Below are 110,373 nucleotides of genomic sequence, written 5' to 3' on the forward strand. Positions count from 1 at the left end.
ACCCGCCCACCCCTCCTCCCCGCCCTCTCCCCCGTGACCCCGATCGCCGAGATCACGACGATCTTGCGCGAACTGTTGCCCTTTTGTGCGATATAGGCGTGTCGTACCCGCAGTTCACGCAAGATCGTCGCCGCGCAGGGAGAGGTCCGTTTTCCGCTAGCGGGGCGGGGGTGGGGCGGGCAGGGTGGGAGGGGTGGAGAGTTATTACCGGGCGGTGAGCAGTCGGGATTCGCGGTTTGACGGGAGCTTCTGGTTCGGGGTCACGTCGACGGGGATCTATTGCCGGCCGTCTTGTCCGGCGCGGACGCCCAAGTCGGAGAACGTGAAGTACTTCCCGAGTGCGGCGGCTGCGGCGCGAAACGGGTTCCGGGCCTGCCGGCGGTGTGCGCCGGACGCGGTGCCGGGGTCGCCGCAGTGGGACAGCCGGGCCGACGTGACGGCGCGGGCGGTGCGGCTCATCGGCGACGGGGTGGTGGATCGGGGCGGGGTGCCGGAGCTCGCCTCGCGGCTCGGGTACACGGAGCGGCATCTGAACCGGCTGCTCAGCGAGGAGCTGGGGGCGGGGCCGCTGGCGCTGGCCCGGACCCAGCGGGCGCAGACCGCCAAGACGCTGATCACGAAGACGGGGCTGGGGCTGTCGGAGATCGCGTTCGCGGCCGGGTTCGGCAGCATCCGGCAGTTCAACGACACGTTCCGTGAGGTGTACGGCTGCGCGCCCTCGACGCTGCGGCGCGCGGACACCCCGGTCGACGGGGTGGTGCCGCTGCGGCTGAGCTATCGCGCGCCGCTGCACGCGGAGGCGCTGTTCGGCTTCCTCGGCGCGCGCACGATCACCGGCGTCGACGCCTACGACAACGGCCGCTACACCCGTTCGATGAGCCTGCCGCACGGCATGGCGACGGTCACCCTGTGGCCCGCGAGCCCCGGCGCGGCAGTCCTGCCGCACGGCGGCGAACCAGGCATCGGCTCCGGTTTCATCGAGGCCGAGTTGCGCTTGTCGGACATGCGGGACCTGACGCCCGCGGTGGCGCGGTGCCGCCGCCTGCTGGACCTCGACGCCGACCCGGCCGCCGTGGACGCGGCGCTGGCCGCCGATCCCGCGCTGGCCGCGGTGGTCGCCGCCGAGCCGGGGGTGCGGCTGCCGCGCAGCGTGGACGGGTTCGAGATGGCGGTGCGGGCCGTGGTCGGGCAGCAGATCAGTGTGGCGGGCGCGCGTACCGTGCTCGCCCGGCTATGCCCGCCCGCCGACGGCGCGGTGGACCGGCCAGGCCTGCCCACCAGGCTTTTCCCCACCCCTGAGCAGCTGCTGGCGCTGCCCGACGAGGCGTTCTCGATGCCCGCGTCACGGCGGCGCACCCTGCGCGCGGTCGCCGAGGCGGTGCGCGACGGGCTGCGCCTGGACGCGGGCAGCGACCGGGCCGCGACGCGGGAGGCGCTGCTGGCACTGCCCGGCGTGGGCCCGTGGACCGCCGACTACATCGCCCTGCGCGCGCTGGGCGACCCTGACGTCCTTCTCACCACCGACCTGGGCACCCGCCGCGGCGCGAAGGCGCTCGGCCTGCCCGACGACCCCGCGGACCTGGCCCGGCATGCCGAACGCTGGCGGCCGTGGCGCTCGTACGCGCAGATCCGACTCTGGAGAGCAGCATGATCACCATTGACACCCCGGCCGGCCCGTTCACGATGACCGGCGACGGCGCCTCGGTCACCGCGGCCGCCTTCGACAGCAGCCTCCCGCCCGAGTGGGCCGCGCCCGGCGAGGTGCCCGCGGCGGCGGTCGCCGCGGTGCGCGCCTACTTCGACGGCGACCTGGCCGCCCTGGACGCCATCGCGGTGCACCAGCACGGCACGGCCTACCTGGCGCAGTGCTGGGACGTGCTGCGCACGCTGGACGGGCCGGTCTCGTACGCCCGCCTGGCCGAGCTGACCGGCCGCCCGGCGGCGGTGCGCGCGGCGGCGCAGGGCTGCGCCCGCAACCAGATCGCGCTGATCGTGCCGTGCCACCGGGTGCTGCGCACCGACGGCAGCCTGGGCGGCTACCGCTGGGGCGTCGAGGTCAAGCGGTGGCTGCTCGCCCACGAGGCCGCGCACCGCTGAGACCGGGCTCACGCGGGTTCACGTATTTCCTACTAGCCCGATAGGAGTTGAGGAGTTAGGCTGTCCAGGTAATTGCTGAGTCGCTCGTGGAGGGTCCCGTGCCGCGAACGTTCCGATGTCGCCGGGCATTCGTGCACCTGCCCACCCGACCCGCAACGACCAGGAGTTCCGACATGACAGTCTTGCTCACCGAGCCCGCGTACACCGACGTGCCGCTCCCGATCGTCCGACGCTCGGCCGCCACCCCGGCCGGCGGCGACGAACCGCTCACGGTCACGCTGACCCTCAAGCTGACCGGCCCCGACGCGGCCGGCGCGGCCACCCGCCTGGTGCACGCGCTGGCCGACGCGGAACCGCTGCTCGACACGATCTGGGACGGCGAGATCGCGCCGCCCGAGCTGCCGGCGCCGCAGCCGCAGCCGGACGACCCCGTGCTGATCGACACCACGAGCCGCACCGTCACCGTCGACGGCGCACCGGTCCGGTTCACCCGCCGCGAATTCGAGCTGCTGTTCTTCCTGGTCCGCCACACCGGCGCGGCGTTCACCCGGCTGCAGCTGATGCGGGCGGTCTGGGGGCACGAGTTCAGCGGCGAGCGCACCGTCGACGTGCACGTCCGGCGGCTGCGGGCCAAGCTCGGCGCGCACGGCGCCGGCCTGGCCACGGTGCACGGCTTCGGTTACCGGCTGGAACTCGGCGGCGGGATCGGGCTGCGGCGGGCCTCCTGACACCGCTGCGGCCGCAGTAGGGTCTGTCGCCATGGCAGACGAGCAGAAGAACAACGGCGCACCCACGCCGGCCGCCGAGCCCGCCGACGATCTCAGCGTCACCCATCACGAGGTCGCCGGGCTCCGCTACACCGCCACCGCGGGCCGGATCGTGGTGCGCGCCGAGTCGCACACCGACGACGCGTTCGACGGACACCAGGCCAAGGCCGAGATGTTCGTGGTCGCGTACACGCTGGACGGCGCCGACCCGGCCACCCGGCCGGTGGTGTTCGCCTTCAACGGCGGCCCCGGGTCGTCCAGCGTGTGGCTGCACCTGGGCGTGCTCGGGCCGCGCCGGGTGGTGATGGGCGACGCCGGCGCGCTGACGCCCCCGCCGTACGGGCTGGCCGACAACGCCGAGACCCTGCTGCGCCACGCCGACCTCGTCTTCATCGACCCCGTGTCGACCGGCTACTCGCGGGCGGTCAAGGGCGGCAAGAGCAAGGAGCACCACGGCTTCACCGGCGACGTGGAGAGCGTCGGCGAGCTGATCCGGCTGTGGACGTCCCGGCACGGGCGGTGGACCTCCCCGAAGTACCTGTGCGGCGAGTCCTACGGCACGCTGCGCGCCGCCGCGCTCGCCCACCACCTGCAGGAGCGGCACGGCATGTGGCTCAACGGCCTGATGCTGATCTCCAGCGTGCTCAACATCGGCACCCTGGAGTTCCACCCGCACCTCGACGTGGCGTACCCGCTGTTCCTGCCGACGTACGCGGCGATCGCGCACTACCACGGGCTGCACGGCGACCGGCCGCTGCGCGAGGTGCTGGCCGAGGCGGAGGAGTTCGCCGACCGGACCTACCCGTGGGCGCTGGCCCGCGGCGCGCGCCTGTCCGAGGCCGAGCGCACCGCGGCGGTCGGCGCGCTCGCCCGGCTGACCGGCCTGGACCCCGACTACCTGGACCGGGTCGACCTGCGGCCCGAACACGTGCGCTTCTTCACCGAGCTGCTGCGCTCGCGCCGCCGCACGGTGGGCCGCCTCGACGGGCGTTTCCTCGGCTGGGACGCCGACTACGGGCGCGAGCACTGGTCCAGCGACCCGTCCCTGGACGCGATCATGGGGCCGTACACCGCGGCGATCAACCAGTACCTGCGGACCGACCTGGGTTACCGCAACGACCTGCCGTACAAGACCCTCACCGGCGACGTGATGCCGTGGTCGTTCAAGGAGTTCGAGGGGCAGCACGTCAACGTGGCCGACAAGCTCGCCGCCGCGATGCGCGCCAATCCGCACCTGCGGGTGCAGGTCGCCTGCGGCTACCACGACGGCGCGACGCCCTACTACGCCGCCGAGCACACGTTCGCGCACCTGGAGATCCCCGCCGAGCTGCGCGGCAACATCGAGTTCAAGTACTACGAGGCCGGCCACATGATGTACGTGCACGAGCCGAGCCGCCTGGCCCAGTCCCGGCACCTGGCGGAGTTCGTCAACCCTTGACCGCACGCGTCGCGGCGCGGGTGACGGCTCGGTCCCGTGCCGCGGCGCGTCCTGGTCACCGCCCGCCGGCTCAGCGAGCTGGGGGTGACCGCCGACGAGATCCCCGAGCAGAAGCCGATCGAGCTGGCGCCGCGCCGGCCCCAGGCCGCCGAGTTGCTGGCCGAGGAGCAAATCACCACATCGGATTCTCCACATCCGGCCGCTCGCATCTAGGCTCGGTGCGCCGTGCCTATTGAGGAGCCGTCCGTGACGTCGTCCGACTACCGGGAATTCCAGCAGATCTGGCAGCCCCGGATCGCCGCCGAGATCTACGCGTACACCGGTGACCGGGACGCCGCGGCCGAGATCGCGCAAGAGGTGTTCGGGCTGGCGGGCAGCCGCTGGACCAGGCTGGAGCAGCAGGACGACCCGATCCGCTGGGCCCGGCAGGAGGCCTGGCAGCGCGTCGACGAGCGGTGGCTCGGCACGGCACGCCCCGGTGGCGACCAGTACGGTCCCGCGATGGTGACCGCGCTCGCCGCGCTCGACCCGGCCACCCGCCGGACGGTGGTGCTGCTGCTGGCCGACGTGCCCTCGCACGAGTACGCCGCGCTCGGCGCGACCGACATCCCCGCCGCCCAGTGGGACGACGCGCTGGAATACCTGGCCGCCTCGCTGCCGGGGCAGGACCCCGCGACGCTGTTCGCGCAGCTGTGCACCGGCTGGGAGATCACGGTGCCGCGGTCGCGCGCGAATGCCGACAAGCCGCGGGCCCGTTCGCACTCCCTCGCGCCGACGCGCCGACCACGGCGCACCCGGTCCCTGGTCGTCGTCCTCGCGGCGGTGTCCCTGCTGGTGGCGGGCGTCGTGGTGACGACGAAGTGGGCCGCGGATCCCGCCGGCGGCACCGCCGCACCTGAGGTGTCCGCGAGTGCCACGGCCGACCTCCCGTGGCCCGATCCGTCCGCCACGGAGGACCCCGCGCCGACCCCGAGCGGCACCTCCGCGACCCCGAGCCCCGGCCCCAGCGCCTCCCGCGCGCGGCCGACCCCGACCCCGTCCCGGTCCGCGGCGACACCGCGTCCGGGCAGCCCGACCGGCTCGCCGGCCGTCCCTCCGCCGCCCTCACCGTCGCCCGCGTGCCAGGTGAAGGTCAGCGTCAACGCCACGGGCCCCGGCGCCGGCGGCGCGCTCTCGTTCACCGCCGACCCGGTCGACGGGCAGGTGGAGTTCTGCGGCACCCGGCGGCGCGTGTGGTGGGCGAGCTACACCCTGGAAGCCGACGGGCTGTTGCACCTGGCCCACTCGGGCACCCAGGACCTGCAGGCGGGCACGCTGTCCTGGTCCACCGCGATCGACGTGGACACCACCGCCGAGGGCTGTGCCGGAGCCTGGTACTACGGCCGCGACGACGTCACCTTCCCGGCCACGATCGCGGACGCCGAGCGTGGCAGCGCCTTCGGGTCCGACAGGCTCGGCACCAACGGCAACGCCACCGCCTGCTTCTGAACCCGGCCGACGTTAAGAAGGGCACCTTCCACAACGCATGGCGATGTGAAGGTGCCCTTCCTTGTACGGGTCAGGAGGCGGCGGCGGCTTTCATGTCGCGCTTGAGCTCCTGGGGCAGGGAGAAGGTCAGGCGCTCCTGGACCGTGACGACCTCCTCGACGTCGGCGAAGCCCAGCTCGGCGAGCCGGGCCAGCACCTCGGTGACCAGCTCCTCGGGCACGCTCGCGCCGGAGGACAGGCCGACGGTGGTCGCGTCGGCGAGCCAGGCGGGGTCGATCTCGTGGGCGAAGTCGATCAGGTGGCCCTGGCGGGCGCCGGCGTTCACGGCGACCTCGACCATGCGGACCGAGTTCGACGAGTTGCGCGAGCCGACCACCAGGATCACGTCGCAGTCGGGCGCGATCTGCTTCATCACCTGCTGGCGGTTCTGCGTGGCGTAGCAGATGTCGTCGCTGGGCGGCGACTGCAGCAGCGGCAGCTTCTCCTTGAGCTTGGCCACCGTCTCCATGGTCTCGTCGACGCTGAGCGTGGTCTGCGACAGCCAGACCACCTTGCTCGGGTCGCGCACGGTGACCGCGTCCACGCCCTCGGGGCCGTCGACCAGCTGGATGTGCTCGGGAGCCTCACCGGAGGTGCCGATGACCTCCTCGTGGCCCTCGTGCCCGATGAGCAGGATGTCGTAGTCCTCGGCCGCGAACCGCTTCGCCTCGTGGTGGACCTTGGTCACCAGCGGGCAGGTGGCGTCGATGGCCTTGAGGTTGCGCTCGCGCGCCTGGTCGTGGACCACCGGCGCGACGCCGTGGGCCGAGAAGATCACGGTGGAGCCCTCGGGGACCTCCTCGTTCTCCTCGACGAAGATGGCGCCCTTCGCCTGCAGGGTGGTGACCACGTGCTTGTTGTGCACGATCTCCTTGCGCACGTAGATGGGGGCGCCGTAGAGCTTCAGCGCCTCCTCCACGGTCTGCACGGCGCGGTCCACGCCGGCACAGTAACCACGGGGCTTGGCCAGCAGGACACGCTTGCGAGGAGTCTCGATCACCCGACCATCGTACCGTCGGCCTATGGTGAGCCCTGTGACGGAGCAGAGCTCGGCGGAGCAGCCGTGGCCCGTAAGAGTGGTCAGCCAGAAGATCAGTGCCTGGATCGGGCGACTGGGCTGGATCTGGGTGGACGGGCAGGTGGCGCAGCTCTCCCGGCGGCCCGGCTCCGCCACGGTGTTCCTCACCCTGCGCGACCCGTCCGCTGACCTGAGCCTGACCGTCACCGCGAGCCGTGACGTGCTCGACAGCGGCGCGCCGCAGCTCGACGAGGGCGCGCGAGTGGTCGTGCACGCCAAGCCGGAGTGGTTCGCCCAGCGCGGCACCCTGAGCCTGCGCGCCGACGAGATCCGCCAGGTAGGCGTGGGCGAGCTGCTGGCCCGCCTGGAGCAGCTGAAGAAGCTGCTGCACGCCGAGGGGCTGTTCGACCCGCGGCGCAAGCGGCGGCTGCCGTTCCTGCCGCGCCGGATCGGCCTCATCACGGCACGGGCCAGCGCCGCCGAGCGGGACGTGCTCACCAACGCGCGCCGCCGCTGGCCGGCGGTGGACTTCCGGGTGGTGAACGTCACCGTGCAGGGGCCGACCGCGGTCCCGTCGATCATCGGGGCGCTGCAGTCGCTGGACAACGACGAGAGCGTGGACGTGATCATCATGGCCCGCGGCGGCGGCGCGGTGGAGGACCTGCTGCCGTTCAGCGACGAGGCGCTGTGCCGGGCGGTGTTCGCCTGCCGTACGCCGGTGATCTCCGCGATCGGTCACGAACCGGACACTCCGCTCGTCGACTGGGTGGCCGACGTGCGCGCGTCGACGCCGACGGACGCCGCCAAGCGGGTGGTCCCCGATCTGGGTGACGAGATTCGCCTGATCGAGCAGGCGCGGGGGCGGGTCAACCGGGCGATGCGGCACCGCGTCGAGCGCGAGCAGCAGCGCCTCGACAGCCTGCGCAGCAGGCCGGCGCTGGCGAAGCCGTACCAGATGATCGAGACCAGGGCGACCGACGTCGCGGCGCTGCGCGACCGCGCGGCGCGGGCGCTGACGCACCGGGTGCACCGGGCCGAGGGCGACCTCACGCACACCCTGGCCCGGCTGCGGGCGCTGTCCCCCGCCGCGACCCTGACCCGGGGGTATGCCATCGTCCAGCGCGCCGACGGCCACGTGGTCCGCGCGGCGACCGAGGTCGCGGCCGGCGACACCCTGCGCGTCCGGCTGGCCGAGGGCGAGCTGGCTGCCACCGTCACCACGACCAGCGAGGACCCGACGTGAACGAGCAGGTGGCGAGCGAACCCCCGACAGCGCGCCGGGACGGGCGTCACCAGCCCGCGACCAGGCAGATCACAGGTGGCCGCCGGACGGCCGACGAGCGCAGCGAGGAGCAGGCATGAGCAAGCGCAACGAGGCCGCGGCACCCGCGTCCGAGGAACTGTCCTACGAGCAGGCCCGCGGCGAGCTGGCCGAGGTGGTGCAGAAGCTGGAGTCCGGCGGCGGCACCCTGGAGGAGTCCCTCGCCCTCTGGGAGCGCGGCGAGCACCTCGCCGCCGTCTGCCAGCGCTGGCTGGACGGCGCCAAGGCCAAACTCGACGCCGCCTCCTCCTGATCCTCCGGGCGCGGCCCTCGATCATCCGACTTGCCTGGCACCTGTGCGTATCTTGACCGCGCTTTCGCCCGGTTGCCTGGCAAGTCGAGTGACCTTGGTGCGTGACCGCACCGGCACGCCGAAAGGCGGGGCGTGGACGGCCGCCGCTCCGGCGGGGCAGGGGTCCCGGGCTAGCCGCGGGCGGCGATGCGGACGGCGACGAGGGTGAGGGCGGCGCCGGTCAGGGTGAGCAGGTCGGGGCGGCCGGCGGGGCCGGGCAGGACGGTGTCGATGGCGAGCGCGCCGAGGACCTGGCCGGCGATCATGCCGAGGCCGAGCAGCAGCACGCCGATGCGGTGCACCACGGCCGCCGAGATCGCGATGAAGACGATGCCGAGCGGGCCGCCGACGTAGAGCCAGGGTTCGGCCGGGAACGCGCCGGGCGGGCCGCCACCGCGGATCGCCGTGGCGATGCCGAGCGCGACCAGCAGCGCGAGCGTGCCCACCGCGAAGTTCAGCAGGGTCGCCGGCCACGGTGAGGTCGCGGCCAGCGCCACCCGCCCGTTGACGCCCTGCTGCCAGGCCACGCCGATGCCGGCCAGCAGCGGCAGCGCGGCGAGGCCGAGCGAGCGCGGGTCGCCGAAGCTGTCACCGACCGCGATGACGACGGCCACGATGCACAGCAGCGCGCCGACCGCCCGGTTGGGGGTGATCAGGCGCGGGGCGCCGGGTCCGACGCCGAGCCGGTCCATGGCCAGGCTGGACACGGACTGCCCGGCGACCAGGGCCACGATGAAGATCGAGACGCCGAGCCAGGGCACGGTCAGGCCCTGGGTGGTGACCAGGAACGCGCCGCAGGCCCCGCCGACGCACTGCCACCAGCGCAGCTGCCCGGAGCGCAGCGCGTGCAGGATGCGGCGGGTGTTGCGGTGCATCCAGGGCAGCGCCAGCAGCATCACGACCAGGCCGACGCCGAACGAGACGGTGGCGGCGGCGATCCCGTCGCCGAGCTGGTGGCCGAGTTCGCCGTTGATGCGCGACTGCAGGGCCAGGCAGCTGCCGCCGAGCACGGCCAGCGCCACACCGGCGGCCCGGCCGGAGTCGACGCTCACGGCCGGGCCTGGGCGGTACGGATCACGCGAAGTCGACCAGCGAGTACCCGGCGAGCTTCTCCAGGCGGTGGTACGAGTCGATGACGCGGATGGTGCCCGACTTCGACCGCATGACGATCGACTGGGTGTACGCGCCGTTGTCGCGGTAGCGCACGCCGCGCAGCAGGTCGCCGGAGGTGACACCGGTGGCCACGAAGAACACGTTCTCGCCGGTGACCAGGTCGTCGGTGGTGAGCACCCGGTCCAGGTCGTGCCCGGCGGCGACGGCCCGCTCGCGCTCGGCCGCGTCCTGCGGCCACAGCCGGGCCTGCATCGCGCCGCCCAGGCACTTGAGCGCGCACGCGGCGGTGATGCCCTCGGGCGTGCCGCCGATGCCCATCAGCACGTCGACGTCGGACTGGTCGCGGGCGGCGTAGATGGCGCCGGCGATGTCGCCGTCGGAGATGAAGTTGATCCGGGCGCCCGCGTCGCGGACCTCGCGGATCAGGTCGGCGTGGCGGGGCCGGTCCAGGATGCAGACGGTCAGGTCGGACACGCGCACCCGCTTGGCCTTGGCGATGCGGCGCAGGTTCTCGGTCCAGCCGGCGGTGATGTCGATCACATCGGCCGCCTCGGGGCCGACGACCAGCTTCTCCATGTAGAAGACCGCGCTCGGGTCGAACATCGCGCCGCGCTCGGCGACGGCCAGCACGGCCAGCGCGTTCGGCATGCCCTTGCTCATCAGCGTGGTGCCGTCGATCGGGTCCACCGCGACGTCGACCTCGGGGCCGGTGCCGTCGCCGACCCGCTCGCCGTTGAACAGCATCGGGGCGTTGTCCTTCTCGCCCTCGCCGATGACCACGGTGCCGGTCATGGGCAGCGAGTTGATCAGCTTGCGCATGGCGTCGACGGCCGCGCCGTCGCCGCCCTCCTTGTCGCCCCGGCCGACCCAGCGGCCCGCGGCCATGGCCGCCGCCTCGGTCACCCGGACGAGATCGAGCGCCAGGTTCCGGTCGAGATCCTGCGGAGTACGGGTCGCCATGCTGCTCCTCCTACGATCGGCTGAGGTGATCCTGTCATGCCTGCTGCTGAACGTACGTTCGGGTTGTTGCATCCGGTGACCTCGTGACGGTGTGACCTGTGACATCGGTCAAGATGGTGGGGTGAGCACCGTGGAGACCGCGCAGACCGAGCCGACGTCCGTGCCGGCGACGGGTGGCCGCACCCCGAAGGACATGGCCCTGTCCCTCGGCGTGCTGCTGATCCCGGTGCTGCTCCTGGTGCTGGGCTACCGCCTGTTCTACGGCTGGGACGCCGCCGTGACGGTGGACCCCGCCAACGCGATCGCCAGCGCCGGGCGGGCGTCGTTCGCCCCGCTGCCGGCGGCCGCCCCCGCCGACTGGCAGACCGTCACCGCGAAGTGGGAGCCGGGCGTGCTGCGCATCGGCTACCTCGACCCCGACAACAACGGGGCGCGGCTGGTGCAGTCCCGCACCGCGCTGGACGCCCTGGTCAAGGACGAGCTGGACGGCAAGGCCCAGGCCGACGGCGAGACCGTGGTGGGCACGGTCACCTGGCAGCGCTTCCGCGCCCCGGACGGGCAGACCGTGCTGGCCCGGACCGCCGGCAACACCACCACGCTGCTCATCGGCCAGGGCGCCGACCTGACCGGGCTGGCTGCGGCGGTCGCCCGCTGACGGCGCTCTGTCCGCGCCCGCCGGTGCGGCCGCACCGGACCCGCTGATCAGGCGTCGCGGTAGCTCGCCGCGGTGGCGGCGAGGGTCTCGTCCAGCGGCGTCGGCTCGAGGCCGAAGACCTGCTCGGTGTGCGAGCTGTCCAGCACGAACGGCGCGGCGAACTGGTAGTGCGTGGTCCGCATCTCCCTCAGCATCGTCGAGAAGAGACCCGCCGCCCACAGCACCGGGTACGGCACCCGGCTGACCTTGGCCGGAGGCAGGCCTACCAGCTCGTTCGCCCGCCGGGCCGCCTGGCGGATGGAGACCGCCGGCGGGGTGGGCACCAGCCAGGCCTGGCCCCAGGCCCGCTCGTCGGTGGCGAGCGCGACCAGGGTGCGGGCCACGTCGGCGATCGCGGTCCAGCTGTGTGGGGCGTCCGGGTCGCCCATGACGTACGCGATGCCGCCCTTCGCGGTGCGCGACAGCGCCGTCTCGTTCAGCACCCCGTAGGAGCCGGGCCCGGCGAAGTCGCCGGCCCTGGCCTCGGTGGCGCGCACCCGGCCGGCCCGGTGCGCGGCCAGCGCGTCCTCCCACATCCGCACCCGCATCGCCAGCTTCGGGTGCGTCGCGGCGAGCGGGGTGTGGTGGGTGATCGGGCCGGTGACGGGGCCGTAGCCGTACAGATTGCCCATCGTCACCAGCACCGCGCCCGACGACTCCGCGGCGTGCAGCAGTGCCGCGGCCAGCGGCGGCCAGTCGGTCAGCCAGCGGTGGTAGGCCGGGTTCGCGCAGTTGTAGAGGGCCGTCGCGCCCTCGGCCAGCTCGGCGAGCCGGGTCGCGTCGGAGGCGTCCGCGGCGACCAGTTCGATGCCGGGCGCCTGCGGGCCGGTGCCCCGGCGGGTGACGATCCGGACCTGCTCGCCGCGCTCGGCCAGCAGCAGTGCGGTGGCGGAGCCGACGGGTCCCGCGCCGACGATCACGTGCATCTCAGTCTCCAGATCTCTGCTTCGCTTCGAGAGCACCGCTCTCTGATGACAACAGTGAACACGGCGCCCGGCACGACTGTCAAGAGCAGTGCTCTCGTTTTATTGTTATGCTCTCCGACATGACCGCCAAGAACATCCGGGCCCGCGTACGCGACGAGCTGACCAGCGAGATCAAGGCCATCGCGCGGCGGCAGCTCGCCACCGAGGGGGCCAACCTGTCGCTGCGGGCCGTGGCCCGGGAGCTGGGCATGGTCTCGTCGGCGGTCTACCGCTACTTCCCCAGCCGCGACGACCTGCTCACCGCGCTGATCATCGACTGCTACGACGAGCTGGGCGCGGCGGCCGAGTCCGCCGAGGCGGCGGTGGACCGCGCCGACCTGCTCGGCCGGTGGCTCGCGGCAGGGCACGGCATCCGGGACTGGGCCCTGGCCAACCCGGCGGAGTACGCCCTGATCTACGGCTCACCGGTGCCCGGCTACAGGGCCCCGGAGACCACCGTCGGCCCGGCCGCCCGCACCACGAACGTGATCCTCGCGCTGGTCGCCGACGGGGTCGCCGCCGGCACGCTGCCCGCGCCCTCGGCAGGTTCCCGGCCGGGTGCCGCCGGCTGCGCCGGTACGGCGGGCGCGGTCTCGTCGATGCCCGCCGACCTGGCCGCCGAGCTGGACCGGATCGCCGCGCTGGTCGCCCCCACCGTGCCGCGGGAGCTGCTGGCGCGCGGCATCACCGCCTGGATCCAGCTGTTCGGCGTGGTCACCTTCGAGCTGTTCGGCCGGTTCCAGAACCTGATCGAGGACAGCCGCCGGTCGTTCTTCGACCACCAGCTGCGGGTGATGGCGGGGTACATCGGTCTGCGATGACGGGTGCGGCATTGCCCGGCCGTCGCGCGACCGCCAGACTGTCCGGGTGATCGTGGTAGCCGGAGAGCAAGTTGTCGACCTCGTCCCCGCCGGGGCGGGCCTGCTGCGCGCCGCGCTCGGCGGCGGCCCCGCCAACACCGCCATCGCGGCGGCGCGGCTCGGCGCCCCCGTGGCGATGGCGGCCCGGGTCGGCCGCGACTCGTTCGGCACCGCGTTCCGCGGGCGGCTCACCTCGTCCGGCGTGGACACGCAGTACGTGGTCGCCACGTCCCAGCCGTCCGCGCTGGCGCTGGCCACGGTCGGTGACGACGGCGAGGCGCTGTACGACTTCTGGCTGGCCGGGGCCGCCGACTTCGGCTGGCGCGAGCGCGAGCTGCCCGAGCTGCCCGACGGCAGCACCATCCACATCGGCTCGCTGGCCGCGTTCCTGCCACCGGGGGCGGACACCCTGGAGCGCTGGGCGCTGCGTCACCGCGACCGGTGCACCATCACCTTCGACCCGAACGTGCGCGGCGTCGCGCTGGCCCGCCCCGACTCCCTGGTCCGGCTGGAGCGCCTGGTCGAGCTCGCCCATCTGGTGCGCGCCAGCGAAGGCGACCTGACCCACGCGTACCCGCACGTGCCGCCGATGGAAACGGCACGCCGCTGGCTGGCCGCCGGCCCGCGGCTGCTGGTGCTGACCCACGGCGACGCGGGCGCGGTGGCACTGACCGCGACCGAGGAGGTGACCGTCGCCGCGCCCGCCATCACGATGATCGACTCCATCGGGGCGGGCGACACCGCGATGGGCGCGCTGCTGGCCTGGCTGCACACCGCCGGACGGCTGGATGACCAGCTCGCCCGCGAACTGGCGCCGGAGACGCTGCGGCTGATGCTGCGGCACATGTGCGACGCCGCCGCGCTCACCTGCACGCGCCCCGGCGCCGACCCGCCCACTCTCGACGAGCTGCGCGCCTTCCAGCTGGTCTAGACGACGTCCTCGGAGGAGTGGCCGGGGAACAGGTGCGCCGACGGGTCGATCACGATCGCCGCGTTGTTGACGGCCGTGGCGGCCTCGCCGAAGCCGGTCGCGATGAGGCGCACCTTGCCCGGATACTCCACGATGTCGCCCGCGGCGAAGATGCGCGGCAGGTTGGTGGCCATCGTCGAGTCGACGGTGATGTGCCGCTTGTCCAGGGCCAGGCCCCACATCGCCAGCGGACCGAGGTCGGCGGTGAAGCCGAGCGCGGCGACCACGACGTCGGCGGGGATCTCCTCGGTGCCGTTCAGTTCGACCGACTCCACCCGCTCGCTGCCCAGGATCTTGGTGACCTGGCTGTTGACCTCGATGCGCACCGGCAGCGCCTTGACCCGCGCCACGGTCGCCGCGTGGGCCCGGAACTTGTCGCGCCGGTGCACCAGGGTGACGCTCGCGGCGACGCCGGCCAGCGCCAGCGCCCAGTCGAACGCCGAGTCGCCGCCGCCCACGATCACCACGTGCTTGCCGGCCAGCATCGTCGGGTCCGGCACGAAGAAGATGATGCCGGTGCCGGTGAAACCGGCCGCGGCGGGCAGCGGGCGCGGGGTGAACGAGCCCAGGCCGCCGGTGATCAGCACCGCGCCGCAGCGCACCTCGGTGCCGTCGCCGAGCCCGAGGATCGGCACACCGTCCGCATAGGCCAGTGCGGCGGCCTGCACGCCCAGCCGGTACGTCGGGGAGAACGCGCCCGCCTGCGCCACCAGGTTCGCGATGAGCTCCCGCCCGCGCACCGCCGGAAAGCCGGCCACGTCGAAAATCATCTTCTCCGGGTACATGGCGGTGACCTGCCCGCCGGCCTCCGGCAGCGCGTCGACGACCAGCGTGCTCAGCCCCCGGAACCCGGCGTAGTACGCCGCGAACAGACCGGTCGGCCCCGCCCCGATGATCGCGACATCGACCTCGCCACGCTCGCTCACGCCTTCTCCTCGCTGACCGGATCGAGCCATCTGACTCGTTCGCTCATAGGGTGAACCTAACCGCGCGCGGCGTTCTCCTCAATGGCCGCCTTGATATCCGCGGCGAAGTGCGACACCTGCGTATAGACACCGGGGTATGCCGCTCGGCCGCACCCGACTCCCCAGCTGACGATGCCGACCTGCACCCAGCGCGCGCCGTCGCGGCGCAGCAGCGGGCCGCCCGAGTCGCCCTGGCAGCTGTCCTTGCCGCCGCGGTTGAGGTCGCCGGCGCAGATCATGTCCGCATCGGTGAAGCCGTACCCGTGCGAGCGGTAGATCTTGCCGCAGGTGCCGTCGGCGACGTACGGCACCTGGACCTTGCGCAGGTAGCGCTGCTGAGCGCGGGAGCCCTCCCGGGTGGCGCCCCAGCCGACCGCGGTGAGCGTGCCGTTGTCCAGGCCGCCGCCGGCGGGCAGGGCGACCACCGGCCCGTCGACGGGGCGGGCCAGCCGGATCACCGCCCAGTCGTCGCCCCGGGTCACGTCGGAGAAGCCGCGGGCCCGCCACACCTGGCTGCTGCGCACCTGGAATGTCTTGCCCGAGCCGAGATCAGCGGCGCCCGCGGTCACCGTGATCGACGTGTTGGCGCCGGTGCGCCCCACGCAGTGCGCGGCGGTCAGCACGTACTGGGTGCGCACCAGGGTGCCGGCGCAGCCGTTGTCCAGGCGCACCATCCAGGGGAACTCCCCCGCGCCCGCGCGGGCCCCGCCGATCACCTCGACCTGCGGCGGGTCCGCCGGTTTCGCCGCGGCGGGCGCCGCCGCGGCCACGGCCATCGCCGTCACGCACATGAACAGCGCGATCGCCCGCATCAGCATCCTCCGAGGTCGACGGTGATGCCGATATTAGCGTGTTTGGGCGATTAATCCTTTATGTTGCTGAAGCTCCCCGGCGGGCGGCAGCCGTATCGCCCTTGCGCGCCACGGGCACGTGCTCGCCGGCGCGGGCCAGCCCGAACGGCGGCATGTTGCCGTAGAGCACCTCGTAGCGGCCCGCGCTGACCAGGTAGGTCTCATGCCAGATGCCGACGTCTCCATTGCCGCCGACGACCTTGTTGAAGGCGCGCCAGGCCGGGTGGTGCGGCAGCGCGGCGTTCCTAGCGAACGCCTCCAGCTGCTCCACGCTGCGCCAGTACTGGATGGTCAGCGGGCCGCGCGGGGTGATCGCATACTCCACCGAGAGCAGGCCGAGCTCGGGGCGCTGGGCGAGCACGCGCAGCATGCGCGGCATCGCGGTGAACGCGCCCCACCATTTGTGGATCTTCCAGGGCTTGTTGAACCGCATGCCGATCAGGAACACCACGAAGTCGCCCTCGATGTCGGCCGACATCCGGCCCGGAACCACGGTTGCCATGACTCCTCCTATCCAGTAGATAGCATCACTATCCACTATCCGACTGGGTATCGTCAACCGCGATGAAGATTTCCGAGTTGAGCCGCGGCAGCGGGGTCTCGCTGCCCACGGTCAAGTACTACCTGCGCGAGGGGCTGCTCCCGCCCGGCCGGGCGATGGGCCGCAACCAGGCCGAATACGGCGACGCGCACCTGCGCCGGCTGCGCCTGATCCGGGCCCTGATCGACGTCGGCAACCTGAGCGTGGCCGCGGTGCGCCAGGTGCTGCGGGCCGTCGACGACGCCGAGCTGCCGGGCCACGACCTGCTCGGCACCGCGCACGAGGCGATCGCGGGCACGCCGCGCGCCGATCGCGGCACCGCGGGCTGGCAGGCGGCGCGTGCCGAAGCCGCCCGGATCGTGACGGAGCGGGGCTGGCGGGTGCACGCGCACGCCCCCGCGCTGGACCAGCTCGCCGACGCCATCGCGGCGCTGCGCGAACTCGGCCAGGAGGACATGCTGGCGATGGTCGACGGCTACGCCGAGGCGACCGAGCGGCTGGCCGCCCAGGAGGTCGGCCTCGTGCTGGCGCGCGCGGACCGGGCCGCCATGGTCGAGGGCGTGGTCACCGGCACCGTGCTCGGCGAGGCGGTGCTCACCGCGCTGCGCCGGCTGGCCCAGGAGCACACCAGCGCCGGCCTGACCGAAGCCTCCTGACAGGTCAGTACCAGCCCTCTTCCTCGGACTGCTGCCACGCGCCGCAAGGGGTGCCGTAGCGGTTCTTGATGTATTCCAGGCCCCACTTGATCTGCGTGGCCGGGTTGGTCTCCCAGTCGGCGCCGAACTTGCCCATCTTGCTGCCGGGCACCGCCTGCGGGATGCCGTGCGCCCCGGAGCTCTTGTTGTGGGCCAAGGGGTTCCAGCCGGACTCGCGGGTCCACAGCTTGTTCAGGCAGGCCATCTGCGTCAGGTCCATGCCTGCGGCGAGCACCAGGGCGCACCCGATCGCGCGGTTGCCGCTGAACTCCTGGCAGCTGCTGGGGATGGGCCCGAAGTCGACGGGAGTGGTGGTCCGTGCCGCCCCGCGGCGGCTGACCTCCTTCTCCACTGCGGCGGCCCGGGCCGCGGCCGCTTTGGCCTCGGCCGCGGCGCGGTCCTTGGCCTCGACGAGGAGCTGGTGCTGCTGCAGGGTGAGGGCGGCCGACCCGGCCTGCGCGGCGATCTGCGCCTGGCCCGAGTTGAGGGTGTCGGCCTGCCACTGCTCGGTCTTGTCGAGGCGCGTCGCGGCGGCCACCCCGCCGAGCAGGGTCACCACGGCGAGCGTGCGCACGATCAGGCGGCCGGTCGCGGGGTGCGCCCGGTGAGGGGCGCGGCGTTGCCGGGACACGAGGGATCCTCTCGGCGGCGGGGGCCCCGGTCCGTCCCGTATGGAGGGATGGACGGTCCCAGGGGAGCGCCATGCCGGGCAGCCGGAACCAGTCGCGCGGCGGCCGGGGGACGGCACGCCGGACACGCCGGATGCAAGGGCGCTCGATGCCACCCTTACGCAGAGGACCGGGGCCTGTCGTCGCCCGGCTGGGCGACTGTGGCCCCGGTCACACTCCATAGAGTGTCAAATCAGGACGGAATCACTCCTCCAGGAGATCGGTCACCACTTCGGCGATCGCGGAACGCTCCGACCGGGTCAGGGTCACGTGGGCGAACAGCGGATGCCCCTTGAGGGTCTCGATGACCGCGGTGACGCCGTCGTGCCGGCCGACCCGCAGGTTGTCCCGCTGCGCCACGTCGTGGGTGAGCACCACCCGCGAACCGGCGCCGATGCGCGACAGCACGGTGAGCAGCACACCCCGTTCCAGCGACTGCGCCTCGTCGACGATGACGAACGCGTCGTGCAGGCTGCGCCCGCGGATGTGGGTCAGCGGCAGCACCTCGAGCATGCCCCGGTGCAGCACCTCGTCGCGCACGTTGTCGTGCACCAGCGCACCGAGGGTGTCGAACACCGCCTGCGCCCACGGCGACATCTTCTCCGCCTCGGTGCCGGGCAGGTAGCCCAGCTCCTGGCCGCCGACGGCGTACAGCGGGCGGAACACGATGACCTTCTTGTGCTTGCCCCGCTCCATCACCTGCTCGAGGCCGGCACACAGGGCCAGCGCCGACTTGCCGGTGCCGGCCCGGCCGCCGAGCGAGACGATGCCGATGCTGTCGTCGAGCAGCAGGTCCAGTGCGATGCGCTGCTCCGCCGAACGCCCGCGCAGGCCGAACGCCTCACGATCGCCGCGGACCAGCCGCACCGTCTTGTCCGTGTGCACGCGGCCCAGGGCCGAACCGCGCCCCGCGTGCAGGATGAGTCCCGTATGGACGGGCAGCCCCGCCGCTTCGTCATGGTCGATGCCGTCCCCGGCGTAGAGCGCGGCCATGTCGGCGTCCGACAGATCCACCTCCGCGAGGCCGGACCAGGTCGGATCCACCGCCTGGTCATGCCGGTACTCGTCGGCCGCCAGGCCCACCGCGGCGGCCTTGACCCGCAGCGGCATGTCCTTGCTGACCAGGGTCACCTGCTGCCCGTCCGCCGCGAGACCGAGCGCCACCGACAGGATGCGGGCGTCGTTCGTGTCATTACGGAAGCCGTTGGGCAGCAGCTGCGGGTCCGTGTGGTTGAGCTCCACCCGCAGCGTTCCGCCGGCGTCGTTCACCGGCAGCGGCACGTCCAACCTGCCGTGCTTGACCCGCAGGTCGTCGAGCAGCCGCAGCGACTGCCTGGCGAACCAGCCGAGCTCCGGGTGGTGCCGCTTGCCCTCCAGCTCGGAGATGACCACGAGCGGCAGCACGACGTTGTGCTCGGAGAAGCGGCGGATCGCAGCCGGATCAGCCAGCAGCACGGAGGTGTCGAGTACGTACGTTCGTATCGGGACATCGACCATGACTCACGCTAACCGCAAGAAACCCGTTTGGCCAGCATGTCTTCACGATCTGTCCGACGATCCGCCGATCCTGGCATCATCCGGTCGGGGGATGCCGAAGGAGATCGCCACTCGCTTTACGAAGTCACAGCGTCACTGCGAGTCGTGAAACGAGTGGCGATTCTGCCACCTAGTACCAGCTGACGTCCTGGAAATGCGACCACGCGCCGGCGGGTGTCTTGTACCGGTTCTTGATGTAGTCCAGACCCCACTTGATCTGCGTGGCGGGGTTGGTCTTCCAGTCGTCGCCGAACTTCGCCATCTTGCTGCCCGGCAGCGCCTGCGGGATGCCGTACGCCCCGGAGCCGGAGTTCTCGGCCTTGTGGTTCCAGCCGCTCTCGTGCTGCCACAGCTTCACCAGCGGGCTCATCTGGCTGTACGCGAACCCGAAACTGGGCAGCAGCTTGCACGCGGTCAGCTGGTTGCCGCTGAAGCCCTTGCAGGACGACGGTGTGGGCGTGGTCGCGGTGCGGGTGGCCGACGGCTTCGGCTTGGCCGTGGCCGGCGGCTGCGCCCGCGGCGTCGTGGCGGGGGACGCGCTCAGGCTCGGCGACGGCGTGGCGCTCGCGCTGGGCGTCGGCGTGGCGTCGAGGCGGCTGTAGTCGCGGCTGGCTGCCTCGGACTCGGCGGCGCGTGCCGCGGCCAGGTCGGTGGCCACCGACGTCGGGTCGGCGTTTCCGGCGAGGCCGTAACCGACCGCGCCGAGGACGGCGGCGCAGAGCACGCCGATCGCGATCTTTCGGGAGTGGACGGCCAGCAGCCCGGCCGGGCCGGTGCGCTGACGGAGTTCACGGTGGCGGCCCGGCTGGGGGTCACGGGGTGTCGACACGAGTCGGTCCCTTCGTAGGGGGTTGCCGCGCCTCAGGGGGGAGGAAGGCGCTGGTCAGGGACCCTGCCGGGTTTTCCGGCGATGTGCCAAACCCGTCACGTGGATCGTGAAACAGGTCACATTCTCAACGGGAGCGCAGGTGGGAGAGGGGAAGAAATCGGACTCGGGCTATGGGTGAAAACCCTGAGCCTCACGCGCCGAAGCGACGCTGGCGGCCCGCGTAGTCCCGCAGCGCGCGCAGGAAGTCCACACGCCGGAAGTCCGGCCAGTTCAGCTCGCAGAAGTAGAACTCCGAGTGCGCCGACTGCCACAGCAGGAAGCCGGACAGCCGCTGCTCCCCGCTGGTCCTGATGATCAGATCCGGGTCGGGCTGGCCGCGGGTGTAGAGGTGCTCGGCGATGTGCTCGACGTCGAGCTTCTCCGCCACCTCCTCCAGCGTCGCGCCGGCCTTCGCGTGCTCCTGCAGCAGCGAGCGCACCGCGTCGGCGATCTCCCGGCGGCCGGTGTAGCCGACCGCGATGTTGACGTGCGCGCCGCCGCGGCGGCCCGCGGTGCGCTCCTGGGCGGCCTTCAGCGCGGCGGCGGTGTCTGCGGGCAGCAGGTCGAGCGCGCCGACCATGCGCAGCTGCCAGGGGTTGCCGTCCTCGGCCAGCTCGGTGCTCAGGTCCTCGATGATCTGCAGCAGCGGGTCCAGCTCGGCGGCCGGGCGGCGCAGGTTGTCGGTGGCCAGCAGGTACAGCGTGACGTGCGCGATGCCGGCCTCGTCGCACCAGCGCAGCAGTTCCTTGATCCGCGCCGCGCCGACCCGGTGGCCGTCGTTGGGGTCCACGTAGCCCATGTCGCGCGCCCAGCGCCGGTTGCCGTCGCACATGACGCCCACGTGCCGGGGGCGCGGCTTGCCCGCCAGCAGCTGGGTGAGGCGGCGTTCATATACGGAGTAGACGAGGTCGCGGAGTTTCATCCTGCGCAGCCTAACGCTGGTGGCGCAGATCAGCGCGGCTGCCAGGCGTCCGGGACCGTGGTGAGGTCTCGGACCGCCTCCGGCAGCTGCCCCGTGACCGCCTGGGCGAGGGTCACCTCGTCGACGACGCCGCGCACCGCGGAGCGCACGGCGACCCATACCAGGGGCAGGTGGGTGGAGGTGCCGGTGTAGCTGGTCTGCTCGGGCCGGTGCCCGCGCACGCCCGCCAGCGGCCCGTCCACGGCCCGCAGCACCATGCCGATGGTCACCTCGGCCGGCGGCGAGCTGAGGCTGTAGCCGCCGTCGGCGCCCCGGACGGCGTGGATCACCCCGCTGCGCCGCAGGTCGGCGAGCACGGCCTCGAGAAACTTCCGGGGCAGGCCCTGGGCGTCCGCGAGAGCCTGCGCCGAGATGGTGGCCGGGTACGCGTTGGCCAGCTCCAGAGCGGCCCGGACCGCATAGTCGCCTCTAGCCGAGATCTGCACACCCCCATGATGCCCGCAGGCCCCCCGACTCCGCCGGGGGGCCTGCGCGACTTGTGCGAAGATCGTTATTCGGTGACGTTCAGGCGGGCCTTCAGGGCGTCGAGCTCGGACCAGAGGACGGCGGGGAGCTTGTCGCCGAACTTGTCGAACCACTCGGTGATCTGCGGGATCTCGGCGGACCACTCGTCGGTGCGGACCTCCAGCGCCAGCTCGACGTCGGCGGCCGGCTGGTCGAGCCCGACGAGGTCCAGGTCCTCCACGCGGGGCACGAAGCCGACGGGGGTCTCGACCGCGCCGGCCTCGCCCTCCAGGCGCTCCACGACCCACTTGAGGACGCGGGAGTTCTCGCCGAATCCGGGCCACAGGAACCGGCCGTCGTCACCGCGGCGGAACCAGTTCACGTAGAAGATCGAGGGCAGCTTGTCGGCGTTGCCGTCGACACCCTTGCCCATGGCGATCCAGTGACGGAAGTAGTCGCCCGCGTGGTAGCCGATGAAGGGCAGCATCGCCATCGGGTCGCGGCGGACCACGCCGACCTGGCCGACGGCGGCGGCGGTGGTCTCCGACGACAGGGTCGCGCCCTGGAAGACGCCGTGCACCCAGTCGCGGGCCTGGCTGACCAGCGGGATGGTGGTCTTGCGGCGGCCGCCGAAGAGGATCGCCGAGATCGGCACGCCCTTCGGGTCGTCGTACTCCGGGGCCAGGATCGGGCACTGCGTGATCGGGGTGCAGAAGCGCGAGTTCGGGTGGCTGGAGACCTGGTCCGCGTCCGGGGTCCAGTCGTTGCCGTGCCAGTCGGTGAGGTGGGCCGGGGGCTCGCCCATGCCCTCCCACCAGATGTCGTTGTCGTCGGTGCGCGCCACGTTGGTGAACAGCGAGTTGCCCGCGGCGAGCGTGCGCATCGCGTTCGGGTTCGTCTTCCAGTCGGTGCCGGGCGCGACGCCGAACAGGCCGTACTCGGGGTTCACCGCGTACAGGCGGCCGTCCTCGCCGAACCGCATCCAGGCGATGTCGTCGCCCAGGGTCTCGACCTTCCAGCCGGGGATGGTCGGCTCCAGCATGGCGAGGTTGGTCTTGCCGCACGCCGACGGGAACGCCGCGGCGATGTAGTGCACCTTGCCGGCCGGGTTGGTCAGCTTGAGGATCAGCATGTGCTCGGCGAGCCAGCCCTCGTCGCGGCCCATCACGCTGGCGATGCGCAGCGAGTAGCACTTCTTGCCCAGCAGCGAGTTGCCGCCGTAGCCGGAGCCGAACGACCAGATCTCGCGGCTCTCCGGGAAGTGGGAGATGTACTTGGTGGTCGAGCACGGCCACGGCACGTCGGCCTGGCCCGGCTCCAGCGGCGCGCCGACCGAGTGCAGCGCCGGCACGAAGTCCGCGGTCTCGCCCATCGCCTCGAGCACGTGCGTGCCCATCCGGGTCATGATGCGCATGCTGGCCACGACGTACGGCGAGTCGGTGATCTCGACACCGAACATGGGGTTCTCGGCGTCGAGCGGGCCCATGCAGAACGGGATGACGTACATGGTGCGGCCGCGCATGCAGCCCCGGTACAGCTCGGTCATGAGCTGCTTCATCTCGGCCGGAGCCATCCAGTTGTTGGTCGGGCCGGCGTCGGCCTCGTCCACGGAGCAGATGAACGTGCGCTCCTCGACCCGGGCCACGTCGGAGGGGTCGGTGCGAGCCCAGAAGGAGTTCGGCCGCTTGACCGGGTCCAGGCGGACCAGGCTGCCCGCGGTGACGAGCTCCTCGGTGAGGCGCGTCCACTCGTCCTCGGAGCCGTCGCACCACACGATGCTGTCCGGTGTGGTGAGCTCTGCGATCTGGCGCACCCAGGCGATCAGCTTGGGGTGCGAGGTCGGGTGCTGGTCAAGCCCTGCGATGACTGCCGGCGCGGTCATGGAGTTCTCCTCGTGGTCGTCTTTGACCGACGGATACGACTGACCACGGCCAGGTGGCCGCGAGTCGTCCGGGATGTGGCCTCAGCGTAAGCCCGGTTTGTTGCCTGAGGCCCTTCCCGCCTTGTGAATAAGTGCACAAGCGTCGGTCCAGGTGCTTCAACGCGCACGATTCTTCGGCCGAACGCGCACGTTTCCGCAAAACCCGTTTTTGATCAAGCAGCGCCCGCGTCGCGCGACGGCCCTGACGCGTGCGAGCCCGGTCACCTGCCTTTCCCATACCCGTTCCGGGCTCGGGCGAACGCGGCTATCGCGACTTCATCATGAGCTCCGCATATTCCGCAAATCGGGTGATTGGTCTAACGTCCCTAGCAGCCGGCGAAACCGTGACATTCCCCCCGGAGGCGGCCGTGACCAGTGCGTTTTACCCTGCCCAGGATCAGTCCACCGACCCGCAGAGCGATCCACAACTCATCTCCCTCGTCCGCGGCGGCGACACCGACGCGTTCGGGTCGCTCTACGAGCGCCATCTCGAATCGGCGCGGCGGCTGGCGCGGGTGCTCAGCACCGACCACGCCGACGCCGACGACCTGATCGCCGAGACCTTCGCCAAGGTGCTGGCGGTGCTGCGCAGCGGCGGCGGGCCGGACACCGCCTTCCGGGCGTACCTGCTCACCACCATGCGGCACACCCGCTACGACCGGGCCCGGCGGGAACGCCGCGTCGAGCTCACCGACGACCTCACCCGCTACGAGACCGCGGAACCCGTGGACGACCCGACCATCTCCCGGCTGGAGACGTCGTACGCCGCCCGCGCCTTCGCCCGGCTGCCCGAGCGCTGGCGGGCCGTGCTCTGGCACACCGAGGTGGAGGGCGAGAGCCCGTCGCAGGTCGCCCCGCTGCTGGGGCTCACCCCGAACGGCGTCGCGGCGCTGGCGTACCGGGCCCGGGAGCGGCTGCGGCAGATGTACCTGCAGGAGCACATCGCGCTCACCGGCAACCCGCGCTGCCACTGGACCGGTTCGCACCTGGCCGGATACGTACGTGCCGCGCTGGCCAAACGCGACCGCGGCAAGGTCGACGAGCACCTGTCCGGCTGCGCCGAGTGCCGCCGCCTGCACCGCGAGCTGACCGAGGAGAACGCCGGCCTGCGCAGCGTCATCGCCCCCCTGTTACTGGGGGCCGCCGCGCCCGCCTACCTGGCCGGCGCGGGCAAGCTCGCGCTCGGTGGCTGGCTGGCCACCGCCTGGGGAGCCATCGTGCTGTGGTGGCCGCAGGCCTGGGAGCACCTGGGCGGGTGGCTGGCCGCGCTCGCCGGGCTGGCGATCGCCGGTGGGCGGTGGCTGCTGGCCGCGCCCGGCCGCCTGATCGGCCGGTACGGCGGCGCCAGCATCGTCGCGGGGACCGGTGTGGGCATCGCGGCGCTGGCCGGGATCACCGTGTTCGTCGCGATGACGGCCACCCCGACGCCACCGACCGCCCCCTCGCGGGCCGCGCCGGTCCCGGTGCCGGTGCCGGCCGTGCCGCCGGTGTTCGTACCGCCGCCGGTGTTCGCACCCCCACCGTCGCCCGGGGTGACCGCCGCCCGGCCATCGCCTTCGACGCCCGGCCGCACCACGCAGGCCCCTGCCGTCGCCCTGCCGCCGGTCAGGCCCGCTCCGGTCACCGTGCCCAAGCCGCCGCCCGCGGTGGCACCGGCCCCCGTCGCCCCCGCTCCCCCGGCCGAACCGGCCGCCGAGGTCTCGGCCCCGGAGTTCACCGAGATCGACCTGGTGGCGGGCCGCGCCGGAACGCTGCCCATCCCGGTGCGCGCCCCCTCCGACGACCGCGCCGACCTGCCCGAGACCGCCGGCGCACCGGACGATCAGCCAGGCGCCACGCGGTTCCAGCCGATCGTGCGCCGACTGGAGCCGCAACCGAGCGCGACTCCGGCGGCCGGTCCCGCCGCTCCGCCCGGGGCGGTGCGGATCGACGTGACACTGCCTGCGGGTATGCGGCTGGCCGGAACCGCCGCCGGGGACGGTTGGCAGTGCGAGGCGACGGCCACGGGCGCCTCCTGCGACCGGCCGCGGTGGAAGAAGGGCGCCCGGTCGGTGGCCCGGCTCCCGGTGCTGGCCGACGCCACGGTCAGCGGCTTCCAGGAGGTCGGCGTCGCCGCGACGTACGGTCAGCGGCGCAGCGCGACCGTGTTCCGGGTGCCGGTCGCGCCGGGCGGGCTGCGCCTGGGGCACGCCGCCCGCGGCCGGGTCGACGTCGCGCTCGCCGGCAGCGCCCTGCTGTCCTGCCGACCGCGCCCGCTGTGCCTGCTCGGCACGGACAACAACGTGCTGGACATGTCCCCCCTGCTGCCCGCGTTCGGCGAGCCCGCCGCACCCGGCGGCCTGCTCGACGAGCAGGGTCCCGCCGGGCCGAATGGCCCGATCACGGAACTCGCCGGGGAGAAGGCGGCCAGCGGTGCCCGGCTGGACCTGCCGGACGGCGCGAAGGTGCGCTGGGCCGGGCTGGTGGTCGCCGCCTCCGCGGCGCAGCTGCCCGAACTGGTGGCCCTGCACGGCCCGAAGGGGAGCTGGCAGCCGGTCGAGGTGCGGTTCGGGCACGCCGAGTCGGGCGCTTCGCTCACCCAGGGCGTGGCCGACGTCACGAAGCTGCTGCGCAAGGGCGGCGGCGGGGACTGGTGGCTGGCCGCCCCGGCCGGGCCGCTGCCGCGGGGGCGCAAGCAGTTCGCGGGCTGGACGCTGGCCGTGGTGTACGAGCACCGGGCCGCGCCCCGCGGCGAGGCGGCGGTCTACCTGGGCCCCCGCACGGGGCGCGGCGACACGGCGACCGCGGTCGGGCTGGGCGGCGCGGGATCGGTCCGGGTGGGCCTCGCCCTCTGGGACGGAGACCTCGCGCTGACCGGCGACGAGTTGCTCATCGACGGCTCCCCGGCGGGCGAACCGGGCAACCTCGGCGGCGGCCGCAACGCCGGCGCCGCGGCGCTGGCCTGCCGGACCGTGCCCGGCCTGTGCCCCTGGCGCACGCCCGGGCTGGACGTGCTCCGGGTGGCCGGCAAGGCCCCGGCCGGCAGCACCGCCGAGCTGCGGATGGGAGGAGATCCGATGGAGGTGGGCGTGCTCGCGGTCGTCACCGGGCTTTCGCACGAGGCTGGCCCGGCCGCGGCGGCACGGTAGGCTCACGGGGTGACCCCCAAACCGCCGTCCGCGCCATCTGCCTCAGCACTGCCGCTGCGGCTCGTCGCGCAGTTCCGGCACCTGATCCATGAGCTGGGCAAGTTCGGCGTCGTCGGCGGCGCGGCATACGTCGTCGATTTCCTCGTCTTCAACCTGCTGCGGTCGCCCACCGGCCCGCTGGCAGCCGCGGCGATCTCCACCGTGGTCGCGGCGACGGGCGCGTTCTTCGGCAACCGCTACTGGACCTGGCGGGACCGGGAACGCTCCAGCCTCACCCGCGAGTACTCGCTCTACTTCTTCTTCAACCTGGTCGGCCTCGGCATCACGCTCGTGGTGGTGTGGCTGAGCCACGACGTGCTGGGCGGTATCTGGCCGGGTGTCTTCCACACCTGGCTGGCCGACAACATCGCGAAAATGCTGTTCGGCACCGGTATCGCCAGTGTCTTCCGGTTCTGGGCCTATCGTCGGTTCGTCTTCAACGGCGCTTCGACCGCCTCGGTGCCCGCGCAGGCCCAGGCAGGGTGAGTTGGCTTGCATTCGGAGTTGCGCTACCAATCCCCCCTGCCCGACTCGCGTAAGGTGGCCCAGTGCGCCCTGATCTGACGATGCTCGATCGCCTGCTGCCCGAACGCCTGCGCAAGATGGGGCCTGAAGCTCTGAAGTTCGCCATCGTCGGCGGCGCGAACACCGTGGTCAACTTCGTGGTGCTGAACGCCCTGGTGCTGACGATCTTCCCGAACGGCCAGCTCAAGGCCAACGTCGTGGCCACCATCGTGGCGATGGTGACGTCCTACCTGATGAACCGGCACTGGACCTACCGCGACCGGCAGAGCCAGGCGATGGGCCGCGAGTTCCTGCTCTTCGTCGTGTTCAACGCCGCGGGTCTCGCCATCGAGCTGGCCATCATGGGCGCCACCAAGTACGCCCTGGGCCTGCACGGGCTGCTGGCGCTCAACGCGGCCAAGCTCCTGGGCCTCGTGCTCGGCACGATCTTCCGGTTCTACACGTACCGCACCTTCGTGTTCGCCCCCGCGAACCAGGTCGCCGTCGCGGCCGGCGGCGTCGACGCCGACTTCGGCCCGGCGCACGTGCACGTCGACAGTGTCGAGGAACTGGTCGACGCCGAAGCGGCCGCGAGCGCGCTGGCCGGCGTGCCGGTGCCCGCGCAGGTGCGCCCCGACGACTTCGCCCGGCTCACCGCCCCGCTGGAGGCGGAATTCGCGGCCGATCACCGGGCCGCCGAGCAGCTGGCCGCCCTGGACGCGGAGTTCACCGACACGGAGCTCGCCGAGGAGCTCACGCGGGCGAAGCCGCGCCCAGAGCGGTAGCCCGACTCACTTCTTCTCTTCGACCTTGGCCTGCTGGGCCGGGGCGACCGAGCGCTCGTTGTCGTTGTACGAGTGCGAGTCCCGGTCGGCCTCGACCAGCTCGTACAGCGTCGTCTGCACCTTCTCGACATGCGGGATGTCGTTGAGCACCGACTGGCCGCGCTCGCCCGCCGACTCGATGGTCAGCGTGCCGCAGCCGAGCAGCCGCTCGATGAACTTCTGGCTCATCGCGTGGTCGTTCACCCGCGACAGCGGGATGTCCCGCCGGTCCCGCGAGAAGACACCGGTCTGCAGCAGCACGCGCTCGTTCGTCAGCACGTAGTGCGTGGTGCGCCAGACCAGCCACGGCCAGAAGGTCAGCCACGCCACCGCGACGACCGCCAGCCCCGCCACGATGTAGACCAGGATCGCGTCGAGGTCGAAGAGCAGGGCGGTGATCACCGCCGCCACCGCCAGGACCAGGACCGTCACCGGCCGGATCATGGCCTTCCAATGGGGGTGCAGGTCGAGCACCACGTGCTCGTCCGCGGTCAACACGTCCTCAGGGAACGCCATCCGTGCCTCCTCGTTACAGCCTGCGATCAAACGCACGATTGTCCGCGAGCAGGGTAGTTCCACGAGGCGACACCCGGCCATCCGCCATCGGTGCTCCGTCGGCAATCGGTCTGTCACGCGACCGGCGTCGAGTCGCGACGCGGACGAAAGGGACGGCCACCCGAGGTCAGCGCAGGTGGACGACGTCGCCCGCGGCGACCGGCCGGTCGCCGGTGGCGGTCCGCACGACGAGGCGGCCCTCGGTGTCGACGGTCACGGCCTCCCCGGTCAGGTCCGTGGTGCCGCCGGGCAGCATCACCGACACCTGTCGGCCGAGGGTCGCGCACATCCGCAGGTACGCATCCCGCAGGCCGCTCTTGTCCGGGTCGCCGCCGGCTGCCTGCCAGGCGTCGTAGTGCGCGCCCAACCGCTCCAGCAGCACCACCAGCAGCGCGGTCCGGTCGGCCGCGGCCGCGCCGGCCAGCAGCAGCGAGGTCGCGGGCAGGCCGGTCGGGGTCTCCGGCAGCTCTTCGGGCCGCAGGCTCACGTTCAGGCCGATGCCGATCACCACCGCGCCGGGCAGCGGCACCTCGGCCAGCAGCCCGGCACACTTGCGCCCGCCGATCAGCAGGTCGTTGGGCCACTTCAGGGCGGGCTCCAGACCCGTCACCGCACGCACCGCCTCGGCCAGCGCGACGCCGCCGAGCAGCGGGAGCCAGCCCCAGCCGGACACGTCGGTGGCCGGGCGCAGCAGCACGGACACCGCCAGCCCGGCGCGCGGCGGCGACACCCAGGTGCGGCCGAGCCGGCCCCGCCCGGCCGTCTGCGAGTCGGCGGTGACGACCAGGCCCTCCGCCGCGCCCTCCCGCGCGGCCGCGGCGGCGTCGGCGTTGGTCGAGCCGGTCTCGTCCTTGACCTCCACGTGCCAGCGCGGCAGCGCCGCGAGGCGGGTCCGGTCCAGCTGCGGCCTGCTCATCTCCACCGCAGGAGCGTATCCGCCGCCGGTCAGCCGGCGTGGCGGGCGCGCACCGGCGTGGCGTCGTCGGGGACGGACATCGGGCCGAGCCATTCCGGGAGCACGATCTCGGTGTCCCCCGGCTCGGTCGACACCCGCCGCCCACGCTGGATGGTCTCCACCCGGTGATGGCGCACCGGCACCCGGTCGGCTCCAGGATCGGCCCGCCGCGCGGCGGGACGCGGCTTCAGCGGCACGACGGGGCTCGGCCCGCCGGTCGGCGTCGCCTCGCCGCGCCTCGACGGTCCGACCGGCTCGGGCCGGGCCGCCGGCGAGCCTCCCGCCGGCGCCTCGAAGACCCTGGTGCGCGTGCCGGCCGCCACGGTCGGCGCCGGAGCGATGCGCGGAATCACGGCGGTCAAGGTCTCCGGCACGGCGCCGGCCGCCGCGGTGCCGGGCACCCCGGCCCCGCCCCGGCGCACCGGCCTGGGCCGGCGCGCGACGACACCACCCGCCGCAGCAACCCCGCCACTCGCCCTCGCGGCCCCGCTCACCGTCGCGGCCCCGCTCACCGTCGCGGCCCCGCTTGCCGTCGCCGCCGCGCTCACCCTCGCCGCCCCGGTCACCGTCGCGGCACGCCGCGGCCCCGGACGCGGTCGCGTCGGCCGAAACCCGCCCGTGACGGGCGGCTCGACCTCCTCCTTGCGCGCACGGTCGTCCGACTGCCACGGCCGCACCACGGCGAGCACCGTAAAACCGCCCACCAGCAGCAGCACCCCGAACATCGTCACAACACCTCAACGATTCGCCCGAACCGGACGAAACGAACTACCCGAACGGCGCATGATCACGACGATCTTGCGCGAACTGTTGCCCTTTTGTCCCATACGCGCGTGTCATACCCACAGCCCGCGCAAGATCGTCGCGGCAGGGGCGGGTGGGGGGTGTGGTGTAGATGACTGAACGGGGGTTCAGGTGGGTTATAGGGTCTGGGGCGTGACTACTACGGTGCCGGATAAGGGCCGGGTCGATGGGCGGACCACGGCGGGCAAGCTTGCGGACTTCGAGCGGCGGGTCGAGGAGGCCGTGCACGCCGGGTCGGCGCGGGCGGTGGAGAAGCAGCACGCGCGGGGGAAGAAGACCGCGCGGGAACGGATCGCGATGCTGCTCGACGAGGGTTCCTTTGTCGAGCTTGACGAGTTGGCGCGGCATCGGTCGACGAGCTTCGGGCAGGAGCGGAACCGGCCCTACGGCGACGGCGTGGTCACCGGGTACGGGACCGTGGACGGGCGGCCGGTGTGCGTGTTCGCGCAGGACTTCACGGTGTTCGGCGGGTCGCTGGGCGAGGTGTTCGGGGAGAAGATCGTCAAGGTGATGGACCTGGCGATGAAGACGGGGTGCCCGGTGATCGGGATCAACGACTCCGGCGGGGCGCGGATCCAGGAGGGCGTGGTCTCGCTCGGGCTGTACGGCGAGATCTTCTTCCGCAACGTGCGCGCGTCCGGCGTTATCCCGCAGATTTCGCTGGTCGTGGGTCCGTGTGCGGGTGGTGCGGTGTACTCGCCGGCGGTCACCGACTTCACCGTGATGGTCGACCAGACCTCGCACATGTTCATCACCGGACCGGACGTCATCAAGACGGTCACCGGCGAGGACGTGGGCATGGAGGAGCTGGGCGGCGCGCGCACCCACAACACCAAGAGCGGCAACGCGCACTACCTGGCGAGCGACGAGTCCGACGCCGTCGACTACGTGAAGGCGCTGCTGTCGTACCTGCCGAGCAACAACCTGGACGCCCCGCCGGCCTGGCCGGTCACCGCGGACCTGGCGGTCTCGGACACCGACGCCGAGCTGGACACGCTGATCCCGGACTCGGCGAACCAGCCCTACGACATGCACTCGGTGCTGGAGTCGATCCTCGACGACGGCGAGTTCCTCGAGGTGCAGCCGCTGTACGCGCAGAACATCCTGACCGGCTTCGGCCGGGTCGAGGGCCGCCCGGTCGGCGTGGTGGCCAACCAGCCCATGCACTTCGCGGGGTGCCTGGACATCGCCGCGTCGGAGAAGGCCGCGCGCTTCGTGCGCACCTGTGACGCGTTCAACATCCCGGTGCTGACCTTCGTGGACGTGCCCGGCTTCCTGCCCGGCACGAGCCAGGAGTGGGACGGCATCATCCGCCGCGGCGCCAAGCTCATCTACGCGTACGCCGAGGCCACCGTCCCGAAGATCACAGTGATCACCCGCAAGGCGTACGGCGGCGCGTACGACGTCATGGGTTCCAAGCACCTCGGCGCGGATCTCAACTTCGCGTGGCCGACGGCACAGATCGCGGTGATGGGCGCGCAGGGCGCGGTCAACATCCTCTACCGGGCGGAGCTGGCCGCGGCCGACGACCCGGTGGCCCGCCGCGCCGAGCTGATCAACGAGTACGAGGACGCCCTGGCCAACCCGTACGTCGCCGCCGAGCGCGGTTACGTGGACGCGGTGATCCGGCCGTCGGCGACCCGCGCGCACATCGTGCGGGGGCTGCGCGCGCTGGCCGCCAAGCGGGAGACGCTGCCGCCCAAGAAGCACGGGAACATCCCGCTGTGACGGGATGTCGGGGAACTCAGCATCCCGCTGTGACGGGATGGCAGGGAACTCAGCATCCCGCTGTGACGGGATGGCAGGGAACTCAGCATCCCGCTGTGACGGCGGCTGTTAACCGTTGAGTGACGGTCATGTGGCAGAACGTTCACGCCGACGGGTCGCTGTGTAACGATGTCGGGATGACCGTGCAGGAGCCTGCCGATCGTCACCTGCTGCCACGCCGGTACACGGTGCTGGTGGACGTGGGCTACCTGTACGCGGCCTCCGGCGAGCTGCTGCTCGGCACGTCGAACCGCTCGGAGTTCAAAGTGGACGCCGAGCGGATGATTCACGCGCTCATGGCCCAGGCCGCCGACTGCCTGGGCGCCGACCTGCTGCGGCTGTACTGGTTCGACGCGGCCCGTGACCGGGTGCCCACGATCGACCAGCGGGTCATCGCGCAGATGGCGCAGGTCAAACTGCGGCTGGGCAACCTGAACCTGCGCGGGCAGCAGAAGGGCGTGGACGCGCAGATCCGCAGCGACCTGGAGACGCTGGCCCGGCACCGCTCGGTCACCGACGCGGTGCTGGTCGCCGGTGACGAGGACATGCTGTCGGCGGTCGAGGCGGCGCAGAGTTACGGCGTGCGGGTGCACCTGTGGGGCGTCGAGCCGCCGTACGGCACCAACCAGGCGGAGCGGCTGGTCTGGGAGAGCGACACGGTGTACACGCTGGACGCGGAGTTCGTCCGGCCGTACTTCGCGGCCACCGGGCGCATCCGCACCCCCACGCCCGCCGAGGTGTTCTCCGGGCGGCCGGCGATCGCGCTGCCCGTCGCGCAAATCCCCGCTGCTCCGGAGCCGCGGCCGGTGCCCGCGGCGCGGCGCGCCCACCCGCAGCCGCCGGACCGCCTGGAGATCGTCGAGATCGGCGAATACGTGGCCCAGAAGTGGATCCTCACCCGGGGTCGTGACAACATCGGCGAGCTGCTGCCCGGTCCGCTGCTGCCGACGGTCATCGACAAGGAGCTGCTGGTGGAGGCGGAGAAGGAGCTGGGCATCTCGCTGCGCCCCTTCGAGAAGGCACGGCTGTGGGTCCGCGACGGCTTCTGGTCACGGGTGTATCGGGAGTTCGGCCTGGCCAGGCCGAACGGGGAGGGTTGAGATGACGGAGCAGCCGATGATCCGGATCGAGCGTGGCACGCCGACGGCCGAGGAGGTCGCGGCGCTGGTGGCCGTGCTGTCTACGCGGCCTGCGGGGGTGGCCGCGCCCGCCGCGGAGGTGTCCGCGTGGTGGCGCAGCGGCCTGCCCGCGGTGACCACGGCCGGACCTGGCGCGTGGCGGCGCTCCGGCCTGCCCCGCTGACCAGCGGGTGAGCACGGCCGATAGCCCGGTGTGCATCCTTGCCCCATTTCGGTAGTCTGCTAGCGCTGGACCGCGTTGGTCACTGACCGCGGCGCCGCCGATCGCGGACGAGAACCCCTGGGGAGGGCGTGCGAGATGGGTCTGCCCGAAGAGGACAAAGGGCCTGCCTGGCTGCGTGACTACGGTCGCGAGAGCGGGTACACCAAGTCGAACGCGATGACGGGTTACGACGAGGGTTCCCTCGCCGTCGACCTGCAGAGCCTGGTCGACTTCGCCGAAGCGCTGGAGAACGAGCACACCAAGGACTACCGGCCGCACGCGGACGAGGTCTTCAAGGACATGTCGGTCAAGGTCGCCGACCCGCACGCGGACTTCATCGAGTTGTGCTCCAGCCTGGGCTGGCAGCGGGAGCTGCTGGTGCAGACGTCCGACGCGCTGCTCAAGCACGACCAGGCGGTGCTGGCGTTCGTCGCCGCGGCCCGCGAGATCAGCAAGAAGTACGGCGAGGCCGACGCGCTCGGCGCGGCCAGGGCGCAGGACGTGAACCGCAACCTCACCGTGTCGGTGCCCACCACCGCGCAGGTGCCCGGCACCACGCAGCAGCCCGGCACGACGGCCACCGCGCAGACGCCCGGCACGACCCCGCCGGCGACCACCATCCCGCAGGTCACGCCGACGGGCGGCACCGCGACCGACACCGGAGGGGAGTACTGATGGGCATCCCACCCGAGGACCGGGCGCCGGCCGGCACCAACTGGTACGACAAGTCGATGCAGCAGATGTGGGACCTGACGGCGGGCCGCCAGCTGGAGCCCCACTACACCCAGGCGGCCGGCTGGAAGCGCGCCGGCGAGCTGGCCTACCTGCACAAGAGCCGCCTGCAGACCTACCGGGAGAAGCTGGCGCAGGCGTGGCCGCCGGAGTCCAGCGACGCCGCCAAGGCATACCTGGCCAAGCTCGACGAGCTGATCGTCGCCGTCGAGGACGTGGCCCGCGTGTCCACCCAGAACCACCAGTACTCCCGGGACATCCCGGCCGCGTTCTACGAGGCCGAGCGCAAGCTGCAGCCGATCCGCGACGACTACAACCGCATCGACCGCGCGGTCCGCAACGGTGAGCCGGTCGCGCTCCCGAGTGGACAGACGCCGGAGAAGTACCTGCAGGGCAAGCTGAACGAGGCGCGCGACGTGATGCGCGGGCTGTCCGCGGACCTGTCCCTGGTCCGGGTCAGCATGGCGCCGCCACGGCCGTACCTGCCGCCCGTCGGGTATCGGGGCGAGCGCGAGACCGACTACGGCGGCGTGGTGCCGCCGGTGATCCCGCCGGTGATGCCCTACGGCGGGGCGGTCGCCCCGACGCCGACCGTGTCGGGCGCCACGCTGACCCCGGTGCCGGTGGCGACCGGCCCCGACCTGGCCGGCCTGGCCCCGGCCCCCACCACGCCCACCCCCACGATCCCGGGTGTGCCCGGCCCGGTCACCCCCGGCGGCACGCCGCCGGTGGGCGGCCAGCCGCCGCTCGGGGTGATCGGCGCTCCGCCGCCGGTCCCCGGCCTGCCCGGGGTGGGCAGGGGCGTGCCGGGCAACCCGGTCATCGGCGGCCTCGGCCCGAACGCGGGGGCGCCCCGGGCGATGCCCGCGGGCGGGGTCATCGGCGGCGCGCCCGGCGGTGGCATGGGCGCCCGTGCCGGTGCCGCGGGTGCGCGCACCAACCCGGTCGGCGGCATGATCGGCGGTCCCGGCGGTGCCGGTGGCGTGGGCGGACGCGGCGCGGCGGGCACGGTCAGCGGTCGCGGGGCCAACGGCTTCGGCGCGCCCATGGGCGGCGCGCCCGGCACGGGCAGGCGCCGTGACGAGAACGATCCCGACTTCGATCCCGACACCCTGTGGGCCGTGGACTCCGGCGGCGCACCGGTGCTGGACGCACCGGACGCACCGGGTCCGGTGGACCCGGGACCGGCGATCGGGCTCGCCCGATGAGGTTCGCCGCACGTCTGGCGGCGGTGAGCCTGCTCGCCGCCGTCACCACGGTCGGCGTGGGCGCTCCCGCCCACGCCGACCGGTACCGCAACGACCAGTGGCACCTGCCCTTCCTCCGCATCGCCGAGGCGCACGCCATCAGCCAGGGCGAAGGGGTGACCGTCGCCGTCATCGACAGCGGTGTCGAGGGCGGGCATCCCGATCTCACCGGCAACGTGCTCAAGGGCTTCGACACGATCGTCGGCGGCGACGGCGACGGCTGGGGTGACGACGAGGGCCACGGCAGCAGCATGGCCGGCCTGATCGCGGGCCACGGCCACGGCTCCGGCAACAAGGACGGCGTGCTGGGCATGGCGCCGAAGGCGAAGGTGCTGCCGATCCGGATCTCCACGGCCAAGGGCCACGGCGGCGGCGACGCCATCGCCATCGGCATCGACGAGGCCGTGAAGCGTGGCGTGAAGATCATTTCGATCTCGGCGTCGGCCCCCTCGGCCGACTCCTCCGTGCTGATCAAGGCCGTGGAACGGGCGCATGCCGCGGGCGTGCTGGTCATCGCCGCCGCAGGCAACCAGCCGAAGGACTTCTACGTCGCGGCCCCGGGCCGGTATCCCGGCGCGGTCGCGGTCGGCGCGGTCGACCAGCAGGGCACGGTCGCCCCGGTCTCGGTGCGCGGCGACGAGGTGCAGCTGGTCGCGCCCGGCGTCGACATCACCAGCACCAGCCGTATCAACAAGGCCACCAACACGCAGTACCGGCGGTCCAGCGGCACCAGTCCGGCGACCGCCATCACGGCCGGCCTCGCCGCGCTGATCTGGTCGAAGTACCCCCAGCTCACCGCCGACGAGGTGCTGGAGCGGATGACCCGCACCGCCATCGACAAGGGCCCGGCCGGCCGGGACCGCGACTACGGCTACGGCCTCATCGACCCGGTCGCGGCGCTCACCGCCCCGGCTGCGGCCCCGTCCGCCCCCGTCATCGCGCCGTCGATCGAGGTCTCCCTGCCCGAGATCCCCGACCTGCCGGACACCCGTGGCGGCGGCAGCGGCCTCCTCCTGGGTCTCGGCCTGCTCGTGGTCCTGCTCATCGGTGGGGTCCTGGTCGTCGTCGCCGTCGTGGTGTTCCTGGTCCTGCGCAAACGCCGCTGACCGGGCGGTGCACGCCCCGGCGCGCGGCACGGCCCTGCCGCGCGCCGCGGGGGGCGGGATCCCCGGCCCCGTGCCCGGTACGCTCCCGTGCATGGCAGCTCGACCGACCTTCATCCTCGCCTCGGCGAGCCCGGCCCGGCGCACCCTGCTCGACTCGGCCGGCATCGACGCCGAGGTGATCGTCAGCGGTGTCGACGAGGACGCCGTCGAGGCGACCACGGCCGAGGCGCTCAGCGCGGTGCTGGCCCGGATGAAGGCGCACGCCGTCGAGCAGCGCCTGCGGCACAGCTCCACCGCCCCCGACCGGGCCCTGGTGCTCGGCTGCGACTCGGTGCTCGCCTTCGACGGGCAGATCCTCGGCAAGCCCGAGGACGCCGACGAGGCGCTCAAGCGCTGGCAGGCCATGCGCGGCCGCAGCGGCGTGCTGCACACCGGCCACTGCCTGGTGGAGCTGCACACCGGCCGGGTCGCCGAGGAGGTCGGCTCGACCGTGGTCCACTTCGCCGACCTGAGCGACGCCGAGATCGAGGCGTACGTCGCCACGGGCGAGCCGCTGTGGGTCGCCGGCTCCTTCACCATCGACGGGCTGGGCGGCCCGTTCGTCGAGCGCATCGAGGGCGACCACACCAACGTCGTCGGGCTCTCCCTGCCGCTGCTGCGCCGCCTGCTGGCCACCCTGGACATCTCGATCACGGAACTCTGGCGGCAGCGCTGACCCGTCGGCCTGGCATAGGGTCGGCGTATGGGCGAAACCCGCCGCGAGCCCCGGCCCGCGGCGTGCGGAGCGAGGAGGACGCAATGGGCCGCGCCTTCATCACGGTCACCGACGAGCTGCACGACTACGTCGTCGCGCACGGCACTCCGCCCGGCGACCTGGAACGTGATCTGGTCGCGGAGACGCTGCGGGCGACCGGCGGCGCGTCGCGGATGCAGATCGAGCCGGAGTACGCCGCGCTGCTGACGATGCTGACCCGGCTCGTGAACGCGCGCCACGCGGTCGAGGTGGGCACGTTCACCGGCATGTCCTCGCTGGCCATCGGCCGGGGGCTGGCCGACGGCGGCAGGCTGGTCTGCTTCGACATCTCGGCGGAGTACACGGCCATCGCGCAGCGCTACTGGCAGCGGGCGGGGCTGGACGACCGGATCGAACTGCGCCTCGGCCCGGCCGCCGAAGGGCTGGCCGCGCTGCCCGCCGAGCCCCACCTCGACCTCGCCTTCATCGACGCGGACAAGGAGGGCTACGCGGCGTACTGGGACGCCCTGGTGCCGCGGATGCGCGCGGGCGGGATGCTGATCGTGGACAACGTGCTGTGGTCGGGCCATGTCCTCGACGAGAAGCCGAAGGACACCTCCACCGCCGCGCTGATCGCCTTCAACGCCAAGGCGGCCGCCGACGACCGCGTCGACGTCGTCATGCTCCCCTTCTCCGACGGCGTCACCCTGGCCCGCAAACGCTGACCGCCCCACCGCGGGGCTGCTGTTTCGGGGAAACTGCGGGAACCGGCCGCCCGATGGCTGCTATTTCCCGGAAACTGCAGCGGCGGGCGGCTCAGGCGAGGTCGGTCGCCAGGGCCGAGGTGAGCGGGGTGCGGGTGGTGGTGGCGAAGCGCCAGGCCAGCAGGGCCGCGCCCGCGATGAGGACCGGGATGAACAGGAACGCGGTGTGCGCGCCGACCTGGTCGGCGACCAGGCCGAGCAGCAGCGGGCCCGCGCCGAAGCTGACCGCCATGGAGTACGACGCCACCCCGGCGGCCCGGTCGGCCTGGCCCGGCGCGGCGGCCACCGCCAGCGAGATGGCCAGCGGGTAGTGCATGGCATTGCCCAGACCCACGATGATCAGTCCGGCCACCGCCACGACGGAGCTGCCCGCGCCCCAGAAGACGGTGAACCCGGCCAGGCTCAGCACCAGCGCGCCGAGGTAGAGCGGGATCGACGGCAGGCGCAGCGCGATCCGCGCCCCGGCCAGCCGACCCGCGAACATGCCGCCGACAATGGCGGACATGACGGCGGTGGCCCCGCCCGCCGACATGCCGACCTGGTCGCGCAGCACCTCGGCGGTCCACATCGACAGCACGACCTCGACCGCGCCGGTGACCGTCATCATGCCCCAGGCCAGCCAGTACGCCGCGGGCAGCGGCGGTCGGCCACCCCGCGCCGGTGACCCGCCCACCGGAGCGGAGACGGCGTGCGGGTCGATCGCGGTGGGCAGGCCGTCCGTCACGACGGCCGCGGGCGCGTCACCGGCTGCGGCGGGCGCGGGCGTAGGGGCTGTGGCGGCGGGGCCGGACGGGATGCGTACACCCTTGATCTTGGCGATGGCCGCGACCAGGGCGATCAGGGCGACCAGCAGGGCGAGACCGGCCCGCCAGCCCAGCCCGGCGCGCATGGCCCCGCCGATGAGCAGCGGGGCGACCAGACCGGCGGCGCAGGCGACCGCGTTGGCCTCGCTGATCGCGGCGGGACCGGCCGGTCCGTGCCGCTCGGACAGCGCGGAGACGATGCCGCCGATCGCGGCGATGCCGGCCGTCGCGATCACCATGGTGAGCCCGATGGTGACCGCGAAGTACGCGGGCAGCAGCACGAAGCCGAGCACGCCCGCGGCGATCACGGCCTGGCAGGCCCAGAGCACGGGGCCGCGGCCGAACCGGCGGGACAGGTGGGGGTAGAGCGCGCCGCCCGCGACCGCGCCCACGGCGATGGCGGTGCTGTGCAGGCCCGCGACGGCGGCGGAGGTGCCCTGCTCGTCGCGCAGCAGCGGCACGATCGGGCCGAAGCCGTAGTTGAAGTAGCCCCAGAGCCCCAGTTGCAGGTAGATCAACCAGGTGGCGAGGTCACGCGAGAGCCGGGGCACCTGACGAAGCTACGCTCCTTACAGGTGCCCCGGCCTCGGGTTGAGACGGAGCTAACGCCGGGTCCGGGTCGGCCGGCAGCGGGTCAGCGGACCGACTTGGCGAACGTGCGCGACGAGATGACCAGCGCGAGCACGGTCAGCGGGGTCAGGATCGCCAGCGCCTGCCAGACCGCGTCGTCGCCGGGGTTGCCCGCGAACAGCGCGCGCACCCCGTCCGTGGCCCACTTGAACGGGTTGATGTTGGCGACGTTCTTCAGCCACTGCGGGGCGAAGGTGAGCGGCAGGAAGATGCCGGCCAGCAGCATGATCGGCTGGATGACCGTGTTCAGCATCGGCGCCATGGCGTCCTCGCTGCGCAGGGTCAGCCCCAGCGCGTAGCCGGTCGACGACAGCAGCAGCGTCATCAGGCCGATCAGCAGGTATGCCAGCAGCGCGTCGCCGACCGCGACCCGCAGCCCGAACGGCACCGCGAGCAGCGTCACCAGCACAGCCTGGAACAGCAGCTGCACCACGTCACGCAGCGAGCGGCCGAGCAGCAGCGCGACGCGGCTGACCGGCGTGACCCGGTTGCGCTCGATCACCCCGGCGCGCAGCTCGGCGATGATGCCGAACCCGGAGAAGGCGCTGAACAGGGCGACCATGACGAGCATGCCGGGCACGAAGATCCGGTATGCCTGCTCGTCGGTCATCGGACCGCCCGCGCTGAGCGCCTGCTTCATCAGGGGCGCGAACAGCAGCAGGTAGAACAGCGGCTGGATGATGCCGACGGCCACCCAGACCGGGTTGCGCAGCAGCAGCTGCATCTGGCGCTGGAAGACCAGCCAGGTGTCACGAAGGAACTTCACTGCTCAGCTCTCCCTCAGGCTGCGGCCGGTCTTGGCCAGGAACACGTCGTCGAGGCTGGGCCGGTGCAGCTCGATGCCCTCGATGGAGACGCCCTCGGCGTCCAGGGTGCGCAGCACGTGCGGGATGGCGCTGGCGCCGTCCTCGACGTACAGCCGCAGCGACTGCTCGGTGGTCTCCAGCTTGCGCACGTAGTCGGCGTTGTCGAACAGGTCGGCGGCCTTGGCCACCTCCCGGGGCACGTTGACCGAGACGACGTCGCCGAGCACCTCCTGCTTGAGGTCGGCGGGCGTGCCCTCGGCCACGATCTGGCCGTGGTCCATGATCGCCAGGCGGTCGCAGAGCGCGTCGGCCTCGTCCAGGTAGTGCGTGGTGAGGAAGACGGTCATGCCCATCTCCCGCAGCTTGCGCACCTCGCCCCACATGTGGGCGCGGGACTGCGGGTCCAGGCCCGTGGTCGGCTCGTCGAGGAAGACGACCTTCGGCGAGTGGATGATGCCGAGCGCGATGTCGACCCGCCGGCGCTGGCCGCCGGAATAGGTCTTGCAGCGGCGGTCGGCGTACTCGGACAGCTCGAAGGTGTCGAGGGCCTCGGCGGCGCGGCGCTGGGCGTCGGCCTTGCCGATGCCGTACATCCGGGCGTGCAGCACCAGTTCCTCGCGGCCGGTGGACTCGTCCCAGGTGCTGCCGCCCTGGGCGACGTAGCCGATGCGGCGGCGCACCTCGCCCGGGTCCTTGCGCAGGTCGGCGCCAGCGATGACGGCGCTGCCGCCGTCGGGCTCCAGCAGGGTCGCGAGCATCCGCAGGGTGGTGGTCTTGCCGGCGCCGTTGGGGCCGAGGAAGCCGAAGATCTCGCCTTCGGCGACGCTCAGGTCGACACCGCGCACCGCCTCCACGGTCTTGCTCTCGCGACCGGCGCGGGAGCGGAAGGACTTCCGCAGCCCGGAGGTCTCGATGATCATTTTTAGCTCCAAGGTCGGGGGAGACCTGGAGCCTAGGACCGGGGTCCGACAGTAGTCAAGTTTGATTAATCGGGTGCGTGCTCCGCGTGCCCGAACCCGTGCTTCCAGCGCGCCTGCAGTTCCGCCGACACGTACGGCTCGCCCGCCTCGATCCGCTCGGCGACCCGCTCGCACCAGGCGATCTCGCCCTCGTTGCGGGCGATGCCCAGTTCGAGCATCCAGCGCACATGGGTCGGCTTGTTCTCCGGCACCGCCCAGCCCGAGGCGATCGCGGCCGCCGCGCCCTCGTTGTCCGCCCGCAGCTGCCGGGCCCGGTGGCGCAGCGCGGCGGCCACCTCCTCCCGGGGCAGCTCCGTCATCAGCGAGAACCCGGCCAGGAACGGGTCCTCCACCTCGCGCTGCTCCCACAGCGCGGCCGACAGCAGGTCGCGGAACTGCTCGTCACCCTTGGCCGTCATCTCGTACCGCGTCCGCGCGGGCCGGCCGCCCACCTGCTCGCTGCCGACCTCCCGCAACGCGCCTTCCTCGGCGAGCTTCTTCAGGGCGTGGTACACCGAGCCGGGCTGCACGTTCGCCCACTTGTCGGCATGCCAGCTCAGCAACTCACGGCGCACGTCGTAGCCGTGTACCGGCTGCGCCATCCGCACCACGCCGAGGATCATCATTCGGGTCGTCGACACGGTGAACAGTGTGCGTCCGCCGCGGCGATCCCGGGTATGCCACCCCCACCAGCGATGATCTGAACGAGCGTTCATGACACAGGTCACATGGCACCTGAGCGCTCGTTAATGATCAACTCCACCGATAGACTCCGCGCAGGCCCGTTCGGGGAGGACGATGATGACGATGCTGTCCAAAGTGTTGATCGCGAACCGTGGCGAGATCGCCGTACGCGTGGCACGCGCGTGCCGCGACGCGGGCCTGGCCAGCGTCGCCGTGTACGCCGACGGGGACCGCGACGCGCTGCACGTGACCATCGCCGACGAGGCGTACGCCCTCGGCGGTCAGACCAGCGCCGACACCTACCTGCGCATCGACAAGCTGATCGAGGTCGCGCAGCGCTCCGGCGCGGACGCGGTGCACCCCGGCTACGGCTTCCTGTCCGAGAACGCCGCCTTCGCCGAGGCCGTCATCGAGGCGGGCCTGACCTGGGTCGGCCCCACCCCGCAGGCCATCCGCGACCTCGGCGACAAGGTCACCGCCCGGCACATCGCGCAGCGCGCCGGCGCTCCCCTGGTGCCCGGCACCCCCGACCCCGTGAAGCACGCCGACGAGATCGTCGCGTTCGCCAGGGAGTTCGGCCTGCCCGTCGCCATCAAGGCGGCGTTCGGCGGCGGCGGCCGCGGCCTCAAGGTCGCCCGCACCCTGGAAGAGATCCCCGAGCTGTTCGACTCGGCCACCCGCGAGGCCGTCGCCGCGTTCGGCCGGGGCGAGTGCTTCGTCGAGCGATACCTCGACCGGCCCCGCCACGTCGAGGCGCAGGTGCTGGCCGACCAGCACGGCAACGTCATCGTGGTGGGCACCCGCGACTGCTCACTGCAGCGCCGCCACCAGAAGCTGGTCGAGGAGGCCCCCGCGCCGTTCCTGACCGAGACCCAGCGCGCGGCCATCCACGACTCCGCGAAGGCGATCTGCCGCGAGGCCGGCTACCACGGCGCGGGCACCGTCGAATACCTCGTCGGCGTGGACGGCACGATCTCGTTCCTGGAGGTCAACACGCGGCTGCAGGTCGAGCACCCGGTCACCGAGGAGACCTCGGGCATCGACCTGGTCCGCGAGCAGTTCCGCATCGCCGCGGGCGAGAAGCTGCGCCTGCAGGCCGACCCGGCCCCGCGGGGTCACTCGATCGAGTTCCGCATCAACGGCGAGGACCCGGGCCGCAACTTCCTGCCCGCCCCCGGCGTGATCACCAAGCTGCACCTGCCGGGCGGCCCCGGCGTACGCGTCGACACCGGTTTCGAGACCGGCAACGAGATCAGCGGCAACTTCGACTCGCTGCTGGCCAAGGTGATCATCACCGGCGAGAACCGCACCGAGGCCCTGGAGCGGGCCCGCCGCGCCCTGGACGAGATGGTCGTCGAGGGCATGGCCACCGCCCTGCCGTTCCACCGCGCCATCGTGCGCGACCCCGTCTTCGTCGAGTTCACCGTGCACACCCGGTGGATCGAGACCGAGTGGCACAACACCGTGCCGCCGTTCGGCCAGCCCGCCGCCGCCGACGAGGAGGCCGGCGAGCGGCAGACCGTCGTGGTCGAGGTCGGCGGCAAGCGCCTGGAGGTGTCGCTGCCCGCGTCATTCGGGGGTACGGCCGCAGCCGCGCCCGCCGCGGCCGGACGTCCCGCCAAGCGGGCCGGCGCCAAGCGCGGCGCGAAGGTCGCCGCGGGCGGCGACGCGCTGACCGCACCCATGCAGGGCACGATCGTCAAGCTCGCGGTCGCCGACGGCGACACCGTGGCCGAGGGCGACACCGTCGTGGTCCTGGAGGCCATGAAGATGGAGCAGCCCCTCACCGCCCACAAGTCCGGCACCATCACCGGTCTGACCGCGACGGTCGGCGAGGTCGTCCAGTCCGGCACCACCATCTGCGAAATCAAGTAACCCGCCCGCCGGGTCCTTGATCGTCCGACTTGCCTGGCACATGTGCGTATCTTGAAGCGCCATTCGCCCAGGTGCCAGGCAAGTCGAGTGATCTAGAGGGGGCTCACCACGAGGTGGGCATGGGCATGCCTTCGGTGTAGCCCGCGGTGGACTGGACGCCGATCAGGGCTCGGGCGTGGAATTCGTCGAGGGTTTTGGCGCCGGCGTAGGTGCAGGCGCTGCGGACTCCGGCGACGATCTCGTCGATGACGTCCTCGACCCCGGGGCGGGCCGGGTCGAGGTACATCTTGGCGGTGGAGATGCCCTCCTCGAAGACGGCCTTGCGGGCCCGGTCGAACGCCGAGTCGTCGGCGGTGCGCGCGCTGACCGCCCGCGCCGACGCCATGCCGAAGTTCTCCTTGTAGCGCCGCCCGTCCGGGTCGGTGTAGAGGTCACCGGGCGACTCGTAGGTGCCCGCCAGCCACGACCCGATCATCACGTTCGCCGCGCCCGCGGCCAGGGCCAGGGCCACATCCCGCGGATGGCGTACGCCGCCGTCGGCCCACACGTGCCGGCCCAGCTCACGGGCGGCCGCCGCGCACTCCAGCACCGCCGAGAACTGGGGCCGCCCCACGCCGGTCATCATGCGCGTGGTGCACATCGCGCCGGGGCCCACCCCGACCTTGACGATGTCGGCGCCCGCCGCGACGAGATCGCGCACGCCGTCCGCGGTCACCACGTTGCCCGCCACGATCGGAATCTGCGGATCGACCGAGCGCACCGCCCGCAGCGCGGTGATCATGCGTTCCTGGTGGCCGTGCGCGGTGTCCACGACCAGCACGTCCACCCCGCCCTCCAGCAGCTCGGCGGCCTTGCCGGCGACGTCGCCGTTGATGCCGATCGCGGCCGCGACCCGCAACCGTCCCTTCTCGTCCAGCGCCGGGGTGTACAGCGTCGCCCGCAGCGCCCCCTGCCGGGTCGTGATCCCGGCCAGCCGCCCCTCGTGGTCGACCACCGGGGCGACCTTGCGCCGTGCCTGGTTCAGGATGTCGAACGCCTCCCGCGGGCTGGCCGTGGCGGGCACCGTCAGCAGCTCGGTCGACATCACGTCGCGCACCTGCGAGAACCGGTCCACGCCCATGGTGTCGGACTCGACCACCAGGCCCACCGGGCGGCCCTGCTCGTCGACGACCACCACCGCGCCGTGCGCCCGCTTGGGCAGCAGGTGGATGGCATCGCCGACGGTCTCGTGCGGGCGCAGCGTGATGGCCGTGTCGTGCACCAGGTGCCGCTGCTTCACCCAGCCGATCACCTCGGTGACCACGGCGCTCGGGATGTCCTGCGGGATCACCGCGAGGCCGCCGCGCCGCGACACCGTCTCGGCCATGCGCCGTCCCGCGATCGCGGTCATGTTCGCCACCACGATCGGGATGGTGCACCCGGTCCCGTCGGCGGTGGACAGGTCCACCTCCATGCGCGAGCCGACCTCGGAGCGGCTCGGCGCCATGAAGACGTCGCTGTAGGTCAGATCGTGCGCTGGCTGCGCACCGGACAGGAACCGCATGAGGCCATCTTCACCCATCAACCGGGCACGTCATGCCCCGACCGCCGTATCACCGTCGTCAGGAGCGCAGCCAGGTCGCGTTGCGCCCGGTCCCGTCGGCGGTGATCGAACCCTCTCTACGTAGACGTTCGAGCACCAGCCGAATGGTCTGGTCACTCACGCCGGGTAGTGACGTCCGGACGTCAGCCATGCGGAACGCCGCGGGAGCATGGTTCAGCACGTATGTGCACGAGAACCTACCAATGAACTAGCTAAACTACCTATATGAGGCTCGATTAGGTAGTTTAGCTAGTTCGTTAGCTAGTTTCATCGCACCCTCGTGAGAGTCACCTCGACGGACTGGCCGGTGTTCGACGGGCCCGCGTAGACGCCCTTGAGCGGGGGCACGTCGCCGTAGTCGCGGCCCCGGCCGACGACCACGTGGCGCTCGCCGACCGGCACGCCGTTCGTCGGGTCGTACGCGTGCCACTGTCCCGACCACCATTCCACCCACGCGTGGCTCTGCCCGGTCACCGGCTTGCCCAGCGGCGCGTTCGGGGTCGGGTGCAGGTAACCGGAGACGTACCGCGCGGGCAGGCCCATGGCTCGTAGCAGCGCCACGGACAGGTGCGAGATGTCCTGGCAGACACCCTGCCTCTGCCGCCACACGTGCACCGCGTCGGTCATCACCCCGGTCGCCCCCGGCGTGTACTCCACCTCGCGCCGGACCAGATCGAACACGGCCAGCGCCGCCGCGTCCGGGCCGTGCGCGGCCCGCAGCTCGACGGCCAGCGCGCCGAGCTCCTCGTCCAGCGCGGTGCGCGGCGTCGGCAGCAGCAGTTCCTGCCAGCGGTCGACGTCGTCCGGGTCGGTCAGCTCCGCCCAGGACGGGCCGTCGGCGCGCAGCGTGGCGGGGCCGGAGGTCTCCACGGTCGCGTCGGCGACCACCTCCAGCACCTCGTGCGGCACCTGCACGTCGAACGACGTCACCGTGGTGCCCCAGTAGTCCTGGTAGCGGTAGGTCCGGGCGGTGGGCCACACGCTGACCCGGTCGTCGAGCACCGTCTGCCGCGCCTCCGAGCTGGGCGACATCCGCGCCTCGTTGTACGACGAAGCCACCGGCCCCCCGTACTGGAACCCCGTCCGATGCCGAATCTGCAACCGCCACCCCGGCCCCGAGATCGTCATCGCGACCCCTCCCTGCACTCCGCGCCCCGGCGGTCCACCCACCTGGCGCAACTCTGAAAGACATGCGCCTTCGGCGCGTCCTGGAGGCCGCGACTCTTGCAGAGTTGCGGCGTAGTGGGGCGGCGGATCATGCCACCGCTCCGGCCTGCCAGTGGACGGCGGCGGTCTGGCGGAAGTAGCGGGCCGAGACCGCGTCGTTGACCTGGGAGCAGGTGCGTTCCAGGCCGGACAGGACGGGGCCGAGGTCGGCGAGCAGTTCCTCGGGGGCGCGGTAGGCGAGGTCGGTGCGAGCGCGGCCCAGGATGCGCTGGGCGTCGGTGCCCACGCCGACCCGGCCGGTGCGGGTGGTGCCGCCGGTCGGCTCCAGCTCGGCCAGGCAGGACTCGGCCGTGACCAGTGCGGCCAGGATCGAGCGCGGGAACAGCCGGTCGAGCAGCAGGAACTCGGCGGCATGCCGGTCGCTGAGCGAGCCGCGGTAGGTGCGCAGGTAGGTCTCCCACGCCCCGCACGAGCGCAGCAGGGTCAGCCAGTTCGGGATGCTGCCGCCCGCGCGGGTGTGCGTGGACAGCAGCCGGGCGGTCATGTCGACCCGTTCCACGCTGCGGCCCAGCACCAGGAACAGCCAGCCCTCGTCCCGGCTCATGGTGGCGTCGGCGAGCCCGGCCAGCACCGAGCAGCGCTCGCGCACCCAGGTGAAGAACTGGTGCACGCCGCCCTCCTCGATGCGGCGGCGCGAACCGGCCAGGCCGAGCCAGGTGGTGTTGAGGCACTCCCACATCTCGGCGCTGACCGTCTCGCGCGCGCCGCGGGCGTTCTCCCGGGCCGCGGCCAGCGCGCCCAGCACCGAGCTGGTGCTGGTCAGGTCGAGGCCGAGGCGTTCCACGACGCCCGGCAGGCTGGCGCTCTCCTCCGGGCCCAGCGGCAGTCCCATGACCGCCAGCAGGGACCGGCAGGCCTGCTCCTCGTCGGTCCACGGGTCCTGCAGCATCCGGTGCAGGTGCACGTCGAGGATGCGGGCGGTGTCCTCGGCGCGTTCGACGTAGCGCCCGATCCAGTAGAGCGATTCGGCGATCCGGCTCAGCATCGGTCCCTCCCGTCGGCTCGTGCCTGCTGCTGCTGTTGCTGCTGCTGGTTGTTGCCGGACTGACCGGGCCCGGGGTCGGGTCGGCGCGGCGAGGGGATCACCGCGATCTCGTCGGGGAACGGGTCCTGCTGCCATTCCTCGGCCGGGGCGCCCGGCTCGGGCAGCACCCAGGTGTCCTTCGAGCCGCCGCCCTGGCTGGAGTTGACCACCAGCGCGCCTTCGGGCAGCGCGACCCGGGTCAGGCCGCCGGGCAGCACCCGCACCTGGTTGCCGTCGTTGACCGCGAACGGCCGCAGGTCCACGTGCCGCGGGCGGAGCCGGTCCTCGATCAGGGTCGGCACCATGGACAGCTTCACCTCGCGCTGCGCGATCCAGCCGCGCGGATCGAGCTGGATGCGCTGGCGTACGTGCTCCAGCTGCTCCTCGGTGGCCTGCGAGCCGATCACGATGCCCGCGCCGCCGGAGCCGTCGACCGGCTTGAGCACCAGCTCGTCCAGCCGGCTCAGCACGTGGGTGCGCACGTCCGGGTCGTCGAGCCGGTAGGTCTCCACGTTGGACAGCAGCGGTTCCTCGCCGAGGTAGTAGCGGATCAGGTCCGGCACGTACGTGTAGAGCAGCTTGTCGTCGGCGACGCCGTTGCCGATCGCGTTGGCGATGGTGACGTTGCCTGCCCGCGCGGCGTTGAGCAGGCCCGCGCAGCCGAGCATCGAGTCGGCCCGGAAGTGCACCGGGTCCAGGAACTCGTCGTCGATGCGCCGGTAGATGACGTCGACCCGCTGCTCGCCCGCGGTGGTGCGCATGGCCACCTCGTTGCCGGCGCAGACCAGGTCACGCCCCTCGACCAGCTCCACGCCCATCTCCCGGGCCAGCAGCGCGTGCTCGAAGTAGGCCGAGTTGTGCACGCCGGGGGTGAGCACCACCACGGTCGGATCGTCCACTCCGGCCGGTGCGGAGGCACGCAAGGCCTGCAGGAGCATGCCGGGGTACGACTCGACGGGGCGCACCCGCGTCTGCGCGAACACCTCGGGCAGCACGTGCGCCATGGCGCGCCGGTTCTCCATCACATAGCTCACCCCGGACGGGGTGCGCACGTTGTCCTCCAGCACCCGGAACTCGCCGGCCTCGTCGCGGATCAGGTCGACCCCGGCGACGTGCACGCGCACCCCGTTCGGCGGCACGATGCCGGCCGCCTCACGGTGGAAGTGGGCGCTGGTCACGATGATGCGCCTTGGCACGACGCCGTCGCGCAGGACATGGCCCTCGCCGTACACGTCGGCCAGGAACGCCTCCAGCGCCCGCACCCGCTGGGCGACTCCCGCCTCGACCTGCCGCCACTGCTCGGCGGCGATGATGCGGGGCACGATGTCGAGCGGGAACGGCCGCTCGACGCCCTTCAGGGCGAACGTGATGCCCTGGTCGAGGAAGGCTCTGGCCAGCACCTCGGCCCGGACTCTCAGCTCGCCGCCGGCCAGCGGGCGCAGCGTCGCGTGGAGTGCCTCGTAGGTCGGCCGGGGCTCGCCCGGAACCCCGAACATCTCGTCCCAGCCGGGACCGAGCGGGTAATCCTCGAAAAGGTCCGCCATGTCCCGACGCTACGCGGACCGCGTTGCGATTGCGTAAACGATGTGAGATGTGGGACGGGTCCTTTGTGGATGATCGCCGCTCCGTGTCGAAAACCGAGGTCTGACCCCGGATTCCGGCACGAAACAGCGATCACCGCCGTGGCGCTACTCGACGTCGTGCTGCATCAGCTGGCGGGCGGCCTCGGCGAGGCTGCCGCTCAGCGACGGGTAGATGGTGATGGTGTGGGCGAGCTGGTCCACGGTCATGTGGTTCTCCACCGCCATGGTCAGCGGCATGATCAGCTCGCTGGCGCGGGGCGCGACGACGACGCCGCCGACCACGATGCCGCTGGCCGGGCGGCAGAACAGCTTGATGAAGCCGTCGTCGAGGCCGGCCATCTTGGCGCGGGCGTTGCCGGCCAGCGGCAGCATGACCTGCCGGGCCGGGACCTTGCCGCTGTCCACGTCGGCCTGCGAGACGCCGACGGTGGCCAGCTCCGGGTCGGTGAACACGTTCGCGGCGACGGTGCGCAGCCGCAGCGGGGCCACCGCCTCGCCGAGCGCGTGCCACATCGCGATGCGGCCCTGCATGGCCGCGACACTGGCCAGCGGGAGCACGCCGGTGCAGTCGCCGGCCGCGTACACCCCGGGCACGTTGGTGCGCGACACCCGGTCGACCGTGACGTAACCGCCGGGGCCCACGTTGACGCCGTATTCGGTCAGGCCCAGGTCGGCGGTGTTGGGGATGGAGCCGACCGCCATCAGCGCGTGCGAGCCGGTGACCACCCGGCCGTCGGACAGGGTCACCTCGACGCCGTCGCCGACCCGCTTGACCGCGTCGGCCCGCGAGTTGTTCAGGATGGTCATGCCGCGGGTCCGGAACACCCGCTCGATGGCCATCGCCGCGTCGGCGTCCTCGTGCGGCATGACCCGGTCGCGGGACGACACCAGGGTGACCGGCACGCCCATGGCCAGGTAGGACGAGGCGAACTCGGCGCCGGTGACGCCGGAGCCGATGACGATCAGGTGCTCGGGCAGCGCGGGCAGGTCGTACACCTGCCGCCAGGTCAGGATGCGCTCGCCGTCGGGCACCGCCGAGGGCAGCCGGCGCGGCGTCGCGCCGGTCGCGATCAGCACCGTGCCCGCGTCGATGGCGTACTCGGCGTCGCCGTCGGCCGGGCGCACCCGCACCCGGTGGGTGTGCCCGAGCGTGTCGTCACCCATCTTGGCGGTGCCCTTGACCAGGGTGACCCCGGCCTTGATCAGCTTGGCGTGGATGTCGCCGGACTGCGCCAGGGCCAGCCGCTTGACCCGGCCGTGCACCGCGGCGGCGTCGACGGTGACGGTCCCCGGGCCCTCGGAGTGGACGCCGAACTCCTCGGTGTCGCGATAGCTCGTCACGACCTCGGAGCTGGCGATGAAGGTCTTGGACGGGACGCAGTCGTGCAGCACGCAGGCGCCGCCGGCACCGTCGGCTTCCACGACCGTGACGTCCGCGTCGAGCTGCGCGGCGACGAGCGCCGCCTCGTATCCGGCGGGGCCGCCACCGATGATCACAATCCGACTCACGGTGTCATTCTTCCCTACCGGGCAAGTCCGCCAGGCGCGGATGCGACCCGGCTCACGCTCACCGAGTGTGCTCGAAAAGACACCGAGTGGTCCGACACGCACGGGCGTATTCTCAGCGAGCGGTCCGGGCGGCTATCGTCATCGCCGTGCGTCATTACGCAGCGTACGGCTCGAACCTGGACCCAGCCCGCATGCGGGCCTACTGTCCGCACTCGCCTATGGTCGGGACCGGCTGGCTCGAAGATTGGCGGCTGACCTTCGCAGGCGAGGACGAGGTCGGCTGGGAAGGCGCGGTCACCACGATCGTCGAATCGCCCGGAGACAGGATCTTCGTGGCGCTCTACGACGTGCACCCGTGGGACGAGGCGGCGCTCGACGAGGTCGAGGGCGCGAACGCGGGCACCTACACCAAGCTGCAGCTACGGGTCGCGACGCTCGACGGCAGCGCGCTGGCCTACGTCTACGTCTTCCACGGCTACGAGGGCGGCCTGCCCACCGCCTGGTACCTGTCCGAGATCGCGAACGCGGCGGAGAAGGCGGGCGCCCCCGACGACTACGTCGCCGCGCTGCGCGCCCGGCCCACCCGCACCGTCCGGCCCTAGTCCAGGGCCGGACGCTCGTAGATGTCGGCCTGGTAGGCCGCCCGCATGCCCACCCCGGTGTAGAGCCGGATGGCCTCGGTCGGGTTCGCCAGGTCCACGCCGAGACCCGCCGACACCCGGCCGTTGGCCAGGTAACGCGCGAACGCGGCGGCCAGCAGCGCGCGGCCCACCCCGCGCTTGCGGAACTCGGCGCGCACGGCCAGGTGCTTCACCCAGCCCTCGTTGACGGCCTCGCTCTGCTCCGAGGACTGCAGGATGCCGGCCACGGCCCCGTCGACCTCGGCGACGAACCACTCGTCCAGGCGCACCCGGTGCCCGTCGAGGAAGCGCTCGCGCCACCGGTCGTAGCCGGTCGGCTGGTAGTCGGGCGTGTCCCGGAACGCCGCGTCCAGCACCGCGAAGAACTCAGGCATCTCGTCCCCGCGCACCGGGCGCACGGTCACGCCGGGCACCGCGGCGACCGGCGGCGCGGGCAGGTCGAGCTGCATGCGGGCATACTGCTTCACGAACTCGAAGCCCGCCTCGGTCAGCGACTCGATCCAGTAGGCCTCGACCGGGATGGCCCCGGCCCGGACCGTGCCCTCGCCGCCGCGCTCCCGCGCCCGGCGCTCGGTCTCCGCGAGCATCCGGGCCAGCAGCGGCCGCATCGCGGGGCGGCCGCCTTCCGGGTGCACGTACACCTCCAGGAAGTCACGCGGGGCGGTGCCCGGGTTCTCCAGGTAGCCCCAGCCCGCGATCGCACCGGCGGCGGTCACCGCGACCGTGCTGTACGGCCCGGCCAGCGCCTCGGCGACGTCCTCGGGGGCGAAGTCGGCGAAACCGACCGCGGTCATGTCACTGGCGTGCACGAGCGCCAGCAGGTCGTCGGCGTCGGAGTCGCGCGTCGGCCGGAATGACCAGCCCTCGGGAAGTTCGTTCGTCACGCCGCCATCCTGGCAATCCGCCCCGGAAGGTCACCACCGGTTTAGCCCCACCCGCCCCGCGCACGCGCGCCAAGATCGCTCGACTTGCCGGGCAAGTGGTCGAATGTGGCCTCAAGATACGCACAGGTGCCAGGCAAGTCCGATGATCAAGGGCGGTCAGCGGCGGCGGGTGAAGACGGTGCGGGTGGTGTCCTTGAGGATGGTGATCCATTCGCCGCGCTCGGCGGGGGTGAAGTTCTGCACGGCCTGGCCGCTGATGCGGTCGGCCACCGCGTCCGCCCAGGCGCGGCGGCGCAGCAGCGGAGCCACCGGCGGGTACGGCGGCTGCCAGCCGAACGCCACCGCGGCCGCCTCGCCCTCGGGGCCGGCGATCAGCGCCTCCATCGGGCTCAGGCCGCTGGACCGCACCCCGAGCAGCAGTGCCCCGGCCCGGTGCTCGCGCAGCAGGTGCAGCGCGACGGCGGCCCGCGCGCCCGACCCGTCCCCGGGCACCGGCATCGCCCGCCACGCCGCGAACAGCGGCAGGCCCGCGCCGTCGGCGGCGAGCACCGCCTTCTCGGTCAGCTCGACCAGGCGGTCCACCTTCGGCGCGTCGTCGAGGTGCTCGCTGCCCCAGCGGCAGCACTCGGCCAGCAGGTGCGCCGCGACCTCGCGGGGCGACAGGGCACGGCGGGCCGCGTCCCAGCCGTCGCGCACGGCCTCGGGGGTGATCAGGCCCAGTGCCGCGGCCACGGTGTCGGGGCGTACGTCGCCCAGCGCCCCGCCCCGCCCGGCGACGTAGCAGGCCCAGCCGGTGAGGCCGAGTTCGCGGGCGCGCCGCAGGGTCCGGGGGCATTCCAGGAACGCGCCGCCGAGCCGGTTCACCGCATCGGCCGCCATCGCCGCGGTCTGCATCGGCGTCGCCGTCAGAGGGGGTGTCACAGGTGGATTGTGCCGCGCCGGACGCGCCGGGTCAGCCCCCCGGAAAGCGGGTGCGACGTGGACCGGGCCGCCCTAGGCTGACCCGCGTTGCATACACCCTCGTCGAAAGCGTGGTGCGCGGTGCGCGCGGACATGTACTTCTCGGTCGATGTCGAGGCCGACGGACCGATCCCGGGGCCGTACTCGATGCTGAGCTTCGGCGCGGCGGTGGCCGGGACCATGGGCGAGGCGTTCGCGCGGACCGACCCGGCCGCGGCGACGTTCTACCGCGAGCTGCGCCCGATCAGCGACGAGTTCGTGCCGGCGGCGCTGGAGGTCTCCGGGCTGGACCGCGCGGCGCTGCAGCGTGACGGGGCCGATCCGGCGGTGGCGATGCGCGAGTTCAACCGGTGGGTGACCGCGACCGCGGGCGAGGCCCGGCCGGTCTTCGTGGCGTATCCGGCCAGCTTCGACTGGATGTTCGTGTACTGGTACCTGATCCGGTTCACCGGGGCGAGCGTGTTCGGCCACTCGGGGTGCCTGGACGTGAAGACGGCGTACGCGATCAGGGCGGGTGTGCCGTTCGGCCGGGCGCACAAGCGGGCGATGCCGAAGCAGCTGCTGTCCACCCGGCCGCACACCCACCACGCCCTCGACGACGCGGTCGAGCAGGCCGACCTGTTCGCGAACCTGATGTCCTGGCAGCCCTAGGCGTCCACGGTCGCCCCGGGCGCGAGCCGGGCGTATTCGGCTCCCGCCCGCGCCGTCATCAGGGCGTCGGTCAGGGTGAGGCCGTTGTCCGAGAGCAGGCTGTCGTGCAGCGCGTACGCCCGCTGCGGCCGGACCGCGCGGACGAAGTCGATCGCCTCGGAGATCTTCAGCCAGGGCGCGGAGACCGGCACGAACAGCGTCTGCACGGTCGCACCCTCGGGCGCGTCGAACGAGTCCCCGGGGTGGTAGAGCGACTCGTTGACCAGGAAGCCCAGGTTCGCCACCTGGGGGATCTCCGGGTGGATCACGGCGTGCAAGCCGCCGTACGCGCGTACCAGCAGGTTGGCCGCGGTGAACGCGTGCCCGGCGGTGACCCCGACCGCCGCGCCGTCCCACTGCGCGGAGAACTTGTCCACCACGTCCGGGTGGGCGTAGATGGCGATCGAAGGCCGCTTGGCCAGCGCGTCGGCCAGCCGGTCGGCGTCCACGTGGTCGGCGTGCTCGTGGGTCAGCAGCACCGCGTCGGCCCCGTCGAGGGCGCGCTCCGACTCGCTCCATGCCCCGGGATCGATCACCACGACCGCGTCGTCGTGCTCGATACGCAGGCAGGAGTGCGAGAACTTCGTCACCCGCATCGGTGGCCGCCTTTCCATCTCTGTCCGGTTCCGTGTCCCGACTGTCGTCCTTCCGTGACCAGTCTGCCGGAACCTGAGGGGTCATGAGTGACGTCCGGAAAGGCATGAAGAAGACGTTCGTAGTAGCGGCGCTCAGCGGTCTGCTGTTGCTGGCGGGGTGTTCCTCGTCGTCGTATGACAGCGGCACGGACGCCAGCGCGGAGAAGCCCGCCGCCGGCGACCTGGCCTACCCGGGTGCGGAGGGCGGGGCGAATCTCGGCGAGAAGGCCGGCGCGCCCCAGGCCCCCGCGCCCGACGGCGTCACCGCCACCGGCGGGCCGGTCGTCGGCCGGTCCCTGATCTACCGCGGTGAGCTGTCCGTGCGCGTCGACGACGTCGCCGCGTCCGCGGACCGGCTGACCTCGCTGGTCACCACGGCCGGCGGGCACATCGGCGCGGAGAAGCGGGTCAACGACGGCACCGAGTCCCAGGCCTCGATCACGGTCCGGGTGCCCGCGAAGCAGTTCCACGGCGTGGTGGAGCAGATCGCGAAGCTGGGCACCGAGGTCAACCGCAGTTCGAATACCGAGGACGTCACCGAGGCCGTCGTCGACCTGGACACCCGCATCGCCGCCCAGCGCGCCAGCGTGGAGTCGGTGCGCCGGATGTTCACGCAGGCCAAGCAGCTCAGCGAGGTGGTGATGCTGGAGCGCGAGCTGAACCAGCGGCAGGCCGAGCTGGCCTCCCTGGAGCGCAAGAAGGCCGGCCTGGACGACCTGGTCTCGCTGTCCACGATCACGGTGACGCTGGTCGGGCCGCACACCGAGCTGCCCGAGCCCGAGAAGGAGCCCGCACCGGGCTTCCTGGGCGGCCTGGCGGCCGGCTGGGACGCCTTCGTCGCCACGGTGCAGGTGGCCCTGGCGGTGCTGGGCTTCCTGCTGCCGTTCCTGATCGCGCTGGCGATCCCGGTCGGCGTCGTGGTCGCGCTGCGCCGCCGCCGCACCACACCGGCCCCGGTCCCCGTGGCCCCGGTCCCCGCGACCGTGGCCGCGGCTCCGCCCGCGGCACCCGACGAGGACTGACCCGGAGACGACGAGGCCCCCGGCACCTCGCGGTGCCGGGGGCCTCGTGTCGACCGAGGAAGAAGATCGGGTCAGAAGGAGGGGGAGGCCAGGGCCGCCAGGGCGGTGTGCACCATGGTGCGCACGCCGTAGCCGATGGCGCGCTCGTCGACGTCGAAGGCGGACTGGTGGATGTCCATCGGGGCCGCGCCGGGGATGCCGGTGCCCAGGCGGATCATCGCGCCGGGCACGTGCTCCAGGTAGAACGCGAAGTCCTCGCCGCCCATGCTGATCTCGGCCTCGACGACCCGCTCCGCGCCCAGCGCCGCGCCGGCCGCGCCCGCGATCACCGCCGACGCCATCCGGTCGTTGATCACCGGCGGCACGCCGCGGGTGTATCGCACGTCGGCTTTCGCCCCGGTGCCGGCGACCACATCCTTGATCAGCTGAGTGACCAGGTCGGGCGCCTCGCGCCAGGCATCGCGGTTGAGCACCCGGATGGTGCCCTTGGCGCTGCCCTCGTTGGGGATGGCGTTCGAGGCCTCCCCCGCGTGGATCGAGCCGAAGACCATGGACAGGCCGGCCCGCGGGTCGACCCGGCGGCCCAGCAGCGCGGGCACCTCGGTCACCACCCGGCCCAGCGCGTACACCAGGTCCGCGGTCAGGTGGGGGCGGGCGGTGTGGCCACCCTTGCCGCTCAGCCGCACCTCGACCGCGTCACAGGCGGCGGTGATGGCGCCCGAGCGCACACCCACGATGCCCACCGGCAGCTGCGGCGCGCAGTGCAGCGCGTAGATCGCCGCGACGTCCTTCAGCGCCCCCGCGGAGATCATCTCGGGCGCGCCCGAGTTGATCGACTCCTCGGCGGGCTGGAAGATCAACCGCACCCGGCCGCCGATGCCGCCCTGCTGCTCCAGCTGGGCCAGCGCCAGGCCGACCCCGAGCAGCACGGTGGTGTGCACGTCGTGCCCGCAGGCGTGGGCCGCGTTGGGCACCGTCGAGCGGTACGGCACGTCCTTGGTGTCGGGCAGCGGCAGCGCGTCGAGATCGGCCCGCAGCGCGATGACGCGGTCACCGGAGCCGATGTCGCACATGACGCCGTTGCCCCGGGGCAGGAACTTCGGCTGCAGCCCGGCGGCCGAGAGCTCGCGGGCGACCAGTGCGGCGGTCTCGAACTCCTGGTGCGAGAGTTCCGGGTGCGCGTGAAGGTGACGCCGTACCGCTACCAGGTTCGCGCCGTGCGCGGCGAGCCAGCGGTCGAGCCGGCCAGGTAGCGGATCGGTGTCCGACATGATCTCGGACACCATGGACGACGTCAGCAAGCTGCTCTTGGGCAGCGCCAGCGCACTCGTCACGGCAGATTCTCGATCTCGGTCGATGGGATAAACAGCGTCCAGCCTAGCCCTGCACCGGTGACTCTGCGCAACTGCGTTCTTGTAGTAGTTGTGTCGCTCAGAGTCACATTCGAGCAGGTAGGAGCCTTCGCAAGTGTGCAGGACCCTCGATGGCAAGTGTCCTCACCTCCTACAACGGGTGACGACGTGCCGGGTCACGCATCACGCGAGACTGACATCACCGCCCGAATACCCGTCGCACATTCGGTGCGCACCGATCACCCCGGCGGGGATTCCCGCCGGGGTGGGTGAAGATCGTGCGTCAGAACGTCTCGCGGGGGGCGTGTACGCCCCAGACGCCGCGCAGGGCGTGACAGACCTCACCGACGGTGGCCTTGAGGCGCAGGGCCTGGCGCATCGGGTAGAGCACGTTCTCCGTGCCGTGCGCGGCGGCGCGCAGCTTGTCCAGGGCCGCCCCCACCGCGTCGTTGTCACGCTCGGCGCGCAGCCGGACCAGGCGGGCGGCCTGCTCGGCCTCGATCGCCGGGTTCACCCGCAGCGGCTCGTACGGCTCCTCCACGTCGATGGTGAACCGGTTCAGACCCACCACCACCCGCTCGCGGGAGTCGATCTCCAGCGCCGTGCGGTACGCCGAGGACTCGATCTCGCGCTTCTGGAAGCCGGCCTCGATCGCGTCGACCGCGGAGCCGTGCTCGAAGACGCGCTTGATCAGCGCCTGCGCCTCGGCCTCGATCTCGTCGGTCATCGCCTCGACCACGTACGAGCCCGCGAACGGGTCGACCGTGGCGGTCAGGTCGGTCTCGTACGCGAGCACCTGCTGGGTGCGCAGGGCGAGCCGGGCCGCCTTCTCGGTGGGCAGGGCGATGGCCTCGTCGTAGGAGTTGGTGTGCAGCGACTGGGTGCCGCCCATGATCGCGCCGAGCGCCTGCGCGGTGACCCGGACCAGGTTGACCTCGGGCTGCTGGGCGGTGAGCTGCACGCCCGCGGTCTGGGTGTGGAAGCGCAGCATCCACGACTTGGGGTCCTTGGCCCCGAACTCCTCGCGCATCACCTTCGCCCAGATGCGACGGGCCGCGCGGAACTTCGCGACCTCCTCCAGCAGCGTGGTGCGGGCGACGAAGAAGAACGACAGGCGCGGGGCGAACGCGTCCACGTCCAGGCCCGCCGCGATCGCGGCGCGCACGTACTCGATGCCGTCGGCCAGCGTGAACGCGATCTCCTGCACGGGCGTCGCGCCCGCCTCCGCCATGTGGTAGCCGGAGATCGAGATGGTGTTCCACTTGGGAATCTCGGTCCGGCAGTAGGCGAACGTGTCGGCGACCAGGCGCAGCGACGGCTTGGGCGGGAAGATGTACGTCCCCCGGGCGATGTACTCCTTGAGGATGTCGTTCTGGATGGTGCCGTTGAGCTTGTCGCCCGGCACCCCCTGCTCCTCGGCGACCAGCTGGTAGAGCAGCAGCAGCACGCTGCCCGGCGCGTTGATCGTCATCGAGGTGGACACCTTGTCCAGCGGGATGTCCTTGAACAGCAGCCGCATGTCCTCGATCGAGTCGATCGCGACGCCCACCTTGCCGACCTCGCCGTGCGCGATCGGCTCGTCGGAGTCGTACCCCATCTGGGTGGGCAGGTCGAAGGCCACGGACAGGCCCATGGTGCCCGCGTTCAGCAGCTGGTGGTAGCGAGCGTTCGACTCCACCGCCGTGCCGAACCCGGCGTACTGGCGCATGGTCCACGGCCGCGAGGTGTACATGGTCGGGTACACACCCCGGGTGAAGGGGTATTGACCAGGCTTTTCGCCGTCGGCCGGGCCGTATACGGGCTCGATCGGGAAGCCGGACTCGCTACGCCGTGTTGAACGCTCGTTCATACCCGGGATGTTAGGCGGCGGCGCCGTCCGCCGGGGTGAGGGATTGCGCACATCACTTACACCCAGGGTGATGACAGGCGGACGGAACCGTGAAATTCGGCCCCAGAACCCGCCCACGGCTTTCGCTGCGGCGGCGCGTCGTACAGGATAGGGGTCGACTGACCCATTCCCCTTTGCCATCGTCCCCTCTCCTTTGGCGGCATCAGCAGTGACCACCCATGCATCCACCTGGAGCGGCAGCCCCACTCCGGGCCGTGCGGCTCCGGGCACCGTCATCGGCGGACGCTATTCACTCCGCACCGCGATCGGGCACGGCGGCATGGGCACCGTCTGGCGCGCCGCCGACACCGTGCTGCGCCGCGAGGTCGCGGTCAAGGAGGTCGTGCTGCCCCCGGGCCTGGCCGCCAGCGACGCCGCCTCGATGTACGAGCGCACCCTGCGCGAGGCGCGTGCCGCCGCCAGCCTGTCGCACCCGAGCGTGGTCCAGGTCTTCGACGTGGTCACCGAGGGCGGCCGGCCCTGGATCGTGATGGAGCTGCTCGACGCGCGCGGCCTCGCCGACATGGTGATCGAGGACGGGCCGCTGGCCCCCCGCGCCGTGGCCAAGATCGGCGTCGCGCTGCTCGGCGCGCTGGAGGTGGCGCACGCCGCGGGCGTGCTGCACCGCGACGTGAAGCCGGCCAACGTCCTGATCACCAAGGACGGCCGCTGCGTGCTCACCGACTTCGGCGTGGCCAAGCTGCCGACCGACGTGCAGCTGACCACCCCGGGCATGGTGCTGGGCTCCCCCCACTTCATCTCCCCCGAGCGCGCGCTGGGCCACCGCTTCGGCCCGCCCAGCGACCTGTTCTCCCTCGGCGTGACCCTGTACACGGCCGTCGAGGGCCGCCCGCCGTTCGACAAGGGCGACCCGCTGGCCACCATGCACGCCGTGGTCGAGGAGGAGCCGGTGCCGCCGCAGCGCTGCGGCCCGCTGCGCGAGGTGCTCTACGGCCTCATGGAGAAGAACCCGGACCGGCGCTGGGACGTGCCCACCGCCCGCGCCACGCTGCGCGAGCTGCTGGCCGGCCCGCTGGCCCAGAACGCCGTGCCGCAGCACGTCACCGACCCCTGGGCGGTCGTCGCGCCGCAGCCCAGCACGACCGCGTGGGTCACCCCGGCCGCCGCGCAGCCCGAGCGCCCCGCCAAGGAGATCGGCGGCCGGGCGCTGCTGCACACCGGCGAGATGCCGTCCTCCCGGGCCGGCGGCCACGCCCGGCAGGGTGGGCCGGACCCGCTGGACCTGCCGACCGGAGCGCACCCCGCGCCGACCGGCGCCCTGCAGACGGTCGCCCCCAAGGCCGCCCGGCCCGCCGGGCCGTCGGCGCTGGACGGCGTGGTCGGGCAGGTCAAGGCCTGGCCGAAGCGGATGCGCCTGGCCGTCGGCGCGGGACTCGCGGGCGTGCTCGTGGTCACCGGCGTGGCCTGGGCCGTGATGGGCGGCGACGACGAGAACACGCCCAGCGCGAACGGCGGCCCCTCACCGAGCGCCCCGGCCGCCTCGTCCGCCTCCTCACAGGTGCCCGAGGGCATGGAGCGGGTGACCTTCAAGGACGTCACGGTGCTGGTCCCCAAGGGCTGGACGCCGGTCAAGTCGGGCAGCTACGTGGACTACCGCGATCCCGCCGACAAGGACCGCTGGCTGCGCATCAACGTCTACAAGCCCGGCTCCAACCCGACCCGCGAGCTGGAGAGCTTCGAGAAGAACTTCATCAAGGACCCCAAGAAGTGCCAGAAGGAGACCTATCAGCGGGTCGGCCTCGGCGACCAGAAACTGGGCCCGCTGGAGACGGCGGCACAGCTCGAGTACCTGTGCACCCCGAAGGACAAGGAAGCACGGCACGCGGTCTGGCGCATCGGTGTGGCCAACGGCACGGCCTACCACGTCTACCTTTCGACGTGGGACACCTCGTTCGCGCAGGACAGGGCAGTCTTCGACGCGGCGATCGAGTCCTTCGCGATCGTCGCAACCTGACGGGTCTGCCGAGCACACGACCGGTTCGCGTGTTATGAAACACCGATGACCGACAACCTTGCCGATCGCGTACGCCACTGGATCGCTCAGGACCCCGACCCCGTCTCGCGCACGGAGCTCCAGCAGCTGCTGGACGCCCTGCCGGCCACCGAGGCGGAGCTGGCCGACCGGTTCAGCGGGCCGCTCACGTTCGGCACCGCCGGCCTGCGCGGACCGCTGCGGGCCGGCCCGAACGGGATGAACCTGGCCGTCGTGCGCCAGGCCGCCGCCGGTCTGGTCAACTGGCTCACCAAGCACGAACCCGGCGGCCTGCTGGTCATCGGCTACGACGCGCGCCGTGGCTCGCACGAGTTCGCGCTGGAGACCGCCCGGGTCGCGACCGGCTCGGGGATGCGCGCCGCGCTGCTGCCGCGCCCGCTGCCCACCCCGGTGCTGGCGTACGCGGTGCGGGCGATGGACGCCGTCGCGGGCGTGATGGTGACCGCGTCGCACAACCCGCCCCAGGACAACGGCTACAAGGTCTACCTGGGCGAGCACCTGGGCGGCCCGCTCGGCGCGGGCGCGCAGATCGTGCCCCCGGCCGACCAGGAGATCGAGGCGGAGATCCGCGCGGTCAAGCTGCTGTCGGAGGTGCCGCTCGGCCACCCGGGCACGGTGCTCGGCGAGGACATCCTGGACTCGTACCTGACCGCCGCGGCCGCCGTGGTGCAGGACGACCAGCCCAAGGACCTCGCGGTGGCGTACACGCCGCTGCACGGCGTCGGCGGCAAGGTGCTCGGCGACGCGTTCCTGCGCGCCGGGTTCGCACTGCCCGCGGTCGTGCCCGCGCAGGCCGAACCGGACGGCGCGTTCCCGACGGTGGCCTTCCCCAACCCCGAGGAGCCGGGCGCGATGGACCTGGTCCTCGCGCTGGCCGCGGAGCGCCGCGCCGACATCGTCATCGCCAACGACCCCGACGCCGACCGCTGCGCCGTCGCGGTCCCGGTCGGCAACGGCAACGGCTGGCGCATGCTGCGCGGCGACGAGGTGGGCGTGCTGCTCGCCGACCACCTGATGCGGCTGGGCCGCACCGGCACGTACGCCACGACCATCGTGTCGTCGTCGATGCTGCGGGCGATGGCCGCCAAGCGCGGCGTCGGGTACGCCGAGACGCTCACCGGGTTCAAGTGGCTCGCCCGCGCCGCGCCCGACCTCGCCTACGGCTACGAGGAGGCGCTGGGCATCTGCGTCGCGCCGTGGATGGCCCGCGACAAGGACGGCATCACCGCGGCGTTGCTCGTCGCCGAGCTGGCCGCCGGGCTGAAGGCGGAACTGCGCACCCTCACCGACCGGCTGGACGAGCTGGCCGCCGAGTTCGGCCTGTACGTCACCGACCAGCTCTCGGTGCGGGTGGACGACCTGGACGAGATCGGCCGGATGATGGCGCACCTGCGTGCCAAGCTGCCGACCTCGCTGCTCGACGAGCCCGTCACGTCCACCGAGGACCTGCTCGACCGCCCGGCCGAGTCGGCCTCCGACGTGATCATCCTGCGCACCGACACGGCCCGGGTCGTGGTCCGCCCGTCCGGCACCGAGCCCAAGCTCAAGGCATACCTGGAGGTGGTCGAGCCGGTCTCCGAGGCCGACGTCACCGCCGCCCGCGGTCGCGCCGCCGCCACCGTCCGCGCGCTGCGCACCGAGGTGGCCGCCGCCCTCGGCATCTGGTCCGTCAGCCCGTAAGGACAAAGCGAGGGCACCTTCTTTGACGCGCCGCGTCAAAGAAGGTGCCCTCTGCCATTGCACAGTCTCGACCTGGGCGAATGGCACGCCGTTCGCGTGGTCGGCTTTCGGCCGGTCAGGCCGTCGGGGTCACCAGCGACGCGACGTCCCAGACCGTGACGCCGCCGGTGCGCACACCCTCGTCGTCCAGCAGATCGTCCACCAGCTCGCGCAGCACGTCGGCGCGCGGTTCGCGATCGGACAGCACCAGCGCGCCCGCCTGCCAGAACCGCAGGTCGGCGCGGAGCCCGTCGCGCATCCGCGCGGTGACCCGCGGCGCCTTCGCGCCCTCGGCGACCGCGGCCAGCAGCAGATCCGTCGGACGCGGCGGGGGCCCGAACGTGGCAGTGCCGGGCAGCCGACCGGGCCCGATGAAGTAGCCGCCCGGGAACGCGAAGTCCGCTCCGGACTGCGCCCACCAGTGCATCCCGTCGCTGTGCTTGCTGCTCGTCACCGGCACCGTGACCAGGGTGCGGCCCGCGGGCACGTACGCCCGCCAGGTCCCCTCCGTGATGAACCGCGGCACCGCGACCCCCCGGTGGGTCAGCAGCGGCAGCGGCAGCAGCGGCACCAGCGCCAGGGCGATCAGGGCGTACGCCAGCCGCCGCACCGGCAGCTCGCCCGCCGACCGGCGCGGCAGCCGCCGCACGGCGTCGATCGCCAGCGCCAGCAGCGCCCCGGCCACCGGGAGCAGCACCAGCCCGAACCGGACCGGCACCACGGACTCCAGCAGCGGCAGCTGCCCCAGCGGCCGCCACAGCCCCGGCAGCGCGGTGCGCTCGCCGCCCGCGAACACCTGCCTGCCCAGCGCGAAGACCGCGAACAGGCCGCCGGTGGCCAGCAGCGCCCGGACCAGCGCCCGCTGCCACAGCCAGCCCGCCACGGCCAGGGCCAGCACGGCCAGCAGCGGCCAGCCCAGGAACGTGTTCTCCTCGGCGGCGTTGGGCGCCAGCAGGCGGACCGTGTCGACGTTGCCGCCCAGCGACAGCCGCGGGAAGGCGGCGAAGCTGGCCAGGTCCGCACCGTAGGCGGAGGCGCCGGGCGGCAGGCCGCGGAAGCTCTGCGGGCCGAAGAACTGCGACCACAGGGGGTACGCCAGCAGCACTCCCCCGACCAGCGCCGCGATCGCGGCCGTGGCCAGCACGGGGCGGATCGCCGCCCGCTGCGCGGGCCAGGTCGCCGCGGCGTACGCGGCGAGGAAGGCGGCGCAGGCCAGCGCCGTGTAGAGCAGCACCTCCTCGTTGACGAACGCCTGCCCGGTCACCAGCAGCCCGAGCAGCACGCCGTTGCGCAGGCAGCGGCCGGGTTCGCCCATCCGCAGCGCCCGGTGCACCAGGAACGGGACCAGGAACTGGGCGGTCCAGTTGGGATGCCCGTTCGCCTGGCTGATCATGCCGGGGCCGAAGCCGCACAGCGCCGCACCCGCGGCGGCGGCCACCGCCGAGGTGGTGACGTGCCGGCGCAGGAACCAGTACCAGGCGGCGGCGGTGCCGGCCAGGCCCAGCACGAGCAGCACCGCGAGGCTGATCTGCGGCCCCCAGATCGCGGTGATCGGCGCGAGCGGGATGCCCAGCCCGAGGATCACCGTGTTCGCCATCAGGTTGACCCCGTGCGGGGCGTTCATCTGCGCGGTGAAGAACGGCGCGGTGTCGCCGGTCAGCACGTCGAGGCCGTGTCGCAGTACGAACTGGAAGAAGACCTGGTCAGGGATGTTGGTGGAGAGCAGCGCGCGTGACCCGTCGTTCCACAGGCCGGACGTCACGAGCACCGCCGCGACCAGGAAACCGGCCCCGACCGCGACGTCGACGCGTCGTCGCCGGTCGACCCGGGTGTCGGCAGGGCGGGAACGCTCGGCGGGGGTGGCCCTTACCCGGTGCCACTCCTGAATTTCGGTCTTCACGAGCGTCGAATGTACGGCATTTAGGTAATCTGTCCGGATTAGCCCTGAATGCTAGGGACAAACAGGAAACCAACTCTCGTTGCAGCTATCGGACGGATGCAGTCGATGACGACGTACGCCACGGAGCCGAGCCTCCTCACCGGGGACCAGAAGATCCAGGCCGCGGTGCTGGAGAGCCTGGCCGAGGCGGTGAACCACCGCACCTGGTTCGCCGGCATGGCCACCCCCTACCTCGGCGCGCATCCGATCGAGGTGGGCAGCGGGCTCGGCGACTACGCGCTGGAGTGGCTGCCGTACGTGGACCGCTTCACCGCGACCGAGGCCGACCCGGAGCGGCTGGTCGACCTCAAGCAGCGGTTCGCCGACGATCCGCGGGTCGAGGCCCGCGAGCTGCTGCTGCCCACCGACTCCTACGGCGACCACACGGCCCTGGTCAGTTACAACGTCCTGGAACACATCGAGGACGACGTGGCGGCACTGCGCAGCATGGCGCGGCTGGTCCAGCCCGGCGCCCCGATGGTGCTGGTGGTCCCCGCGTTCCCGATCGCGATGAGCAAGGTCGACGTGGCGACCGGCCACTGGCGGCGCTACACCCGCCGCACCCTCACCGAGGTGGCGACCGCCGCCGGCCTGACCGTCGAGCGCATGGAGTACGTCAACTCGCTCGGCTTCATCTGCTACTTCATCACCGCGCGCCTGCTGGGCATGTCCCCCAAGGGCGGCGTCATGATGCGCGTCTACGACTCCCTGGTCACCCCGATCACCCGCCGCCTGGAGTCCCGCCTACGCCCACCCTTCGGCCAGTCCGTCCTGGCCGTCCTCCGCCGCCCCACCCTCCCGGGTTGATCATGAACCTGTGGACGTGTTCGACGGCGTGTCGCCACCCTGCCACCGTGATCATCCGCGCGGCCGGACCGGGACGAAATCGATCACGGCGCTGGGGTGGCGACACGCCGTCGAACACTGACTCAAGTTCATGATCAACGCGTGCGGAGGGCGCACGCGGGCGGTGGGTTAGAAGCGGGGCATGCCGCCGAACTGGCGGTCGCCGGCGTCGCCGAGGCCGGGGACGATGAACATGTTGTCGTTCAGGTGGTCGTCGATGGAGGCGGTGACGAGGCGGAGGGGGAGGCCGGAGTTCCGGAGGCGGTCGATGCCGGCCGGGGCGGCCAGGACGCAGAGCACCACGATGTCGGTGCAGCCGCGGTCGGCGAGCAGGCGACAGCAGTGCTCCAGCGAGCCGCCGGTGGCCAGCATCGGGTCCAGGACCAGGACCGGCTTGCCGGTGAGGTCGCCGGGCAGGGACTCCATGTAGGCGCGCGGCTCGAAGGTGTGCTCATCGCGGGCCAGGCCAACGAAGCCCATCGAGGACTCGGGCAGCAGGCTGAGCGCGGCGTCGGCCATGCCGAGCCCGGCGCGCAGCACCGGCACCAGCAGCGGCGGGTTCGCCAGGCGGGTGCCCACCGCGGTCGCGACCGGGGTCTCGACCGGGAACGTGTCGGCCTTGAAGGTACGGGTGGCCTCGTACGCCAGCATGGTGGTGAGCTCGTGCAACGCGGCCCGGAAGCTGCTCGAGTCGGTGCGTGAGTCGCGCATGGCGGTGAGGCGGGCCTGGGCCAACGGGTGATCAACGACGAGTACGTCCACGACGTGAAACTACCCGCCCGTAGCCGCCCGCGTCGTGCCAACCGGTGTCACGGGCGCGACCTCGGTGGTGTAAGCCGCGCTCAGCCCGCCCCGCGCGTCGCCAGGCGACCCCGGTCGTCCACCGCCTGCACCGCGGCGACCAGCGCGTCCGCCACGTGTACGGCACGACCGGGCGCATCCGGCACGTGGCCCGCGGGAACGAGCGGGCCCATCGGCGGGCCGAGGTGAACGAGCGGTTCCGGGGCGGGTCCGGCAGGCACCAGCGGCCCGAGCGCCGAGCCGAGGTGAACGAGCGGGGCCGGCGCCGGGCCGGCCGGGAGCACCGGGACAGGCGCGGGGGCGGCGTGGGTCAGCGGGGCGGGCGCGGTTGTCTCGGCGGCCGGCTCGACCGTGGTGTGGGCGGCGGTGTAGACCGCGTGCATCGCTTCGGCGTAGCGCTGCGGGGTGTGCCCGGCGGCGCAGGCGCGCGCGGCGGCGCCGAGGCGGCGCGCGGCCCGGCGGTCGGTGAGCAGCTTCAGCACGGCGTCACCGAACGAGACCGGATCGGGCTCGGCCAGCACCGCGTTGCCGTCGAGGGTGCCGTAGCGGTGCAGGGACGGGTCGGCCAGCACCGCGGGCAGCCCGGCGAGGGCGGCCTCCTGCAGCACGAGGGCCTGCGTGTCGGTACGCGACGGGAAGGCGAACACGTCGGCCGCCGCGTACGCCGCGGCCACGACGTGCGGGGGCTGCTGCCCGGTCAGCACCACCCGGTCGGCGACCCCGGGTCCGGCCGCCCGCAGCAGCCGGGCCAGCCAGCGGCGCTCGTAGACCGCGCCGACCAGCACCAGCCGCGCTTTCGGCGACGCCGCCAGCACCCGGGCGAACGCCGGGACCAGCAGGTCGACGCCCTTCTCCCGGTTGACCCGGCCGACGAACAGCACCACGGGGTCCTTCGGCCCGATGCCGTGCCCGGCCCGGAACGCCCCGGCCTCGGCGCGGGACGCCGGGCGCTCCGCCACCCCCGTGGGGACCAGCGCCATCCGCTGCGCGGGCACGGGCAGGGCGACCCGGTCGAGCACGGCCCGGGTCGGCACGACCACCGCACGGGCGTCGCCGAGCAGCAGCCGGTTGCCCTCGCTGAGCGCCGCGGCGCGGTCGCCCCGCAGCGCCGCGGGCACCCCGAGCCGTCCCGCGTACAGGCGCAGCAGCAGCCGCAGCGCCCAGCCGGGCACCCGGTACGCCTCGGCGTAGGCGTGCAGGTCCGTGTGGTACGTCTGCACCAGCGGCACGCCGAGCCGCGCGGCCAGCAGCACGCCGAGCAGCCCGGTCGGGCCGGGCGTGTGCACGTGGACCACGTCGGGCCGGTATTCGCCCAGGTCGGCGACGAGTTGCTCGCGGGTCGACCGGGCGCACAGCGCCCAGCGTGCGAGCCGCAGGTCGGCGACCCCGCAGGCGAGCGCCGGCAGCCGGAGCAGGCCGGGCTCGTCCTCCTGGTCCCCGTGGGCCGGCACGACGCAGTGCACGTCGTGTCCGGCGGCGGCCTGGGCCGCGCGCAGCGTGCGCAGCGACGTGACTACTCCGTCGCGGCGCGGCAGGTACGTGTCGGTGAAGTGCATGATGCGCACACCAGGACGGTCGGTGACCAGCTTCAACGTGGCGTGAACGGCGCATGTCGGCGGCGTGGAGAGCCCCTGTCGACAGCGTCACGATCTCAAGGGATGGACAAGATCGATATTCATGAGACCGCGTAGACTTCGCGGCATGACGGCCACCATCTCACCGTTGTCCGAGGTCACGCGCTCTGACGCGGCGCTGCGGACGTTCCTTTCCGGCCTGCCCGGCGTCGACCGGGTCGGTGCGGACGCGCGCGCCGCGGGTCTGGGCACCCGCTCGATCAAGACGACCGCCAAGGCCTGGGCGATCGACCTCGCCATCCGGATGGTGGACCTGACCACGCTCGAGGGTGCCGACACCCCGGGCAAGGTCCGGGCGCTGTGCGCGAAGGCCCGGCAGCCCGACCCGGGCGACCCGAGCTGCCCGCCCGTGGCCGCGATCTGCGTCTACCCGTCGATGGTGCCGACCGCCCACGAGGCGCTGCGCGGCTCCGGGATCCACCTGGCCAGCGTCGCGACCGCCTTCCCGTCGGGGCAGGCCCCGCTGAAGGTGAAGCTGGACGACACCCGGGCCGCGGTCGCCGCGGGCGCCGACGAGATCGACATGGTGATCAGCCGGGGCGCCTTCCTGGCCGGCCGCTACCTGGAGGTCTTCGAGGAGATCGTGGCGATCAAGGAGGCCTGCGGCAGCGCCCACCTCAAGGTCATCCTGGAGACCGGCGAGCTGGTCACCTACGACAACGTGCGGCGCGCGTCCTGGCTGGCCATGCTGGCGGGCGGCGACTTCATCAAGACCTCCACCGGCAAGGTCGCCCCCGCGGCCACCCTGCCCGTCACGCTGATCATGCTGGAGGCGGTGCGGGACTTCCTCGACGCCACCGGCCGCAAGGTCGGCGTGAAGCCCGCGGGCGGCATCCGCACCACCAAGGACGCCATCAAGTACCTGGTCATGGTCAATGAGATCGCCGGCGACGGCTGGCTCGACCCGGACTGGTTCCGGTTCGGCGCGTCCACGCTGCTCAACGACCTGCTGATGCAGCGCACCAAGCTCGCCACCGGCCACTACAGCGGCCCCGACTACTTCACCCTGGACTAAGACATGAGCGCTTTTGAGTATGCGCCGGCGCCGGAGTCGCGCTCGATCGTGAAGCTGCAGCCGTCGTACGGGCTGTTCATCAACGGCGAGTTCGTCGACGGCGCGGGCAGCTTCAAGACCATCTCCCCCGCCTCCGAGGAGGTGCTGGCCGAGGTCGCCGAGGCCTCGACCGCCGACGTGGACCGGGCCGTCAAGGCCGCCCGCCGCGCCTACGAGGACGTGTGGGGTCCGATGCCGGGCCGGGAGCGGGCCAAGTACCTGTTCCGGATCGCGCGCATCATCGCCGAGCGCAGCCGCGAGCTGGCCGTGCTGGAGTCGCTGAACAACGGCAAGCCGATCAAGGAGTCCCGCGACGTGGACGTGCCGCTGGCCGCGGCGCACTTCTTCTACTACGCGGGCTGGGCCGACAAGCTGCCGTACGCCGGCTTCGGCGCGGACCCCCGCCCGCTGGGCGTGGCCGGGCAGGTCATCCCGTGGAACTTCCCGCTGCTCATGCTGGCCTGGAAGATCGCCCCGGCGCTGGCCGCGGGCAACACGGTGGTGCTCAAGCCCGCCGAGACGACCCCGCTGACCGCGCTGCTGTTCGCGGAGATCTGCCAGCAGGCCGAGCTGCCGCCGGGCGTGGTCAACATCGTCACCGGCGCGGGCGAGACCGGCGCGGCCGTGGTCAACCACCCTGACGTGGACAAGGTCGCCTTCACCGGCTCGACCGAGGTCGGCCGGATCATCGCCAAGGCGGTGGCGGGCACCAGGAAGAAGGTCACCCTGGAGCTGGGCGGCAAGGCGGCGAACATCGTGTTCGACGACGCCGCGATCGACCAGGCCGTCGAGGGCATCGTCAACGGCATCTTCTTCAACCAGGGCCACGTCTGCTGCGCGGGCTCCCGGCTGCTGGTCCAGGAGTCGGTCGCCGACCAGCTGCTGGAGTCGCTGAAGCGGCGCATGGCGACCCTGCGCGTCGGCGACCCGCTGGACAAGAACACCGATGTCGGCGCGATCAACTCGGCCGAGCAGCTGACCCGGATCAAGGCGCTGGCCGAGATCGGCTCCGCCGAGGGCGCGGAGCGCTGGTCGCCCGCCTGCGAGCTGCCCGAACGCGGCTTCTGGTTCGCCCCGACCATCTTCACGGGCGTGTCCCAGGCGCACCGCATCGCCCGCGAGGAGATCTTCGGGCCGGTGCTGTCGGTGCTGACCTTCCGCACCCCGGGCGAGGCGGTCGAGAAGGCCAACAACACGCCGTACGGGCTGTCGGCCGGGGTGTGGAGCGAGAAGGGCTCCCGCATCCTCGCCATCGCCGACCAGCTCCGGGCCGGTGTCGTCTGGGCGAACACGTTCAACAAGTTCGACCCGACCTCGCCGTTCGGCGGTTACAAGGAATCGGGATACGGCCGCGAGGGCGGCCGCCACGGGCTGGAGGCCTACCTTGCCGGCTAAGAAGAAGGAGTCCGCGGACTCCGTCGCCTCCGCCACCCGGGTCACCGCGGGCGCCGTCGCCACCGCGCCGCGGCTCGCCGTACGCAAGACGTACAAGCTCTTCATCGGTGGTGCGTTCCCGCGCAGCGAGTCGGGCCGCACCTACGTCGTCGCCGACAGCAAGGGGCAATTCGTGGCCAACGCCGCCCAGGCCTCCCGCAAGGACGCCCGCGACGCCGTGCTCGCCGCGCGGGCCGCGTTCGGCAAGTGGTCCGGCGCGACGGCGTACAACAAGGGCCAGGTGATCTACCGGATCGCCGAGATGCTGGAGGGCCGCCGCGACGAGTTCACCTCCCTGGAGGTGCCCGCGTCCGAGGTGGACGAGGCGATCGACCGGCTGGTCTGGTACGCGGGCTGGACGGACAAGCTCGCGCAGGTGGTGGGCGGGGCCAACCCGGTCGCCGGACCGTTCTTCAACATCTCCTCGCCCGAGCCCAGCGGCGTGGTCGCGGTCGTCGCACCGTCCCAGCCGACCCTGCTCGGCCTGGTCAGCGTCATCGCCCCGGCGATGGCCACCGGCAACACGGTCATCGTGATCACCGACGCCCCGCGCGTGGCGATCACCCTTGCCGAGGTCCTGGCCACCTCCGACGTGCCCGGCGGCGTGGTCAACATCCTCACCGGCTCGGCCGCCGAGGTCGCCCCGTGGCTGGCCTCGCACAGCGACGTCAACGGCCTCGACCTGACCGGCGTCACCGACGCCAAGCTGGCCCTGGAGCTGGAGCAGGCCGCCGCGGAGACCCTCAAGCGGGTACGCCGCCCGGCCGCCGTCGACTGGTCCGCCGACCCCGGCCTCGCCCCCATGACCGCCTACCTCGAAACCAAGACGGTCTGGCACCCCAAGGGCATGTGACGAAGGAAGGGCACCTTCTTATCGCTACGCGTTGCAGAAGGTGCCCTTCCTATCATTCCAAGCCGCTGAGCTGGGGGTTTGTGGCAGCGCGCGGGGCTGCGCCGAGAGCACCCGGCGCTGCGCATTCGCACGGCCGCAGAGCGGGCGTGCGAAGGTTCGTTAGGGTGGCCGACCATGAGCAGCCCCCTCCCCGACACCGGCCCCGTGGAGCACGTCGGCCGGAAGGCACGGCGGCGGGCCGCCGCCATCGCGGCTGTTCAATCGAGCGGCAAGGGCTCCGGCCCGCGATCCGGCGGCCGGTGGGGCCTGCTCGCAGTCCTCGGCATCGCCGCCCTGTTCGTCACCTACGTCGCCCTCGGCGGGTATGTCCGCGCCACGGTGCTCGGCTTCGCCTGCTACCTGTCGGGCTGCTCCGCCGCCGGCATGACCACGACGGGCTGGCTCGTGGTCGCCGCACCGGCGGCGGTGCTGCTCGCGGCGGGCTTGTTCTGGCGCAAGCTCGGCAGGTCGGGCCGGATCGGCCTCGGCAGCACGGCGGCCGTGGTCTACCTGATCGTCGTCACCTTCGTCCCCGGCCGCGGACGCGACCTGTCCGACCTGCTCAAGGGCCCCGGCAGCGACGCGGTCGCCGACGGCCTGCTGTGGAGCCTGGGCGGAGCGGGCGCAGCGCTGCTGTTCATGATGGGCCTGGTGTTCGCCGGCAAGGCCGTCCCGGCGATCGAGCGCCGCTACAACACCATCGCGCTGACCGGCGCGGTGGTGCTGCTGATCGCCGCGCTGCCGGTCGCGATCGCCAAGAGCGACCCCACCTGGGTACGCGCCACCGAGGTCTTCCCGGCCGAGCTGACCATGAACGGCGACCGGCTCACCCGGACCTCCGCCGACGACATCCGCGGCTGTGACGGGGTGCTGCCCGACGACGCGCTGCTCAACCGGAGCCTGTGCTACCTGACCGTACGGGCGTCGTACACGACCGACGACAGCGACGCGGTCGCCACCTTCCGGGCCGTGCTGTACGCCGACGACGAGACCGCCGACGAGGTGCGCGCCGGCCTGCCCCGGGGGCTCACCCCGGTCGGTGTCACCGGCGACGCGAGCACCGTGCTGTCCACCACCTACTCCTGGGTGCTGGTGGGCACGGCCGGGCACGCCGACGGCCGCACGATCGCCGCGGCCGACCGCCCCTGGGTGCTGTGGCCGCTGCGGCAGGTCAGCTACCACTTCATCGGCATGCAGGGCGGCCTGCTCGTCGACCCGGACCCGGACGACGAGATCCGACCCCGCACTCCCTGACCCGCGCGCTCTGCGATCCTGGGTGGGTGAAGGGGGGCAACGTGGCTGAGGCGAGCCGAATGCGGGCACGTGCGCAGGAGATCGCGGACGAGGTCCTCTTCCCGGCCGCGCTCGCGGTGGACGCCGCCGACCGGGTGCCCGCGTCGCAACTGGACCTGCTCGCCGCTGAGGGCTTCTACGGGGTGGCCGCGCCGCCGGACGCCGGCGGGTTCGGAATGGACCTCCCGTTCGCGGCCTCGCTCGTGGAGACCTTCGCGAGCGGCTGCCTGAGCACGGCGTTCGTCTGGCTGCAACACCACGGCCCGGTGCTGGCCGCGGCTCACAGCGACCGTCCCGGCATCCGTGCGACCTGGCTGGAACCCCTGGCCAAAGGGGTACGCCGGGCCGGCATCGCGCTGGCCGGGCTGCGCAGTCCCGCCGCGCCGATGCGGGTGCGCGCCGTCGACGGCGGCTACCTGCTCGACGGGGTGGTGCCATGGGTGACCGGCTGGGACATGATCGACACGCTGTACACGGCCGCGCGCGACGAACACGACGACGTGCACTTCCTGTTCGTCGACGCGGTCGACGCGCCGACGCTGGTCCCCACGCCGCTGGAACTGGTCGCGGTGCAGGCGAGCCGGACCGTCGACGTGCGCTTCGACGGCCATTTCGTGCCCGCGGACCGGCTCGCCGACGTGCGGGCGTACGAGAAATGGTCGTCATCGGACGCGAGCGGCTCGGCCCTGAACGGCTTCCTCGCGCTCGGTGTGGTGAACCGCTGCTGCCGGCTGCTCGGCCCGAGCCCGCTCGACGCCGAACTGGCCACGACCCGCGCCGCGCTGCTGGCCGCCGACGCGGGCGCGGTGCCCGCCGCCCGCGCGGCCGCCTCCGACCTGGTGCTGCGGGCCGCCGCACAACTGGCGGTGCAGACCGGCGCGCGGGCCGTGCTGCGCGACAACCATGCCCAGCGGCTGCTCCGCGAGGCCGCCTTCCTGCTGGTCTTCGGCAACCGCCCGGCCATTCGCGACGCCCTGCTCACCCGGCTGCGGACCGTGCCGCATCGGTGATCCGAGATTTCTTCCCGCACCGGTAAACAGCACGCCGGTGCGGTGGCGTCTTAGCCGCGAGACCACCGCTCACGGCTGAGGAGACCGCCCGTGCACCCGGAGTTCGAGGATTACGTCCGCGCCCGTTCCGGGCCGCTGGTCGGCTTCGCCTACCTGCTCTGCCGCGACCGGCACCTGGCCGAGGACCTGGTGCAGGAGGTGCTGGCCAAGGCATACCACCGCTGGGACCGCATCGAGGCGGAGAACCCGGACGCGTACCTGCGCAAGGCCGTGGTGTGGGCGCACTCGTCCTGGTGGCGGCGGCTGTCGCACCGGGAGCGCCCGCTGGAGACCACCCCGGACACCGCGGACGCCGACGACTTCGCGCAGCGCCATGCGGTGCGCGACGAGCTGTGGGCGCTGCTGGGCACACTGCCCCGCCGCCAGCGCACGGTGCTCGTGCTCCGCTTCTTCGAGGACCTGGACGACGGGCGCATCGCCGAGCTGATGGACTGCGCGCCCGCGACGGTGCGAGTGCACGCGTCGCGCGGGCTGGCCGCGCTGCGCGACCGGGTCAGCGCGCCGGCGCCGGTGCCCGCGGGTGAGCGGAACTTCCCGGGCGTGCCCGTGGACGCGGTGCGCCGCCGGGCGGCCGGGGTGCGGCTGCGTCGCCGGGCGGCCCTGGCCGCGACCGCGGCCGCCGTGCTCGCCGCGTTGCTCGTGCTGGCACCGGTATGGCGCGGCGAGCAGCCGCCGCCCGTGATCACCCCGACGCCGACCCCGGCTGTGAGCGTCAGCCCGTCGGCCACCGCCGCGTCGGCGCTCGTGCCGCGGACGGCCACGGAACCGCTGCCGGAGTTCCCGTACCAGCTGGGCTTCGTGCCGCCGTCGGTCGGGCCGCTGCAGGTCGTCTCCGCGCTGGACATGACCGGCGTGGAGAGCACCGGCGGCGCGCAGCAGCTGCTGATCTACGCCGGGCCCACCCCGTACGACTGGGACTGGGAGGCGGCCGAGACGAAGAGCACGCAGGTCAACGGGGCGGCGGCGACGCTGCGCACGGGCACCGGCGAGAACGGCGAGGTCCGGGTCGGCCTGACCTGGCAGCGCGACGGCCGGTGGGTGACGGTGCAGAGTTTCCGCGACCTGACCGTGGCGCAGGTCGAACGGATCGCCCGCGAGCTGCGCCCCGGCCGGATGACCGCCACGCCGCGCCTGTCCTACACGCTGATGCCCGACGGGTACGAGGTCAGCAGCCTCGACTCGGGGCATGTCTGCCTGAGCCGCGAGCCCCGGCTGACGTACCAGGACCCGGAAGGCATCTGCGTGGGCATCGGGGGTGACAACGGCCTGGTGACACCGGCCAGTTCGCTGACGGTGCGTGGCCTGCCGGCGGCGGTGAGCATCGGCCCCGACGGCAGGCCGACCACGCTGGCGATCCTGCTGGCCGAGGGACGGGTCATGCTGATCTCGCAGAGCCGGGGTGATCTGAGCGAGGCGGACTTGATCCGGTTCGCCGAGAGCATCACGGTGGCCGGGCCTGCGGGGCAGTGACCCACGTCATCGGGCACGATGGACAGCGTGGCGCGTCCGTTCGATCCCCGTCTGCTCCGGCAGGTCCCGTCCACCCGGCGTGACGTGGTCCTGCTGGGGCTGCTGGGTGCGGCCGTCGCCGTCGCCGTCGTCACCGCGGCGGCCGCGCTCGCCCGAGCGCTGGCCGCCGCGGTGGAGCTGCGGCTCGACCCGGCCGCGATCACCGTGTTCCTGCTCGCGCTGGCCGCCCGCGCGGCGCTCACCAGCGGGCTGGGCGTGGTCGCGGCGCGCATGGCGGCCACGGTCAAGGCGAGCCTGCGGGCCGACCTGCTCGGCGCGGTCGGCCGCCGCGGGCCGGGTTGGCTGGCCGGGCAGCGCGCGGGGGAGCTGGCCACGCTCACCGGGCGGGGCCTGGACGCGCTGGACGGCTACTTCACCGGATACCTGCCACAGCTCGTGCTGGGCGTGACGGTGCCGGTCGGGGTGCTGGCCATGCTGGCGTTCGCCGACCTCGCCTCGGCGGTGATCGTGCTGGTCACGCTGCCGCTCATCCCGATCTTCGGCATCCTGGTCGGCTGGCAGACCCGGATCGCGACCGAGCGCCAGTGGCGGCGGCTGCGCCTGCTCGGCGGGCACTTCCTGGACATGCTGTCCGGCCTGCCCACGCTGAAGGCGTTCGGCCGGGCCCGGGCGCAGGTCGCCGCGGTGCGGGAGATGGCCGACCGGCATCGCGAGGCGACCATGCGCACGCTGCGCATCGCCTTCCTGTCCGCGCTGGTGCTGGAGCTGGTCGGCACGATCTCGGTCGCGCTGGTGGCGGTGCCGGTGGGCCTGCGGCTGCTGGGCGGCGGCATGACGCTGGCCGCCGCGTTCACCGTGCTGCTGCTGACCCCGGAGGCGTACGCCCCGCTGCGCGCCGCGGGCACGAAGTTCCACGCGAGCATGGAGGGCCTGGCTGCGCTGGACCAGGCGTTCACCCTGCTCGCGGCCGCCGACGGGGAAACACCCGGGGGTACGCGCACCGCGCCGCGCGGCGGCCCGATCGAGCTGCGCGGGGTGACCGTCGCGTACGAGCGCACCACCGCGCTGCGCGACGTCGACCTCACCGTCCGGCCCGGCGAGCGGATCGCCCTGGTCGGCCCGAGCGGCGGCGGCAAGAGCACGCTGCTGAACCTGCTGCTCGGCTTCACCACGCCGACCGCGGGCCGGATCCTGGTGGACGGCACCGACCTGGCCGAACTCGACCTCGACGGCTGGCGGCGGCAGCTCGGCTGGGTGCCGCAGCGGGCCCACCTGTTCGCCGACACGCTGGCCGCCAACATCGCGCTGGGCACGCCCGACGCGCCCCGGGAACGCATCGCCCAGGCGGCCCGCTCCGCCGCGCTCGGCCCGGTGGTCGACGCGCTGCCGCAGGGCCTGGACACCGTGCTCGGCGAGCGCGGGCACGGCCTGTCCAGCGGCGAGCGGCAGCGGCTCGCGCTGGCCCGCGCCTTCCTGCGCGACGCTCCCCTGCTGCTGCTCGACGAGCCGACGGCCCGCCTCGACGCCGCCAGCGAGCAGGCCGTGGTCTCCTCGACGCTGTCCCTGGTCGAGGGCCGCACCGCACTCCTGGTCGCCCACCGCCCCGCCCTCCTCGCCGCCGCCACCCGCGTGGTCCGCGTCGACCAAGGCACCCTCCACGAACTGGTGACCGCATGACCGCCTCGCCGCGCACCGCCACGCGGCCTGCAGTTTCGGGGAAACTGCCGGAATCGGTGGGTCGTAGCCTGCAGTTTCCCCGAAACTGCAGGCCGGGAAACGGGGTGACGTGGTGAGCGGCGACGCGGCGATGCGGCGGGTGCTGGTGTTTGCGTACCCGTTGCGGTGGCGGTTCGTCGGGGCCGGGTTGCTGGCGGCCGGGACCGAGGCGGCGGGTCTGGGGTTGATGGCCGCCGCGACGTGGCTGCTGGCGACAGCCGCCGGGCAGCCGCCGCTGATCGCGCTGTCGATCGCGATCGTGCTGGTGCGGGCGCTGGCCATCGGCCGCGGCGTGCTGCGTTACGTGGAGCGGCTGGCGAGCCACGACGCCGTGCTGCGCATGGTCACCGAGGTGCGCGCCCGCATCTTCGCGGCGCTGGTCGACCGGCCCCCGGCCCGCCGGGCGGACGCGCTCAGCCGGATGGTCTCCGACGTCGACGCGGTGCAGGACCTGGTGATCCGGGTGCTGCTGCCGATGGCCGCGGCCGGTTTGGTCGCCGTCGCCGCGGTCGGCACGGCCCTGCTCGCCGACCCGGCCACCGCCCTGGTGCTGCTGGCCGGCCTGCTGGTCACCGGCGTGGCGCTGCCGCTGCTGGCCGCCCGGTTGGCCCGGCACGGGTCGGCCAGGCTGGCCCCGCTGCGCGCGGCGTACGCGGTGGACACCGTCGACCTGGTGCACGGCGCGGCCGACCTCGCCGCCTTCGGCGCCCGCCCCGAGTACGAGGCCCGCGGTGCGGCGCACGCCGACGAGCTGGCCCGGGTGGAGCGCGCGCTGGCCCGGCGCTCGTTCGCGGTGGACGCCGCGGCGACCGCGTTCGGCGGGGTGACCGCGATGGCCGTGATGATCACCGCGATGTCCCGCGGCCTGCCCGGGGTGTGGCTCGCGGTGCTGGCGGTGGCCACCCTGGCCGCCGGGGAACTGGCGCTGTCGCTGCTGGCCGCCGCCCGCAAGGGCGCCGAGATCCAGGGCAGCCTGCGACGCGTCGCCGAGCTGCTGGGCGAGCCGGCGACCGGCGCGTCCGGCGGGCTGGCGCTCCCGGACGGTTCCGTACACCTGCGGCTGCGCGGCGCGGGGGTGCGCTACCGGGCTGACGCTCCGCCCGCGCTGCACGACATCGACCTCGACCTGCCGCCCGGTCGCCGGGTCGCGGTGGTCGGCCCGTCGGGCGCCGGCAAGAGCACCCTGCTCGCCCTGCTCACCGGCGCGATCGCGCCGGACACCGGCAGCGTGGTCGCCGACGGCACGCCGATCACGGCGTTCGACCGGGAGCGGTGGCCCGGGGTCGTGACCGGGCTGCTGGCCGACGCGCACCTGTTCCACGCCTCGGTGCGCGACAACCTGCTGCTGGCCCGCCCCGGCGCGACGGACGGCGAGCTGGTCGCCGCCTGCCGGACCGCCGGGCTCGGGGACTGGGTGGACACGCACGGGCTGGACGTGCGCGTCGGCGAGGACGGCGCGGAGCTGTCCGGCGGGCAGCGGCAGCGGCTCGCGCTGGCCCGCGCGGTGCTGGCCGACCCGCAGGTGCTGCTGCTCGACGAGCCCACCGAGGGCCTCGATCCCGGGCAGGCGGACGCGGTGCTCGCCGCCGTGCTGGCGCACCGCGGCGACCGCTCGGTGGTGCTGGTGACCCACCGGCTGACCGGTCTCGACGCGTTCGACGAGGTCCTGGTGCTGGACGGCGGCCGGGTGCGGGAGCGCGGGACGCAGGGTTGGGTGCGGGCGCACGGGGGATGACCCGAACCACTAGGGTGTGCGGAGAGTCACCGACCCGGTAGAGGTCGGCAGCTGAACGGCGGAGGTCAGCAGTGGCAAGCACGCTCTGGGACGAGTACCAGGTCTCGCCGGTCGAGGTCGCCCTGCCCGGCGGCAAGGTCGGACTGACGCTGCGGGCGTACCGTCCCGCGAGCGAGCTGACCCCGACCGACATCGCCGACCGCGAGGACGACGACGCGATCTTCGCCGGTCGCACCGGCCGCCCCCTCGGCGTCGCCGACGACGAGGAGCTGCCCGAGTTCCAGTGGACCAAGGAGGCCCTCGACGAGGTCGCCGCGGGTGCCGCCGAGGACGAGGTCGCCGAGCGCGCGGTGGAGGCCGAGGACGCCGCCGACGAGGAGGACGACGAGGACGCCGCCGTCGTCTCCGACGAGGAAGTGCCCATGTTCCTCTCGCACAAGGGCCGCCTGCTGCTGTTCCTGTCGGCCAAGGGCCTGGCGGACTTCGTGCGTTCCGGTGCCCCGCACGATCTCAAGCAGCTCGAAGGCTGGTCGAAGCTGGCCAAGTCGGTCAAGGCCACCGACGTGGTCGCGGGCGAGGACGACGCGTACGAACTGGACCTGGTCGTGGAGAACCTGCGCGGCGGGCCGGACGCCTGGGATGCCGAGCTGGTGCTGCGCGCTGGGGAGTTTGCCAGGGACGTGAGCTACGCTCTGCGCCTCAAGCCGGTTCTGGTGGCGCTCTCCCCGGGTTCCCCGCTCGACGACCTCGACGACGCGCTGCGCGCTTCGGAAGAGGGCGGTCTCGGTGCGTTCTTCGCGAAGCGAAAGCTGAAGAAAATCGGGGCAGAGCAGGCATCCATCGGCTGGCGCTCGATTATTGGCAAGATCTCTGGCGCTGTGGACTGGCGCGACTGACCCCTAACCAGGGAACATCAGTCTTTGGCACACGAGGGGTCCGGGAGGAGGACGAGTCCGTGGCGCTCGTGCGGGTGTACTGCGGTATCGCGTCGACAGCTCCGGAGGTCGACGCGGGGGACAACCTTGCGGCGGCCGTGAACCGGCTGACCGTCGCCGTTGTCGACGACTCCGGCAGGCTGCTGGAGTTCTGCGTCATCAACGACGATCCCGCCGGCTACGCGCTGGTGACGTCGCTGCTGGCGGAGAGGTTCGGCGGCTCGACGATGGTCACGGTGGCCGCGGACAGCGACGACCAGCAGGTCATCTCGCTGCTCGCCGCGTCCGGCCGGGCGATCGCGTACACCGATGACGAGTCCGCCGACGACTTCGCCGACCGGTTCGCCGACGACGAGTCCCTCGACGAGGCCAACTCCTCCCCCGACGAGCGCCGTGCCGTCGGGCTCGCCCGCGCACTGCAGGCCGGTGCCCTGTCCGCGGTGGTCGGTCCCGCGCCCCGAGAGTTCGTCGCCTTCAAGCCGGTGCTGGCCGCGCACGCGGCGCTGGCCGTCGGCCGGCACGCCGCCGCGGTGGCCCTGCGCGAGGTGCTGCGCGAGCTGTATCCGGCCGCGCTGCGCGCCTACCCCGACCCCGCCGCCCCGGTCGCCCTGGCCGTGCTCGAGGCGCTGCCCGAGCCGGGCATGCTCGCCGGGCAGTCCGGCTCCCGCAACCGCGACAACGGCGCGACCGCCGAGACCGTCGCCGCGCGCCTGGTCGCCGACGGCGTCTGCGACAGCGGCACCGCCCTGGAGGCGGTCACCGCGCTGCGCGTCGCCATCGCCGAGACCCCCCGCCGCAACGGCATCGGCAAGCAGCTGACCGCCGCCGTGGCCGAGTCCGTGCGGCACAGCGTCGCCGCGGTGCGCTCGTCCGACGCCGCCAGCGTCGCCCTCATCGACACGCTCGCCGACCGGATGGCCCCGCCGCCGGTCGCCGCCCCGGCCCAGCCCGCCCGGCGGACCGGCGTGGCCGTCACCTCCGCGCCGCCCGCGATGGCCGCCGCCACCGGCGCGCGCCGCCGGGTGCAGCCGACCGCAGTGAACGCCGCACCGGCGCAGCCGCGCCCGGTGCAGGCCCCGCCGACCGCACCCGAGCCGGTGTCGAGCACGCCGCTCGCGCCGCCGCCGGTGGACCGGCCCGCGTGGGCGCCCGCCACGCCGCCCGTGCCGCCCGGTTTCGAGCCGACCCCGATCACGGGTACCCCGATGGTCGCGATGCCCGTGGCGGCGCGCCAGGAGGCCCCGGCCGCGCCCACCCGGCAGGCGCCCACCCCGATCCCGCCGCGGCAGACCCCGATCCCGGCACAGCGCTCCTCGCGCGCGCCGGCCGAGGCGGGCAAGCCGTTCGTGCCCACCCTGACCAACGCGGCCATCAGCAGTGAGCGCGCCGCGCGCGGGTTCAACCAGGCCCCGTCCGCAGAGCTGCCCGACGAGACCGTCGAGCACCGCGGCTATCAGCAGTCGGCCCCCGAGCCGTCGAACGAGCTCGCCGACCACTCGCCTCGGGGCTACCAGCAGCCGGTTGCCGACCTCGACGAGCGCGCTTCCCGTGGATACCAGCAGCCCACTGCGGACCTGGACGAGCGCGCGCCCCGTGGATACCAGCAGCCCACCGCGGACCTGGACGAGCGCGCGCCCCGTGGATACCAGCAGCCCACCGCGGACCTGGACGAGCGCGCGCCCCGTGGATACCAGCAGCCCACCGCGGACCTGAGCGACCGCGCATCGCGCGGATACCAGCAGCCGCCCGCGGACCTGGCGAACGACCGCGCCCCGCGCGGCGGATACCAGCAGCCCTCCCTGGACCGGGCCAACGGCCTCGACGACCGCGCCCCGCGCGGATACCAGCCGTCGGCCGCCGAGCGGCTGGCCAACGAGCTGGCCGAGCGCGCCCGCAGCGGCTTCCAGCAGCAGGACAGCCTCCGCGACACCGGGGAGCGCCCGCGCTTCAACGCGCCGTCCGCGACCGACGTGCCGACCGACATCACCCGGATGCCGGCCGACCCGCTGGGCATGGCGCCGCAGTCGCCGGCGGCCCCCGCCGGTTCCCGCGCGAACTGGCCGCTCAACCCCGAGCCCGAGGAGCCCGCGCGTCCCGCCGACGGGCGGATCACCCCGCCCTGGCTCGATGACGACCTGGTGCTGCCCGACTCGCCGTCGCTGCGGATGGCCGACGAGCCCGCCCGCCGCAACGGCCGCGGCGGCCGCGACGAGCCCCCGCTGCGTCTGGTCGACGACAGCGCGCTGACCGGGGCACGGCCCAAGCCGCGCCGCACCGAGCGCGCGTCCAGCCCGGCCTCCGGCGAGGACGACGACCTGCTGATCTTCGCGTCGGTCTCCTCGGCCTGGTTCGCCGGGCCGAGCAGCGACACCGAGACCACCTGGAACTCGAACATGGACAGCGGCTGGCGTGCCGCCGAGCAGGCGGCCCGCCCGCAGGTCGGCAATGACACCACCGCGGGCCTGCCCCGTCGCGTTCCGGCGGCCAACCTGGTGCCCGGCTCCACGCCGGAGCGCGAGGAGCGCCCGCTGCGCATAGTGCGCGACGCCGCCGGCATCGCCGCACACACCAGCAATTACTTCCGTGGCTGGCGGCGCGGCAACCAGGAACTCGGTGGCAGCCCCGGCCAGGGCGGCTTCGCCGTCGGCGGCCGTCCGGGCCGCGAGTCGGCCAACGGCTGGGACTTCAGCCGGGAGCAGGACGCACGCGACGACCGGGACGACTACAACTACCGGGCGGCCAACTACCGCTGAGCCGCGGCTCCACGTCGCCGCGCGGTAGCGACCGCGCGGTGCCGTCCGCGGGCGTTGCGCAGGATGGCACTGATCAAGGCCGCGGTAGCGGGCGGCCAGGTCACAGTGTGTTCCAGGCCATAGTTCCCCAGCTTGACCCCCGCGCTCGCGGGCCAGCACGATACGTGCATGGCAGTGGCTCACGCCACTGCCATGCACCCCTTGCACCGCGGAAAGGCACGTTCATGAACAGCGCCACAGGTGGACTGACCCGACGCAGCGCCCTCACCGGCGGACTCGGACTGGCCGCCGCCGCGCTGCTGGCTGCCTGTTCCGAGCCCGACGCGACCGCCGCGGGCGCCACCGGGGAGCTCGTGCTCGGCGTCAACCTGGAGCTCACCGGCACCGGTTCGACCCTCGGCAAGCTGCAGGAGCAGGCAATCAGGGTCGGCGCTGACGAGATCAACTCGGTCGGCATCCCGTACGGCGAGGGCCGCCTCTACATCCGGCTGGTGTTCAAGGACAACGGCGGCAACGCGGCGACCGCGATGCAGCAGGCCAAGGACCTCATCGAGCAGGACAAGGTCAGCGCGATCATCGGCGGCGCGACCGTCGAGACGGCCCGCGCGATCATCACAGAGGCCGAGAAGGGCAAGGTCCCGTTCCTCTGCCTCAACAGCGGCGACGACATGACGGTGCCGCTGCCCAACCGCCGGTTCGTCTACCAGCTCGGCCCGAACGCCTCGGACGTCGCGGCGGTCATGGGTCGCGAGATCCGCAAGCTCGGGCTGGCCAAGGTCGCGGTGCTGGCGACCTCGGACGGGCACGGCGACTCGGGAGTGCGCGCCCTTCCCCGGGCCATGCTCGCCAGCGGTCGCGAGATCATCGACACGGTGCGCCTGCCCCGGTCCGGCCGGGCATACGGCAGCGCCGCCGGGCGGGTCGTCGACGCCGAGCCGGAGGCGGTCATCATCTGGGCGCAGGCCCCGGTGAGCGCCGCGGCCGTCGCCGCGCTGCGCACCGCCGGCTACACCGGCAAGGTGTTCCTCGACGCGGGCGCCGGCGCGGACGAGACCCTCAACGGCCCCAACGCCCGCGCGATGGAGGGTGCCTACGTCGTGCACCCCGGCGTGCTCGCCGGGGCCCCCACGGTGGCCACCACGCCCTCCGGACGCGCCCAGCGCACCTTCATCTACCGCTACATCCAGCAGTACGGCTCGTTCACCGGTTTCGCGCCGTACGGCGCGGACGCGCTGACCCTGATGGCCACCGCCGCACGGCGGGCCGTCAGCACCGACCCGCAGCGCCTGCGGGGCCGCCTCGAGGGCGGCCCGATCGAGGGCGTCAGCGGGGCGTACGCCTTCCAGCCCATCTCCCACGGCGGCCTGGAAGCCGACGCCCTGGCCCCGTTCCTCGTCCGCCAGGGCGCCTGGGTCCGTCTCAGCTGACACCGCACCAGCTTGAAGCGTCGCGCCCTCGGCCAGTGGTCGAGGGCGCGACTTTTTGCGTGCTGCGGGGCCAGGTGGGGGACAGCACTTCAGGCCCGCTGTCCTGGGGACGGCGGGCCTGTGGGTGCTTGCTATGTCAGGCGGGGGCTCCGGTGCGAGTACGCCGCATCGAGAGCACGTACTCCACCAGGGAGATCAGCACCTGCTTGGTCGACTCGCGGTTACGCGCGTCGCAGCTGACCACCGGCACGTCCGAGGAGATCGCGAGCGCGTCGCGAACATCCTGGGCGTTGTGGTACTGCTGTCCGTCAAACTGGTTGATCGCGATCAGGTAGGGCAGCTTGCGGTGTTCGAAGAAGTCGATCGCCGCAAAGCAGTCTGCCAACCTGCGTGTGTCCACCATGACCACCGCGCCGATCGCGCCCCGCACCAGCTCGTCCCACATGAACCAGAAACGCGTCTGGCCAGGCGTGCCGAACAGGTACAGGATCAGGTCGCGATCGATGGAGATACGGCCGAAGTCCATGGCCACCGTAGTGGTGGTCTTGTTGGGGACCGAGCGCGTGTCGTCCACGCCGACGCCGGCCGAAGTCATAATCGCTTCAGTGGTCAGCGGCGTGATCTCCGAAACGGACCCAACCAGCGTCGTCTTACCGACGCCGAAGCCGCCGGCGATGACAATCTTCGCCGATGTCACACGTCCGCCGGGCTGTTGCCCCGGGCGGTGTGACATGTCAGAGCCTCCGAAGTCCACTGAGTACCCTCTCCAGCAGTTCAGTGCCTACCGCGTCGTTACTCTCAAACGACGTCGGCTCGTATACCGCGACCAGGCCGTCTGCCGCCATGTCCGCGATGAGGACACGGGCGACACCGAGCGGCAGCCGCATCCGTGCCGCGATCTCCGCAAGCGACTGCACCTTGCCGTCGCAGAGGGACGCGATGTGTTGATGTTCCCGCCCGTGGCCGCCGCGACCCGAGGTGCCGGCAGAGCGACCGCGTACGGTCGTCTCCACCAGCGCCTCGATCGCGATCTCCAATCGCGGCCGGGTGCGGCCACGGGTCACGGCGTACGGCCGTACCAATGCGCCGGTCGGTTCTTCTCTGTCGGGCATCGTCGCCGTTCACCCCCTTCCCCAGTGCCGTCCCCGGACCCTCCGGGACGGTTGTGCCTCAGCCCAGCACGCCTGCGGCGCTACGCGGGGCCGGGGTGAGCGCATCGCCCACCCGGTCCACGAGAAGCGCCATCTCGTACCCGACCTGGCCGACGTCGCAGCTCCGCGAAGCGAGCACCGCGAACGACGAGCCATCGGAGATGGACATCAGGAAAAGGAACCCGTTGTCCATCTCCACGACAGTCTGCAACACCGCGCCACCCTCGAAACAGCGGGCGGCACCTTGCGTAAGGCTCACCAGACCGGACGAGATGGCGGCCAGCTGGTCGGCGCGGTCCCGGGGAAGATCCCGGGAGGCGGCGAGCAGAAGGCCGTCCGCGGACACCGCGACCGCATGGGCGACGCCCGGCACCCGGTCGGCGAAGTTGGCCAACAGCCAACCAAGATCCTGCGTAGTGGTCATGCCTCCTGCTCCTTGCCAGACTGGCTTCCGGTCTCGGTGGAGCCCGGAATCACATCATCGTCCTTGTGCTGAGTGCGGCCTCGCTGCACCCCGCGGTGGTAGGCGGAGAGCAGTCCGCGGACGCCCTCCGGCGTGCGGCGCTGCACGGTGGTAGCGCCCTTCTCCACACCGCCGGGGACCAGCTGTGCCATCGGGGTGCGCTTGGGCAGCCCGGCGGCCGTCGATTCCGAGGGTGGCGTGCTGTTGGCGATCGCCGAGGCGGCCGCCCATCCGTCGTCGGCAGCCGTCTGCCAGCTCGGCCGATAGGGCGCCGGCACCTCGTATCCGGCGGCCTCACGGCCAGACTGCGTACTCCCCATGCTCACGTCCCTGCTCGGCAGGTCGGAAGCTCCCGCCGCTGTGCTGCTGACCTTCGGTGCACCGTTGCTCCCGTACCCGTTTCGCTCAACGGCGGGGAACTGTGCGGTGATCGTAGTGTCTTGGGGGACGTTCGCGGGAGGGGCAGTTTTCTCGTCCTGAGCTGGCGTATCGACCGCCGTGCGCCGCGTGCTGAACCAGGCCGACTCGAGCTCCCGGAAGATCGGCAGCTCCATGGTCTCGTCAGCGAACGGGATGCGCGTGTCGACCACCGGGTACTCGTCCGGGATCCGCGGCATCTCTGCCGTCATGTCCGGCGTCACCGACGGGTTGTCCTCGCGGCTCACCGGCGGCCAGGTCGGCGGCACGGCGGACGCGGGGACGTCGATCGGGGACGCCGAGACAGGCGCGGCCGAGACCGGCACCGCGGAGACCGGGACGGCCGAGATCGGCATGCCGGGGCTCGCGTACGGGCTGCTCGGCGCCTGCGGCGAAGCGGATGCCCCCGAACCGGCCCAGCTCTGCTGGTTCCAGGACGGGTTGGCGCGCTCCTCCACGGGCGACGACGACTGACGCGGGATCTGCGGCTGGTTGAACGCCTCAGGCCGTTCGGTCTCCACCGGCACCCGCCGCTGCGGCAACGCCTCGCCGTTGGGGCGGCGGGACGCGTCGGAGCCGTTGACGCCGGTCAGGTCCGACCACGCCGGCATGCCGGCCCGTGAGGGCGGCGTGCTGACGGGCAGTTCCGGAGCGGGCGGCGCGGGCGGCGCGTCGAAGATGCGCCCACCGCTGCCGCCGTTGACGCCACGGCCGGCACCGGCTGCCGCACCCGCACCAGAGCCCGACTCCAGCGCCAGCGGCGCGAAGGAGGACGAGCGCTGCGGCGGGGCCGCCGGGGCCTGCTGGCGCATGTTCGGCGCCGGGGCGAACCCGGGCAGCTCGCGCGGTGTCGCACCGGCACGGCCACCGGCCAGTGCCCGTGGCACCAGCACCGCGGTCGGCAGCGTGACGTCGGCGATGATGCCCCGGTCGGCCGAGAGCCGCAGCTCCGTCTTGACCCCGTGCCGCGCGGCGAGCCGCGCGACCACGACCAGGCCCATCATCCGGGAGACCGCCACGTCCACCTGCGGCGGACTGGCCAGCTTCTCGTTGATCTCGTTGAGCATGTCCGGCGAGATGCCGATGCCGTGGTCCTCGACGTACAGCACGGCGCGGTCGCCCACCCGGCGTGCCTCGACCATGACGGTCGAGTCCGGCGGGGAGAACGCGGTCGCGTTGTCGAAGAGCTCGGCGATGAGGTGCACCAGGTCGTTGACCGCGTGCGCGGCGACCTCGATGTCACGGTCGATGACCCCGAACTCGATCCGGGTGTAGTGCTCGACCTCGGACTGGGCGGCACGGAGCACGTCCAGCAGGGCCGCGGGCTCGCGCTGCACACGGGTGGAGTCGGCGCCGGCGAGCACCAGGAGGTTCTCGTCGTTCCGGCGCATTCGGGTGGCCAGGTGGTCCAGCTGGAAGAGCTCGGCCAGCCGGTCCGGGTCCTCCTCACCACGCTCGAGGCGGTCCAGGTGACCGATGAGCCGGTCGACCAGGATCTGCGAGCGGCGGGCGAGGTTGACGAACATCGTCGCGACGGACGACCGCAGTGCGGCCTGCTCGGCCGCGGTGCGGACCGCCTCCAGGTGGACCGCGTTGAACGCCTCGGTCACCTGCCCGAACTCGTCCTTGCTGCGCACCGGCAGCGGCTCGGCGATCTGGTTGGCCACCTGCACCGGCGACAGCTGTGAGGACAGCGCCGGGTCGCGCAGTCGGGCGACCGCCTGCGGCAGGCCGTACTGGGCGATGCTGAGCGCGCCGTGACGCAGTTCGCGCAGCGAGCGCGCCATCGAGCGGGCCACGAGCCAGGCGAAGAGGATCGCCAGCAGCAGCATGCCCAGCAGCAGGCCGGTCTGCACGAGAACCTGCTGCGTGACCTCGTCACGCAGGTCGCTCGCGGTGACCTCGACGTCGGAGTCCAGCTGCACCTCGACCTTGCGGAGCACACCGCCGTGGTCGCGCATGCTCTGGTCCCACTCGGCCGCGGAGAAGTTCAGCGAGCTGAGCGACTCGCCCAGCAGCGCCTCGATGTCGGCCTGGAACTTCGACGACTTGCGCAGCGTCGGGCCGGTCACCTGGCTGTTGAACAGGTCCATGTCCGCGTCGCTGGCCACCGATTCGAAGGCGTCGCGCGCCTGCTCCTGGCCGGTCAGCGTGGCGATGAAGTCCTTACGCAGACCCGTGTTCAAGCCACCGAGCATGTACGCCCGGTGCACGATGACCCGTTCCTGGGAGAGGAATTCCTTGTACGTGGCGATCGCGCTGGCCGCGCGCAGGCCGTCACCGAGGTCGCCGCCACCGGCGATCTGGGCGGCACTGTCACGGATCTGCAGCAGGTAATCGATGATCACCTGGTAGCGCATCGCCGCGTCAGACTGCTTGATCTTGCGTTCCTTCACCTGCTCCCGCACGGAGGGCAGGCTGGAAAGGCCCGAATCGATCTGTACGAGCAGGTCCCGCAGGCTGTCGTCGACGTCAACCAGCGCGCCGCGCTGCTGCGCGTACGGCTTCTTGGCTTCCTCGACCAGCTTGCCGGCGTTCTCGTAGGACGCCGGCGGGGTGTTGGTCGTGCCCAGCAGCATGACCGCTGCGGCACGCTCGTTCTGGAGGTCGTCGACGAGTGCTCCGGACTCCTTCACCAGCACGGAGAGAATCCGCGTGCGGTCGGCGCCGGTCGCTGTGTCGAGGTTGTCCAACAGACCGTTGGTGCCCACGACGATCGTGGCCAGAGTCGGAACGATCATGATCAGGCCCAGCTTGGACCAGATCGGCATGTCCCGGAGCCGGCTCACTGGCCGTCGGAGACGCGAAAGGACCGCGTTGTTCTGCGTTCCTGGCCGCTTGCTCACGTCACCGCCCTCCTGTCGGTACCACCATCGAGATCCGCGAGTGCGGATGGGCGCGGGGGTCGCGCCGGGCACCGTACACAGCCCGTCCCGGCGAGCTAGGGACGGACCCCCGAGATTCCATCACGCCCGGTGAAAAGAGGAAAGCCCAGGCTGCCCGGAATCCGACACCGGATGGGATGCTCTTGCAGGCCAACCGCACAGTTCAGCCCGTAGTTTCCTTGGAGTCACGCACGGTGAGTGTCCAAAGCGCCCGAGTTATCCTTCTTGCCGGTCCGTCTGGATCGGGCAAATCGTACGTAGCACGACAGACTGGTCTCCCCGTCCTGTGCCTCGACGATTTTTACAAGGAAGGGACCGACCCGACACTCCCCCGAGTGAACGAGATGGCTGACTGGGAGTCCCCACTTTCGTGGGACGCCCAGGTCGCTATGACGGCCGTCACACAACTGGCCGAGACGGGGCGCACCGAGATCCCGGTATACGACATCAGCCTCAGTGCCCGGATCGGCGCCCGGCCGTTCCAGCTCGACGGCGCACCGCTGTTCATCGCCGAGGGCATCTTCGCGGCCGAGCTCGTGCAGGCGTGCACGCAGGCCGGCGTGCTGGCGGACGCCCTCGCGCTGCACCGCCCGCGCACCGTCACGTTCGCCCGGCGGCTGGTGCGCGACCTGGCCGAGCACCGCAAGCCGCCCATGGTGCTGGTGCGCCGCGGCCTGCGCCTGTGGCGAGAGGACGCCTCGGTCCTGGGCCGGCAGTGCGAGCTGGGCTGCCGGCCCACCACCGCCGCGGCACTGCAGCGCCGCGCGCGGCTGCTGCTCACAGCAGCTTCGCGTAAGCCGGTTTGATCACCTCGTTGATGATCGAGAGCCGCTCGTCGAACGGGATGAACGCGCTCTTCATCGCGTTGATGGTGAACCACTGCAGCTCCGCCCAGCCCCAGCCGAACGCCTCCACCAGCAGCGCCATCTCCCGCGACATCGAGGTGCCGCTCATCAGCCGGTTGTCGGTGTTGACCGTCACCCGGAAGCGCAGGTCGCGCAGTAGCCCGATCGGGTGCTCCGCGATCGAGGAGGCCGCGCCGGTCTGCACGTTCGAGGACGGGCACAGCTCCAGCGGCACCCGCTTGTCCCGCACGTAGCCGGCCAGCCGGCCCAGCTTGCCGGTGCCGGGCTCGATGTCGTCGACGATGCGCACGCCGTGGCCCAGCCGGTCGGCCCCGCACCACTGCAGCGCCTGCCAGATCGAGGGCAGCCCGAACGCCTCGCCCGCGTGGATGGTGAAGTGGAAGTTCTCCCGCTGGAGGTACTCGAACGCGTCCAGGTGCCGGGTGGGCGGGTAGCCCGCCTCCGCCCCGGCGATGTCGAAGCCGACCACGCCGGCGTCGCGGTACGCCGTGGACAGCTCGGCGATCTCCATCGAGCGGGCGGCGTGCCGCATCGCGGTGAGCAGCGTGCCGATCCGGATCGGGGTGCCCGCCGCGGCCGCCTGCGCGCTGCCCTCGGCGAACCCGGCCAGCACCGCCTCGACCACCTCCGGCAGCGTCAGCCCGGCCGTGAGGTGCTGCTCGGGCGCGTACCGCACCTCGGCGTACACCACGCCGTCGGCGGCCAGGTCCAGCGCGCACTCGCGGGCCACCCGGCGCAGCGCGGGCGCGGTCTGCATGACCGCCACCGTGTGCGAGAACGTCTCCAGGTAGCGCTCCAGCGAGCCGCTGTCGGCCGCGGAGACGAACCACTCACCCAGCTCCCCCGGATCGGTGGCGGGCAGCTCGTGCCCGATCTCGGCGGCCAGCTCGACGATGGTGGCCGGGCGCAGGCCGCCGTCGAGGTGGTCGTGCAGCAGCGCCTTGGGAGCCTTCACGATCTCGTCATAGGTCGGAGTCACATGCACCAAGATATTCGGTGTGCTCACCGCCGAGATGACTGACGCGCTGCGCTGCCCCGTGTGCGCCGCCCCGCTGTCCCTCACCCCCACCACCCTGCGCTGCCCCCACCAGCACAGCTTCGACCTCAACAAGCACGGCTACGTCCACCTCGCCACCGGCCGCAAACTCCCGGAAGGCGACACCCCCGCGATGGTCGCCGCCCGCACCGCCTTCCTCTCCGCCGCCCACTACCTCCCCCTAGCCACCGCCCTCACCCACCTGGTCGATCATGAACTTGTGGACGTGGTGGACGGCGTGTCGCCACCCCACGACCGTGATCACCAACGCGAGGCGGGGGCGCGGCGGGACCGAGCCGCCGGACGGCCGCTGGTGGTGGATCTGGGGGCGGGGACGGGGTACTACCTGGCGGCGGTGTTGGATGCCTGGCCGGCGGCGCAGGGGCTGGCGTTCGACGTGAGCAAGGCGGCGCTGCGACGGGCGGCAAAGGCGCACCCGCGGGCCGGGGCGGTGCTCGCCGACACCTGGGGCACCCTGCCGCTCGCCGACGGCAGCGTCGACCTGCTGCTCAACGTCTTCGCGCCGCGCAACGGCGCGCAGATGCGCCGGGTGCTGAAGCCCGGTGGCCTGCTGGTGGTGGTCACCCCGACCGAACGCCACCTCGCGGAGTTGCGCGACCAGCTCGGCCTGCTCGCGGTTCATCCATCCAAAGCCGAACGCCTCGCCCAGGAGCTGCGCGACTTCGCGCCCGCGGGCGAGCAGCTCCTGGAATGGCGGCTCGACCTCACCGCGGCCGAGGCCGCCGACCTGATCGCGATGGGCCCCAACGCCTTCCACGAGCAGGCCCGCGCCACCGCCGCCGTGACCTGCACCGCATCCGTCCGCATCGGAACCTACCGCCCCCGCTGACCGCGTGGCCGCCGCGACGTCATCGCGGCGTGATCGCTGCCTCGTGACAAAACCTGCGGTCCCACCGCATCCACCGACACGAAACAGCGATCTCCGCCCGGCGCCGACCGTCCCGCCGCGACCTCGGCTGTCAGACCGACAGGTCGACCTCTTCCCAGCCGCCCGGCGGGTCGTGGAACTCGCCCAGGAACACCGACGACCACTCCAGCGCCCAGCGGCGCTGGCCGATCGCGTTGGCGTTCAGCTCGCCGGGCACCGGCAGCCCCTGGCGCTCCAGCTCCTGGAACGACCAGTCGAGGCAGTAGTGCAGGTCGAGCGCGGCCGCGACGACCGTGGGATCGCGCGGCGCGGCCAGGATGCGGGCCTGCCAGGCGGTGAACGTCTCGCTCCCCTGCAGGTCGGGCAGCGACTCCATGAGCCGCGGCGGCGTCCGCAGCGGGTCGAGGGTCTTGATGACGCCGAGCACCCAGCAGATGCCCGCGAGCGCGTCGAGGTGCAGCACGAACGACTGCCGGTCGCCCAGCTCGTCGACGATCCAGGCCCACTCGGGCTCGGTCACGTCGGGGATGAGGGCGTTGGCGTCGAGCCACTTCTCCGCCTCCGCCGGCGGCATGCCGAAGACGCGCTCCATCGCCACGTGCAGGATGGCCGCGCGGGCTTCCAGCTCGCCCGTGGGACGCAGCTCGACGGTGTCCCCCGGTTCCCATACCAGCGGGTAGGTATCCGGTGGCAGCGGGACGCCCAGCCGGGTCAGCTCCTGGAAGCTGGCGGCACGCACGGCGAGGGGGTCCGGTGCGGGCAGTGCCACGAGATCATCCGATCCGATCGATGATCAGCGGGTGTACGGGCGCGGGCCCGTCCCCGACGACGACGGCCGACGCGGCGTCGACCCGGGCCACCGGCAGCCGGGACGGGTCGTCGGTACGCAGCTCGTACAGCACGTCGCCGGCGGCGACCCGGTCGCCGGGGCGCCTGTGCAGCACCACGCCGGCGGCGGCGCTGACCGGGTCCTCCTTGCGGGCCCGGCCGGCCCCGAGCCGCCAGGCGGCCAGGCCGATGCCGAGCGCGTCGACCGACGCCACGATCCCTGAGCGCTCCGCCCGGATCTGCTCGACCTCGTTGGCCACGGGCAGCGGCGCGTCCGGGTCGCCGCCCTGGGCACGGATCATCGCCCGCCAGGAGTCCATCGCGCGCCCGTCGTGCAGCGCGTCGGCGGGGTCGACGTCGGACAGCCCGGCCGCGGACAGCATCTCGCGGGCCAGCGCCAGGGTCAGCTCGACCACGTCGGCGGGGCCGCCGCCGGCCAGCACGTCCAGCGACTCCTGCACCTCGACCGCGTTGCCGACGGCCAGGCCGAGCGGGGTGTTCATGTCGGTGAGCAGCGCGACGGTGTCGACGCCGTGCGCCCGGCCCAGCTCCACCATCTGGCGGGCCAGCTCCCGGGCGTCGTCGACCGACTTCATGAACGCGCCCGTGCCGACCTTCACGTCCAGCACCAGCGCGCCGGTACCCTCGGCGATCTTCTTGCTCATGATCGAACTGGCGATCAGCGGGATGGCCTCGACGGTCCCGGTGACGTCACGCAGCGCGTACAGCTTGCGGTCGGCCGGCGCGAGGCCCTCGCCCGCCTGGCAGATCACCGCGCCGACGTCGCGTAGCTGCGAGATGAACTCCTCGTTGCTGAGCGCGGCCCGCCAGCCGGGAATCGACTCCAGCTTGTCCAGGGTGCCGCCGGTGTGCCCGAGCCCGCGGCCGGAAAGCTGCGGCACCGCCGCGCCGCAGGCCGCCACGAGCGGGGTCAGCGGCAGAGTGATCTTGTCGCCGACGCCGCCGGTCGAGTGCTTGTCCACCGTCGGGCGGGCCACCTTGGACAGGTCCAGCCGCTCCCCGGAGGCGATCATCGCGGCGGTCCACCGGGCGATCTCCGCGTCGGTCATGCCGCGCAGCAGGATCGCCATCGCCAGCGACGACATCTGCTCGTCGGCGACATGGCCCCGGGTGTACGCGTCGACGACCCAGTCGATCTGCTCGTCGCTGAGCACACCGCCGTCCCGCTTCACCCGGATGACGTCGACAGCCGCGAAACTCATGCCTTCTCCTCGCTGCGCTCGTCGGCGGCATGGCGGATGCTCATGATTCGCTCGCTCCGCTCGCTCATGCCGTCTCCTCGGGTCCCACGGTCCGCTCGCTCACTGCACTCCTCCGTTGACTGCTTCCAGCTCGGCCAGGCCGAACCCGTGCGGCAGCAGCTCCGCCATGGTCAGCGGGCCGCCGTCGGCGTCCACCAGCATCCGCGGGCCGCCCTGCTCCCACAGCAGCTGACGGCAGCGCCCGCAGGGCAGCAGCGGGTCGCCGGAGGCGTTCACGCAGGCCATCGCGACCAGCTTGCCGCCACCGGTGGCGTGCAACTGGGACACCATGCCGCACTCGGCGCACAGCACCACCCCGTAGGCGGCGTTCTCGACGTTGCAGCCGACCACGACGCGGCCGTCGTCGACCAGCCCCGCGGCTCCCACCGGGAACTTCGAGTAGGGCGCGTAGGCGCGGTGCATCACCCGCACCGCCTCTTCGCGCAGCATCTCCCAGTCGACGTCCATCACGGCCCCTTTCCACGTTCGCCCGTCCTGCGTGGCGCCCGGCCGGGCGCCACGCAAGATCGGACCATCCAGCCTAGCCGTCAGCCCTTGACGTACGGCTTGCCGTCGGCCGCGGGCGCGCGGACGCGTCCCACCAGCCCGGCCACCGCGAAGATCGTCGCGAGGTACGGCAGCATGCCGAGGAACTGGCTCGGGATGGGGCTGCCGATGCTGGTCAGGAAGCCGGTCAGCGCGCCGAAGAAGCCGAAGAACAGCGACGCGAAGAACGCGCCGACCGGGTGCCACCGGCCGAAGATCATGGCCGCCAGCGCGATGAAGCCCGCACCGGCGGTCATGTACTTGCTGAAGCCGGTCGTCGACAGCATCGAGAAGTACGCGCCGCCGAAGCCGGCCACCAGGCCCGCGAGCAGCACGTTCGCGTACCGCAACCCGAGCACCCGGATGCCGACGGTGTCCGCCGCGGCCGGGTGCTCGCCGACGGCCCGGGTACGCAGGCCCCAGCGGGTGCGGAAGAGCGCGATCGTGATCACGGCCACCGCGATCAGCGAGCCGTAGCTGAAGATGTTGCCGTTGAACAGCGCCGGCCCGATGATCGGGATCTCGGACAGCACCGGGATGGGCCAGCTCGGCACCTTGCCGGGGAAGTTGTACCCGTCCGTGTCCGGGCGCATCACCTGCTCGTAGAAGAACGCGGTGAGGCCGCCCGCGAACACGTTCAGCACGATGCCCACGACCACCTGGTCCACCAGGTACCGGATGGCGAACACGGCCAGGATCGCCGAGATCAGCGCGCCGCCGACCGCCGCGGCCAGCAGGCCGAGCCAGAAGCTGCCGGTGATCGTGCCGAACAGGGCGCCGAAGAACGCTCCCGTCAGCAGCTGCCCCTCGATCGCCACGTTGACCACGCCGCTGCGCTCGCAGAGCACGCCGCCGAGGGATCCGAAGATCAGCGGGATGGCGGCGGTGAAGGTGGCCGCCGCGATGAAGCCCAGCGGCATGGTGTGCGACACCGTGGACACCGACATCTGCCAGCACACCGCCGAGATGATGAAGCCCGCCAGGGCCACGCCGGTCAGCACCCCGAAGTGCTTGCCGGTGACCAGCAGCGCCACCCCGGCCACGAGCGCGACCAGGCCGAAGATGATCGCGCCGGCGGTGCCCGGGATGTCGAACCCGGCCCCGGAGACGTTCTCGCCGAGCGCGAACCGCGCGTTCTCCGAGCCGGCCAGCGCACCGAAGACGATCGTGGCCAGCAGGCCCAGCCCGATCATCACCGCACCGGTCTTGCGGGTGCGGGTCCAGTAGGCCTCCGGCACCGCCAGCTCGACGTCCATCGTGGAGGTTGTCACGCTCACCCCTTCGCCAATCCGGCCTGCGCGGCGGCAGCCGGCGACCTGCGCAGCCTGTAGATCGCCTTCACCAGCGCCGGGGCGGCGACGAAGAGCACGATCAGTGCCTGGATCACGCCGACCAGCTCCACCGAGACGCCGGAGAAGGTCTGCATCGCGTTGCCGCCCGCCTGGAGGGCGCCGAACAGCAGGCCGGCACCGACCACACCCCACGGCCGGACCCGGCCGAGCAGCGCGACCAGGATGCCGTTGAAGCCGATCTGGCCGACCATGTCGATGGTCAGCGCCGGGGCGGTGCCCAGCGCGACGCTGGTGCCGCCGAGCCCGGCCAGCGCACCCGCCAGCGCCATGGTCAGCGCGACCGTGGTGCCCACCTTGATGCCGGCGGTCGCCGCGGCGTGCGGGTTGTGGCCGACCGCGCGCAGCTCGAAGCCGAACCGGCCGCGCTTGAGCAGCCAGGCCACGCCGGCCGCGGCCAGCACGGCCAGCACGATGGCGAGGTTGGCCCGCAGCAGCGGGTCCGGGATCAGCTGCGGCAGCCGGCCGGACTCCTGGATCGGCTTGCTGATCGCGTCCGACCGGGTCGGGTTCTTGATCCAGGTCTGCAGGATGTACCAGCCCAGGAAGAGGAACGCGATGTTGTTCAGCATGATCGTGAGGATGACCTCGTGCGCACCCGTGCGCGCCTTCAGCACGCCGACCAGGTAGCCCCAGAGCCCGCCGATCAGCGCGCCCGCGAGCACGCCGAGCGGCACCTGCACGATGGCGGGCAGGGACAGCGCCAGGCCGACCGTGCCGCCGCCGAGGGCGCCCATGATCGCCTGGCCCTGGCCGCCGATGTTGAACAGGCCGGCCCGGAACGGCACCGCTACCGCCAGCCCCGTGAAGATCAGCGGGGCGGCGTTGGTGAGCGTCTCCGAGATCGGGTAGAGCGCCTGCTGCCAGGTGGTCATGCCCCAGTACCAGCGGTTCACCGTGTCCGGGTTGACGATCGCGCCCTTGAACATGTCGGTGTACGCGGTGCTGACGAAGGCCCAGCTGTCACCCAGCGTCTTGCCCGGCTGGTAGAGCAGGTACTGCCACTGGTCGCGGACCTCGGCGTTGCCGATGACCATCAGCACGCCGCCGCAGATCAGCGCGAGCAGGATCGCCAGCAGGGTGACCGTGAAGTTGTTGTCGGCCCACAGCTCCTCGCGGAAGGCGCGGGCGAACGAGCGCCGCCCGCCCTCGTCGGGCGCGCGGTGCTTCGGCTGCCGCTCCGCCGGGTCGTGGTGCTTCTCCAGATCGACAGGAGGCAGCGACGGGTTGACGTGGTACTGGTCGGCGCCGGGGGCCGGCGCCGCCGGGCTCTTGTCAGGCGACGCGGCGGTGGTGCCGGGCTCCGCCTCGATCGGCTCGTGCGACGTCATGAGGCTGCCTCGCCGTGCTCGCTCATACCCTCACCTTGGGTGTCCTGCTCGCCGGATGCCGGTGTCCCGGGGGTGTGCGAGCTGCTACTGGGGTCGATGCCGGCCATCAGCAGGCCCAGCGTCTCGCGCGGCGTGTCCGGGGAGACCACGGCCAGCACCCGGCCGCGGTACATCACCGCGACCCGGTCGGCCAGCGCCACCACCTCGTCCAGCTCGCTGGAGACGACCAGCACCGCGGCGCCGCGGTCGCGCTCGGCGACGATGCGGGAGTGGATGAACTCGATCGAGCCGACGTCCACGCCGCGGGTGGGCTGCGACGCGATGAGCAGCTTCAGCGGGCGCGACATCTCCCGCGCCACGATGACTTTCTGCTGGTTGCCGCCGGACAGCGCGCCGACCGGCTGGTGCGCCGACTGGGTGCGCACGTCGAATTCGGCGATCTTCTCACCGGCGGAGTTCTCGATGGCGTCCAGGTCGAGCGCGAACCGGCCGCCGAACGGCTCCAGGTTGTACAGGTCGAGCACCAGGTTCTCGGCGACCGAGAACTCCTTCACCAGGCCGTCGACGCTGCGGTCCTCGGGCACGTAGCCCACGCCCGCGCGCAGCACCTCCCGGGTGTGCCAGGTGGTGATCGCCTTGCCGGACAGGTGCACGCTGCCGGCCCGCGCGGGGCGCAGCCCCATGATCGACTCGACCAGCTCGGTCTGCCCGTTGCCCTGCACACCCGCGATGCCGAGCACCTCGCCGGCGCGTACCACCAGATCAACGCCGTCGACCGCGCGGTGCTCGCGGTCGTCGGCGACGACCAGGCCGGCCACCTCCAGCACCGGCTCGCCCGGCACCGCGTCCTCCTTCGGCACCTCCAGCACCACGCTGCGGCCGACCATCAGCTCGGCCAGCTCCGACTCGGGGGCGGTCGGCTCGGCGGTGCCCACGGTCCGGCCGCGGCGGATCACGGTGATCCGGTCCGCCACCGCCTTGACCTCGCGCAGCTTGTGCGTGATGAAGACGATGGACTTGCCGGCCGCCTTCAGCCCGCGCATGACCTCGAGCAGCTCGTCGGTCTCCTGCGGGGTGAGCACGGCGGTCGGCTCGTCGAGGATCAGCAGGTCCACGTCGCGGGTGAGCGCCTTGACGATCTCGACCCGCTGCTGGATGCCGATCGGCAGGTCCTCGATGATCGCATCGGGGTTCAGCGGCAGGCCGTAGCGCTGGGAGACCTCGCGCACCAGCTTGACGGCCTTGGCGTGGTCGATGAACCCGCCGCGGGCCGGCTCCGCGCCGAGCATGATGTTCTCGGCGACGGAGAAGACGGGCACGAGCATGAAGTGCTGGTGCACCATGCCGATGCCGACCTTGATGGCGTCGCCGGGACCCTTGATGCGCACGGGCGCGCCGTCCACGAGGATCTCGCCCTCGTCCGGCTGCAGCAGGCCGTACAGCACGTTCATGAGAGTGGACTTGCCCGCGCCGTTCTCGCCGAGCAGCGCGTGGATCTCGCCCGGTTCGACGGTCAGGTGGATGTCATCGTTTGCGACGAGGTCACCGAATCGCTTGGTGATGCCGCGCAGTTCGAGTCTCAGCTCCGACCTCCGTTGGTCCCGTACACCACCGGAACAGGGGAGTCGGCCGGCGGGGCGCCGCGACGTTCCGCCTTCCGAGGGCGAGTGTGCGCTCATTATGTGGGCGGTCACGGGGGGAGCGCACTCCCCGGTCCGCACTGAGGCTTCAACCGCTCCGGCCGCCATCTCGACCACGGATTCCGTGGCGGGGACAGCGGCCGGTTGAGGAAAGCGAGGCCGCCCTCTCCGGTGATCATCTCACCGGAGAGGGCGACCGGGTGTCACTTCGGCTGGGCCGGGGACTCCACCACGACCTTGCCGGAGATGATGTCCTGCTTCAGCGCCTCGACCTCGGCCTTGAGGCCGGCGTCGATCTTGCTGTCGAAGTCGTGGTACGGGGCCAGCGAGACGCCGTTGTTGGCCAGCGTGCCCATGAAGCCGCCGGTCAGCAGGGTGCCCGGGGTGGCGGCGGCCTTGGTCGCGGCCTCCTTCACACCGTCGGTCGAGTTCTTGACGACCGTGGTCAGCATGACGCTGCCGTACTTGGTGGTGTCGAAGCCGTCGGCGTCGACCCAGATCACGACGAACTTGTTGCCGGCGTTGGCGGCCGAGCCGAGGCCCGAGCCACCCGCGACCGGGAAGATCACGTCAGCGCCCTGCGCAGCCAGCGCGTCCGACTTCTGCTTGCCCTGGTCCTGGCTCACGAAGGCGTCGTTGCCGGTGTTGAACAGACCGTCCTGCTTGGCCTTGTCCCAGCCGAGCACCTGGACGTTCTTGCCCTTGGCCTTGTTGTAGGCGGCCACACCGTCGGCGAAGCCGTCCATGAAGATCGTCACCGGCGGGATCTTCAGGCCGCCGTAGGTGCCGACCTTGCCCGACTTCGAGTAGCCAGCGGCCAGGTAGCCGGCGAGGTACGCCGCCTGCTGGGTCTGGAACTGGATCGGGTACACGTTCGCCAGGCCGAGGTTGTCGGCGTCGACGATCGAGAACTGCACGGTCGGGTTGGCGGTCGCGGCCTTCTTGGTCGCGTCACCCATCAGACCGCCGACAGCCTGGATGTACTTGCAACCCTTGGTGACCGAGTTGGCCAGGTTCGGGTCGTAGTCCGCCATGCTGGTCGAAGCGGTGTACTCCGCCTTGATCGCCGGGTTCGCGGCCTTGGCGGCCTGCAGGCCCGCCCAGGACGAGGCGTTGAACGAGTGGTCGTCGATGCCGCCGGTGTCGGTCACCATGCACGCGCTGTAAGTGGCAGCGGCGCTGGTGCCGGTGCCCGGCGTTTCCTCAGTCGGCTTGGCACAGGCGGCGGCCGCGAACGCAAGGCCCGCAGACGCGACAAGCGCGACAATCTTCATCCCACGCACAGGGCGCAAGACGGTCTCCTCTCCCATAAAGACACCGCGCATGGTCTTTCCACCTGTGTGCAGATGGCGGCACGGTGAACCTCGTCCAGCAACATATCCTTCACGTCGCCGTCCGGACGACAATCGTGCAGGGTTGTTGAACGGTCGTTACCCCCGCGTGACCAGGACGTGTAATGAGTCACGAAGCAGCGTCGGTCAGGCCCGTCGTAACTCCCCCGCGAGGGCACGAATCGGGCATTCGTTCAGGCCCATATCTGGCTGAGACCGGGGTGTGATGTTAACAACGGGTGCTCGCGTACCCTCGGCGATCGTGGACGCAATGGAAGCAGTACGACTGATCCTGCGGTACGCGCACCTGGTCGGCTTCGCCCTGCTGCTGGGCGGCGCACTGGTGCAGTACTACACGGGACGTATCTACATCAACGCCGTGATGCTGTGGGGCGCGACCATCCAGGTGGTCACCGGCATCGCACTGGCCGCGCCGCTGGGCCGCGAGGTCCAGCCCGACCCGGCCAAGCTCGCGGTGAAGGGTGTCATCGCCATCATGATCTTCATCATGGTGCTGATCCCGTACCTCAAGAAGCGCGAGACGGTCAACAAGGGCCACTTCCTCGCCATCATCGGCCTCACCCTGGTCAACGCCGCAGTGGCCGTCTTCTGGCGCTGACCGCGCGCGGCAAGATCGCCGTTTCGTGTCGAAAGCTGTAGTGAGACCGCAGATGTCGACACGAGACAGCGATCTTGCCCGCAAGCTGTCCGAAGACGCGGCTCAACTGCGGGGCCGCCGGGCGCGCAGCGCCGCCTTCACGTCGCGGACCAGGGTGTCGTAGCCGGTGGCCGCCTGCTCCGGGCTCGCGGGCAGGACCAGCCAGTCGCCGCCGAGCGGGGACGCCGGGATCTCCGCGCAGTCCACGGCCACCCGGTGGTCCGGCCAGGCCAGGTCGAGCCGCACCGCCGGCCGCCCGTCCCGGGCCAGCACGTACTTCACCACCGGGGCCGGGACCCCGGCCAGGACCAGCCGGACCCGCACCCGACTCTCGTGCGGCCCCCGCGCGGCCGGGTCGACCAGTTGCGCCGCCTTCAGCAGCCGCCCCCAGCCGGGCTTGCCGATCCGGGCCTGGGCGTACTCGATCAGCGCGCCGACACTGACCGCGCCCCGGGCGACCATGACGTCCAGCAGCGCCACCGCCTCCACCACGTCGAGCCAGCGGGCCAGGTCCCAGCCGGTGCGCTGCGGCGTGGTGACCCGGATGCCGTCGACCCGCCGGGTCACGTCCTTCTCCGGCACCGGCCCGCGGTGCACCAGGATGCCCGCCATCGGCCCGAACCGGCCCGGGGTGAGGATCTCCACCGCCTCGTCCGCCCCGTAGGGCGCGCCGTACAGGCTGGCGGCCGAGCGGCCGGCGACGACCCCGTCCTCGGGCAGCAGGAAGTCGCTGACGGCCAGGCAGCGCAGCCGGTGGGTGATGGTCAGGTCGCGGTCGGCGTACACCCCGCGGAACAGCGGCCGCCAGGCGGAGCTGCGCAGTTGGGCACGGGTGAGCAGACCCGACTCCAGCGCGTCGGCTCCCCGGAAGATCCGGCGGGCGAGCGCTTCGGGGCGCAGCGGCGGCTTGGGCACGGGCGTCAGCGTAAGACCCCGGTTCACGCGATCTTGCGTGAGTCGCGAGGGCGACACGCCCGAAAAGGACATACCGCCAACCGATCATGCGAATTTCTCACGATCACACGGCGTGTCGACACGTTTACGGCAAGTGGCGGCACACGGGGTCGAACCGCGTGCCGCCACCGCCTGTCAGCGGGGTGGTTCCAGTCGCCAGACGCGCAGGGCCGGACCGTCGCCCGGCAGGGTCAGCCGACCCGTGCCGTCCGGTTCGAGGTCCGTAGCAGCGAAGACGCCGGCAGCCCGCGCGCCCAGGGCAAGTGAGACATCCTCACCGGCCGCACGCGAAGCCGCCACCAGAAGTGCATTCTGCTCTGATTCCCGCAGGTAGACCATGGTATCGCTGGTCACATGCAGCCACCGCAGCCCGCCGTGGCGCAGCGCGGGCTCCGCGGCCCGCAACGCCAGCAGCTCCCGGTACGCGGCGAGCGTCTGCTCGTCGCGGTCGCCCGACCGGTGCCACGGCATCGGGGTGCGCGCGTTCTCGCCGTTCCAGCCGGTCAGGCCGAACTCGCTGCCGGCGTACACCATCGGGGTTCCCGGCAGCGTGACCTGCATGCCCAGCGCGACCACCTGCCGCGCCGCGGACCCGGTGACGGTGCGGATGCGGGCCGAGTCGTGCGAGTCGAGGATGTTCCACGAGTGCAGCAGCGAGCGCCACGACACCCGCGCGGCGAACGCCCGCATGGTGGCGTAGGTGGCCGCACCGTCCCGGCTCGGCACGTCGCCCGGGGTGCCGAAGAAGTTGGGCAGGCCCGGCGCCTCGCCCCGCAGCCACGCCCAGACCGGACGGGTGAACCCGAGGTAGTTCATGGCCCCGTGCCAGCCGTCGCGGTCCAGGTCGCCGGTCGCGTCGTGCATGTGCTCACCGACCAGCATCGCGTCTGCGGGCAGGGCCCGGCGGATCAGTGCGGCGACCTCGTGCGCGTCGTCCTGCGCGCCGCGGCGGCCGGCCATGTTGGCCACGTCCACCCGCCAGCCGTCGAAATACTCCAGCCAGCGCCGCAGCACCGCGGTCATCCGCTGCCGCACCAGCGGACTGGCCCAGTTGAGTTTGGGCAGGCTCTTCACCCCGCACCAGGCCTCATAGCCGCCGGTGTCGGCATCGAAATAGAACATCTCCCGTTCGGGAGAATCCACATCGGACGCCGCGCTGGTGAACCACTCATGGGCGTCGCCGCAATGGTTGGAAGTGATGTCGCCGATCAGCCGCATGCCGCGCGCGTGCACGGCCTCGGCCAGCCGGGCCAGCGCCGCGTCCCCGCCCAGCAGCGGATCCACCTCGTCGAAGGTGGATGCGTCGTAGCGGTGGTTGGACCGGGCCGGGAAGATCGGCGTCAGGTACACCGTGTTGGCGCCCAGCGCCTGGATGTGGTCCAGGTGCTCGGCGATGCCGTCGAGGTCACCGCCGAAGAACTGCTCGGCCGTGCCCGGCCCCTGCCCGATCACCTCGTCCCGGTCCCACTCGCGGGGCAGTGCCCAGTCCGGCAGGTCCAGCACGTCCATCGGCTTCGCGTCCGCCGCGCGGGCGAAGCGGTCCGGGAAGATCTGGTACAGCACGGCGTCCGCGGACCAGGCCGGGGGCGCGTCGTACGCGACGGCCCGGAAGTCGGTGTCGTCGGGCAGCTCGTGCGCGACGATCCCGCCCGCGGTCAGCCAGTACGTGTCACCGGCCGTCGTGCGCAGGTGGAAGCGGTAGTTCGTCACCGGGTTGCGCACGGTCAGCGCCGCCCGCCACCAGACATCGGTCGCGCCGTAACCGCCGACCGCCGTGCCGGTCCGCGCCGGATCCACCTCGGCCGCGACGAAGTGCGGCTCCCCGTCCGGCGTGCTCCGCAGGTGCACCGCGCTGACCCCGGCCGCGGCCGGCACCCGCACCCACACGGTGACCACGTCACCCAGCGCCGGAGCAGCGTCCGAAATGTACAGACCCGAGCCGTCATGATGCGGCTGTTCGATGAGACGCATTGTCGCGCCATCCTTCCGTGTGCAGAGGATGTCGACGTTTCAGCCCGCAGCCCCGTTCACCGGGACCCGAGGTCGCGACACTGCTGTCGGCCCGCCCCACCCCGGCCGCGTCGATCATGAAGTTGTGGCAGTGACACGCCGTCGAGCCCTGCCATAAGTTCATGATCAACGCGGCCGGGGGGAGGTCAGCCTTTGACTGCGCCGGCGGTCAGGCCGCTGACGATGTAGCGCTGGAGCCAGAGGAAGAGGCTCACGGTGGGGATCGCCGTCAGGAGGGTGGCGGCGGCGAACATGCCGAAGTTGGCGTCGCGTTTGTCGGTCAACATGCCGTACATGCCTACCGCCAGGGTCTTCGCCTCGGTGTCGCGGAGGAAGACGTTGGCGATGAGGAACTCGTTGATGGTGCCGATGAAGGAGAGCATCGCCGTCACCGCGAGCACCGGGCCGACCAGCGGCAGGATGATGCGGAAGAAGGTCTGCACGTGCGACGCGCCGTCCATGGTGGCCGACTCGTCGATCTCCTTGGGCACCGTGTCCAGGTAGCCCTTCATCAGGTACGTGTTCACGCCCAGCGCGCCGCCCAGGTAGAGGACGAGCAGGCCCCACGGCTCGTTGAAGCCGAACGTCGGGTACAGCTCGGTCACCTCGGTGAACACGATGAAGATGGCCACGATCGCCAGGAACTGCGGGAACATCTGGATGAGCAGGATGGACAGCAGGCCCACCCGGCGGCCCCGGAACCGCATCCGGCTGAACGCGTACGCCGCCGCCACGCTGATCAGCAGGCCCGCGAAGGCCGAGATCAGCGCGATGATCACCGAGTTCAGGAACCACTTGGCGAACGGGTGGTCACCGGTGAGCAGATCGTGGAAATTGGACAGGCTGGCACCCTCCGGGACGAGCCCGGTCGAGCCCAGCGTGCCCAGCGGGTTGATCGCGGCGGAGACCACGAACACCACCGGGAACAGCGCGAAGGCGCACACCACCAGCACCACCGCGTAGCGCCAGCCGACGTCTCTGAGCCACTTGATCACGAGTACACCTCCTCCTGCGCCCGGCTGCGCCAGAACGCCACCGTGGAGACCGTGGCCACGATCGCGAAGATGAACACCGAGATGGCCGCGGCGAAGCCGAAGTCGGCCACGCCGGAGTCGAAGCCCGCGACCCGGTACGTGTAGCTGATCAGCAGGTCGGTCGCGCCGACGGTGCTGTTGTCGATCGCGTACGGGCCGCCGTTGGTGACCAGCTTGATGTTGTTGAAGTTGTTGAAGTTGAAGCCGAACGACGAGATCAGCAGCGGCGTCAGCGCCACCAGCACCAGCGGCAGGGTGACCCGCCGGAACCCGGCCCACGCGGACGCGCCGTCGATCCGGGCCGCGTCGGTCAGCTCCCGCGGCACGGCCTGCAGCGCACCCGTGATCACCAGGAACATGTACGGGAAGCCCATCCACAGGTTGATCACGATCAGGCCGAGCCGGGCCGTGGTCGGCGTGCCCAGCCAGTCGTGAACCCCGAACAGCTTGCTGATCAGGCCGAAGTCGGTGTTGAACATGTCCCGCCAGATCAGCAGCATGGCGAAGCCCGGCATGGCGTACGGCAGGATCAGGATGATCCGGTAGAACTTCGTGCCGCGCACCTTGGGCGAATGCAGTGCCAGCGCCACAATCATGCCGAGCGCGAACGTGGTGGCGACCGCGCTGAGCGCGAAGACGAAGTTCCAGATGAGCACGTTGAGGAAGTGCCCGGAGATGGTCGGGTCGGTGAGCGCCTTGGTGAAGTTGGCGAACCCGACGTCGACCTTCCAGCCCTGGTCGAGGTGCTTGCCCTCGGCGTCGACGAAGTAACCCTCGACCTCGTCGGCGACCCACCTGCCACCGGACGGGCTGGTGACGCAGTCGCAGGCCGCGTCGTAGGACTTGTCGGCCTTGCCCTCGAAGGCCCGGCTCAGGCCGGTGGCCTTGACCGCGCCGCCCGGGGTCGGCACCGAGAACGCCGCGATCTCCGCGTCGCGCTCGGCCGCCTGCGCGGTCGGGATCACGGTGTATCCGGCGGCCGACAGCACCTTTCCGGTCAGCGACACCTCGGCCCCGGTGAGCGGGGACAGTCCGTCGGCCGTACCCGCCTGGACCGCCTTGGTGTCCGGGTCGACCAGCAGGAACACCAGCTCGCCGTCGCGTTCGGCGATGGTGAGGTAGTACTCCGGGGAGCCCGGCACCTGGGTCACCGAGCTGGTCTCGATGGCCCGGACCGCCTCTTCCTTCGTGCCGCGGTGCCCGTCGCCGAAGTTGGTGAACGCGGTGACGAAGGTCAGCACGATCGGCACGATGGCGAACGCGAACAGGAAGATCGTGCCCGGCACCAGGTACTTCGCCGGGATGTGGCGCGGGGTCAGGTAGAGGTAGGCGACGAGCGCCGTCACCACGCCGACGACGCCCAGGGCGGTCCAGGCCTCGGTCTGGATCAGCGGCGGGAGCGCGTAGATCAGCAGTGCGGCGACGATGCCCAGCACGGCGATACGCGACACGATGAAGCCGGTGGACAGCTCGCGGGTGCGGCGGACCTGCTCCGCACCACCGCGCCGCCCACCCCGGGAGCGCTGGTCAGGGGCCTGCCCGGACGGCCCCGGGTGCGGGGAGCTCGCGCTCCCCGCACCCGTCACCTCAGTGGTCATGAGGCAGGACTACTTGTTGATCTCGGCGGTGATGGCCTTCGTGGCGGCTTCGGCCGCGGTCTTGGCGTCGCCGCCCTTGACCACCGCGACCTCGGCGTTGGCCATCGGGCCCCAGATCGCGCCCATGGCCGGGATGGCCGGCATCGGGATGCCGTTAGCGCCGGCCTGCACGAACTTCTCGGCGTTCGGGTCGAGGCTCTTGACCGCGTCGGCGGCCGCGGTCAGCGCCGCGGGACGCGGGTCGGCCTTGTAGAGCGCCATGGCCACGTCCTTGTTGGTGACGTAGTTGGCCACGAACTCCTGGGCCAGCACCTTGCTCTTGCCCTTCGACGCCACGTAGAACGCCTGCACGCCGAGGAACGGCTTGGCCTGCCCACCGGCCGCGAAGCCGGGGACCGCGCTGATGTCGAAGCCGAAGCCGGCCTTCTTGACGTCGTTCATCGACCACGGGCCGGAGATCAGGAACGCGCACTTCTTCTGCACGAAGCTCGGGATGCCGTTCTCGTTGCCGATCGAGGTCTTGATCGCGCCCTCGCCCTTCTCGCCGAGCGCCTTCATCTTCTCCAGGGCGGCGATCGACTCGGGGGTGTTCACGGTGACCTTGGACGGGTCCGGGTCACCGGAGGCGGTGGTGCCGAACAGCGAGCCGCCGGCGGCCGAGAACAGCGGGTACGTGTGGTACACGTCGCCGGCCGCGCCGAACGGCACGCAGAGGATCTCCTGGACCTTCTTGGCGGCCTTGAGGTCCTTGCCGGTCTTGATCAGGTCTTCGATCGTGGCGGGCGCGGTCGGCACCAGGTCCGTGTTGCGGATCAGGGCCACGTTCTCCATCGCGTACGGCGCGCCGTAGATCTGCCCGTTGAAGGTCACGGCCTTGATCGCGTTCGGGTGGAACGCGGCCTTCTGCTCGGCGGTCAGCTGCACCGGGTCGATGGCGCCGTTCTGCACCATGTTGCCGATCCAGTCGTGCGCGCCGACCATGATGTCCGGGCCGCTGCCCTGCTGCGAGGCGGTGATGAAGGTCTGCTGCTGGTTCTCGCTGATCTCCTTGACCTCGACCGTCACGCCGTTCTCCTTGCCGAACGCCTCGGCGAACGGCTTGAGCACGGGGGCACGGGTCGGGTCGGTCCACAGCACGAGCTTGCCGTTGCCCTTGTCCTTGCTGGGGGTGGCGGCCGGCTCGCCGGAACCGCCGCAAGCCGCGACACCGAGCATCAGCAGTCCGGCGGCGGCGATCACACCCGCGGTACGGATGCGCATGAGCACTCCTTCGAGAAGGGTCACGCAGGTGACCCGGGGGTGCCGCGCGGGCGAATCCACGCACCCGTGCGGCGGAGAGGGGTCGACGCGGCACCGCTCCTGGAAGTTCTTCCAGAATCGGTGACGCACCACAGCACCCCGTTGCCGGGGTTGTGATGGGTGTTACAGAGTTTGTTGCCGGGAGGTTAGCAAGCCTTTGCAAGCAATGGAAGACCTTGCAACGTGCCCATATCAACATCGGGCTGTCTTCGGCTAGAGTGCCGCCATGCGCGCACGACTCTCTGACATCGCCCAGCAGGCGGAGGTGAGCGAAGCCACCGTCTCCCGGGTGCTGAACGACCGGCCCGGCGTCTCCGCCGACACCCGGCAGGCCGTGCTGACCGCTCTCGACGTGCTGGGCTACGAGCGCCCCGCCCGGCTGCGCAAGCGCAGTGCGGGGCTGGTCGGCCTGGTGGTGCCGGAGCTGGACAACCCGATCTTCCCGGCGTTCGCCCAGATCATCGAGACGACCCTGGCTCAGCAGGGCTTCACCCCGGTGCTGTGCACCCAGACCCCCGGCGGCGTGACCGAGGACGAGTACGTCGAGATGCTGCTCGACCGGCAGGTCTCCGGCATCGTCTTCGTCTCCGGCCTGCACGCCGACTCGACCAGCGACCCCGAGCGCTACCGCAAGCTGCTCGCCCGCCCGCTGCCGATCGTGCTGGTCAACGGCTACGCCGAGAACATCGAGGCGCCGTTCATCTCCTGCGACGACCGGGCCGCCGGCGAGCTGGCCGTGGCCCACCTGGTGGCACTCGGCCACAAGAAGATCGGCCTCATCTCCGGCCCGGACCGCTACCTGCCGGTGCAGCGCAAGATCGAGGGCTACCGGACCGCCATGCGCCGCCTGCTGCACCTCAGCGACGCGCAGATCAACGAGATGATCTCGCTGTCCCTGTTCGGCGTGGAGGGCGGCGACGCCGCCGCGTCGCGCCTGCTGGACAAGGGCGTGACAGGTTTCGTGTGCGGCTCGGACCTGATGGCGCTGGGCGCGATCCGCGCGGTGCGCCAGCGCGGCCTGCAGGTGCCCACGGACGTCTCGGTGGTCGGCTACGACGATTCGCCGCTGATCGCCTTCACCGACCCGCCCATGACCACGCTGCGCCAGCCGGTGCGGGCGATGGCCGTGGCGGCCGTGCGGGCCCTCGTGGACGAGATCAAAGGACACCCCGCACCGCACTCGGAGTACATTTTCCGACCGGAGCTGGTCGTTCGGGGGTCCACCGCCGCCCACAGCGGGTGACGCAGCGTCAGTATGATGATTGAAACTTTCTGAAATCGCCTGCTTGACTCTTGCGCAACTTGCACGACATCCTTCATGGGTCCTCGTGGCGTTCTTAGCCCGCGAGACGCTCGCTCCTGGAGGAAACATGCGCCGCAGCAGCCGCGCCACCGCCGCCGTCGGCACGGTGGCCATCGGGCTGCCCGGACGCTGCGGCATGAGCAGCGAGAAATCGCTCTCTCAGCCGCTCGTGCCCGCCTCCCGGACCGCTGAGCAGCGCGTTTCGCCCCAGGCCCAGGCCCACGGCAGCCGCGGCCCTGCTTGCCACTCGACCGACAGCCCGCGCAGCCGCTCATGCGCCACCCCTGGAAAGGACTGCCAGTGACCACGCAGGCAAACGACGACTGGTGGCGCGACGCCGTCGTCTACCAGATCTACCCGCGCAGCTTCGCCGACGCCGACGGTGACGGCACCGGTGATCTGCAGGGCGTGCGCGGCAAGCTGCCGTACCTGCGCGAGCTCGGCGTCGACGCGATCTGGCTGAGCCCGTTCTTCACCTCGCCGCTGGCCGACGGCGGCTACGACGTCGCCGACTACCGCGACGTGGACCCGCGCTTCGGCACCCTGTCCGACTTCGACGACATGATGAAGGACGCCCACGCGCTGGGTATCCGGATCATCGTCGACCTGGTCCCCAACCACTCCTCGGACCAGCACGCCTGGTTCCAGGCGGCGCTGGCGGCCGCGCCCGGCTCGGCCGAGCGCGAGCGGTACATGTTCCGCGAGGGCCAGGGCGAGCACGGCGAGCTGCCGCCCAACGACTGGGAGTCGATCTTCGGCGGCCGGGCCTGGACCCGGGTGCCCGACGGGCAGTGGTACCTGCACCTGTTCGCCCCCGAGCAGCCCGACCTGAACTGGGAGAACCCCGAGGTGCGCGCGGAGTTCCGCGACGTGCTGCGGTTCTGGCTGGACCGGGGCGTCGACGGATTCCGCATCGACGTCGCGCACGGCATGATCAAGGAGGCCGGCCTGCCGTCGGTGGGCCGCACCTCCGACGAGGGCGGCCGCCAGGTCGAGATGCTCGGCAGCGAGCGCCTGCCGTACTTCGACCAGGACGGCGTGCACGACATCTACCGTGAGTGGCGGCCCATCCTGGACGCGTACCCGGGCGGCCGGATGGCCGTGGCCGAGGCGTGGGTGGAGTCCCCGGAGCGGCTGGCCCGCTACATCGGCCGCGACGAGCTGCACCAGGCCTTCAACTTCGACTTCATGATGGCCGACTTCGACCCGGCGTCGTTCCGCACCATCATCGACAAGTCGCTGGCCGAGGCCGCCCTGGTCGGCGCCCCGACCACCTGGGTGCTGTCCAACCACGACAAGTTCCGCCACGTCACCCGCTACGGCGACGGTGAGCTCGGCCTGCGCCGGGCCCGCGCCGCCACCCTTTTGATGCTGGCCCTGCCCGGCTCCGCCTACCTCTACAACGGCGAGGAACTGGGCCTCAACGAGGTCCTCGACCTGCCCGACGAGCTGCGCGAGGACCCGTCGTTCAAGCGCACCGGGGAGAGCCGCGACGGCTGCCGGGTGCCGCTGCCCTGGGGCGGCACGGCCGCCGAGGGCTTCCGGTTCAACCCGGACGGCCTGGGCACGCCGTGGCTGCCGCAGCCGGCGAAGTGGGAGGCGCTGACCGCGCAGGCGCAGGAGTCCGACCCGGACTCGACGCTGAACTTCTACCGCGCGGCGCTGCGCCTGCGCAAGGAGCTGCCCGCACTCGGCGGCGGCACGCTGACCTGGCTGGACGCGCCCGAAGGCGTGCTGGCCTTCCGCCGCGAGCCCGGCGTCGTGGTGGTCGTCAACATCGCCGACCGCGCCATCGACCTGGCCGACCTGAACCTGACCGGCGACATCCTCCTGTCCAGCGGCCCCCTCCACGAGGACGGCCACATCCCCGCCGACACCACCGTCTGGCTCACCGCCTGACCCCCACCCCCGCCCCGCCCACCGTGCGCGGGGCGCGGGGCGCGGGGCACGGGCCGGGCCCGTGCTCGGGTCCGCAAGTCTTAGAGAGTCGCGCCTTCCGGACGTCCCGGAAGGCGCTTCTTTTTAAGAGTGCGGCAGGCGGGGGT

The 110,373-nt window shown here is 72.1% G+C and carries 95 protein-coding genes and 1 pseudogene; 46 read left to right on the plus strand and 50 right to left on the minus strand.

Translation table 11 applies throughout. From position 1 onward, the window contains the following. The first annotated feature begins 184 nt into the window (after positions 1 to 184). From HAV39_RS34235 to HAV39_RS34255, 6 genes are all read left to right on the plus strand, one after another. Positions 185 to 1,651: a DNA-3-methyladenine glycosylase 2 family protein gene (locus tag HAV39_RS34235; RefSeq protein WP_191843325.1), complete on the plus strand. Its 1,467-nt coding sequence runs from the start codon at positions 185 to 187 to the stop codon at positions 1,649 to 1,651. Further along, a complete protein-coding gene (locus HAV39_RS34240) occupies positions 1,648 to 2,097 on the plus strand; it encodes a methylated-DNA--[protein]-cysteine S-methyltransferase (RefSeq protein WP_191843326.1) in 450 nt (149 codons plus the stop codon). The genes HAV39_RS34235 and HAV39_RS34240 overlap by 4 nt, the downstream gene beginning before the upstream one ends. A gap of 173 nt (positions 2,098 to 2,270) precedes the next feature. Beyond that, complete coding sequence (locus HAV39_RS43430) at positions 2,271 to 2,825, plus strand: winged helix-turn-helix domain-containing protein (RefSeq protein ID WP_191843327.1); 555 nt, start codon at positions 2,271 to 2,273, stop codon at positions 2,823 to 2,825. A 31-nt stretch (positions 2,826 to 2,856) separates the two neighbouring features. After that, positions 2,857 to 4,302, plus strand: a complete 1,446-nt coding sequence (locus HAV39_RS43435; protein ID WP_191843328.1) for a S10 family peptidase — start codon at positions 2,857 to 2,859, stop codon at positions 4,300 to 4,302. 84 nt (positions 4,303 to 4,386) lie between these two features. Then, complete coding sequence (locus HAV39_RS43440; protein ID WP_275413912.1) at positions 4,387 to 4,515, plus strand: hypothetical protein; 129 nt, start codon at positions 4,387 to 4,389, stop codon at positions 4,513 to 4,515. 33 nt (positions 4,516 to 4,548) lie between these two features. Further along, positions 4,549 to 5,790 carry a SigE family RNA polymerase sigma factor gene (locus HAV39_RS34255; RefSeq protein ID WP_191843329.1) on the plus strand — a complete coding sequence of 414 codons (1,242 nt, stop codon included), beginning with the start codon at positions 4,549 to 4,551 and terminating at the stop codon, positions 5,788 to 5,790. Between the two features lie 70 nt (positions 5,791 to 5,860). On the opposite strand, the gene HAV39_RS34260 is transcribed toward HAV39_RS34255, so the two are convergent. Next, positions 5,861 to 6,853, minus strand: coding sequence for a 4-hydroxy-3-methylbut-2-enyl diphosphate reductase (locus HAV39_RS34260; RefSeq protein WP_373311682.1), 993 nt, complete (start codon positions 6,851 to 6,853; stop codon positions 5,861 to 5,863). A 10-nt stretch (positions 6,854 to 6,863) separates the two neighbouring features. Between HAV39_RS34260 and xseA the strand changes: the two genes are divergently transcribed. Both xseA and HAV39_RS34270 read left to right on the plus strand, forming a co-directional pair. Further along, complete coding sequence (gene xseA, locus HAV39_RS34265) at positions 6,864 to 8,090, plus strand: exodeoxyribonuclease VII large subunit (protein ID WP_239120413.1); 1,227 nt, start codon at positions 6,864 to 6,866, stop codon at positions 8,088 to 8,090. A gap of 115 nt (positions 8,091 to 8,205) precedes the next feature. Next, positions 8,206 to 8,421, plus strand: coding sequence for an exodeoxyribonuclease VII small subunit (locus HAV39_RS34270; RefSeq protein ID WP_120318094.1), 216 nt, complete (start codon positions 8,206 to 8,208; stop codon positions 8,419 to 8,421). A gap of 170 nt (positions 8,422 to 8,591) precedes the next feature. Here HAV39_RS34270 and HAV39_RS34275 read toward each other — a convergent pair whose 3' ends face one another. Continuing rightward, the gene (locus tag HAV39_RS34275; protein WP_239120412.1) at positions 8,592 to 9,512 is read right to left on the minus strand and encodes a DMT family transporter; all 921 of its coding nucleotides are present in this window, start codon (positions 9,510 to 9,512) and stop codon (positions 8,592 to 8,594) included. Positions 9,513 to 9,534: 22 nt separating this feature from the next. Continuing rightward, positions 9,535 to 10,533: a class II fructose-bisphosphatase gene (gene glpX / locus HAV39_RS34280; protein ID WP_120318093.1), complete on the minus strand. Its 999-nt coding sequence runs from the start codon at positions 10,531 to 10,533 to the stop codon at positions 9,535 to 9,537. Positions 10,534 to 10,654: 121 nt separating this feature from the next. On the opposite strand from glpX, the gene HAV39_RS34285 reads away from it, so the two are divergent. Beyond that, entirely contained in the window at positions 10,655 to 11,188 is a 534-nt protein-coding gene (locus HAV39_RS34285) for a DUF4245 family protein (protein WP_191843331.1), read from the plus strand. 47 nt (positions 11,189 to 11,235) lie between these two features. On the opposite strand, the gene HAV39_RS34290 is transcribed toward HAV39_RS34285, so the two are convergent. Further along, a complete protein-coding gene (locus HAV39_RS34290; protein WP_191843332.1) occupies positions 11,236 to 12,153 on the minus strand; it encodes an NAD-dependent epimerase/dehydratase family protein in 918 nt (305 codons plus the stop codon). 119 nt (positions 12,154 to 12,272) lie between these two features. Here HAV39_RS34290 and HAV39_RS34295 point away from each other — a divergent pair, with 119 nt between their 5' ends. Together HAV39_RS34295 and HAV39_RS34300 are read left to right on the plus strand one after the other, a co-directional pair. After that, positions 12,273 to 13,013 carry a TetR/AcrR family transcriptional regulator gene (locus HAV39_RS34295; RefSeq protein ID WP_191843333.1) on the plus strand — a complete coding sequence of 247 codons (741 nt, stop codon included), beginning with the start codon at positions 12,273 to 12,275 and terminating at the stop codon, positions 13,011 to 13,013. Positions 13,014 to 13,059: 46 nt separating this feature from the next. Next, positions 13,060 to 13,983 carry a carbohydrate kinase family protein gene (locus HAV39_RS34300; protein WP_191843334.1) on the plus strand — a complete coding sequence of 308 codons (924 nt, stop codon included), beginning with the start codon at positions 13,060 to 13,062 and terminating at the stop codon, positions 13,981 to 13,983. Here the strand turns inward: HAV39_RS34300 and HAV39_RS34305 are convergent. The 3 genes from HAV39_RS34305 to HAV39_RS34315 are packed head-to-tail and all read right to left on the minus strand — an operon-like array spanning position 13,980 to position 16,340. Then, positions 13,980 to 14,948 (minus strand): NAD(P)/FAD-dependent oxidoreductase, encoded by a 969-nt coding sequence (locus tag HAV39_RS34305; protein ID WP_239120411.1) that lies wholly within the window; start codon positions 14,946 to 14,948, stop codon positions 13,980 to 13,982. The genes HAV39_RS34300 and HAV39_RS34305 overlap by 4 nt on opposite strands. A gap of 56 nt (positions 14,949 to 15,004) precedes the next feature. Continuing rightward, positions 15,005 to 15,799: a S1 family serine peptidase gene (locus HAV39_RS34310; RefSeq protein WP_191843336.1), complete on the minus strand. Its 795-nt coding sequence runs from the start codon at positions 15,797 to 15,799 to the stop codon at positions 15,005 to 15,007. 58 nt (positions 15,800 to 15,857) lie between these two features. After that, entirely contained in the window at positions 15,858 to 16,340 is a 483-nt protein-coding gene (locus HAV39_RS34315; protein WP_191843337.1) for a DUF4188 domain-containing protein, read from the minus strand. A gap of 62 nt (positions 16,341 to 16,402) precedes the next feature. Between HAV39_RS34315 and HAV39_RS34320 the strand changes: the two genes are divergently transcribed. Then, a complete protein-coding gene (locus HAV39_RS34320) occupies positions 16,403 to 17,035 on the plus strand; it encodes a MerR family transcriptional regulator (protein ID WP_191843338.1) in 633 nt (210 codons plus the stop codon). 4 nt (positions 17,036 to 17,039) lie between these two features. Here HAV39_RS34320 and HAV39_RS34325 read toward each other — a convergent pair whose 3' ends face one another. From HAV39_RS34325 to HAV39_RS34350, 6 genes are all read right to left on the minus strand, one after another. Further along, on the minus strand, positions 17,040 to 17,705 hold the full coding sequence (locus HAV39_RS34325; RefSeq protein ID WP_191843339.1) for an aggregation-promoting factor C-terminal-like domain-containing protein: 666 nt from the start codon (positions 17,703 to 17,705) through the stop codon (positions 17,040 to 17,042). A 241-nt stretch (positions 17,706 to 17,946) separates the two neighbouring features. Then, positions 17,947 to 19,239 (minus strand): RNA 5'-3' helicase PhoH2, encoded by a 1,293-nt coding sequence (phoH2, locus tag HAV39_RS34330; protein WP_191843340.1) that lies wholly within the window; start codon positions 19,237 to 19,239, stop codon positions 17,947 to 17,949. A gap of 169 nt (positions 19,240 to 19,408) precedes the next feature. Beyond that, entirely contained in the window at positions 19,409 to 20,107 is a 699-nt protein-coding gene (locus HAV39_RS43050) for an aggregation-promoting factor C-terminal-like domain-containing protein (RefSeq protein WP_239120410.1), read from the minus strand. A gap of 190 nt (positions 20,108 to 20,297) precedes the next feature. Continuing rightward, positions 20,298 to 21,068, minus strand: coding sequence for an isoprenyl transferase (locus HAV39_RS34340; protein ID WP_120318083.1), 771 nt, complete (start codon positions 21,066 to 21,068; stop codon positions 20,298 to 20,300). A gap of 29 nt (positions 21,069 to 21,097) precedes the next feature. Continuing rightward, on the minus strand, positions 21,098 to 21,553 hold the full coding sequence (locus tag HAV39_RS34345; RefSeq protein WP_120318082.1) for an RrF2 family transcriptional regulator: 456 nt from the start codon (positions 21,551 to 21,553) through the stop codon (positions 21,098 to 21,100). 65 nt (positions 21,554 to 21,618) lie between these two features. Then, positions 21,619 to 23,454: a phosphoenolpyruvate carboxykinase (GTP) gene (locus tag HAV39_RS34350; RefSeq protein ID WP_191843341.1), complete on the minus strand. Its 1,836-nt coding sequence runs from the start codon at positions 23,452 to 23,454 to the stop codon at positions 21,619 to 21,621. Between the two features lie 407 nt (positions 23,455 to 23,861). Here HAV39_RS34350 and HAV39_RS43055 point away from each other — a divergent pair, with 407 nt between their 5' ends. The 3 genes from HAV39_RS43055 to HAV39_RS34365 all read left to right on the plus strand — a co-directional run bounded on the left by HAV39_RS43055 (position 23,862) and on the right by HAV39_RS34365 (position 27,949). Next, the gene (locus HAV39_RS43055) at positions 23,862 to 26,621 is read left to right on the plus strand and encodes a sigma-70 family RNA polymerase sigma factor (RefSeq protein ID WP_191843342.1); all 2,760 of its coding nucleotides are present in this window, start codon (positions 23,862 to 23,864) and stop codon (positions 26,619 to 26,621) included. Between the two features lie 9 nt (positions 26,622 to 26,630). Then, positions 26,631 to 27,146: a GtrA family protein gene (locus tag HAV39_RS34360; RefSeq protein ID WP_191843343.1), complete on the plus strand. Its 516-nt coding sequence runs from the start codon at positions 26,631 to 26,633 to the stop codon at positions 27,144 to 27,146. An 80-nt stretch (positions 27,147 to 27,226) separates the two neighbouring features. Next, positions 27,227 to 27,949: a GtrA family protein gene (locus tag HAV39_RS34365; RefSeq protein WP_191843393.1), complete on the plus strand. Its 723-nt coding sequence runs from the start codon at positions 27,227 to 27,229 to the stop codon at positions 27,947 to 27,949. A 6-nt stretch (positions 27,950 to 27,955) separates the two neighbouring features. On the opposite strand, the gene HAV39_RS34370 is transcribed toward HAV39_RS34365, so the two are convergent. From HAV39_RS34370 to HAV39_RS34380, 3 genes are all read right to left on the minus strand, one after another. Beyond that, the gene (locus HAV39_RS34370; RefSeq protein ID WP_191843344.1) at positions 27,956 to 28,504 is read right to left on the minus strand and encodes a PH domain-containing protein; all 549 of its coding nucleotides are present in this window, start codon (positions 28,502 to 28,504) and stop codon (positions 27,956 to 27,958) included. Positions 28,505 to 28,670: 166 nt separating this feature from the next. Next, a complete protein-coding gene (locus HAV39_RS34375; protein WP_203736173.1) occupies positions 28,671 to 29,459 on the minus strand; it encodes a biotin--[acetyl-CoA-carboxylase] ligase in 789 nt (262 codons plus the stop codon). Between the two features lie 29 nt (positions 29,460 to 29,488). Next, complete coding sequence (locus HAV39_RS34380) at positions 29,489 to 30,223, minus strand: hypothetical protein (RefSeq protein ID WP_191843346.1); 735 nt, start codon at positions 30,221 to 30,223, stop codon at positions 29,489 to 29,491. Between the two features lie 223 nt (positions 30,224 to 30,446). Between HAV39_RS34380 and HAV39_RS34385 the strand changes: the two genes are divergently transcribed. The 8 genes from HAV39_RS34385 to HAV39_RS34420 all read left to right on the plus strand — a co-directional run bounded on the left by HAV39_RS34385 (position 30,447) and on the right by HAV39_RS34420 (position 37,953). Beyond that, on the plus strand, positions 30,447 to 32,030 hold the full coding sequence (locus HAV39_RS34385; protein ID WP_191843394.1) for an acyl-CoA carboxylase subunit beta: 1,584 nt from the start codon (positions 30,447 to 30,449) through the stop codon (positions 32,028 to 32,030). 176 nt (positions 32,031 to 32,206) lie between these two features. Continuing rightward, a complete protein-coding gene (locus HAV39_RS34390) occupies positions 32,207 to 33,169 on the plus strand; it encodes an NYN domain-containing protein (protein ID WP_191843347.1) in 963 nt (320 codons plus the stop codon). 1 nt (position 33,170) lies between these two features. Then, positions 33,171 to 33,371, plus strand: coding sequence for an acyl-CoA carboxylase subunit epsilon (locus tag HAV39_RS34395; protein ID WP_191843348.1), 201 nt, complete (start codon positions 33,171 to 33,173; stop codon positions 33,369 to 33,371). Positions 33,372 to 33,506: 135 nt separating this feature from the next. Continuing rightward, a complete protein-coding gene (locus tag HAV39_RS34400; protein ID WP_191843349.1) occupies positions 33,507 to 34,085 on the plus strand; it encodes a hypothetical protein in 579 nt (192 codons plus the stop codon). Further along, a complete protein-coding gene (locus tag HAV39_RS34405) occupies positions 34,085 to 35,350 on the plus strand; it encodes a hypothetical protein (protein WP_191843350.1) in 1,266 nt (421 codons plus the stop codon). Before HAV39_RS34400 ends, HAV39_RS34405 begins: the two co-directional genes overlap by 1 nt. Continuing rightward, positions 35,347 to 36,495, plus strand: a complete 1,149-nt coding sequence (locus tag HAV39_RS34410; protein WP_191843351.1) for a S8 family peptidase — start codon at positions 35,347 to 35,349, stop codon at positions 36,493 to 36,495. The genes HAV39_RS34405 and HAV39_RS34410 overlap by 4 nt, the downstream gene beginning before the upstream one ends. A gap of 91 nt (positions 36,496 to 36,586) precedes the next feature. Continuing rightward, complete coding sequence (locus HAV39_RS34415) at positions 36,587 to 37,210, plus strand: Maf family protein (protein ID WP_191843352.1); 624 nt, start codon at positions 36,587 to 36,589, stop codon at positions 37,208 to 37,210. 83 nt (positions 37,211 to 37,293) lie between these two features. After that, on the plus strand, positions 37,294 to 37,953 hold the full coding sequence (locus HAV39_RS34420; RefSeq protein ID WP_191843353.1) for an O-methyltransferase: 660 nt from the start codon (positions 37,294 to 37,296) through the stop codon (positions 37,951 to 37,953). Positions 37,954 to 38,044: 91 nt separating this feature from the next. Here the strand turns inward: HAV39_RS34420 and HAV39_RS34425 are convergent, their stop codons facing one another. The 4 genes from HAV39_RS34425 to HAV39_RS34440 all read right to left on the minus strand — a co-directional run bounded on the left by HAV39_RS34425 (position 38,045) and on the right by HAV39_RS34440 (position 41,831). Further along, a complete protein-coding gene (locus HAV39_RS34425; RefSeq protein WP_191843354.1) occupies positions 38,045 to 39,346 on the minus strand; it encodes an MFS transporter in 1,302 nt (433 codons plus the stop codon). 83 nt (positions 39,347 to 39,429) lie between these two features. Continuing rightward, positions 39,430 to 40,191, minus strand: a complete 762-nt coding sequence (locus HAV39_RS34430) for an ABC transporter permease (protein ID WP_191843355.1) — start codon at positions 40,189 to 40,191, stop codon at positions 39,430 to 39,432. Positions 40,192 to 40,194: 3 nt separating this feature from the next. Beyond that, positions 40,195 to 41,148, minus strand: coding sequence for an ATP-binding cassette domain-containing protein (locus tag HAV39_RS34435; protein ID WP_191843395.1), 954 nt, complete (start codon positions 41,146 to 41,148; stop codon positions 40,195 to 40,197). A gap of 68 nt (positions 41,149 to 41,216) precedes the next feature. After that, positions 41,217 to 41,831, minus strand: coding sequence for a PadR family transcriptional regulator (locus HAV39_RS34440; protein WP_239120409.1), 615 nt, complete (start codon positions 41,829 to 41,831; stop codon positions 41,217 to 41,219). 169 nt (positions 41,832 to 42,000) lie between these two features. Here HAV39_RS34440 and HAV39_RS34445 point away from each other — a divergent pair, with 169 nt between their 5' ends. Then, the gene (locus HAV39_RS34445; protein ID WP_191843397.1) at positions 42,001 to 43,749 is read left to right on the plus strand and encodes an acetyl/propionyl/methylcrotonyl-CoA carboxylase subunit alpha; all 1,749 of its coding nucleotides are present in this window, start codon (positions 42,001 to 42,003) and stop codon (positions 43,747 to 43,749) included. Positions 43,750 to 43,852: 103 nt separating this feature from the next. Here the strand turns inward: HAV39_RS34445 and HAV39_RS34450 are convergent, their stop codons facing one another. The 5 genes from HAV39_RS34450 to HAV39_RS34470 all read right to left on the minus strand — a co-directional run bounded on the left by HAV39_RS34450 (position 43,853) and on the right by HAV39_RS34470 (position 50,674). Continuing rightward, positions 43,853 to 45,292 (minus strand): GuaB1 family IMP dehydrogenase-related protein, encoded by a 1,440-nt coding sequence (locus HAV39_RS34450; protein ID WP_191843356.1) that lies wholly within the window; start codon positions 45,290 to 45,292, stop codon positions 43,853 to 43,855. Positions 45,293 to 45,598: 306 nt separating this feature from the next. After that, positions 45,599 to 46,459: a transglutaminase family protein gene (locus HAV39_RS34455; RefSeq protein ID WP_191843357.1), complete on the minus strand. Its 861-nt coding sequence runs from the start codon at positions 46,457 to 46,459 to the stop codon at positions 45,599 to 45,601. Positions 46,460 to 46,586: 127 nt separating this feature from the next. Further along, on the minus strand, positions 46,587 to 47,543 hold the full coding sequence (locus HAV39_RS34460; protein ID WP_120318062.1) for an alpha-E domain-containing protein: 957 nt from the start codon (positions 47,541 to 47,543) through the stop codon (positions 46,587 to 46,589). Continuing rightward, complete coding sequence (locus HAV39_RS34465) at positions 47,537 to 49,126, minus strand: circularly permuted type 2 ATP-grasp protein (protein ID WP_120318061.1); 1,590 nt, start codon at positions 49,124 to 49,126, stop codon at positions 47,537 to 47,539. Before HAV39_RS34465 ends, HAV39_RS34460 begins: the two co-directional genes overlap by 7 nt. Before the next feature lie 144 nt (positions 49,127 to 49,270). Next, positions 49,271 to 50,674: an NAD(P)H-quinone dehydrogenase gene (locus HAV39_RS34470; protein ID WP_191843358.1), complete on the minus strand. Its 1,404-nt coding sequence runs from the start codon at positions 50,672 to 50,674 to the stop codon at positions 49,271 to 49,273. Between the two features lie 146 nt (positions 50,675 to 50,820). Here HAV39_RS34470 and HAV39_RS34475 point away from each other — a divergent pair, with 146 nt between their 5' ends. Continuing rightward, entirely contained in the window at positions 50,821 to 51,276 is a 456-nt protein-coding gene (locus HAV39_RS34475; RefSeq protein ID WP_120318058.1) for a gamma-glutamylcyclotransferase family protein, read from the plus strand. Here the strand turns inward: HAV39_RS34475 and HAV39_RS34480 are convergent. Together HAV39_RS34480 and HAV39_RS34485 are read right to left on the minus strand one after the other, a co-directional pair. Next, positions 51,273 to 52,199, minus strand: a complete 927-nt coding sequence (locus HAV39_RS34480; protein ID WP_239120408.1) for a GNAT family N-acetyltransferase — start codon at positions 52,197 to 52,199, stop codon at positions 51,273 to 51,275. The genes HAV39_RS34475 and HAV39_RS34480 overlap by 4 nt on opposite strands. Positions 52,200 to 52,355: 156 nt before the next feature. Then, a complete protein-coding gene (locus HAV39_RS34485) occupies positions 52,356 to 53,093 on the minus strand; it encodes an SCO6745 family protein (protein ID WP_191843399.1) in 738 nt (245 codons plus the stop codon). A 147-nt stretch (positions 53,094 to 53,240) separates the two neighbouring features. On the opposite strand from HAV39_RS34485, the gene HAV39_RS34490 reads away from it, so the two are divergent. After that, positions 53,241 to 53,810, plus strand: coding sequence for a 3'-5' exonuclease family protein (locus HAV39_RS34490; RefSeq protein WP_203736169.1), 570 nt, complete (start codon positions 53,241 to 53,243; stop codon positions 53,808 to 53,810). Here HAV39_RS34490 and HAV39_RS34495 read toward each other — a convergent pair. Then, on the minus strand, positions 53,807 to 54,445 hold the full coding sequence (locus HAV39_RS34495; RefSeq protein ID WP_191843359.1) for an MBL fold metallo-hydrolase: 639 nt from the start codon (positions 54,443 to 54,445) through the stop codon (positions 53,807 to 53,809). The two genes, HAV39_RS34490 and HAV39_RS34495, sit on opposite strands and share 4 nt — an antisense overlap. Positions 54,446 to 54,528: 83 nt before the next feature. Between HAV39_RS34495 and HAV39_RS34500 the strand changes: the two genes are divergently transcribed. Beyond that, on the plus strand, positions 54,529 to 55,506 hold the full coding sequence (locus tag HAV39_RS34500) for a DUF4349 domain-containing protein (RefSeq protein ID WP_191843360.1): 978 nt from the start codon (positions 54,529 to 54,531) through the stop codon (positions 55,504 to 55,506). Positions 55,507 to 55,577: 71 nt separating this feature from the next. Here the strand turns inward: HAV39_RS34500 and HAV39_RS34505 are convergent, their stop codons facing one another. Beyond that, complete coding sequence (locus HAV39_RS34505) at positions 55,578 to 56,840, minus strand: amidohydrolase (protein WP_191843361.1); 1,263 nt, start codon at positions 56,838 to 56,840, stop codon at positions 55,578 to 55,580. 301 nt (positions 56,841 to 57,141) lie between these two features. Then, positions 57,142 to 58,707, minus strand: a complete 1,566-nt coding sequence (locus HAV39_RS34510; protein ID WP_191843362.1) for an acyl-CoA mutase large subunit family protein — start codon at positions 58,705 to 58,707, stop codon at positions 57,142 to 57,144. A 208-nt stretch (positions 58,708 to 58,915) separates the two neighbouring features. Here HAV39_RS34510 and HAV39_RS34515 point away from each other — a divergent pair, with 208 nt between their 5' ends. Further along, positions 58,916 to 60,721, plus strand: a complete 1,806-nt coding sequence (locus tag HAV39_RS34515; protein ID WP_191843363.1) for a serine/threonine-protein kinase — start codon at positions 58,916 to 58,918, stop codon at positions 60,719 to 60,721. A 45-nt stretch (positions 60,722 to 60,766) separates the two neighbouring features. Further along, entirely contained in the window at positions 60,767 to 62,440 is a 1,674-nt protein-coding gene (locus tag HAV39_RS34520; RefSeq protein ID WP_191843364.1) for a phospho-sugar mutase, read from the plus strand. Between the two features lie 115 nt (positions 62,441 to 62,555). On the opposite strand, the gene HAV39_RS34525 is transcribed toward HAV39_RS34520, so the two are convergent. Continuing rightward, positions 62,556 to 64,379 carry a hypothetical protein gene (locus tag HAV39_RS34525; protein ID WP_191843365.1) on the minus strand — a complete coding sequence of 608 codons (1,824 nt, stop codon included), beginning with the start codon at positions 64,377 to 64,379 and terminating at the stop codon, positions 62,556 to 62,558. 105 nt (positions 64,380 to 64,484) lie between these two features. Here HAV39_RS34525 and HAV39_RS34530 point away from each other — a divergent pair, with 105 nt between their 5' ends. Further along, positions 64,485 to 65,225: a class I SAM-dependent methyltransferase gene (locus tag HAV39_RS34530; protein ID WP_191843366.1), complete on the plus strand. Its 741-nt coding sequence runs from the start codon at positions 64,485 to 64,487 to the stop codon at positions 65,223 to 65,225. Between the two features lie 168 nt (positions 65,226 to 65,393). On the opposite strand, the gene upp is transcribed toward HAV39_RS34530, so the two are convergent. Further along, positions 65,394 to 66,026, minus strand: coding sequence for a uracil phosphoribosyltransferase (gene upp / locus HAV39_RS34535; RefSeq protein ID WP_120318049.1), 633 nt, complete (start codon positions 66,024 to 66,026; stop codon positions 65,394 to 65,396). Positions 66,027 to 66,106: 80 nt separating this feature from the next. After that, positions 66,107 to 67,621, minus strand: coding sequence for a glycosyltransferase (locus tag HAV39_RS34540; protein WP_239120424.1), 1,515 nt, complete (start codon positions 67,619 to 67,621; stop codon positions 66,107 to 66,109). A gap of 145 nt (positions 67,622 to 67,766) precedes the next feature. On the opposite strand from HAV39_RS34540, the gene deoC reads away from it, so the two are divergent. The 11 genes from deoC (at position 67,767) to HAV39_RS34595 (ending at position 83,478) form a co-directional block, all read left to right on the plus strand. Next, entirely contained in the window at positions 67,767 to 68,714 is a 948-nt protein-coding gene (gene deoC / locus HAV39_RS34545) for a deoxyribose-phosphate aldolase (protein ID WP_191843368.1), read from the plus strand. 3 nt (positions 68,715 to 68,717) lie between these two features. Further along, positions 68,718 to 70,148, plus strand: a complete 1,431-nt coding sequence (locus HAV39_RS34550; RefSeq protein WP_191843369.1) for an aldehyde dehydrogenase family protein — start codon at positions 68,718 to 68,720, stop codon at positions 70,146 to 70,148. 103 nt (positions 70,149 to 70,251) lie between these two features. Continuing rightward, positions 70,252 to 71,040 (plus strand): aldehyde dehydrogenase family protein, encoded by a 789-nt coding sequence (locus HAV39_RS34555; RefSeq protein ID WP_239120423.1) that lies wholly within the window; start codon positions 70,252 to 70,254, stop codon positions 71,038 to 71,040. Between the two features lie 174 nt (positions 71,041 to 71,214). Then, entirely contained in the window at positions 71,215 to 72,333 is a 1,119-nt protein-coding gene (locus tag HAV39_RS34560) for a hypothetical protein (RefSeq protein ID WP_191843371.1), read from the plus strand. A 59-nt stretch (positions 72,334 to 72,392) separates the two neighbouring features. Next, positions 72,393 to 73,382: an acyl-CoA dehydrogenase family protein gene (locus HAV39_RS34565; protein ID WP_239120406.1), complete on the plus strand. Its 990-nt coding sequence runs from the start codon at positions 72,393 to 72,395 to the stop codon at positions 73,380 to 73,382. 90 nt (positions 73,383 to 73,472) lie between these two features. Then, the gene (locus HAV39_RS43560; protein WP_191843373.1) at positions 73,473 to 74,912 is read left to right on the plus strand and encodes a SigE family RNA polymerase sigma factor; all 1,440 of its coding nucleotides are present in this window, start codon (positions 73,473 to 73,475) and stop codon (positions 74,910 to 74,912) included. Between the two features lie 27 nt (positions 74,913 to 74,939). Beyond that, positions 74,940 to 76,589, plus strand: a complete 1,650-nt coding sequence (gene cydD, locus HAV39_RS34575) for a thiol reductant ABC exporter subunit CydD (protein WP_373311671.1) — start codon at positions 74,940 to 74,942, stop codon at positions 76,587 to 76,589. A 112-nt stretch (positions 76,590 to 76,701) separates the two neighbouring features. Continuing rightward, the gene (gene cydC / locus HAV39_RS34580) at positions 76,702 to 78,363 is read left to right on the plus strand and encodes a thiol reductant ABC exporter subunit CydC (protein ID WP_239120405.1); all 1,662 of its coding nucleotides are present in this window, start codon (positions 76,702 to 76,704) and stop codon (positions 78,361 to 78,363) included. Positions 78,364 to 78,434: 71 nt separating this feature from the next. Continuing rightward, positions 78,435 to 79,259: a DNA primase gene (locus HAV39_RS34585; RefSeq protein ID WP_191843375.1), complete on the plus strand. Its 825-nt coding sequence runs from the start codon at positions 78,435 to 78,437 to the stop codon at positions 79,257 to 79,259. A 59-nt stretch (positions 79,260 to 79,318) separates the two neighbouring features. After that, entirely contained in the window at positions 79,319 to 82,051 is a 2,733-nt protein-coding gene (locus HAV39_RS34590; protein WP_191843376.1) for a transposase, read from the plus strand. Between the two features lie 224 nt (positions 82,052 to 82,275). Further along, positions 82,276 to 83,478 carry an ABC transporter substrate-binding protein gene (locus HAV39_RS34595; RefSeq protein ID WP_191843377.1) on the plus strand — a complete coding sequence of 401 codons (1,203 nt, stop codon included), beginning with the start codon at positions 82,276 to 82,278 and terminating at the stop codon, positions 83,476 to 83,478. Between the two features lie 136 nt (positions 83,479 to 83,614). Here HAV39_RS34595 and HAV39_RS34600 read toward each other — a convergent pair whose 3' ends face one another. Genes HAV39_RS34600 through HAV39_RS34615 form a run of 4 tightly spaced genes read right to left on the minus strand, consistent with a single transcriptional unit; the run spans position 83,615 to position 88,355 of the window. Further along, on the minus strand, positions 83,615 to 84,211 hold the full coding sequence (locus HAV39_RS34600) for a GTP-binding protein (RefSeq protein WP_120318039.1): 597 nt from the start codon (positions 84,209 to 84,211) through the stop codon (positions 83,615 to 83,617). Between the two features lies 1 nt (position 84,212). After that, positions 84,213 to 84,590 (minus strand): DUF742 domain-containing protein, encoded by a 378-nt coding sequence (locus tag HAV39_RS34605; RefSeq protein ID WP_120318038.1) that lies wholly within the window; start codon positions 84,588 to 84,590, stop codon positions 84,213 to 84,215. A gap of 58 nt (positions 84,591 to 84,648) precedes the next feature. Then, positions 84,649 to 85,053, minus strand: a complete 405-nt coding sequence (locus HAV39_RS34610) for a roadblock/LC7 domain-containing protein (protein WP_120318037.1) — start codon at positions 85,051 to 85,053, stop codon at positions 84,649 to 84,651. Next, positions 85,050 to 88,355, minus strand: coding sequence for a sensor histidine kinase (locus HAV39_RS34615; RefSeq protein ID WP_191843378.1), 3,306 nt, complete (start codon positions 88,353 to 88,355; stop codon positions 85,050 to 85,052). Before HAV39_RS34615 ends, HAV39_RS34610 begins: the two co-directional genes overlap by 4 nt. A gap of 374 nt (positions 88,356 to 88,729) precedes the next feature. Between HAV39_RS34615 and HAV39_RS34620 the strand changes: the two genes are divergently transcribed. Further along, entirely contained in the window at positions 88,730 to 89,200 is a 471-nt protein-coding gene (locus HAV39_RS34620; protein ID WP_191843379.1) for an ATP-binding protein, read from the plus strand. Here the strand turns inward: HAV39_RS34620 and HAV39_RS34625 are convergent. Then, positions 89,172 to 90,239, minus strand: a complete 1,068-nt coding sequence (locus HAV39_RS34625) for an adenosine deaminase (RefSeq protein WP_239121087.1) — start codon at positions 90,237 to 90,239, stop codon at positions 89,172 to 89,174. The genes HAV39_RS34620 and HAV39_RS34625 overlap by 29 nt on opposite strands. 34 nt (positions 90,240 to 90,273) lie before the next feature. Between HAV39_RS34625 and HAV39_RS34630 the strand changes: the two genes are divergently transcribed. Further along, positions 90,274 to 91,146 carry a putative RNA methyltransferase gene (locus HAV39_RS34630; RefSeq protein WP_191843403.1) on the plus strand — a complete coding sequence of 291 codons (873 nt, stop codon included), beginning with the start codon at positions 90,274 to 90,276 and terminating at the stop codon, positions 91,144 to 91,146. A gap of 130 nt (positions 91,147 to 91,276) precedes the next feature. On the opposite strand, the gene HAV39_RS34635 is transcribed toward HAV39_RS34630, so the two are convergent. The 7 genes and pseudogenes from HAV39_RS34635 to HAV39_RS34665 form a co-directional block, all read right to left on the minus strand. Next, positions 91,277 to 91,954 carry a DUF4272 domain-containing protein gene (locus tag HAV39_RS34635; RefSeq protein WP_191843380.1) on the minus strand — a complete coding sequence of 226 codons (678 nt, stop codon included), beginning with the start codon at positions 91,952 to 91,954 and terminating at the stop codon, positions 91,277 to 91,279. A gap of 4 nt (positions 91,955 to 91,958) precedes the next feature. Beyond that, positions 91,959 to 93,236, minus strand: coding sequence for a thymidine phosphorylase (locus HAV39_RS34640; protein WP_191843381.1), 1,278 nt, complete (start codon positions 93,234 to 93,236; stop codon positions 91,959 to 91,961). Positions 93,237 to 93,347: 111 nt separating this feature from the next. Beyond that, positions 93,348 to 93,743 (minus strand): annotated as a pseudogene (locus tag HAV39_RS34645) (cytidine deaminase); the annotation flags it as partial. Positions 93,744 to 93,823: 80 nt separating this feature from the next. Further along, positions 93,824 to 95,077: an ABC transporter permease gene (locus tag HAV39_RS34650; protein ID WP_191843404.1), complete on the minus strand. Its 1,254-nt coding sequence runs from the start codon at positions 95,075 to 95,077 to the stop codon at positions 93,824 to 93,826. A 17-nt stretch (positions 95,078 to 95,094) separates the two neighbouring features. Beyond that, on the minus strand, positions 95,095 to 96,501 hold the full coding sequence (locus HAV39_RS34655) for an ABC transporter permease (protein WP_191843383.1): 1,407 nt from the start codon (positions 96,499 to 96,501) through the stop codon (positions 95,095 to 95,097). After that, positions 96,498 to 98,195, minus strand: a complete 1,698-nt coding sequence (locus tag HAV39_RS34660) for an ABC transporter ATP-binding protein (protein ID WP_239120492.1) — start codon at positions 98,193 to 98,195, stop codon at positions 96,498 to 96,500. The genes HAV39_RS34655 and HAV39_RS34660 overlap by 4 nt, the downstream gene beginning before the upstream one ends. Before the next feature lie 149 nt (positions 98,196 to 98,344). Next, positions 98,345 to 99,415 carry a BMP family lipoprotein gene (locus HAV39_RS34665; RefSeq protein ID WP_191843406.1) on the minus strand — a complete coding sequence of 357 codons (1,071 nt, stop codon included), beginning with the start codon at positions 99,413 to 99,415 and terminating at the stop codon, positions 98,345 to 98,347. A 328-nt stretch (positions 99,416 to 99,743) separates the two neighbouring features. On the opposite strand from HAV39_RS34665, the gene HAV39_RS34670 reads away from it, so the two are divergent. After that, the gene (locus HAV39_RS34670; protein WP_191843384.1) at positions 99,744 to 100,091 is read left to right on the plus strand and encodes a hypothetical protein; all 348 of its coding nucleotides are present in this window, start codon (positions 99,744 to 99,746) and stop codon (positions 100,089 to 100,091) included. Between the two features lie 102 nt (positions 100,092 to 100,193). On the opposite strand, the gene HAV39_RS34675 is transcribed toward HAV39_RS34670, so the two are convergent. The 5 genes from HAV39_RS34675 to HAV39_RS34695 form a co-directional block, all read right to left on the minus strand. Further along, entirely contained in the window at positions 100,194 to 101,045 is an 852-nt protein-coding gene (locus HAV39_RS34675; RefSeq protein ID WP_191843385.1) for a hypothetical protein, read from the minus strand. A gap of 174 nt (positions 101,046 to 101,219) precedes the next feature. Then, positions 101,220 to 103,055 carry a glycoside hydrolase family 13 protein gene (locus tag HAV39_RS34680; protein ID WP_191843386.1) on the minus strand — a complete coding sequence of 612 codons (1,836 nt, stop codon included), beginning with the start codon at positions 103,053 to 103,055 and terminating at the stop codon, positions 101,220 to 101,222. A gap of 185 nt (positions 103,056 to 103,240) precedes the next feature. Then, positions 103,241 to 104,089, minus strand: a complete 849-nt coding sequence (locus HAV39_RS34685; RefSeq protein ID WP_120318024.1) for a sugar ABC transporter permease — start codon at positions 104,087 to 104,089, stop codon at positions 103,241 to 103,243. Then, the gene (locus tag HAV39_RS34690) at positions 104,086 to 105,726 is read right to left on the minus strand and encodes an ABC transporter permease subunit (RefSeq protein ID WP_191843387.1); all 1,641 of its coding nucleotides are present in this window, start codon (positions 105,724 to 105,726) and stop codon (positions 104,086 to 104,088) included. The genes HAV39_RS34685 and HAV39_RS34690 overlap by 4 nt, the downstream gene beginning before the upstream one ends. 9 nt (positions 105,727 to 105,735) lie before the next feature. Continuing rightward, positions 105,736 to 106,986 (minus strand): sugar ABC transporter substrate-binding protein, encoded by a 1,251-nt coding sequence (locus HAV39_RS34695; RefSeq protein ID WP_191843388.1) that lies wholly within the window; start codon positions 106,984 to 106,986, stop codon positions 105,736 to 105,738. Between the two features lie 265 nt (positions 106,987 to 107,251). Between HAV39_RS34695 and HAV39_RS34700 the strand changes: the two genes are divergently transcribed. Together HAV39_RS34700 and HAV39_RS34705 are read left to right on the plus strand one after the other, a co-directional pair. After that, complete coding sequence (locus HAV39_RS34700) at positions 107,252 to 108,268, plus strand: LacI family DNA-binding transcriptional regulator (RefSeq protein WP_191843389.1); 1,017 nt, start codon at positions 107,252 to 107,254, stop codon at positions 108,266 to 108,268. Between the two features lie 333 nt (positions 108,269 to 108,601). Then, positions 108,602 to 110,227 (plus strand): glycoside hydrolase family 13 protein, encoded by a 1,626-nt coding sequence (locus HAV39_RS34705; protein WP_191843390.1) that lies wholly within the window; start codon positions 108,602 to 108,604, stop codon positions 110,225 to 110,227. Positions 110,228 to 110,373: the final 146 nt, after the last annotated feature.

The organism is Catellatospora chokoriensis, assembly GCF_011297315.1.
In the GTDB taxonomy this organism is placed as follows: domain Bacteria; phylum Actinomycetota; class Actinomycetes; order Mycobacteriales; family Micromonosporaceae; genus Catellatospora; species Catellatospora citrea.

Excerpts from the sequence above, each read along its gene's own strand:
- HAV39_RS34240 (WP_191843326.1), top strand. The coding sequence starts at position 1,648 with ATGATCACCATTGACACCCCGGCCGGCCCGTTCACGATGACCGGCGAC.
- HAV39_RS43430 (WP_191843327.1), top strand. The coding sequence starts at position 2,271 with ATGACAGTCTTGCTCACCGAGCCCGCGTACACCGACGTGCCGCTCCCG.
- HAV39_RS43435 (WP_191843328.1), top strand. The coding sequence starts at position 2,857 with ATGGCAGACGAGCAGAAGAACAACGGCGCACCCACGCCGGCCGCCGAG.
- HAV39_RS34270 (WP_120318094.1), top strand. The coding sequence starts at position 8,206 with ATGAGCAAGCGCAACGAGGCCGCGGCACCCGCGTCCGAGGAACTGTCC.
- glpX (WP_120318093.1), bottom strand. The coding sequence starts at position 10,533 with ATGGCGACCCGTACTCCGCAGGATCTCGACCGGAACCTGGCGCTCGAT.
- HAV39_RS34290 (WP_191843332.1), bottom strand. The coding sequence starts at position 12,153 with ATGCACGTGATCGTCGGCGCGGGACCCGTCGGCTCCGCCACCGCACTG.
- HAV39_RS34295 (WP_191843333.1), top strand. The coding sequence starts at position 12,273 with ATGACCGCCAAGAACATCCGGGCCCGCGTACGCGACGAGCTGACCAGC.
- HAV39_RS34310 (WP_191843336.1), bottom strand. The coding sequence starts at position 15,799 with ATGCGGGCGATCGCGCTGTTCATGTGCGTGACGGCGATGGCCGTGGCC.
- HAV39_RS34315 (WP_191843337.1), bottom strand. The coding sequence starts at position 16,340 with ATGGCAACCGTGGTTCCGGGCCGGATGTCGGCCGACATCGAGGGCGAC.
- HAV39_RS34320 (WP_191843338.1), top strand. The coding sequence starts at position 16,403 with ATGAAGATTTCCGAGTTGAGCCGCGGCAGCGGGGTCTCGCTGCCCACG.
- phoH2 (WP_191843340.1), bottom strand. The coding sequence starts at position 19,239 with ATGGTCGATGTCCCGATACGAACGTACGTACTCGACACCTCCGTGCTG.
- HAV39_RS34340 (WP_120318083.1), bottom strand. The coding sequence starts at position 21,068 with ATGAAACTCCGCGACCTCGTCTACTCCGTATATGAACGCCGCCTCACC.
- HAV39_RS34350 (WP_191843341.1), bottom strand. The coding sequence starts at position 23,454 with ATGACCGCGCCGGCAGTCATCGCAGGGCTTGACCAGCACCCGACCTCG.
- HAV39_RS34365 (WP_191843393.1), top strand. The coding sequence starts at position 27,227 with ATGCTCGATCGCCTGCTGCCCGAACGCCTGCGCAAGATGGGGCCTGAA.
- HAV39_RS34370 (WP_191843344.1), bottom strand. The coding sequence starts at position 28,504 with ATGGCGTTCCCTGAGGACGTGTTGACCGCGGACGAGCACGTGGTGCTC.
- HAV39_RS34375 (WP_203736173.1), bottom strand. The coding sequence starts at position 29,459 with ATGAGCAGGCCGCAGCTGGACCGGACCCGCCTCGCGGCGCTGCCGCGC.
- HAV39_RS34380 (WP_191843346.1), bottom strand. The coding sequence starts at position 30,223 with ATGTTCGGGGTGCTGCTGCTGGTGGGCGGTTTTACGGTGCTCGCCGTG.
- HAV39_RS34390 (WP_191843347.1), top strand. The coding sequence starts at position 32,207 with ATGACCGTGCAGGAGCCTGCCGATCGTCACCTGCTGCCACGCCGGTAC.
- HAV39_RS34395 (WP_191843348.1), top strand. The coding sequence starts at position 33,171 with ATGACGGAGCAGCCGATGATCCGGATCGAGCGTGGCACGCCGACGGCC.
- HAV39_RS34400 (WP_191843349.1), top strand. The coding sequence starts at position 33,507 with ATGGGTCTGCCCGAAGAGGACAAAGGGCCTGCCTGGCTGCGTGACTAC.
- HAV39_RS34405 (WP_191843350.1), top strand. The coding sequence starts at position 34,085 with ATGGGCATCCCACCCGAGGACCGGGCGCCGGCCGGCACCAACTGGTAC.
- HAV39_RS34410 (WP_191843351.1), top strand. The coding sequence starts at position 35,347 with ATGAGGTTCGCCGCACGTCTGGCGGCGGTGAGCCTGCTCGCCGCCGTC.
- HAV39_RS34415 (WP_191843352.1), top strand. The coding sequence starts at position 36,587 with ATGGCAGCTCGACCGACCTTCATCCTCGCCTCGGCGAGCCCGGCCCGG.
- HAV39_RS34420 (WP_191843353.1), top strand. The coding sequence starts at position 37,294 with ATGGGCCGCGCCTTCATCACGGTCACCGACGAGCTGCACGACTACGTC.
- HAV39_RS34450 (WP_191843356.1), bottom strand. The coding sequence starts at position 45,292 with ATGCGGTTCCTGTCCGGTGCGCAGCCAGCGCACGATCTGACCTACAGC.
- HAV39_RS34455 (WP_191843357.1), bottom strand. The coding sequence starts at position 46,459 with ATGACGATCTCGGGGCCGGGGTGGCGGTTGCAGATTCGGCATCGGACG.
- HAV39_RS34460 (WP_120318062.1), bottom strand. The coding sequence starts at position 47,543 with ATGCTGAGCCGGATCGCCGAATCGCTCTACTGGATCGGGCGCTACGTC.
- HAV39_RS34465 (WP_120318061.1), bottom strand. The coding sequence starts at position 49,126 with ATGGCGGACCTTTTCGAGGATTACCCGCTCGGTCCCGGCTGGGACGAG.
- HAV39_RS34485 (WP_191843399.1), bottom strand. The coding sequence starts at position 53,093 with ATGCAGACCGCGGCGATGGCGGCCGATGCGGTGAACCGGCTCGGCGGC.
- HAV39_RS34495 (WP_191843359.1), bottom strand. The coding sequence starts at position 54,445 with ATGCGGGTGACGAAGTTCTCGCACTCCTGCCTGCGTATCGAGCACGAC.
- HAV39_RS34500 (WP_191843360.1), top strand. The coding sequence starts at position 54,529 with ATGAGTGACGTCCGGAAAGGCATGAAGAAGACGTTCGTAGTAGCGGCG.
- HAV39_RS34510 (WP_191843362.1), bottom strand. The coding sequence starts at position 58,707 with ATGAACGAGCGTTCAACACGGCGTAGCGAGTCCGGCTTCCCGATCGAG.
- HAV39_RS34520 (WP_191843364.1), top strand. The coding sequence starts at position 60,767 with ATGACCGACAACCTTGCCGATCGCGTACGCCACTGGATCGCTCAGGAC.
- HAV39_RS34530 (WP_191843366.1), top strand. The coding sequence starts at position 64,485 with ATGACGACGTACGCCACGGAGCCGAGCCTCCTCACCGGGGACCAGAAG.
- HAV39_RS34540 (WP_239120424.1), bottom strand. The coding sequence starts at position 67,621 with ATGCACTTCACCGACACGTACCTGCCGCGCCGCGACGGAGTAGTCACG.
- deoC (WP_191843368.1), top strand. The coding sequence starts at position 67,767 with ATGACGGCCACCATCTCACCGTTGTCCGAGGTCACGCGCTCTGACGCG.
- HAV39_RS34550 (WP_191843369.1), top strand. The coding sequence starts at position 68,718 with ATGAGCGCTTTTGAGTATGCGCCGGCGCCGGAGTCGCGCTCGATCGTG.
- HAV39_RS34560 (WP_191843371.1), top strand. The coding sequence starts at position 71,215 with ATGAGCAGCCCCCTCCCCGACACCGGCCCCGTGGAGCACGTCGGCCGG.
- HAV39_RS34565 (WP_239120406.1), top strand. The coding sequence starts at position 72,393 with ATGCGGGCACGTGCGCAGGAGATCGCGGACGAGGTCCTCTTCCCGGCC.
- HAV39_RS34595 (WP_191843377.1), top strand. The coding sequence starts at position 82,276 with ATGAACAGCGCCACAGGTGGACTGACCCGACGCAGCGCCCTCACCGGC.
- HAV39_RS34600 (WP_120318039.1), bottom strand. The coding sequence starts at position 84,211 with ATGTCACACCGCCCGGGGCAACAGCCCGGCGGACGTGTGACATCGGCG.
- HAV39_RS34605 (WP_120318038.1), bottom strand. The coding sequence starts at position 84,590 with ATGCCCGACAGAGAAGAACCGACCGGCGCATTGGTACGGCCGTACGCC.
- HAV39_RS34610 (WP_120318037.1), bottom strand. The coding sequence starts at position 85,053 with ATGACCACTACGCAGGATCTTGGTTGGCTGTTGGCCAACTTCGCCGAC.
- HAV39_RS34630 (WP_191843403.1), top strand. The coding sequence starts at position 90,274 with ATGACTGACGCGCTGCGCTGCCCCGTGTGCGCCGCCCCGCTGTCCCTC.
- HAV39_RS34640 (WP_191843381.1), bottom strand. The coding sequence starts at position 93,236 with ATGAGTTTCGCGGCTGTCGACGTCATCCGGGTGAAGCGGGACGGCGGT.
- HAV39_RS34650 (WP_191843404.1), bottom strand. The coding sequence starts at position 95,077 with ATGGACGTCGAGCTGGCGGTGCCGGAGGCCTACTGGACCCGCACCCGC.
- HAV39_RS34655 (WP_191843383.1), bottom strand. The coding sequence starts at position 96,501 with ATGACGTCGCACGAGCCGATCGAGGCGGAGCCCGGCACCACCGCCGCG.
- HAV39_RS34665 (WP_191843406.1), bottom strand. The coding sequence starts at position 99,415 with ATGAAGATTGTCGCGCTTGTCGCGTCTGCGGGCCTTGCGTTCGCGGCC.
- HAV39_RS34670 (WP_191843384.1), top strand. The coding sequence starts at position 99,744 with ATGGAAGCAGTACGACTGATCCTGCGGTACGCGCACCTGGTCGGCTTC.
- HAV39_RS34680 (WP_191843386.1), bottom strand. The coding sequence starts at position 103,055 with ATGCGTCTCATCGAACAGCCGCATCATGACGGCTCGGGTCTGTACATT.
- HAV39_RS34690 (WP_191843387.1), bottom strand. The coding sequence starts at position 105,726 with ATGACCACTGAGGTGACGGGTGCGGGGAGCGCGAGCTCCCCGCACCCG.
- HAV39_RS34695 (WP_191843388.1), bottom strand. The coding sequence starts at position 106,986 with ATGCGCATCCGTACCGCGGGTGTGATCGCCGCCGCCGGACTGCTGATG.
- HAV39_RS34700 (WP_191843389.1), top strand. The coding sequence starts at position 107,252 with ATGCGCGCACGACTCTCTGACATCGCCCAGCAGGCGGAGGTGAGCGAA.
- HAV39_RS34705 (WP_191843390.1), top strand. The coding sequence starts at position 108,602 with ATGCGCCACCCCTGGAAAGGACTGCCAGTGACCACGCAGGCAAACGAC.